The organism is Senegalimassilia anaerobia JC110, assembly GCF_000236865.1.
In the GTDB taxonomy this organism is placed as follows: Bacteria; Actinomycetota; Coriobacteriia; order Coriobacteriales; family Eggerthellaceae; genus Senegalimassilia; species Senegalimassilia anaerobia.
This window is the reverse complement of record NZ_HE611014.1, coordinates 65,820-181,162: the sequence shown is the minus strand read 5'-3', so window position 1 is coordinate 181,162 and position 115,343 is coordinate 65,820. Positions and strand designations below refer to the sequence as shown.

At 61.6% G+C, this 115,343-nt stretch carries 92 protein-coding genes and 7 tRNA genes (1 of these 99 only partly in view); 66 read left to right on the top strand and 33 right to left on the bottom strand.

Translation table 11 applies throughout. From position 1 onward, the window contains the following. From SFHG_RS00830 to rpmH, 8 genes are all read right to left on the bottom strand, one after another. On the bottom strand, window positions 1–356 hold the 5' end (the start) of the coding sequence (locus SFHG_RS00830) for a ParB/RepB/Spo0J family partition protein (protein WP_081468858.1). It extends 820 nt beyond the left edge of the window; 356 of the gene's 1,176 nt are visible here — the first part of the coding sequence; its start codon is at window positions 354–356; its stop codon lies off the left edge, out of view. Further along, on the bottom strand, window positions 349–1,098 hold the full coding sequence (locus tag SFHG_RS00825) for a ParA family protein (RefSeq protein WP_181859460.1): 750 nt from the start codon (window positions 1,096–1,098) through the stop codon (window positions 349–351). Before SFHG_RS00825 ends, SFHG_RS00830 begins: the two co-directional genes overlap by 8 nt. A 405-nt stretch (window positions 1,099–1,503) precedes the next feature. Further along, window positions 1,504–2,145: a 16S rRNA (guanine(527)-N(7))-methyltransferase RsmG gene (gene rsmG / locus SFHG_RS00820; RefSeq protein ID WP_042432305.1), complete on the bottom strand. Its 642-nt coding sequence runs from the start codon at window positions 2,143–2,145 to the stop codon at window positions 1,504–1,506. 168 nt (window positions 2,146–2,313) lie between these two features. Continuing rightward, window positions 2,314–2,853 (bottom strand): Jag family protein, encoded by a 540-nt coding sequence (locus tag SFHG_RS00815; protein WP_042432302.1) that lies wholly within the window; start codon window positions 2,851–2,853, stop codon window positions 2,314–2,316. 76 nt (window positions 2,854–2,929) lie between these two features. Beyond that, window positions 2,930–3,721, bottom strand: a complete 792-nt coding sequence (locus tag SFHG_RS00810; RefSeq protein ID WP_042432299.1) for a YidC/Oxa1 family membrane protein insertase — start codon at window positions 3,719–3,721, stop codon at window positions 2,930–2,932. Window positions 3,722–3,775: 54 nt separating this feature from the next. Then, on the bottom strand, window positions 3,776–3,970 hold the full coding sequence (gene yidD, locus SFHG_RS10320; protein WP_258795731.1) for a membrane protein insertion efficiency factor YidD: 195 nt from the start codon (window positions 3,968–3,970) through the stop codon (window positions 3,776–3,778). 51 nt (window positions 3,971–4,021) lie between these two features. Continuing rightward, window positions 4,022–4,348: a ribonuclease P protein component gene (rnpA, locus tag SFHG_RS10315; RefSeq protein WP_081468856.1), complete on the bottom strand. Its 327-nt coding sequence runs from the start codon at window positions 4,346–4,348 to the stop codon at window positions 4,022–4,024. A gap of 11 nt (window positions 4,349–4,359) precedes the next feature. Then, entirely contained in the window at window positions 4,360–4,494 is a 135-nt protein-coding gene (rpmH, locus tag SFHG_RS00805; protein ID WP_042432297.1) for a 50S ribosomal protein L34, read from the bottom strand. An 80-nt stretch (window positions 4,495–4,574) separates the two neighbouring features. Here rpmH and SFHG_RS10545 point away from each other — a divergent pair, with 80 nt between their 5' ends. From SFHG_RS10545 to gyrA, 9 genes are all read left to right on the top strand, one after another. Beyond that, window positions 4,575–4,907 (top strand): hypothetical protein, encoded by a 333-nt coding sequence (locus SFHG_RS10545; RefSeq protein WP_148514775.1) that lies wholly within the window; start codon window positions 4,575–4,577, stop codon window positions 4,905–4,907. A gap of 170 nt (window positions 4,908–5,077) precedes the next feature. Continuing rightward, entirely contained in the window at window positions 5,078–5,431 is a 354-nt protein-coding gene (locus tag SFHG_RS10540; RefSeq protein WP_148514774.1) for a hypothetical protein, read from the top strand. A 198-nt stretch (window positions 5,432–5,629) separates the two neighbouring features. Next, the gene (locus SFHG_RS00800) at window positions 5,630–6,742 is read left to right on the top strand and encodes an ATP-binding protein (RefSeq protein ID WP_081468855.1); all 1,113 of its coding nucleotides are present in this window, start codon (window positions 5,630–5,632) and stop codon (window positions 6,740–6,742) included. Between the two features lie 81 nt (window positions 6,743–6,823). After that, window positions 6,824–8,575, top strand: coding sequence for a chromosomal replication initiator protein DnaA (gene dnaA, locus SFHG_RS00795; protein WP_042433433.1), 1,752 nt, complete (start codon window positions 6,824–6,826; stop codon window positions 8,573–8,575). Window positions 8,576–8,939: 364 nt separating this feature from the next. Next, window positions 8,940–10,040 (top strand): DNA polymerase III subunit beta, encoded by a 1,101-nt coding sequence (dnaN, locus tag SFHG_RS00790; RefSeq protein WP_042432291.1) that lies wholly within the window; start codon window positions 8,940–8,942, stop codon window positions 10,038–10,040. Between the two features lie 15 nt (window positions 10,041–10,055). Continuing rightward, entirely contained in the window at window positions 10,056–11,180 is a 1,125-nt protein-coding gene (gene recF, locus SFHG_RS00785; protein ID WP_042432288.1) for a DNA replication/repair protein RecF, read from the top strand. Beyond that, window positions 11,177–11,767, top strand: a complete 591-nt coding sequence (locus tag SFHG_RS00780; protein WP_052297740.1) for a hypothetical protein — start codon at window positions 11,177–11,179, stop codon at window positions 11,765–11,767. Before recF ends, SFHG_RS00780 begins: the two co-directional genes overlap by 4 nt. Before the next feature lie 139 nt (window positions 11,768–11,906). Next, window positions 11,907–13,868, top strand: coding sequence for a DNA topoisomerase (ATP-hydrolyzing) subunit B (gene gyrB, locus SFHG_RS00775; protein WP_042432285.1), 1,962 nt, complete (start codon window positions 11,907–11,909; stop codon window positions 13,866–13,868). 9 nt (window positions 13,869–13,877) lie between these two features. Continuing rightward, complete coding sequence (gyrA, locus tag SFHG_RS00770; protein ID WP_042432282.1) at window positions 13,878–16,610, top strand: DNA gyrase subunit A; 2,733 nt, start codon at window positions 13,878–13,880, stop codon at window positions 16,608–16,610. Window positions 16,611–16,996: 386 nt separating this feature from the next. Here the strand turns inward: gyrA and SFHG_RS00765 are convergent, their stop codons facing one another. Continuing rightward, window positions 16,997–17,491 (bottom strand): bifunctional nuclease family protein, encoded by a 495-nt coding sequence (locus SFHG_RS00765; RefSeq protein WP_238318234.1) that lies wholly within the window; start codon window positions 17,489–17,491, stop codon window positions 16,997–16,999. A 220-nt stretch (window positions 17,492–17,711) separates the two neighbouring features. Here SFHG_RS00765 and SFHG_RS00760 point away from each other — a divergent pair. The 28 genes from SFHG_RS00760 (at window position 17,712) to SFHG_RS00625 (ending at window position 45,217) form a co-directional block, all read left to right on the top strand. Further along, a tRNA-Ile gene (locus SFHG_RS00760) sits at window positions 17,712–17,788 on the top strand. 71 nt (window positions 17,789–17,859) lie between these two features. After that, window positions 17,860–17,935 (top strand) — tRNA-Ala (locus SFHG_RS00755). Window positions 17,936–18,050: 115 nt separating this feature from the next. Beyond that, window positions 18,051–18,611, top strand: coding sequence for a J domain-containing protein (locus SFHG_RS00750; protein ID WP_042432277.1), 561 nt, complete (start codon window positions 18,051–18,053; stop codon window positions 18,609–18,611). A 9-nt stretch (window positions 18,612–18,620) separates the two neighbouring features. Next, complete coding sequence (gene typA / locus SFHG_RS00745; RefSeq protein WP_042432274.1) at window positions 18,621–20,432, top strand: translational GTPase TypA; 1,812 nt, start codon at window positions 18,621–18,623, stop codon at window positions 20,430–20,432. Between the two features lie 287 nt (window positions 20,433–20,719). Then, window positions 20,720–21,934: a peptidylprolyl isomerase gene (locus SFHG_RS00740; protein ID WP_042432271.1), complete on the top strand. Its 1,215-nt coding sequence runs from the start codon at window positions 20,720–20,722 to the stop codon at window positions 21,932–21,934. An 81-nt stretch (window positions 21,935–22,015) separates the two neighbouring features. Beyond that, entirely contained in the window at window positions 22,016–22,831 is an 816-nt protein-coding gene (locus tag SFHG_RS00735; RefSeq protein ID WP_042432269.1) for an ABC transporter ATP-binding protein, read from the top strand. A gap of 73 nt (window positions 22,832–22,904) precedes the next feature. After that, a tRNA-Ser gene (locus tag SFHG_RS00730) sits at window positions 22,905–22,996 on the top strand. Between the two features lie 76 nt (window positions 22,997–23,072). After that, window positions 23,073–23,165 (top strand) — tRNA-Ser (locus SFHG_RS00725). A 247-nt stretch (window positions 23,166–23,412) separates the two neighbouring features. Then, window positions 23,413–23,886, top strand: coding sequence for a MarR family winged helix-turn-helix transcriptional regulator (locus tag SFHG_RS00720; RefSeq protein WP_042432268.1), 474 nt, complete (start codon window positions 23,413–23,415; stop codon window positions 23,884–23,886). Between the two features lie 133 nt (window positions 23,887–24,019). Beyond that, the gene (locus SFHG_RS00715; RefSeq protein WP_042432265.1) at window positions 24,020–24,562 is read left to right on the top strand and encodes a hypothetical protein; all 543 of its coding nucleotides are present in this window, start codon (window positions 24,020–24,022) and stop codon (window positions 24,560–24,562) included. 450 nt (window positions 24,563–25,012) lie between these two features. Next, window positions 25,013–25,306 (top strand): 30S ribosomal protein S6, encoded by a 294-nt coding sequence (rpsF, locus tag SFHG_RS00710; RefSeq protein WP_042432258.1) that lies wholly within the window; start codon window positions 25,013–25,015, stop codon window positions 25,304–25,306. Window positions 25,307–25,355: 49 nt separating this feature from the next. Next, window positions 25,356–25,823 carry a single-stranded DNA-binding protein gene (locus tag SFHG_RS00705; RefSeq protein ID WP_042432256.1) on the top strand — a complete coding sequence of 156 codons (468 nt, stop codon included), beginning with the start codon at window positions 25,356–25,358 and terminating at the stop codon, window positions 25,821–25,823. An 18-nt stretch (window positions 25,824–25,841) separates the two neighbouring features. After that, the gene (rpsR, locus tag SFHG_RS00700; RefSeq protein ID WP_042432253.1) at window positions 25,842–26,102 is read left to right on the top strand and encodes a 30S ribosomal protein S18; all 261 of its coding nucleotides are present in this window, start codon (window positions 25,842–25,844) and stop codon (window positions 26,100–26,102) included. Window positions 26,103–26,117: 15 nt separating this feature from the next. Continuing rightward, window positions 26,118–26,645 (top strand): 50S ribosomal protein L9, encoded by a 528-nt coding sequence (gene rplI, locus SFHG_RS00695; RefSeq protein ID WP_042432250.1) that lies wholly within the window; start codon window positions 26,118–26,120, stop codon window positions 26,643–26,645. Between the two features lie 183 nt (window positions 26,646–26,828). Continuing rightward, window positions 26,829–28,241, top strand: a complete 1,413-nt coding sequence (gene dnaB / locus SFHG_RS00690; protein ID WP_042432246.1) for a replicative DNA helicase — start codon at window positions 26,829–26,831, stop codon at window positions 28,239–28,241. A gap of 35 nt (window positions 28,242–28,276) precedes the next feature. Further along, window positions 28,277–29,563 carry a metallophosphoesterase family protein gene (locus SFHG_RS00685; RefSeq protein WP_042432244.1) on the top strand — a complete coding sequence of 429 codons (1,287 nt, stop codon included), beginning with the start codon at window positions 28,277–28,279 and terminating at the stop codon, window positions 29,561–29,563. After that, window positions 29,563–31,740 carry an ATP-binding protein gene (locus SFHG_RS00680; protein ID WP_202898022.1) on the top strand — a complete coding sequence of 726 codons (2,178 nt, stop codon included), beginning with the start codon at window positions 29,563–29,565 and terminating at the stop codon, window positions 31,738–31,740. Before SFHG_RS00685 ends, SFHG_RS00680 begins: the two co-directional genes overlap by 1 nt. Before the next feature lie 45 nt (window positions 31,741–31,785). After that, complete coding sequence (locus tag SFHG_RS00675) at window positions 31,786–33,096, top strand: adenylosuccinate synthase (protein ID WP_042432241.1); 1,311 nt, start codon at window positions 31,786–31,788, stop codon at window positions 33,094–33,096. Between the two features lie 123 nt (window positions 33,097–33,219). After that, window positions 33,220–34,512, top strand: a complete 1,293-nt coding sequence (purD, locus tag SFHG_RS00670; protein ID WP_042432238.1) for a phosphoribosylamine--glycine ligase — start codon at window positions 33,220–33,222, stop codon at window positions 34,510–34,512. 113 nt (window positions 34,513–34,625) lie between these two features. Further along, the gene (locus SFHG_RS00665) at window positions 34,626–35,954 is read left to right on the top strand and encodes a coproporphyrinogen III oxidase family protein (protein ID WP_042432235.1); all 1,329 of its coding nucleotides are present in this window, start codon (window positions 34,626–34,628) and stop codon (window positions 35,952–35,954) included. A gap of 128 nt (window positions 35,955–36,082) precedes the next feature. Beyond that, a tRNA-Phe gene (locus SFHG_RS00660) sits at window positions 36,083–36,158 on the top strand. A 332-nt stretch (window positions 36,159–36,490) separates the two neighbouring features. After that, window positions 36,491–36,961 carry a 5-(carboxyamino)imidazole ribonucleotide mutase gene (purE, locus tag SFHG_RS00655; protein WP_042432234.1) on the top strand — a complete coding sequence of 157 codons (471 nt, stop codon included), beginning with the start codon at window positions 36,491–36,493 and terminating at the stop codon, window positions 36,959–36,961. Window positions 36,962–37,107: 146 nt separating this feature from the next. Continuing rightward, window positions 37,108–39,060: a thiamine pyrophosphate-dependent enzyme gene (locus SFHG_RS00650; RefSeq protein ID WP_042432231.1), complete on the top strand. Its 1,953-nt coding sequence runs from the start codon at window positions 37,108–37,110 to the stop codon at window positions 39,058–39,060. A 1-nt stretch (window position 39,061) separates the two neighbouring features. Continuing rightward, window positions 39,062–39,658 carry an indolepyruvate oxidoreductase subunit beta gene (locus tag SFHG_RS00645; RefSeq protein ID WP_042432228.1) on the top strand — a complete coding sequence of 199 codons (597 nt, stop codon included), beginning with the start codon at window positions 39,062–39,064 and terminating at the stop codon, window positions 39,656–39,658. 301 nt (window positions 39,659–39,959) lie between these two features. Further along, window positions 39,960–41,201, top strand: a complete 1,242-nt coding sequence (locus tag SFHG_RS00640) for a phenylacetate--CoA ligase family protein (protein ID WP_042432226.1) — start codon at window positions 39,960–39,962, stop codon at window positions 41,199–41,201. Between the two features lie 147 nt (window positions 41,202–41,348). Next, on the top strand, window positions 41,349–41,528 hold the full coding sequence (locus SFHG_RS00635) for a hypothetical protein (RefSeq protein WP_042432221.1): 180 nt from the start codon (window positions 41,349–41,351) through the stop codon (window positions 41,526–41,528). Window positions 41,529–41,728: 200 nt separating this feature from the next. Further along, the gene (locus SFHG_RS00630; protein ID WP_042432218.1) at window positions 41,729–43,282 is read left to right on the top strand and encodes a sodium:solute symporter family protein; all 1,554 of its coding nucleotides are present in this window, start codon (window positions 41,729–41,731) and stop codon (window positions 43,280–43,282) included. Window positions 43,283–43,561: 279 nt separating this feature from the next. Continuing rightward, window positions 43,562–45,217, top strand: a complete 1,656-nt coding sequence (locus SFHG_RS00625) for a Na+/H+ antiporter NhaC family protein (protein WP_042432215.1) — start codon at window positions 43,562–43,564, stop codon at window positions 45,215–45,217. A gap of 74 nt (window positions 45,218–45,291) precedes the next feature. Here SFHG_RS00625 and SFHG_RS10750 read toward each other — a convergent pair whose 3' ends face one another. Next, the gene (locus SFHG_RS10750; protein WP_042432212.1) at window positions 45,292–45,915 is read right to left on the bottom strand and encodes a 5-formyltetrahydrofolate cyclo-ligase; all 624 of its coding nucleotides are present in this window, start codon (window positions 45,913–45,915) and stop codon (window positions 45,292–45,294) included. A gap of 298 nt (window positions 45,916–46,213) precedes the next feature. On the opposite strand from SFHG_RS10750, the gene SFHG_RS00615 reads away from it, so the two are divergent. After that, on the top strand, window positions 46,214–46,714 hold the full coding sequence (locus SFHG_RS00615) for an RrF2 family transcriptional regulator (RefSeq protein WP_081468854.1): 501 nt from the start codon (window positions 46,214–46,216) through the stop codon (window positions 46,712–46,714). On the opposite strand, the gene SFHG_RS00610 is transcribed toward SFHG_RS00615, so the two are convergent. The 11 genes from SFHG_RS00610 to SFHG_RS00560 all read right to left on the bottom strand — a co-directional run bounded on the left by SFHG_RS00610 (window position 46,689) and on the right by SFHG_RS00560 (window position 61,414). After that, window positions 46,689–48,071, bottom strand: a complete 1,383-nt coding sequence (locus SFHG_RS00610) for an NRAMP family divalent metal transporter (RefSeq protein WP_238318233.1) — start codon at window positions 48,069–48,071, stop codon at window positions 46,689–46,691. The genes SFHG_RS00615 and SFHG_RS00610 overlap by 26 nt on opposite strands. 3 nt (window positions 48,072–48,074) lie before the next feature. After that, complete coding sequence (locus SFHG_RS00605; RefSeq protein WP_042432209.1) at window positions 48,075–49,427, bottom strand: magnesium transporter MgtE N-terminal domain-containing protein; 1,353 nt, start codon at window positions 49,425–49,427, stop codon at window positions 48,075–48,077. Between the two features lie 285 nt (window positions 49,428–49,712). Continuing rightward, a tRNA-Arg gene (locus tag SFHG_RS00600) sits at window positions 49,713–49,789 on the bottom strand. Window positions 49,790–49,813: 24 nt separating this feature from the next. Then, a tRNA-Arg gene (locus SFHG_RS00595) sits at window positions 49,814–49,890 on the bottom strand. Between the two features lie 346 nt (window positions 49,891–50,236). Next, window positions 50,237–52,279 (bottom strand): Stk1 family PASTA domain-containing Ser/Thr kinase, encoded by a 2,043-nt coding sequence (pknB, locus tag SFHG_RS00590; RefSeq protein ID WP_238318232.1) that lies wholly within the window; start codon window positions 52,277–52,279, stop codon window positions 50,237–50,239. A gap of 74 nt (window positions 52,280–52,353) precedes the next feature. After that, window positions 52,354–55,149 carry an FtsW/RodA/SpoVE family cell cycle protein gene (locus SFHG_RS00585; RefSeq protein ID WP_042432206.1) on the bottom strand — a complete coding sequence of 932 codons (2,796 nt, stop codon included), beginning with the start codon at window positions 55,147–55,149 and terminating at the stop codon, window positions 52,354–52,356. Between the two features lie 6 nt (window positions 55,150–55,155). After that, a complete protein-coding gene (locus SFHG_RS00580) occupies window positions 55,156–56,376 on the bottom strand; it encodes a Stp1/IreP family PP2C-type Ser/Thr phosphatase (RefSeq protein ID WP_042432202.1) in 1,221 nt (406 codons plus the stop codon). Continuing rightward, on the bottom strand, window positions 56,376–56,789 hold the full coding sequence (locus tag SFHG_RS00575; RefSeq protein ID WP_042432199.1) for an FHA domain-containing protein: 414 nt from the start codon (window positions 56,787–56,789) through the stop codon (window positions 56,376–56,378). The genes SFHG_RS00580 and SFHG_RS00575 overlap by 1 nt, the downstream gene beginning before the upstream one ends. A 21-nt stretch (window positions 56,790–56,810) precedes the next feature. Beyond that, window positions 56,811–58,001, bottom strand: coding sequence for an FhaA domain-containing protein (locus SFHG_RS00570; RefSeq protein ID WP_042432196.1), 1,191 nt, complete (start codon window positions 57,999–58,001; stop codon window positions 56,811–56,813). A gap of 564 nt (window positions 58,002–58,565) precedes the next feature. Then, window positions 58,566–60,557 (bottom strand): helix-turn-helix transcriptional regulator, encoded by a 1,992-nt coding sequence (locus SFHG_RS10910; RefSeq protein ID WP_052297738.1) that lies wholly within the window; start codon window positions 60,555–60,557, stop codon window positions 58,566–58,568. A gap of 395 nt (window positions 60,558–60,952) precedes the next feature. Then, window positions 60,953–61,414 carry a hypothetical protein gene (locus SFHG_RS00560; RefSeq protein WP_042432193.1) on the bottom strand — a complete coding sequence of 154 codons (462 nt, stop codon included), beginning with the start codon at window positions 61,412–61,414 and terminating at the stop codon, window positions 60,953–60,955. Window positions 61,415–61,782: 368 nt separating this feature from the next. Between SFHG_RS00560 and SFHG_RS00555 the strand changes: the two genes are divergently transcribed. The 6 genes from SFHG_RS00555 (at window position 61,783) to SFHG_RS10305 (ending at window position 68,160) form a co-directional block, all read left to right on the top strand. Next, window positions 61,783–62,598, top strand: coding sequence for a hypothetical protein (locus SFHG_RS00555; RefSeq protein WP_042432190.1), 816 nt, complete (start codon window positions 61,783–61,785; stop codon window positions 62,596–62,598). A gap of 3 nt (window positions 62,599–62,601) precedes the next feature. After that, window positions 62,602–63,309 (top strand): TorD/DmsD family molecular chaperone, encoded by a 708-nt coding sequence (locus SFHG_RS00550; protein WP_052297737.1) that lies wholly within the window; start codon window positions 62,602–62,604, stop codon window positions 63,307–63,309. A gap of 354 nt (window positions 63,310–63,663) precedes the next feature. Next, the gene (locus SFHG_RS00545) at window positions 63,664–64,197 is read left to right on the top strand and encodes an LOG family protein (protein WP_042432187.1); all 534 of its coding nucleotides are present in this window, start codon (window positions 63,664–63,666) and stop codon (window positions 64,195–64,197) included. Between the two features lie 126 nt (window positions 64,198–64,323). Continuing rightward, window positions 64,324–65,922 (top strand): chaperonin GroEL, encoded by a 1,599-nt coding sequence (groL, locus tag SFHG_RS00540; protein WP_042432184.1) that lies wholly within the window; start codon window positions 64,324–64,326, stop codon window positions 65,920–65,922. Between the two features lie 301 nt (window positions 65,923–66,223). Continuing rightward, entirely contained in the window at window positions 66,224–66,928 is a 705-nt protein-coding gene (locus SFHG_RS00535; RefSeq protein WP_042432182.1) for an SOS response-associated peptidase family protein, read from the top strand. Window positions 66,929–67,050: 122 nt separating this feature from the next. Next, entirely contained in the window at window positions 67,051–68,160 is a 1,110-nt protein-coding gene (locus SFHG_RS10305) for an HNH endonuclease (RefSeq protein ID WP_081468853.1), read from the top strand. Window positions 68,161–68,309: 149 nt separating this feature from the next. Here SFHG_RS10305 and SFHG_RS00525 read toward each other — a convergent pair whose 3' ends face one another. Next, a complete protein-coding gene (locus SFHG_RS00525) occupies window positions 68,310–69,473 on the bottom strand; it encodes a DNA/RNA non-specific endonuclease (protein ID WP_052297735.1) in 1,164 nt (387 codons plus the stop codon). Window positions 69,474–69,532: 59 nt separating this feature from the next. On the opposite strand from SFHG_RS00525, the gene SFHG_RS00520 reads away from it, so the two are divergent. Beyond that, window positions 69,533–71,716 carry a serine/threonine-protein kinase gene (locus SFHG_RS00520; protein WP_042432180.1) on the top strand — a complete coding sequence of 728 codons (2,184 nt, stop codon included), beginning with the start codon at window positions 69,533–69,535 and terminating at the stop codon, window positions 71,714–71,716. Between the two features lie 98 nt (window positions 71,717–71,814). After that, window positions 71,815–72,711, top strand: coding sequence for an acetamidase/formamidase family protein (locus SFHG_RS00515; RefSeq protein WP_042432178.1), 897 nt, complete (start codon window positions 71,815–71,817; stop codon window positions 72,709–72,711). A 137-nt stretch (window positions 72,712–72,848) separates the two neighbouring features. Here SFHG_RS00515 and SFHG_RS00510 read toward each other — a convergent pair whose 3' ends face one another. Both SFHG_RS00510 and SFHG_RS00505 read right to left on the bottom strand, forming a co-directional pair. Further along, on the bottom strand, window positions 72,849–73,046 hold the full coding sequence (locus SFHG_RS00510; protein ID WP_042432175.1) for a DUF6724 family protein: 198 nt from the start codon (window positions 73,044–73,046) through the stop codon (window positions 72,849–72,851). A gap of 242 nt (window positions 73,047–73,288) precedes the next feature. Further along, window positions 73,289–76,153, bottom strand: coding sequence for a molybdopterin-dependent oxidoreductase (locus tag SFHG_RS00505; protein ID WP_162096549.1), 2,865 nt, complete (start codon window positions 76,151–76,153; stop codon window positions 73,289–73,291). 195 nt (window positions 76,154–76,348) lie between these two features. Here SFHG_RS00505 and serS point away from each other — a divergent pair, with 195 nt between their 5' ends. The 11 genes from serS (at window position 76,349) to SFHG_RS00445 (ending at window position 88,447) form a co-directional block, all read left to right on the top strand. Continuing rightward, window positions 76,349–77,641 (top strand): serine--tRNA ligase, encoded by a 1,293-nt coding sequence (gene serS, locus SFHG_RS00500; protein WP_042432170.1) that lies wholly within the window; start codon window positions 76,349–76,351, stop codon window positions 77,639–77,641. Between the two features lie 52 nt (window positions 77,642–77,693). Further along, entirely contained in the window at window positions 77,694–79,331 is a 1,638-nt protein-coding gene (locus tag SFHG_RS10025; RefSeq protein ID WP_052297734.1) for a hypothetical protein, read from the top strand. A 32-nt stretch (window positions 79,332–79,363) separates the two neighbouring features. Continuing rightward, entirely contained in the window at window positions 79,364–79,825 is a 462-nt protein-coding gene (locus SFHG_RS00485; protein ID WP_202898021.1) for a cyanophycin synthetase family protein, read from the top strand. A gap of 30 nt (window positions 79,826–79,855) precedes the next feature. Continuing rightward, on the top strand, window positions 79,856–80,848 hold the full coding sequence (locus SFHG_RS00480; RefSeq protein ID WP_052297733.1) for a D-alanine--D-alanine ligase family protein: 993 nt from the start codon (window positions 79,856–79,858) through the stop codon (window positions 80,846–80,848). Window positions 80,849–81,016: 168 nt separating this feature from the next. Continuing rightward, entirely contained in the window at window positions 81,017–81,511 is a 495-nt protein-coding gene (locus tag SFHG_RS00475) for a YtxH domain-containing protein (RefSeq protein WP_042432167.1), read from the top strand. Between the two features lie 88 nt (window positions 81,512–81,599). Continuing rightward, a complete protein-coding gene (locus tag SFHG_RS00470) occupies window positions 81,600–82,544 on the top strand; it encodes a PRC-barrel domain-containing protein (RefSeq protein ID WP_042432164.1) in 945 nt (314 codons plus the stop codon). Between the two features lie 22 nt (window positions 82,545–82,566). After that, window positions 82,567–83,448 carry a TVP38/TMEM64 family protein gene (locus SFHG_RS00465; RefSeq protein ID WP_081468852.1) on the top strand — a complete coding sequence of 294 codons (882 nt, stop codon included), beginning with the start codon at window positions 82,567–82,569 and terminating at the stop codon, window positions 83,446–83,448. A gap of 10 nt (window positions 83,449–83,458) precedes the next feature. Beyond that, window positions 83,459–84,241: a TM2 domain-containing protein gene (locus tag SFHG_RS10020; protein WP_052297732.1), complete on the top strand. Its 783-nt coding sequence runs from the start codon at window positions 83,459–83,461 to the stop codon at window positions 84,239–84,241. A 421-nt stretch (window positions 84,242–84,662) separates the two neighbouring features. Next, complete coding sequence (locus tag SFHG_RS00455; RefSeq protein ID WP_042432161.1) at window positions 84,663–85,613, top strand: beta/alpha barrel domain-containing protein; 951 nt, start codon at window positions 84,663–84,665, stop codon at window positions 85,611–85,613. Window positions 85,614–85,882: 269 nt separating this feature from the next. Next, window positions 85,883–86,611, top strand: a complete 729-nt coding sequence (locus SFHG_RS00450) for a DUF8052 family protein (protein ID WP_222859223.1) — start codon at window positions 85,883–85,885, stop codon at window positions 86,609–86,611. A 30-nt stretch (window positions 86,612–86,641) separates the two neighbouring features. Further along, window positions 86,642–88,447, top strand: a complete 1,806-nt coding sequence (locus SFHG_RS00445; protein ID WP_042432155.1) for a carbon starvation CstA family protein — start codon at window positions 86,642–86,644, stop codon at window positions 88,445–88,447. A 277-nt stretch (window positions 88,448–88,724) separates the two neighbouring features. On the opposite strand, the gene SFHG_RS00440 is transcribed toward SFHG_RS00445, so the two are convergent. Further along, window positions 88,725–90,359, bottom strand: coding sequence for a helix-turn-helix transcriptional regulator (locus SFHG_RS00440; protein WP_042432152.1), 1,635 nt, complete (start codon window positions 90,357–90,359; stop codon window positions 88,725–88,727). 498 nt (window positions 90,360–90,857) lie between these two features. Between SFHG_RS00440 and SFHG_RS00435 the strand changes: the two genes are divergently transcribed. Beyond that, window positions 90,858–98,141: a Spy0128 family protein gene (locus SFHG_RS00435; protein ID WP_162096548.1), complete on the top strand. Its 7,284-nt coding sequence runs from the start codon at window positions 90,858–90,860 to the stop codon at window positions 98,139–98,141. Window positions 98,142–98,269: 128 nt separating this feature from the next. Here SFHG_RS00435 and SFHG_RS00430 read toward each other — a convergent pair whose 3' ends face one another. From SFHG_RS00430 to pxpB, 6 genes are all read right to left on the bottom strand, one after another. Then, window positions 98,270–99,025, bottom strand: coding sequence for a LamB/YcsF family protein (locus SFHG_RS00430; RefSeq protein ID WP_042432147.1), 756 nt, complete (start codon window positions 99,023–99,025; stop codon window positions 98,270–98,272). 125 nt (window positions 99,026–99,150) lie between these two features. Beyond that, window positions 99,151–99,993, bottom strand: coding sequence for a putative hydro-lyase (locus SFHG_RS00425; RefSeq protein WP_081468849.1), 843 nt, complete (start codon window positions 99,991–99,993; stop codon window positions 99,151–99,153). A gap of 21 nt (window positions 99,994–100,014) precedes the next feature. Next, entirely contained in the window at window positions 100,015–101,370 is a 1,356-nt protein-coding gene (accC, locus tag SFHG_RS00420; protein WP_042432144.1) for an acetyl-CoA carboxylase biotin carboxylase subunit, read from the bottom strand. A gap of 15 nt (window positions 101,371–101,385) precedes the next feature. Next, window positions 101,386–101,916, bottom strand: a complete 531-nt coding sequence (accB, locus tag SFHG_RS00415) for an acetyl-CoA carboxylase biotin carboxyl carrier protein (RefSeq protein WP_181859450.1) — start codon at window positions 101,914–101,916, stop codon at window positions 101,386–101,388. A gap of 9 nt (window positions 101,917–101,925) precedes the next feature. Further along, window positions 101,926–103,059 carry a 5-oxoprolinase subunit C family protein gene (locus SFHG_RS00410; protein ID WP_042432142.1) on the bottom strand — a complete coding sequence of 378 codons (1,134 nt, stop codon included), beginning with the start codon at window positions 103,057–103,059 and terminating at the stop codon, window positions 101,926–101,928. Between the two features lies 1 nt (window position 103,060). After that, window positions 103,061–103,789, bottom strand: coding sequence for a 5-oxoprolinase subunit PxpB (gene pxpB, locus SFHG_RS00405; protein WP_042432140.1), 729 nt, complete (start codon window positions 103,787–103,789; stop codon window positions 103,061–103,063). 330 nt (window positions 103,790–104,119) lie between these two features. Between pxpB and SFHG_RS00400 the strand changes: the two genes are divergently transcribed. Further along, window positions 104,120–104,836, top strand: a complete 717-nt coding sequence (locus SFHG_RS00400; RefSeq protein WP_042432138.1) for a sulfite exporter TauE/SafE family protein — start codon at window positions 104,120–104,122, stop codon at window positions 104,834–104,836. Window positions 104,837–104,916: 80 nt separating this feature from the next. On the opposite strand, the gene SFHG_RS00395 is transcribed toward SFHG_RS00400, so the two are convergent. After that, window positions 104,917–105,360 (bottom strand): universal stress protein, encoded by a 444-nt coding sequence (locus tag SFHG_RS00395; protein ID WP_042432136.1) that lies wholly within the window; start codon window positions 105,358–105,360, stop codon window positions 104,917–104,919. 444 nt (window positions 105,361–105,804) lie between these two features. On the opposite strand from SFHG_RS00395, the gene SFHG_RS00390 reads away from it, so the two are divergent. After that, window positions 105,805–106,995 carry a pyridoxal phosphate-dependent aminotransferase gene (locus tag SFHG_RS00390; protein WP_042432133.1) on the top strand — a complete coding sequence of 397 codons (1,191 nt, stop codon included), beginning with the start codon at window positions 105,805–105,807 and terminating at the stop codon, window positions 106,993–106,995. A gap of 73 nt (window positions 106,996–107,068) precedes the next feature. On the opposite strand, the gene pdxR is transcribed toward SFHG_RS00390, so the two are convergent. Beyond that, the gene (gene pdxR, locus SFHG_RS00385; protein WP_052297731.1) at window positions 107,069–108,676 is read right to left on the bottom strand and encodes a MocR-like pyridoxine biosynthesis transcription factor PdxR; all 1,608 of its coding nucleotides are present in this window, start codon (window positions 108,674–108,676) and stop codon (window positions 107,069–107,071) included. Between the two features lie 135 nt (window positions 108,677–108,811). Between pdxR and pdxS the strand changes: the two genes are divergently transcribed. From pdxS to SFHG_RS00350, 6 genes are all read left to right on the top strand, one after another. After that, window positions 108,812–109,702: a pyridoxal 5'-phosphate synthase lyase subunit PdxS gene (gene pdxS, locus SFHG_RS00380; protein ID WP_042432130.1), complete on the top strand. Its 891-nt coding sequence runs from the start codon at window positions 108,812–108,814 to the stop codon at window positions 109,700–109,702. Further along, complete coding sequence (pdxT, locus tag SFHG_RS00375; RefSeq protein WP_042432127.1) at window positions 109,702–110,340, top strand: pyridoxal 5'-phosphate synthase glutaminase subunit PdxT; 639 nt, start codon at window positions 109,702–109,704, stop codon at window positions 110,338–110,340. The genes pdxS and pdxT overlap by 1 nt, the downstream gene beginning before the upstream one ends. Before the next feature lie 606 nt (window positions 110,341–110,946). Continuing rightward, window positions 110,947–112,038, top strand: a complete 1,092-nt coding sequence (locus SFHG_RS00370; protein ID WP_042432124.1) for an ornithine carbamoyltransferase — start codon at window positions 110,947–110,949, stop codon at window positions 112,036–112,038. Window positions 112,039–112,169: 131 nt separating this feature from the next. Further along, entirely contained in the window at window positions 112,170–113,366 is a 1,197-nt protein-coding gene (locus tag SFHG_RS00365; RefSeq protein WP_042432121.1) for an agmatine deiminase family protein, read from the top strand. Between the two features lie 259 nt (window positions 113,367–113,625). Beyond that, window positions 113,626–113,847 carry a hypothetical protein gene (locus tag SFHG_RS00355; protein ID WP_042432115.1) on the top strand — a complete coding sequence of 74 codons (222 nt, stop codon included), beginning with the start codon at window positions 113,626–113,628 and terminating at the stop codon, window positions 113,845–113,847. A gap of 13 nt (window positions 113,848–113,860) precedes the next feature. Further along, on the top strand, window positions 113,861–115,300 hold the full coding sequence (locus SFHG_RS00350) for a purine-cytosine permease family protein (RefSeq protein ID WP_042432113.1): 1,440 nt from the start codon (window positions 113,861–113,863) through the stop codon (window positions 115,298–115,300). Window positions 115,301–115,343: the final 43 nt, after the last annotated feature.

Below are 115,343 nucleotides of genomic sequence, written 5' to 3'. Positions count from 1 at the left end.
GCAGCAGAAGGCGTTACCGCGCGCTCAATCACTTCCTGGACAGCAGGACGGGCAGCACGCTGGGCAACTCCCTTGATGGTGACCTCAACGCCGTTTTCAACGATCGACTCGGGCTCCTGCTCCTCATAGGAGGAGGGAACGGCTTCGCGAGCCGTCCGGGGCTCAGGCGACTTTTGCGCAGGAACAGTCTCGCGAATCACTTCACGTTCGGGCTGAGGCTTCGGTTGGGGCTGCTGCGGCTGCTCGACATCCACGCGCACACGTTGCGGCTCCTCCTGAGGAATAGCCTCCTCATAGGCACCGCCCAACAACGAGTTCAGACCACGACCAAGACCACCACGACCATTCCTAGCCACGGGCAATCACTTCCTTAGCAAGACTCATATACGACTGGGCACCCTTGCCCGAAGGGTCGTACAGGGTTATCGGTTGACCGAAGCTAGGAGCCTCGGAAAGCTTTACGGTACGGGGAATCAGCGTCTCGAATACCAATCGCCCGAAATAGCTGCGCACCTCCTCGACCACTTGGCGGGACAGCGTGGTTCGACCGTCGTACATGGTCATAAGAACGCCGTAGATATCCAACGTGGGATTCAAGCGAGTTTTGACACGTTTCATTGAATCAAGGAGTTTTGTCACACCTTCCAATGCATAGAACTCGCACTGAATAGGGATAAGCAGCTTGTCGGCGGCAACTAGGGCGTTAACCGTCAGCAAGCCCAGGGAAGGGGGGCAATCAATGAAGATGTAATCATATTTACCGCGAAGAGCCCCGATGGCATCCTTAAGACGATTCTCGCGCGCCATCTCGGAAACCAGCTCGACTTCCGCGCCGGCAAGGTTGATGGTCGCCGGAACCAAGTCCAAACCCTCGCACACATCGGGGATGATAACCTCTTCGACAGGAACATCGTTGAGCAGCACATCGTAGATGCAATTCTGCACCTGGCTCTTCTCAACTCCAAGGCCGCTTGAGGAATTACCCTGAGGATCAAGGTCGACAAGAAGCACCTGCTTGCCCATCTCGCCAAGCGCGGCGGAAAGGTTGATTGCAGTGGTGGACTTACCCACACCGCCCTTCTGGTTGATGATGGCCATGATCTTCGTCTGGCCAACCACATGCTTCACCGGCTTCTTATCGCGGTAGGAGCGAATGGGCGTAGGCTCGATTTCGGGGCGAGATTCAACAGGCTGCGGCTCGAGTTCGGTTGAGTTATGAGGGTCGCGCTCGACCACTTCGATGTGCTCGATGGCTATCTCATCCTCAACGGTATCTTCCTGTACGCGTTGTTCCTGCTGAACCGGCTCAGCTTGCTTTTTATCCTTCCTGAGGCCGTCGAAAAATCCCACAGGAACCCCCTTTCATGGTTTCAGACGCTAGTATACCGTGTTTCGTTTCACGCGTATAAAACCCCAACCCACAATAGGGACTTTTGAACGGAAATCAACGAAACCTCGATAAGAAAAAAGCCGCCCCTACAATATCGGGAACGGCTTATATCGCTACAGCGGCTTTTTCTGAGCCAAACCGGTTCTGCGAGGCAGCTTCAGCTTCGGCTTAGCAATCTTCTCATAGCACAGAATTCGACGAGAGTAATCATCAAGCTCGTAGGTCTGATCGTCTACCAGTTCCATACCAACCTGCTTGCCGACGACGCGAGCGTGATCAAGCTCATCTTGCTCAACGAGGGCCTTGAAGCAGATGAGACGGCCGCCCATCTTCAGCAGCGGGGAAGAGAGCTCCAGCAAAACGGACAGCTTCGACAATGCCCGAGCACTAATCGCAGCAAATTGCCCAGCCTGCTCGCGACCAAGGTCCTCAATGCGGCCGGCGTACGTGGATACGTTGTCAAGCCCCAGTTCCTCGATGAAGCCATCAAGGATCTGAACCTTCTTTTGAACGGAGTCGACCAGCAACGTGGGTCTACCGGTTTCAATGGCAAGCGGAATACCGGGATAACCCGCACCCGTACCAATATCGGCATAGCGGCCTTCAGGACAAGCGTTCAAAGCATCAAGGCCAAGCAGGGAATCCTGCACATGAAGCACCATGCCATCTTCCCAAGAAGAGATACGCGTGATGTTCGTGGTTTTGTTGGCTTCGATAACCAACTCCAAATGTCGCTTGAGCAAGTCCTCGTGCATGAACCGTTCCTTCTATCCTGTTGTTTCACGTGAAACATACTTTAGCCCTTCATGCAGCATATCGGACTCCAAGGATACGAACCCCTTGAAAAACAAAGAGGCCGCATCCGAAGATGCGGCCTGATAGGTTCCCGAGATATCAGCCAAGAGCCAAATAGAAGCAACTACCTAGAGCGGAACAACCACAACGTGGCGCGCGGAGCCCTCTCCCTCAGATGCCGTCTCGACGCGCTCATCATCACGAAGCGCGATATGCACGATGCGACGCTCGTACGGAGTCATGGGGCGAAGCTTCACGCTGCGATGTTGCTTGGCAGCCTTTGCGGCAGCATTACGAGCGATGGACTCGAGCTTCTCTCGCTGACGATTCTTGTAGCCCTCAACATCGACGATAACGGGATAACGGAAGCCCATGGTGCGAACGGTAATGGCGGACACCAGGAACTGCAACGCATCAAGGGTCTTACCATGGCGGCCGATGAGAACAGCCAGATCGTCACCGGTGATATCGAGAATAAGCTCGCCTTCATCGCCTTCGTACTCGTCAATGGTGACCTCGCCGACATCGAAGTGCTTTAGGATATCCTGGATGGTTGCGATGGCGGTATCCGCGATGCGATCAAGATCCTCGTCGCTGATGCCGTCTTGTTCGACCTGGGCGTCTTGAGCCTCTTCTGCGGTCAATTCCACGTTCTCTTCTTCTGCCATTTGCAGCTCCTTAGTACTAAAAACCACAGTGCGCGGTGTTTCACGTGAAACACCGCGCACCATTACGCAAAATCGATTAAGCGTGCTTTTTGGAGGTGTCCTTCTTCTTCGGACGCGGCTTCTTAGCCTTACGGGTAACGTCGACCTCGATCGGCTTCACCTCGATGGTCTCCTCCTTCTCAGCATCGCGCTTCTTCATGAGGCGCATGGAGATCTGCTGCTGGCACACGCCGATGATGGAGGAAACACCCCAGAACAGAAGAACGCCAGCGGGGGAGCTCCAGCTGATCCACAGCATGAACAAGCTCATGACGCCAGCCATGATCATGGTCTGGTTGCGCTGCGGGTTATCCTTCTGGCCCATCTGCATCAAGATCATGGGCAGGAACGTAGCGCCGGCGAACACGACCATGAGGATGAGGTACGGAAGGAACGTGCCGAAGCCGCCAGCAACCGCACCGGACGGCGTCATAACCAGGTTGGGAACCAGATTGAAGAACTGATAGCCCTCGTCGGAACCCAAATAGTTCGGCATCTCACGCAGCACCTGGAACAGGGCGATGAAGATAGGCATCTGCAGGAGCATGGGGAGGCAGCCGGCCAAGGGGTTGAACTTAGCATCAGCGTAAAGCTTCTGCATCTCCTCCTGCATGCGCTGCGGGTCGTTGGCGTACTTCGTCTGAATCTCCTGCATCAGAGGCTGAACCTTCTGCATCTGATAAGAAGACTTCGTCTGCTTATGCATCAACGGGGAGATAAGCACACGGAAGATGATGGTCACGATGATGATAGCCAAGCCCCAGTCTTGGCAGAAGCCAAAGAAGAATTGGATGATGTCGAATATCCAGTTCTTGAACACTTCCCACATACTATGGTTTTCCTTCCTTTAACCGACAAAAAGCCGCCGGCTGAAGCCCCGCCCTTACGGAACGGGATCGTAGCCGTGCGGCCCTCCAGGTCGACACCGTAGAATACGTTTTACCGTCAGCCTTAAGCCCTTTGCGAAACCGTAGCGTTGAAACGCGATGAGCCCGTATTCCGAGCACGTCGGGGTAAAACGGCAGCACGACGGGAACATAGGCGAGATCGCCGCCCTATAAAAGGTAATGAGAAACATAGCCACCTTACACGGTATGCTTCCGAAACCTTTCTTCATTCCAATCAGACCCTACCGAATTCCAGCGCGTTTCAGCGCTTCGTCGCATGTTTCGAGCACTTTACTATACTTAGCGCGGCAAATACCCGACTTCGCGAGAAATATCACATCGAGATTCGGGAATGGGCCGCCCAGCTCATGGCAAATAGCTCTCATTCGACGTTTTGCGCTATTACGCCATACAGCGTTACCGGACTTTTTTCCTGCAATAAAAGCAACACGACCGTGAAGGCCGTGCTGCTTCGCTGGTAACACTATGAGCGTAAGGTACGGTGTACGCAGGCGCTTTCCGCTAGAGAACAGATCGGAGATGTCCGCTTTGGACTTGATAGTCTCCAATCGAATACTCTTTACACGCAGAGACGCTTACGACCCTTAGCACGGCGAGCAGCCAGAACCTTGCGGCCGCCCTTGGTTGCCATGCGGGCACGGAAGCCGTGGCACTTGGCACGCTTACGAGTGTTAGGTTGATAGGTGCGCTTCATATCGTTTCCCTTTCATGGTTTAGAGCAACTTGTTGAGTATAACCGGAACGGCCCGACTGTCAAAAGGTTTTTACCTATATATGCCAACCGATGCACAAGATACCCACATTATGAAAGCCCACCTGCGAAAACACGAAGTTTTCCACAATATTGCCAGCGCACTAGAAAACGTTGCTTTCAACAATTCATTGGGGGATCGAAAACATGGGTCGCAACATCTAGTGGGGATATCTTTTCGGCGGCTCAAACGCACCGGTAAGGGAAAAATCGAAAAGGGATTCCCCTTTATGTTGCTTGGGGACGCCAAATCATCTTCATCTAACGGAGGCACTTTCGGCAACCCGAGGGAAATCGCGCGAGAAGCACGCTCCACCATCACCAGCAGCACCTACCCTCAACACATGAGGGGATAGCAGTGGAAAACCAAGGCGGGTAATGAAACGACATTCAACGAAAACGGACCTTGCGACCGATCGATGCTCGGGAAAAGAAGGAAACGCACCCCAAAATCCGCACCTAACGGCTGAAAAAACTTATCTCTCATCATTGAGCGATTCAGGCGATTGTGGAAAACGTTGAAAACTTGGAATTCATTCGAAAATCGCTGTGGAAAAATATCGAAACGTGCGGTTTTCAATCGCTCAAAACCGTAAGCAGGCAAGCGCTTGACCAGGCAATTAATCATGTGCATAGTTTTCAACACGCTTCTGAACAGGCATTTTTCCGTTCTTTATGGCACTATCAGAATGCTTTTCATCGGAATGCTCAACTGACCTGGTGCTTTCCGAATCCTGCAGCAAAATCCTCTCAGCAGTTGAAAAAAGCCATCGGAACGGGTCGGAACAACCTGGAATTTCAACAATGTCGAAAACCTTTGCACCTCTACTTTTCACACTTATTCGAGTTTTCATTCCAGTTTTCAACAATCTTTGAATAGAAAGTGGAAAACCAAGGAAACAATGAGTTCATCGTTGTGAAAAACTTTCAATCGAAAGTGATTTTTCCACATTCGATTCCGGAATTTGCCCAGTTGAATGGAATTCGATGGGAAAAGAGGGTACACTTTTCAAGGATTTTTCCCGAAAATGTGTAAAACTTTGGAAAACGACGAATGTGGAAAGCGGTAAAAGCGCAGATGAGCGAGCAAGAACAGCATCAGGAATCGCCTGAAAACAACGATGATGAGGGTTTCGACTTCACTCACGTGAATTCGGTTGCACGCATCGCCCTATACGACAACTTGCTGAGCGCGCCGCGTGTCACTGAAATCCAGCCCGCTCCCACCGGCGAATTCATCGAAAGCCTGGCAACGAACGTATACCAGCAATCGCAGGCGGCAGGCGGCACCATTCCCTATACGGTTATCCGCGAGGTTTCGGAAAACTTCATACACGCACGATTCCAGGAAGCTACGGTATCCATCCTCGATCACGGCTGCACCATCCGTTTCGCGGACCAAGGGCCGGGCATCGCTTGCAAAGACCGCGCGCAACTGCCCGGATTCACCTCCGCCATCGAGCCCATGAAAAGCTACATCCGCGGCGTGGGGTCGGGCCTCCCCATCGTGAAGGAATACCTTGACTTCACCCACGGCACCATCAGCATCGAAGACAACCTCGGCACCGGATCGGTAGTCACCATCAGCGCAAACGGCAGCAATCCGCAGCTTCCCAAGGAGCTTGAGATCGACCACGTCGAGGAGGACGAGGACGCAGAGCATCCCGAGCCCACGGCGCCGCGCTACCGAATCGCCGAGGAGGATCACGAACTCGCATACAACGCCCAGCCCGCATACGCTCAGCCTTCGGCTCAATATGCACCGGGGTTTGCGGCCCAGCCGCCTATGCAGGCATACCAGCAGGCTCCGCAGGTGGCATATGCAGCCCCGCAACAGTTCGCGCAACCCGGATACGCGCCGGCTGCTCAGCAAGGCTACATGCAGGCACCCATCCAGCAACCGATGGGCTACCCCTACGGCCAGCAAATGCAACAGCAACCGCAAATCCAGCCCGCGCCGGTGGATGCGCAGCCGATCATCGCGTCCCTGTCCCAGCGCGAGAAGGACTTCCTCGTCATCTACCTGAAAGAAGGGGTACTGGGCGTATCGGACGTGGTCAAACTGACCGGAGCGGCGCAGTCGAGCGTGCATAACACGCTGAAAAAGCTGGAAGGCATCGGGCTTTTAAAAATGTCCGGCAAAAAGCGCATGCTCACGAACCTGGGCATCCAGGTTGCGCAGCTGCTGTAAAACACGGCGGCAATCAGTTTTCAACGAACCGAAACCGCGTAAGGCGAACACACCTGTACGCGTATGATCGAAGGCCTGCTTATGAACACGGAAGAAATCAATCAGCTATGGGCGGAGGTATGCAGCCGCGTCAAAAGCTACGAGGGCATCATAGGCCCCCAGGTGGATGCGCTGTTCAGCCAGCTATTTCCCCAAGCCGCAAGCGACGGGTTCATGATGCTGACCGCTAATACGGAATTCATCAAGAACTTCATCGAACGCCATTACATCGACTGCATCAAGCGCGCGCTCGAAGAGATTCGCGGGGTGCCTTTCGACGTGCTCATCGGCATCGACGAATCGCAGGCTCCTGTACCGCAAGCTGCACCCGCTCCTGCCGCAGCGCCGGCCATGCCGACCGCCGCGGCGCCGGTCGCAGCCCCCTCGCCCGCGCCGCAAGCGACAGCGCAAACCACCGCCACGGCAGCAGCCGATCCCGCCGCCGCGCAGCAAACAGTCCCCGCAGCGGCGGCGATGCAGGCAACCGAAGCGCCGGCCGCGATGCAGGCCCAAACGACAGCGCAGCCCAACCCCGGCCAGCCGGCAGCCCCGGCGCCTGTCTCCATTGCAGCACCGGCTACCGCAACGGGAGCAGCAACCGCTGCCCCCGTTGCTGCTCCCGCAAGCGCACCGGGGCAACAAGCTGCTCCGACACCCGTTGCTCCCAACCCGGAAGATCCCGCCCTGCAGGCCATCTCGACCGATAGCGGCGAGACCGGTCAACCTGCGCCGAACAACTCCGTCACCTCGACGCTCACGTTCGAGAACTTCGTCATCGGCGACTCGAACCGCATGGCGTATTCCATGGCCGTCTCCGTTGCCGAAACCCCGGGCAAACCGCATCTGAACCCGTTGTTCATCTACGGAAGGTCGGGCCTGGGCAAGACGCATCTGCTTCGGGCCATACAGAACTACATCAACAGCAACATGCCCAACCTGCAGGTTGTCTACAAAGACTCGAACGAGCTGCTCGAGGACTACATGGACGCATCAGCGGCGCACGACACGGAGAAGTCCAGCTACAAGAATTTCAAGATGTACTACGAGGAAGCAGACGTCCTCCTCGTCGACGACGTCCAGCAGCTGCAGGGCAAGAAGCAGACGCTCGACATCATGTTCCAGATATTCAACAAGCTGACAAGCCAAGGCAAACAAGTCGTGCTCTCCGCCGACCGCGCGCCGAAGAACATCGACATCGACGAACGCTACAAAACGCGCTTCAACTCCGGCGGCACATTCGACATCCAGCCGCCCGAGATCGAGACCAAGCTGAGCATCGTCAAAAGCTTCATCCGCGAATACGAGGATATGGAGCAATCCGGGCCTATCAACATGCCCGAAGACGTACAGATATGCATCGCCGAGAGTTCAGGATCGAACATCCGAGAGTTAAAAAGCGCGGTGACCAACGTCATCGTCAAGATGAAATGCGGGGAAGGCTCGGACATCACCGTGGCCGACGTGCGCAAACTGCTGGAGAACCACTTCTCAGGCGGCCCCAGCAAAAGGCTCACAGCAGACGATATCCTGAAGGTGACGGAGGACTTCTTCAAGGTCAGTCACACCGACATCGTGGGAAAAAAGAGGACGCGCAACATCGCCCACGCACGCCAAACCGCCATTTACTTGTGCCGACAACTGCTCGACATCCCCTATGGGGACATTGGGAAGAAGTTCAACAGGGACCACTCGACCATCATGTATTCGGTGGGCAACATCGAGGCGAAGATGAAGGAGAACCGCGTAGCCCGCGAGGAGATGGAAGCGCTCAGGCAGATCATTCGCGAGCTATAACGCAACACCATCGAGAAAAACGCAATGTTTCACGTGAAACAACCAGGTTGACCAGGCACTTTAAAGGATTCGGGAAAACATGGGGATAAACATCGTAAAACATGGCGAAAACCATCGAACTCAAGGGGAAAGATAATGTAGTCAATAATCGCGGTGGATGGAGGGAACAGGCAACCCACATTCGAAGTTGAATTACTTTTCAAGGATGACATGGAGTTTTGCGAGTTCTCAACATTTCCACCGCGCTTATTATTACTACTATTCAAAAACCTATTATTAAAAGAAAAGCATTGAAGATAAATAACAACGTTGCATGAACCATCTATCATGGAGCAACGTCTTACGTAAAAGGAAAGAGGAGCCAGTGAAATTCAGCATCAACCAATCGGAACTGCAGGATGCGCTCGCCGTTGTGCTCAAGGGCATTGCCACCCGTTCCACGCTGCCCATTCTTTCGGGTATCTATCTTGATGCCCATAACGACAACCTGACGCTGCAGGCAACCGACTTGGAGCTGTCCATTCAATTCACCATCCCTGCCTTGGTGGAAGAGGAGGGCCGCTCGGTATTTCCCGGCAAGCTGTTCTTCGACATCGTGAAGAACCTGCCCGACGCCGCCGTGCATGTTGAAACGGGCGAGGATTCCGCCGTCATCACGTGCGACGCTTCTTCGTTCTCCATCAAGACGTTGGATGCCGAGGACTTCCCGGGATTCCCTCATGTTGATACCCAGCAGGCTATCTCCATCCCGTTCTCCCAATTCTCGTCCATGGTCAAGCGCGTGGCGCGCGTAGTTTCCAAGGACGAGAGCCGCGCCATCCTCACCGGCGTGCTCATCACGTTCGAGGGCGAAACGCTGAAGATGGTGGCAACCGACTCCTATCGCCTCGCCATCACTGAGGCCCAGCTTGGCGAGCCCGCGGCCGAGGGCTTCCAGGCCGTTATCTCCGGCTCGTTCCTGCAGGAGCTTGCCTCCCTGACGCGTACGGACGACCCGCTGACCATCGCCTTGGCGGAGAACCAGATCGTGGTCACCTATCACGACACCGTGTTCATCAACCGCCGCATCGAGGGCAATTTCCCGAACTATCGTCAGCTGCTGCCCGATTCCTACGCGACGCGCGTTCGCCTCAACGTGAGCCACCTTGTCTCCGGCGTGAAGCGTACGTCGATTCTGGGTCAGCAAAGCTCGCCGGTGAAGTTCGCCATCGACGTGGAAAGCCAGACCGTGCAGCTTTCCGCCGCCGCCCAGGATGTGGGCAGCGCTCAGGAAACGCTGGCGTGCCAGGGCGAGGGTGACAACGTCGAGATCGCCTTCAACTACGCGTACGTGCTCGACGGCTTGGGTTCGGTGAACACCGATGACGTGTTCCTGGAAGTCCAGTCGGGTATGAAACCGGGCATCTTCAAAGCCGGCGAAGGCGAGAACTTCCTGTACCTGGTCATGCCTGTGCGCATTTCCTAACAACGAAGGCGTTGCATGAGCCTTCGCGTCAAAGATGTTGCGTTCGACGATTTCCGCAGCTATGAGCATTTCCACTTGAGCGACATCGGGCCCCTGACCGTGCTGGTGGGGCCCAATGCCGTCGGTAAAACCAACGTCGTGGAAGGGATTCAGCTGCTTACGGCGCAAACGTCGTTCAGAAATCCCACCGGAGTGCAGCTTGTGCGCGATGGCGCCGATTTTGCGCGCCTGCATGCAACCGCCGCCGACGGGAACAGGTTGCTGGAGCTGGGCCTGACGATCGAGGCGGGCAAACGCCGGTTCACCCTCAACGGCAAGCAAAAGCGTACGGCGGACCTGAAGGGCGTCATCCCCTCGGTCACGTTCACTCCTGACGATCTGAACCTGGCGAAGGGTTCGGGTACCACCCGCCGCAACGCGCTCGACGCCGTGGGGTCGCAGCTTTCGCGCAACCATTACCTGATACGCCGAGACTTCGACAAGGTGCTGCGTCACAAGAACTCGTTGCTGAAAGACGAAGCGTCGCCGCTTTTACTGGAAAGCTTGAACGACCTGATGGTCACCTGCGGTGCTCAGCTGGTGTGCTATCGGGCGGCCCTGTTCGGCAAGCTGGCAGCGTCCATGGCAAGCTATTACGCCGAGATCGTGGGGAGCCGGGAAACGCTGTCGGCCCGTTATGCGCCGTCGTGGCTTGCCGAGGGCGAATGGCTCGATGCCGGCGAAACGCTCGATCGCGACGAGGCTCGCGAACGTTTCGCCGCGGCTCTTGCGGCGTCGATGGCGCAAGAGCGCGCCCGCCACCGCGCGCTGGTGGGACCCCATGCCGACCGCATCGAGTTCTTCGTCGAAGGGCGTCCGGTGGGCGTATACGGAAGCCAGGGCCAGCAGCGCTCGGCGGTGCTGGCGTTCAAGCTGGCGGAAGTCACGCTTATCTGCGACCTTCTGGGCCAGCAGCCGGTGCTGCTGCTCGACGATGTGATGAGCGAGCTCGACGAGCAGCGCCGCCGTGCGTTGGTGAAGTTCGTCTCAGGGGATATCCAAACGTTTATAACCACAGCGAATCTGGCGTATTTCGACGAGGATCTGCTCGCGGCGGCCCGCGTCGTGCGCTTGCCCCTTGAGCGGAAGGACGGTGAATGATGGCCGATCTCGGCAGCGGGCTGCGGCAATTGCTGCAAAGCCTTGGCGCCTCCGGCGCGCAGGCGGCGCGTTCCCAGCGCGTTGCGGAGGTGCACGTGCGCTGGAAGTGCGCCGTGGAGGCCGTGTATCGCGATTCGGCGTCACTGGTGCTCGACCATACCAACGGCGTGTACATCATGAAGCCCGAGCAGGCCAACGACCCCATGGCAGCGCGTGTGCCCGCGGGCAAGACCCTGCTCGTGGTGTATTGCGATGATGCCATGATCCGCTCGGATATCGATGCCCGTCAGGAGATGCTCAAGATCCGCCTCAACGAGCAGGGCGAGCATGTGGCCCTGTTCTCCATCAAGCCTGCCCGCTTCGACATGAAGGCCCGCCACCCGTTTCGCGAGGAGGCTGCGCGCGCCGCGCAGCAGGCGGCACAGGCTGCGCGCACCCCGGAGCCGCTCATCAGCTCGGAGGCCGCGGCCCGTTTGCGTGAGCAGGCTGCCGGCGTTGAGGACAAGCGCCTCAGGGAATCAATTTTGAAAGCCTTGGAGGCAAGCGGAAAGCCGGGAAGCTCAAAAAACGGCAAAAGTGGTCTTTAGAGCGAAAATCATGCCTTAGAAGGCATCTGAAGGCCTGTAAAGGGCGTGGAGAGCCCCGGTGCCAAGACGCGTTGTGATAGAATTACTAGGTTCCAGAACCATCCGGAATCGAAACATTCAATACTAGAGGAGCGTGTCAGTGGCAGCAAAACCTGATCATTACGACGGCTCGGACATTCAGGTCCTCGAGGGCCTTGAACCTGTTCGCAAGCGTCCTGGCATGTATATCGGCTCCACGGGCCCGCGCGGTCTTCACCACCTGGTTTACGAGGTTGTGGACAACGCGGTCGACGAGGCCTTGGCCGGTTACTGCAGCCATATCGAGGTGACCATTCACCCCGACAACTCCATCACCGTCTCCGACGACGGACGCGGCATCCCGGTCGATGAACATCCCAAGGAGAAGATCCCCACGGTCGAGGTCGTCCTGACCGTTCTGCACGCCGGCGGCAAGTTCGGCGGCGAGGGGTACAAGGTGTCCGGCGGCCTGCACGGCGTGGGCGTGTCGGTTGTGAACGCGCTGTCCACGCGCGTGCAGGTGAACGTGCGCCGCGACGGCAAGGAATACCAGATCGCCTTCGAGCAGGGCAAAACCTGCGAGAAGCTGCACGAGGTGGGCACCTCCGATCACACCGGCACCACAGTCACCTTCTGGCCCGACCCCGAGATTTTCACCGAGACCACCATCTACGACTACAGCGTGCTTGCGGCGCGCTTCCGCGAGATGGCGTTCCTGAACAAGGGTCTGAAGATCACGCTGACCGATGAGCGCGCAAACCCGAGCCTCATCGTGTCGGACGCCTCGCCCGACCCGCATAGCGACGTCTTCCAGTACGAAGGCGGCATCATCGACTTCGTGACCTATCTTAACGAGGGCCGCGAAACGCTGAACAAGCCCATCTACTTCGAGGCCGAAAGCGCCGACGGTACGGTCGAGGTGGCCATGCAGTGGTCCACGTCGTTCTCCGCGAACTCCGTCATGGCGTTCGCCAACAACATCAACACGCACGAGGGCGGCACGCACCTCGACGGCTTCAAGCAGGCCGTCACGCGCACCATCAACGAGTATGCGCGCAGCAAGGGCATCTTGAAGGAGAAGGACAACAACCTCTCCGGCGACGACACTCGCGAGGGTTTGGCCGCCGTCATCTCCGTGAAGCTGCACGACCCGCAGTTCGAGGGCCAGACGAAGACGAAGCTCGGCAACTCCGAGATCCGCCCGCTCGTCCAAAACGCCGTCACGCAGGGTTTGGCCGAGTACCTGGAGGAGAACCCCGCGCCGGCCAAGCGCATCATCGGCAAGGCAACGCAGGCCCTGAAGGCCCGCGAGGCCGCCCGCAAGGCCCGCGAGATGACGCGCCGCAAGGGCGTGCTCGACTCGTTCGCCCTGCCGGGCAAGCTGGCGGACTGCTCGTCCAAAAAGCCCGAAGAGTCCGAAATCTTCATTGTAGAGGGCGATTCCGCAGGTGGCAGCGCCAAGCAGGCACGCGACCGCAAGACGCAGGCCATCCTGCCGCTGCGCGGCAAGATCCTCAACGTCGAGCGCGCCGGCCTGCATCGCGCCCTTTCCAGCGACACCATCAGCTCGCTCATCACGGCCATCGGCACGAACATCGGCGAGGACTTCGACGCCGACCAGGCGCGTTATCACCGCATCATCATCATGACCGATGCCGACGTCGACGGCGCGCACATCCGCATCCTGCTGCTGACGTTCTTCTATCGCTACATGCCCGAGCTCATCAACCGCGGCTATGTCTACATCGCATGCCCGCCCATCTTCGGCGTGAAGAAGAAGAACACCCGCTCCACGAAGATCGAGCGCTATATCTACGACGAGAACAGCCTGAGCCGCGAACTCGAGGAAATGGGCGGTTCCGAGAAGTTCGACGTGCAGCGCTACAAGGGCCTGGGCGAGATGGACCCCGAGCAGCTGTGGGAAACCACCATGGAACCCGCCACCCGCACGCTTCTGCAGGTGAGCATCGACGATGCCGCCGAGGCCGAGCGCACGGTCAGCGAGCTCATGGGCGACCAGGTCGAGCCGCGCAAGGAGTTCATCCAGAAGCATGCTCGCGACGTTAGATTCTTGGACATCTAGGAGAATTGAATGGCAGATAACACTGACAACCGCGATGGTCAGGGCGGCGAGGAGCTTCCCGACGACCTGAAGCGCCTGGTCGATGCCGCCGAGGAAGGCGCGGCGGACGCCGGCGAGCAGGACGTCGAGCAGCCCGAGCCCGGCCATACGGTAACGTCGGGCCCGGTGTCCGAAGAGGACAAGGCCCGCTCGCTTATCGACATGTCTACCGTCGCCAACCCCCACGGCTCCATCATCGAGGACGCAAATGGCGGCGAGGGGACCACCGTTCGCGCGGCATATCTGGGCAAGGAGATGGCTTCTTCGTTCCTGGAGTACTCCATGAGCGTCATCGTCAGCCGCGCCCTGCCCGACGTGCGCGATGGCCTGAAGCCGGTCCACCGCCGCATCCTGTACGCCATGAACGAGTCCGGCTATACGCCGAACCGTCCGCATATGAAGTCGGCCCGTACCGTCGGCGACGTTATCGGCAAGTATCACCCGCACGGCGACTCCGCCGTGTACGACACCATGGTGCGCTTGGCCCAGCCGTTCAGCATGCGTGTGCCGCTTATCGACGGCCATGGCAACTTCGGCTCCATCGACGGCGACTCGGCAGCAGCAATGCGTTACACCGAGGCGCGTCTGGGCAAGGCGGCCATGGAGCTGCTGCGCGATCTCGACAAGGAAACGGTTGACTTCCAGCCCAACTATGACGAAAGCCTGGAAGAACCCACGGTCCTGCCCGCGCGTTTCCCCAGCCTGCTGGTCAACGGCTCCAACGGCATCGCCGTTGGCATGGCCACCAACATCCCGCCGCATAACCTTGGCGAGACCATCGACGCCACGTGCATGATGCTCGACAACCCCGAGGTGACCACCGCCGAGCTTATGACGGCACTTCCCGGTCCTGATTTCCCGACCGGCGGCATCATCATGGGCAAGAAGGGCATCCTGGACGCCTATGAAACGGGTCGCGGCAGCCTTACCGTGCGCGCGAAGTGCAAGATCGAAGAGGGCAAGAACGGCAAGAGCTCCATCGTGGTCACGGAGATCCCGTACCAGGTGAACCGTCAGCGCCTGCTTGAGAAGCTCGGCGAGCTGGTTCGCGAGAAGAAGCTTCCCGAGATCTCGAACATCCATGACGGCGCCGACCGCCACGGCATCGACATCATCATCGAGCTGAAGAAGGACGCCATCCCGCAGGTGGTGCTCAACAAGCTGTATAAGCACACGCAGCTGCAGGTGGGCTTCGGCGTCATCATGTTGGCGCTCGTCGACGGCGTGCCCCGCGTGCTCTCTCTGAAGGAGACGCTGCACTACTACATCGCCCACCAGGAAGACGTTATCGTGCGTCGTACGCGCTACGAGCTCTCCAAAGCCGAGGAGCGCGCCCATATCCTGGAAGGCTATGTGGTTGCACTCGACCACATCGACGAGGTCATCAGCATCATCCGCTCCTCGCAAACCGACAAGGAGGCGGCGGCTCGACTGACCGAGCGCTTCGGCCTGACCGACAAGCAGACCACGGCCATCCTGGAGATGCGCCTGCGCCGCCTGACCGGTTTAGAGCGCGAGAAGATCCAGTCCGAGTTGGAAGAGCTGCGCGAGAAGATTGCGTACTACAACCGCGTGCTCTCCGACCCTCAGCTGGTGCGCGACATCATCAAGGAGGAGCTGCAGGAGATCAAGAAGAAGTTCGACACCCCCCGCAGAACGCAGCTCTCCGATGCCGCCAAGGACTTGGACGTCGAAGACCTCATCGCCGAGGAGAGCATGGTGGTCACGGTCACGAAGGCCGGCTACGTCAAGCGCCTGCCCGTTGCCACGTACCGTCAGCAGAAGCGCGGCGGCAAGGGCATGCAGGCGGTGAACTTGAAGGATAACGACTACGTCGAGCACCTGTTCGTCGCGTCCACGCACTCCTTCATGCTGTTCTTCTCAACGAAGGGCAAGGTATATCGTCTGAAGGTCTACGAGCTGCCCGAGGCATCCCGTCATGCGCGCGGCACGGCCATCGTGAACCTGTTGCCGCTCGAGAAGGGCGAGACCATCAGCGCCGTCATCGCGACGAAGGACTTCCCGACCGACGAATACCTTATGTTCGCCACCGAGCACGGCATGGTGAAGAAGACGTCCATGGAGCAGTACGACCGTACGCGCCGTGACGGCCTTATCGCCATCAACCTCAAGGACGGCGACCGCCTTATCAGCGTGCGCCGCGTGGCTCAGGGCGAGAACGTCATCATGGTGTCGTCCGCCGGCAAGGCCATCATGTGGCCCGAGGACGAAGTGCGCGCCATGGGCCGCGGCACCATGGGTGTGCGCGGCATGAACGCGCCGGCCGATGCCAAGGTGCTCGGCATGGAGATCGCTCGCCCCGAGACCGATCTGTTCGTCATCACCGAGAAGGGGTACGGCAAGCGTACGCCCATCTCCGAGTATCCGTCGCACCATCGCGGCGGTCAGGGCGTCTTCACCATCACCATGACGGAGAAGAAGGGCTTGTTGGCTGCCATGAAGATCGTCGGTGCCGACGATGAGATCATGATCATGTCCGAGGAGGGCGTCGTGGTGCGCACTCCCGTCGAGGGCATCTCCGAGCTCGGCCGCTCCACGCAGGGCGTCCGCGTCATGAACGTTGCCGAGGATGATCGCGTGACCGCCGTCGCCATCGCCGCCCACGGCAAGAAGAAATGCGCCGCAAATGCCGATGGCGCCGAAGAGCTGGACGAGTCGTCCATCGACGAGATGGAAGAGTAGCCAGCTTCAGGCATACGCAAACAATAGAGAAAGCCGCTCCGCAAGGGGCGGCTTTTCTGTTGCATGGGCATGTTGCCGTACAGCAGCGCGGGGTGTGGCGTTGCGGGGAGCGCAAGGAGGGGAAGCGGCATGCTCGAATAGGAAACATGATTCGATTGGGTGATAGCCAATACCCACCTTGCTTTCCGATAAGGCTTATACCGGATGCGAGTTTTAAGATCTTCGAGCGGATTGCAGCAAGCTCGGAAACCAATCAAGGTGATATGGGGCTTAGTGATTCGATGGCAGCATGAGATGTTTCACGTGAAACATCTCAGTAGGAGGGTGCGGTTGGGCTGGGTGATCGCGTGGAGTGTCGGTCTGCGGGTATGGTGGTCGCTGCAGTGCTACGAGAAGTCCTTTGGGTCGAGGTCCTCCAGGAACGAGCGGAACTCCTCGAGTTCCTCTTCGGCGGACTCGTCCTCGATGGGCTTTCGAACGATGTAGGGGTACGAAGCACGCTCTAGGACGTCCTCGTTGACATAGAGCGGGGCATCTTCGCGCAAAGCAAGGGACAGAGCGTCACTGGGGCGGGCGTCCAGCTCGATGAGCCTCCCGTGCTGGCTCAGCGTGAGCTTCGCGAAAAACAGCGATCCCTTCACCTTGTCGATAAGGACGTGGTCGACGCTTGCATCAAGGTTGGTGAGGGCGTCGAGCAGCAGGTCGTGCGTCGTGGGGCGTGCAACCTTGGTATGCGTGACAGCCAAGTGCAGCTGAGCCGCTTCGGAGGCGCCCACCATAATGGGCACGATGCGCGATATGCCAGGCACGGGGCTCTCCTCGATAGGCTGCAGCACAAGGATGGAAAGGCCCGGTGCGCTTCCGATAATGATCTTTTGCACGGCGATGGGAACCAATCCTGCTCCTAACTATAAGCGATTCGCTCATATATAATATCGAGCCCTTCAGAAGCTTCTTTATAAGGGATTATACTCGTGAATACGGCTCTGACCTGCGGTTTCTTCTGTAAAACAGCGGTTGGAAATAATTTTTCAAAAAGTTGAAAATTCTTCTTGACCATTCTTGGAAGACCTGGTTATAATAAACGAGCACTTTTCGAAGGGGCCCGTAGCTCAGTTGGTTAGAGCGCACGCCTGATAAGCGTGAGGTCGCTGGTTCAAATCCATTCGGGCCCACCAGTATTTGCGATAAACGCTCCACCGTGAGCCGAGTTTGCCGGTGGAGCGTTTATTATTGTAAAGTGCGAGTTGGGGGTTTAGCTCAGCTGGGAGAGCGCGGGCTTTGCAAGCCTGAGGTCAGGGGTTCGATCCCCCTAACCTCCACCATTTAAGATTATTTGCAGGTCCGGAAACGGGCCTGCATTTTTTTTGCCCGCAGGTCCGGAAACGGGCCTGCTTTCGTATCGGGGCAGGAAATGGTCGAGCTGATAAGCGAGGTGTCATGAACCGTCTGGAAGCATTGCGTGCCTTGGGATTGGATGAGGACGCTACTGACGAGGATATCAAGACCGCTTATCGCGAAACGGCGCAGATCTTGCATCCCGACCGCTTCGCCACCGATAAAAAGCTGCAAGACCGGGCAACCGAGCAGTTTAAGAATCTGCAAGAGGCCTACGATTTCCTGACATCGTCCAAGGGCCGCAGGAAAGCGGGCGGCTCCTCGGCTTCGGCGCGTTCGGCGCGTGCGGCCTATGACGATGTCGATGCCCGTCTTGCCGGCATAGCCGCGGCCCGGACGCAGCTGGTGCGTCAACGCGATGCGGTATACGACGAACGTCGCAACGGCCTTGGCATGGCGGCTATCGGCGGGTTGGTGGCCCTGTTCTGCGGCCGACGTCCTTTTGGGTTGTTCGGTGTGGTTGCCGCCATAGCCGGCACTGCAGCCATCTGGGGCATTGTCCAGGTGGTATCATCGCAACGTTCCATCAACACGCTTACCGAGCATATTGACGAATTGAATAGGGAAGAGCGCAAGATCGCGCAAGAATCTGAAGAGGAGTAGCACACCCGTATGAAGCAAGAAGGCCTTCGCAACGTTGCCATCATCGCGCACGTCGACCATGGTAAGACCACGCTGGTCGACCGCCTGCTGTGGTCGTCCCACGTGTTCCGCGAGAACCAGGAAGTGCAGGAGCGCGTCTTGGACTCCAACGATCAGGAGCGCGAGCGCGGCATCACCATTCTGTCCAAGAACATCTCCATCCACTATAAGGGCATCAAGATCAACGTCATCGACACGCCCGGCCATGCCGACTTCGGCGGCGAGGTGGAGCGCGTGCTGAACATGGCTGACGGCGCCCTGCTCATCGTCGACGCTTACGAGGGTCCCAAGCCCCAGACGCGCTTCGTGCTCTCCCATGCTCTTGAGCGCGGCCTGCGCATCGTGGTCGTCGTGAACAAGATCGACCGCCCCAACGCCGATCCCGAGGGCGCTGTGGACAAGGTGTTCGATCTGATGGTCGAGCTGGGTGCTTCCGACGAGCAGCTTGATTTCCCCGTGGTGTACGCGTCCGCAGTCAACGGCTATGCCCGTCTGGAGCCCGATGACGGCAACATGGATATGATCCCGCTGCTTGACACCATCATCAACGAGATCCCGTGCCCCGATGTGGACGCCGAGGGTCCGGTTGCCCTGCAGGTCTGCACCGTCGACCACAGCAGCTATGAGGGTCGTATCGGCGTTGGCCGTCTGCACAGCGGCACCCTGCACGAGAAGGAGCAGGTGCTGGTCGTGCAGCCCGACGGTAATCAGTACAACGCCACCATCCGCAAGGTCTACACCTTCGAGAACCTGGGCAAGACCGAGGTTCCCGAGGCCCATGCCGGCGACATCGTGGCTGTGATCGGCGTCGAGGCGGCAGACATCGGCGACGTCATCACCGACCCCGAGAACCCGGTGGAGATGGAGCCCATCGCCGTCGAGGAGCCCACTATGGCGGTCGTGTTCGAGGCTTCCACCAGCCCGCTGGTCGGTCGCGAAGGCGACATCGTCGGCGCCCGTCAGCTCAAGGAGCGTCTCATGCGCGAGAAGGAGAGCAACATCTCCATGCGCATCGACGAGACTGAGGATAAGTCCGGCGTGCGCGTCGCCGGCCGTGGCGTGCTGCATCTGTCCGTTCTCATGGAGACCATGCGCCGCGAAGGCTTCGAGTTCCAGGTCGGCCGTCCGCAGGTCGTGTACAAGACTGACGAGCACGGCAACAAGCTCGAGCCGATCGAGGAAGCGACTGTCGACGTGCCGAACGACTACTCCGGCAAGGCCATCGAGGTCATGGGCACCGCCGGCGGCATCATGGAGGACATGTTCTCCGACGAGAGCATGACTCATCTGACGTTTAGCATCCCGTCCCGCGGCACCATGGGCCTGAAGACCCGCATCCTCAACGCAACGCACGGCGAGGCGGTGCTGTTCCATCACTTCCGCGAGTACGGCCCGTATTCCGGCGAGATGGACGGCCGCAAGAACGGCTGCATGATCGCTATGGCAACCGACAAGGCCGTCGCCTATGCGCTCGATACCCTGCAGCAGCGCGGCCGTCTGTTCGTCAAGCCCGGCGACGAGTGCTACGAGGGCATGATCGTCGGCGAGTCCGCCAAGGAAGGCGATATGGTGGTCAACGTGTCCAAGACGAAGAACCTGGGCAATCAGCGTTCCTCCACTGCGGACAAGGCCATCCAGCTGACCCCGCCGATCACCTTCACGCTTGAAGAGGCGCTGGAGTACATCGAGGATGACGAGCTGGTGGAGGTCACTCCCGAGTCCATCCGCCTGCGCAAGCGCATCCTGAGCACCATCGAGCGCAAGAAGGCGAACAAGAAATAGCGCAAAAGCCGTTTTCGCATCGACTTCACATTCGAGCGTGGTTCGATTGAGTGTCGGCAAGGCGCGACGGAATCAGCTTGAACCCCAAAAGGCGGCCTCCGGGCCGCCTTTTCTTATGGGGAAGTACCCCGAATGCTGTAGGAAAGCCCAGCTCCTGTGAATCCTGCATGGGCATATTGTGCTGGAAGAAAGGCGAATTCCGCCGTGTGGGAAAATACGCACGAGGCATTCGATTTGACCGTGGGACGCGTCTGTCCAGCGGTTTCATGCGTTTGAGGAAGGGTTTTATGAAGGCATCTCGCATTATCTCAACGGTTTGCGCGATGGGTCTTTCGGCGGCGTGCGTCATGGGCGTTGCCGGCTGCTCCAGCAATAACCAGAACTCCGGTTCGGGCGCGGTGGCCGCCACCATCAACGGTACCGAAATCTACGAGGACACGGTTACCGACTATATCCAAAGCGTTCGCGAGCAGCAGGGTCTGACCGACGAGGATTCTTGGGGCAATTACCTGGCTCAGATGGGCACCGATCCGGCAGGCGTGCGCGAGCAGATCATCAACACGTACGTCACACGCGAGCTCATCAACTCCGGTGCCGAGGAAAAGGGCGTTACCGTCGACAGCTCTGAAGTCGATAGCTATGTCGACAAGATGAAGTCCAACTACGACAGCGACGAGAAGTGGCAGTCTGCTCTCGAGCAAGCTGGCATGACCGAGGACGAGTATCGTTCCGAGATTGAGCTGCAGCTGAAGGCCAAGGAGCTCTACAACACCTTTACCTCCAGCGAGGAGCCTTCCAACGACGATATGCTTCAGTATGCGCAGATGTACGCCAGCGCCTACGATGGAGCCAAGCGTTCCAGCCACATCCTGTTCGATTCCGATGACGAGGCAACCGCTCAGGACGTGCTGAACAAGATCAACTCCGGCGAGCTCGACTTCGCCGAGGCTGCCAAGCAGTACTCCAAGGACACAGGTTCCAAGGACGCTGGCGGCGATGTGGGTTGGGATAAGACCAGCTCGTTTGTGCAGGAATACACGGATGCGCTGAGCGGCCTCGAAAAAGACCAGGTCAGCGGTTTGGTTACCAGCAGCTACGGCATCCACATCATCAAGTGCACCGACGTGTACAACGCTCCGAAGGAGAAGGCCGACGACGGCACCGAGACGGTGAAGATCACCAGCCTCGACCAGATCCCCTCCGAGTGGCAGGAGACCATCAAGCAGTCGCTGCAGTCTCAGGGTCAGACCACGAACTACCAGAACTGGCTGACTGAGAAGAAGGAATCTTCCGACCTCAAGATCAACGACATGCCTTCCGGCCTGCCTTATGACGTTGACATGTCGAAGTATCAGACCGAAGATCCCAACAGCACCGATAGCGCCGATACCAACGTTTCGGCTGCCGACTCGACGGACGGAGATGCCTCCGCCAGCACCGATGGTTCCGCTGACAGCTCTGCCAGCGCGGCCGACGCTGAGGGAAAGTCTTCGGCAAACTAGCCTGCAGGGGCGCGTGAAGCAAGTATAAGAAGGGAACCCGTCTCAACGGGTTCCCTTCTTCGTTTGGGAAGGAATGGGTGTATGAGCGAAGAAAACACCGAAGTGCAGCCCTTGTTCGAGCTCAACGACGCCGAGGTCGTGCGAGCGGGCCGTACAATCCTGCACGTTGATAAGTTCCTGCTTGCAAAAGGGGAGAACATCGCGCTTTTGGGTCCGAACGGCGCCGGCAAATCGACGTTCGTGAAGCTGATCACCAGGGAGGTGATGCCGTTGTACCGTGAGCAGCCTCCGGTGAAGTTCAACGGCAACCCGCGTGCGACGTTGGTGGATGTGCGCAAAACGCTGGGAATCGTGTCGTCCACCATGCAGGCGCAGATCAACGTCCATCTACCTGCTGTGGATATCGTGGAAGGCGGTCTGTTCGGCACGCTCGGACTTCCGCGTCACGTCCACCCGGATGAGCGCACGCATGCGAAGGCGCTTGACGCTATGGAGATGCTGGGTGTGGCGAAGCTTGCAGATCAGGACATCATGACCATGTCGAGCGGCCAGGCGCGCCGCGTGCTCTTCGCTCGCGCCCTCGTGCACGATCCGAGCACGCTGCTGCTTGACGAGCCGTGCACGGGGCTGGACCCGGAAGGTATGTACTATGTGCGTTCGAGCATGCGCGACCTTGCAAAGGCGGGCAAGGGTATCGTGCTGATTACCCACTATCCGGAGGATATCATCCCCGAGATTAAACGTTTGGTCCTGGTCAGAGAGGGAAAGCTGTTCGCTGATGGGGCGAAAGAGGATATGCTGACCGACCAGATGATGAGCTCGCTGTTCGATGTTCCGCTGCAAGTTGCGAAAAATGGCAAAAACAATGAGTATTTTTCTCTTGTGAGTTCGTACTAGATAGTGTAAAATACCTAACCGCTGCATGAGCGCACGAGAGAAAACGTGAAAGCAATGCAGGCTGTAAGCAAGCGGAGAGATGACCGAGCTGGCCGAAGGTGCACGATTGGAAATCGTGTATACGCCAAAAGCGTATCTGGGGTTCGAATCCCCATCTCTCCGCCAGATTATCCCGGCGGAACCTTTACGGTAACGCCTTTTTTATAGGTCGGCATAAATACCCAGCCGACCCACCCCATGCGGAGGGGTGGCAGAGTGGTTGAATGCGGCGGTCTCGAAAACCGTTTCACCGGAAACCCCGGTGACGAGGGTTCGAATCCCTCCTCCTCCGCCAGGAAACTTGAAGCCCTTGCAAATGCAGGGGCTTTTTCATTTCCCAGGCAGTTGCGCTATTGCTTTGGGATTTTCAAGAAAGAATCTTATTCATGAATAATCATAGATATAAATATAACCTGGGGAAATAGTAATCCACGGAGTGTTTATGGATAACGATGTTTCACGTGAAACACTGTACAGGCAACACTCGTATACTCACGTTATTCGAAGATTGCCTTACCTTATCGGTATAGAAAGGAATCACCATGAACGAAGCCGCAAAGTCTTTGGCTCAGATGAAGAAAGCGAACAAGCTTGTACGCCTGGCGTTCCGCAAGAACGGTCCGAAGAGCTTCAAGCGCGGTCAGGGCGCACTGCTTCAGGCCCTGCTGGTTGACGATGGCGCTACGCAGCGCGATCTCACCAAGACGCTTGGCATGAACCGCAGCAACCTTAAGGACATCGTGAAGAAGGCTGAGCGCAACGGTTATGTGACCATCGAGTCGGCAGATCAGCCGCGCACCTACGCGGTGAAGCTGACTGATCTTGGTCGCGAGCTTGCCGAGAAGCGCATTGCAGCCAACGATAAGACCGCCGAGGACATCATCTCCTGCTTGAGCGCCGAAGAGGTCGCCCAGCTTGACGCCATCACCGAGAAGCTGATCCTGGCGATGAAGGATAAGGGCATCTGCGGCAAGAAGAAGGGTTATAAGGTGCGCCGCAAGCGTCATCGTCGCTAAACCTGAACGCGGATTTTCAGCGGTTCGTTGCAACAACGATATCGTAGGTCGAAAGCCACGCTACACTGGATGCATCATGAAATGCATGCGGGGGCGTGGCTTTCGCATTGTAAAGAATCGAAAGGATACGGCAATGGCAGATCGCGTTGTTGAAAATCAGGATAACGAAGTTCCCGAGATCCCCGAAATCTTGGAGAAGGTGCTGCTGTTCTCGCTGGATGAGGCGAAGCAGAAGCTGTCCCAGAGCAACGAAGTTGTTCCCTTCACCGCGCTGGCGGTCAAGGAGAACCTGTTCATTGAGAACCATCCAGGCGAGTCTGTGGAGGCGTGTTTCAACGCAGCTCGCCATACGGTGCAGCATGCCCAGGGCGCGCAAGCTTATGCGCTCTGCTACGACGGTTACGTCGAGGTTGATGAGGGTGCGAAGGATGCTCTTATCGCCGAGGGCGGCGTGCCCGGCGCAGATAAGGGTTTCGCTGTGGGCTATCTGTACGAATGCTCCGAGGACGGCACCGTTGAGTTCGAGGACGAGCCGGCGTATATCGGCGAGGCCCCGAACTTCATGATCGCTCTGAAGGCCCCGGGCGAGTACAGCGACGATGAGATCGACGAGAAGTACACCGCAGAGGACGAGACCGAGTTCGAAGCGGTGGACGAGGGTTCCGAAGAGGAATAGCCCAAATAACTCGAGTTCGCCCAATAGAGGTTGCGAATCCGAGGACGGGGCTTTCCATGTGCCAAGCATTTTGCTCTTTCAGAAGCATGCTGTTCGAAATATCCGATAGTGCGAGATCGGTAAGATTAGCAAGCTTGTCCATCAAGCTAATAGGCTGGCGATAGACGCGAAGGCGGTTCACCTGCAAGGTTCAGGTGAACCGCCTTCGCCATTTCGACAAGGGTTCTGCAAGATGGCGTGCCTATAGTTGGGGATGCGGGCAGATGGCGGGCTGTGGAGCAGGGGCCTGCTGTCTGAGGTGCGGCGATATGTTGAAACGGTGCAGAAGGAAGAAAGCAAGGTGAAAGGCTGGCATTAGGGAATTGGGCTTGATAATATAGTCAGGCTAATTCCTGCCCCGGTGTGTGCCTTCACCAGCCCGGGGCCGTAAAGTCCAAAGGAGGTGAGCTGATGAAGGCTTACGAACTGCTGTTTATTATTGCTCCGTCTACCGACGAGGAAACCCGTGCAAATACGATGAATCGTATCCAGGGCATTATCACGTCCGCTGAGGGTTCCGTCGACAACGTTGACGAGTGGGGCAAGCGTAAACTCGCTTACGAGATCAATGGTCTGACCGACGGTGTCTACACCCTCATCGATTTCCACGCTGATCCCGCCGAGGTTGCAGAACTCGATCGCGTGCTGCGCATCTCTGATGTCGTTGTTCGCCACATGATCGTGAAGCGCACCGACCGCGAATAGGATTACGTAGGGGCCCACAAGGTCCCAGCATGAGAAGAGGTAGATACACATGAGCATCAATCGTGTCATGATCAGCGGAAATCTTACGCGCGACGCCGAAATTCGTTCCACGCAAAGCGGTATGGCCATCCTGGGGTTCGGCGTTGCGGTCAATGACCGACGCAAGAACCAGCAGACCGGCGAATGGGAGGATTACCCGAACTTCGTCGACTGCACCATGTTCGGCACCCGTGGCGAGAAGCTGCAGCCCTACCTTACGAAGGGCACGAAAGTGGCCATCGAGGGCAAGCTTCGTTACAGCTCGTGGGAGCGCGATGGTCAGCGCCGCAGCAAGCTTGAAGTGATCGTCGACGAGTTGGAGTTCATGTCCAGCCGCAACGGCAACAACGCCAACCAGGGTTACGACAACAGCATGACCGCAGGTTATGCCCCGCAGCCCGCTCCGATGGCCGCTCCCGTTGCAGCTCCGATCGTAGATGCCTCTGCTTCGGTTTACGACGAAGACATCCCGTTTTAAGCGAAAGAGGTTTACCAAATGTCCGACTACGCGAAGCAGCCTCGTCGCAAGTACTGCCAGTTCTGCAAAGAGGACGCGGAGTACATCGACTACAAAGATACTCAGATGCTGCGCAAGTATGTTACCGACCGCGGGAAGATCAAGCCGCGCCGCGTGACGGGTGCCTGCACCCAGCACCAGCGTGACATCGCGAACGCCGTGAAGCGCGCTCGCGAGATGGCTCTGATGCCCTACGCGGTTCCCGCAATTAGCGGCCGCGGCGACCGCCGCAATCGCTAGGCGCAAGGAGGAACCATGAAAGTCATCCTGCTCCAAGAGCTCAAGGGCAAGGGCGGCGAAGGCGACGTCGTGGACGTGGCCCCCGGTTTTGCCAACAACTACCTGATGCCGCAGGGCATCGCCATCCTGGCTACGAAGGGCAACCTGAAGCAGCTGGAGATGCGCAAGAACAACATCGCCAAGCGCGAGGCTACTCGCCTGGCCGATGCTGACAAGCTGAAGTCCGTGCTCGACGGTGCTTCCGTGAAGGTCGACGCGAAGGTCGGCGAAGAGGGCCAGCTGTTCGGCTCCGTTACCGCCACCCAGATCGCCGAGGCCATCAAGGAGGCTCTGGGCGTGGAGATCGACCGCCGTCGCGTCGAGGCTGGCAAGGCCATCAAGACCGCCGGCCAGCACGAGGTCGTCATCTCCATCTACCGTGACATCAAGGCCACGGTCACGCTGCTGGTGGGCATCGACGAGGTTGCTGCCGAGGAAGAGGCCGAAGAGGCCGAGACCGAGGTTGTCGCCGAGGAGGCTGCTGCTGAAGAGGCCGCTGAATAACTCAGCGCTTTAAAGCGAACTAGCAAATCCCCCATACGTTTGTGTGGGGGATTTTTCTATTTCAGGCTTCGAATCAGGTTGTTCTCCAATGCTTGATGTTGGTGTTCGGTTGACGTCCTGCGGCATCCATGGCGCAACTCTGAGTGCGGTATGATAAACCGGATACAAGAAAGGATGAGCAGCATGCCCGTTGACGTTCCCTATAATCCTGATTTTGCCCCTGAGGCGCCTGAGAGCTCCTCGATCCGCAAAATGGAGCCCCAGAACATAGAAGCCGAGAAGTCGGTGTTAGCAGCGTGCCTGCTCAACCAGGAGGCCATCGAGGATGTTGCCGCAAAACTCATCCCCGATAACTTCTATCGAGCCGCCCATCAGCGCATTTTCGAGGCTATGCTCGATCTTTACACGCGCCATATCCCCCTCGACCAGATCTCAGTTGCCGATAACCTGAAGGCAACGGGGCAGTTGGAAGCCGTTGGCGGCCAGGCGTACATCCTGGAGCTTGCCAGCAATTCGTTCGCCCTGGTCAATTGGCAGAATCATGTTGAAATCGTCAAGCGCACCTCCATCCTGCGCGATTTGATCCGTGCATCCGGGGAAATCCGCTCGCTTGCCTACGATGCTCCTGATGACCTTGGCGTTGTCGTGGAGCAGGCGGAGAAAACGCTGTTCGCGGTCACGGAGAAGCGTGTGTCCAGCGCATTCACGGGCATCGATACGTTGCTGGTCGACGCCTTCGAGGAACTACAGGAGATGGCGGCGCAGGAGAACAAGATCTCGGGCGTCGCATCGGGCTTCAAGGACGTTGACGACCTGTTCCACGGCTTTCGCGGCGGCGACCTGGTCATCCTTGCAGCACGTCCTGGTGTCGGCAAGACGGCCTTCGCCCTGAACTTGTGCACGAGCGCGGCGAAATTGGGCGCTACCGTGGCGTTTCTGTCGCTGGAAATGAGCGCCTCCCAGCTAGTGCAACGTGTTCTCGCATCCGAGGCGCGCGTGAGCTTGTCGAAGCTGCGCGCCGGCCAGGTGCAGGATGCGGATTGGGCGGCCATCATCGAGGCATCCAGCAACCTTTCTAAACTGAAAATCGAGTTCGACGACACGCCGGCGCTTTCCATCCTGGAGTTGCGCGCGAAGGCGCGCCGTGAGCTGCGCGACGCCGAAAAGGGCCTGATCATCGTCGACTACCTGCAGCTGATGCAGCCGCCGCAGGCGCGCCGTGACGGCAACCGCGCCGTCGAGGTCGCTGAGATTTCCCGTGGCCTGAAGGTGCTCGCCAAGGAAATGGACATGCCCGTCATCGCGCTGTCGCAGCTCTCCCGTGCCGTGGAGATGCGCGGTAAGAAGCGCCCGATGCTGTCCGACCTGCGTGAATCCGGCGCTATCGAGCAGGACGCCGACATCGTCATGTTCATCGACCGAAGCATGGACGAGATGGAGGCGGAAAGCGAGGACCGTCCCGACCTGGGCACGGCAGAGCTGATCGTCGCCAAGCACCGCAACGGTCCCACGCGCGATATCACGCTCGCCTTCAACGCGGAATACACCCGCTTCATGGACTTCATCGACGATTCGCGCGTTCCCGACTATATGTAGCGCACGCAACGACGGGGCCGGGGTAAACTGAAGCTATGACTGAGAGCCTGACATTCCTCCACACCGCCGATCTTCACCTTGGTGCGCCTTTCCGCGGCCTTGCCAAGGTGTCGCCTGCGTGGGCTGCCCGATTGGTGCAGGCCATCGCGGAAGCGTTCGATCGCGTCATAGACACGGCAGTCTCCCGTAAGGTGGACTTCGTGGTCATCTCGGGCGACGTGTTCGATGCGTCGCGCGCGTCATACGGCGACTACCTGCGATTCTTCGAGGGCATGCGCACGCTGGGAAAAGCGGGAATCCCGGTGTACCTGATCACGGGCAACCATGACCCTTATACCTCTTGGCAGCAAAGCGCGTTTTCCTTGCCGGAGAACGCCCACATGCTGCCGGCGGACAAGCCGGGTTTCGAGCTGTTCAGGCGCAACGGCAAGCCGCTTTGCATCATCGGCGGCCGCGGATACTACAACCAATCGTGGCCGATAGATGAATGCATCGCCGACGGCATCACGCGCGATGCGGCGCTTGCAGCCCTTCAGCAGCGCGAACCTGACGTCGCGCAGGCTCCCTTCGCCATCGGCATGCTGCATACCGGGTTGAACCTCGACCCCGTGAAAGCGCCGGTCAACCCCTCGGTGCTGCTTTCCGCCGGCATGGATTACTGGGCATGTGGGCATATCCATATGCGATACATCCACCCTGGCGAGGATGGTCCCCGCATTGCGTTCTCGGGGTGCATCCAGGGGCGCGACATCAAGGAAACGGGCCCGCGCGGAGCGCAGCTGGTCACGCTTTCCGAAGGCGCGGTCCCGCAGCTTGAATTCATCCCCACGGCAAGCGTGGTATGGCAGCGCCTGCGCGTCGACGTGTCCGACTGCACTACGTTGCCCGAGATCAGCGACCTGATCATCCGGGAGCTGTTCCGGGCGAACGGCAAGGCGCATTGCGAGGAGATGATCTCGCGCATCGCGTTGACGGGCACGACCGCGCTTCACGAGGTGCTTTCCCGTCCCGATGTGCTCGAGGACCTGCGCAAGCACGTGAACGATTCGTATGCGTCGTTCTTCTGCGACACCATGGTTGACGAAACGCAGGAACCGCGCGATAAGCAGGCCCTGCGTGAGGAAGGACTGTTCCCGGCGGTTTTTTTGCGCGTCGCCGAGACGCAGCGGTCCCTTCCCGAGGAGCAGATCTCCTTTCTGCAGCAGGAATTCCTCGATCGAGGGCTGCAGATGCCGTCGAGCTGTGCCGGCAAGGTGGGGAAGCTGTCTGAGCAGGCCGAGGATCTGGTGCTCGATATGCTGTCGCAAGGGGAAGAGCGCTAGTGGGCAAGTATCTGGAACATATCAAGATGGACGCGTTCGGCGCGTTCTCCAACCGCCTGATCGGGCCGTTCGGGCCGGGCATGAACGTGGTGTTCGGCCGCAACGAGGCCGGCAAGACTACGTTTGCCCAGTTCGTCGGCGGCGTCTTGTTCGGTTGGGAAGAGGCGCGCGGTCAGCGCAACACTTACAAGCCCGATAACGCGGAACGTGCGGGAACGCTGTTCTTCGCCAACGAGGACGGCTCGGAGGCGTCGCAGGCCTCGCGCATCCGCAACGCCGATGGGCTGCAGGGTGACGCGTCGGTCGCCGACGACATCGACCGCGAAACGTACCGCACCATGTTCAGCTTGACCAGCGACGAGCTGCGCCAGCTGCGCAACACCACCGACGTGACGGCCAAGCTGCTCACGGCCGGATCCGGAACGGGGGCTTCCCCGGCGCATGCGCTGACCGCGCTGCAAGAGCGCCTGGCGCAGTTCACCTCAAGGGCTGCGGCATCCGAGAAATCGCTGGTGAAGCTCGAATCGGAGCAGGATGAGCTGCGCCGTCGCATCGCCGCCGAATCCGACCGCGTGGAGCGTCTGAAGCGCGAGGATCGCGAGTTCGCCGAGCTGAAGCCGCAACGCGATGAGCTGCTGGCGAAGATCGGCGACTTGAACACCGCCATCGAGACGCTGAAGGCGAACCGCAAAACGCTGGAGAAGACCGAGGCGGACGAGGTCGAGCTGCAGGAGAAGATCGCCGATCTGCGTGCTCAGGAGGAGAGCCTGCGCTGCGAGCATAGGCTGGCGCAGCGCGAACATCCCGAAGAGCTGGCGGGCATCACGGCTACCGAGGAGCGCCATCTGCGTGACCGCATCGAGGCGCTTGCCGTCCAGGAGGCGAAGTCGGAGCACGCCGTCGACCTGGCGCGCGACAACTACGCAACTTCCAGGGCGGCCTACGAGGCGATGCTCGAGACCCAAGACGAGCAAAACGAGGCCATCCGCGCACGCCGTCAGCAGCGTGTGCAGATCGGCCTTTCCGTGGCGCTGCCCGTGGCCTTCATGTTCGCGGGCATCCCGCTGTTCATGCATGGCCGCGAGATAACCAGCCTGTCGTTCACCGCGCTGGGATTTTTCCTGGTGCTGGTGGCGGTGGTGCTCGCCGCGGCCTCGCTGATCATGCTGTTCAAGCCGGGCAGGAAAGGCGACGAACGCTCCCAACGCGTTCAAGACCGGCACTGGGTCATGCTGCAGGACAAGAAGAAGCTGGAAGCATGCCTGGCCGAGCAGGAGCATCAACGCCAAGCCGTGCAGGACGATCTTGCCGCCATGGGGCTTTCCGAAGCGAAAGACTCCCTGCGCCATGCTCGCGCGCTGCTCGACGAGGCGAAGGACGTCCGCGCGGAGAACGCCCTGTACATGCAGCGCAAGCAGGCGCTCGTGTCGCGCCGCACGGCGTTGGAGGATTCGCTTGGGAAGGCCCGCGAGATGCGCGAGAGCCTGTACGCGGAGATCGGCATGCGCCGCGAACGCGGCACGCTCGAGGCCGTGGACGCCTTCATCGCGCGCAAGACGCGCCAGCGCGAGGGCCTGATGGAGACGAGCGAGCACCTGAACCGCCGCTACGGCGAGCTTCGCCAGCTGCTTTCCCAGGCGAAGGGCGAGCGCAGCTTCGATGAGCTGAAGCTCGAGGCCCAGCAGCTCAAAACGCGCCGCGACGAGGCTGCCATGGAGTTCGCGAAGCTGCTGCTGGCGCGCCATATGCTCGAGGCGGCCATAGCGTCGTGGGAGAGCAAAAGCCAGCCCGAGGTGTATGCCCGCGCAAGCGAGCTGCTCAGCCTGATGACCGAGGGCAAGTGGGTGAAGGTGTCCATGAGCGCCGATGGCCGACTTCAGGTGACCGATGCGCTGCGCACCGTGCGCGAGCCCGTGCACCTGTCGCTGGGAACGTGCCAGCAGCTGTATCTGGCGTTGCGCATCGCGCTGCTCGTCACCGCCGACAACGTGGGACGCGCCGTTCCCATCATCGCGGACGACATCCTGGTGAACTTCGATTCCCAGCGCCGCGCGGGCGCGGCGAAGGCGTTGGCCCAGCTGGCGCGCCATCGCCAGGTCATTTTGCTGACCTGCCATGAAGAAATCGTTGAAACCATGCGCGTGGCCGATCCGGGCCTTACCGAAGTGGTTCTGTAGTACACTGTGAGGGTTGCGACACTGTTATCGAAAGGATGCGCACACATGCCCAGCACCGTTCTGGTTGGCGCCCAATGGGGCGACGAAGGCAAAGGCAAGATCACCGATCTCATTGCTAGCGAATACGATTACGTCGTCCGTTATCAGGGCGGCAACAACGCAGGCCATACCGTTATCCACGGCGACAAGAAGCTGGCGCTTCACCTGATGCCCTCCGGCGTCATGTACGAGAACGCCATTCCCGTCATCGGCAACGGCGTGGTGGTGGATCCCGGCGTGCTGGTCAAGGAAATGGCCATGCTCGAGGCTGAGGGCATCTCCTGCAAGAACCTCAAGATCAGCTGCGACGCGCATGTCATCATGCCGTACCACAAGGATCTTGATGGCGCCGACGAGAAGAGCCTGGGCGATCACAAGATCGGCACCACCAAGCGCGGCATCGGCCCGTGCTACCAGGACAAGGTTGCTCGCAAGGGTATCCGCATCCAGGACCTCATGGACGAGAAGATCTTCCGCTTGAAGGTCGAGACGGCGCTTATCCAGAAGAACGCCATCCTGGAGAAGATCTACGGCCTGCACACCTACACGGTCGAGGAGATCTGCGAGGAGTACCTGCCGTACGCCCGCATCCTCAAGCCGTATATGGCCGAGACCAGCCAGATGCTGAACAATGCCGTGCGTGAGGGCAAGTCCATCCTGTTCGAGGGCGCGCAGGGCACGCTGCTCGACATCGACCATGGCACGTACCCCTACGTCACGTCCTCTTCCTGCTGCGCCGGCGGCGCCGCTACCGGTTCGGGCGTGGGCCCGGTCAACATCGACCGCGTGCTGGGCATCCAGAAGGCCTACATCACCCGCGTCGGCGGCGGTCCTTTCCCCACCGAGCTGACGTACGCCGAGGACGGCGGCGAAGGCCTTGAGGCCGAGGAAGGCGAGACGCTGTGCCAGGTCGGCCATGAGTACGGCGTGACCACCGGCCGCAAGCGCCGCTGCGGCTGGTTCGACGCCGTCATCGCGCGCTACGCTGCCGACGTCAACGGCCTGACCGATGTGGCTCTGACCAAGCTCGATGTGCTTTCCGCCTTCGACACCATCAAGGTGTGCGTGGCTTACGAGTGCAATGGCGAGCGTTACGATTACTTCCCCATGCAGCAAAGCGTGCTGTTCCACGCCAAGCCCGTATACGAGGAGCTGCCCGGCTGGAAGGGCGAGGACATCACCGCCTGTCGCACGTTCGACGAGCTGCCGGAGAACGCCAAGAGCTACGTGGAGTATCTCGAGAAGAAGGTGGGCGTGCCCATCAGCATCGTGGCCGTCGGCCCCGATCGCGATCAGACCATCATGCGCGGCTGGTAAGACGCCGATAAACTCGATGGACTGCTGTCACTGAATAGCGAAGCGAATCCCGTGCGGGGCTGCATGAATCTGCGGTCCCGCACACGCATATTATCCGAGAGCTGGAAATGGAGGGTTAGTTACATGAACATCTTGGTTTTGGGCGGCGGCGGCCGTGAGCACGCCATTGCGTGGGCCTTGGCGAAATCCCCCCGTACCGACAACCTGTACGCGGCCCCGGGCAACGGCGGGACGGACTCCGTCGCGCAGAACGTGGCGGGTCTGAACGCCGAGGACGGCCAGGCCGTCCTGGAGTTCGTGAAGGGCAACGCCATCGACCTGGTGGTCATCGGCCCGGAAGCGCCGTTGGTGGCGGGCGTGGCCGACGTGCTGCGCGAAGCCGGCGTGGCGGTCTTCGGCCCCGATGCGCAGGGTGCGCAGCTCGAGGGCAGCAAGACGTACAGCAAGGAGTTCATGCAGGCCAACGGCATCCCCACGGCTCGCTATGGCAGCTTCACCGAGCTTGAGCCGGCGCTTGCGTACGTGCATGAGCTGGGCGCCCCCGTCGTCGTGAAGGCCGACGGCCTGGCCGCCGGCAAAGGCGTCGTGGTCGCCGACAACATCGAGGTTGCCGAGGACGCCGTGCGCAGCTGCTTCGACGGGGCGTTCGGCTCCGCGGGCTCCAAGGTTGTTGTGGAGGAGTGCCTGACCGGCCCGGAGTGCTCGCTGCTCGCGTTTGTCTCCGGCGGTAAGGCTCACTGCATGGCAACCGCCCAGGACCACAAGCGCGCCTTCGATGGCGACCGCGGCCCGAACACGGGCGGCATGGGCGTGTACTCCCCGGTGCCCATCGTCACCGATGAGGAGCTGGCGAACATGACGCACATGATGCGGGTTGCCGCAGCCGCAACGGCGCGCGAGCCCTTCAAGAACGATTACCGCGGCGTGCTCTACGGTGGCTTCATGCTGACGCCCGAGGGCCCGAAGGTGCTGGAGTACAACGCCCGTTTCGGCGATCCCGAGACGCAGGTCGTCCTGCCGCGCCTGAAGACCGACCTGGTCGATGTCATGATGGCCGTGGCCGAAGGCCGTCCCGACGACATCGAACTCGAGTGGGATGACCAGTGGGCTGTGTGCGTGGTGCTGGCTTCCGCCGGCTACCCGGGCAAGTACGAGAAGGGCAAGGTCATCCTAGGCGTTGAGGATGCCGAGGCCATGGATGGCGTGACGGTGTTCCACGCCGGCACCGCTCGCAACGCCGATGGCGAGCTCGTCACCGCCGGCGGCCGTGTGCTGAACGTGGTCGCGCTGGGCAAGACGTTCGACGATGCCCGTGCGAAGGCCTACGAGGCCTGCGACGTCATCAACTTCGAGGGCAAGCAGCTGCGCTCCGACATCGGCGCGAAGGCTGCCGCAGGCCGCGGAGCCTGGGAGTAAGGCCTCGCCTTTCGTGCACGAGGAGCGAAGCTTTCGTCGAGATTATATGAGACTGAAACGGTAGGATATAATTCCTACCGTTTTCACTAGGACGAGAAAAGGAGCGCGCGTACATGCTGTCAGAGCGCCTGCTTACGAACGTGGTTCGCCAATGCACGAACCAGTACCTGAAGCTCAAGCCCACCGATGAGGTGATGATGCCTGCACCTGAGCAGGGGAAACGCTATATGCTGTACATGCACGTGCCGTTCTGCGAGCGTCTGTGCCCGTACTGCAGCTTCAACAGGTTCCCGTTCAGCGAGGAGCGTGCCCGCCCGTACTTCGAGAATATGCGCAAAGAGATGCGCATGCTGAAGGATTTGGGCTACGACTTCGACAGCGTCTACATTGGAGGCGGCACCCCCACCATCATGATCGATGAGCTGTGCGACACCATCGACCAGGCGCGCGAGCTGTTCAATATCCAGGAGGTTTCAGGCGAGACGAACCCGAACCACCTGATTCCCAGCTATCTGGACAAGCTGCAGGGCCGCGTGCAGCGCCTGTCCGTGGGCGTGCAAAGCTTCGACGACGGCCTGCTCAAGCAGATGGACCGCTACGACAAGTACGGCTGTGGCCAGGAAATCCTCGAGCGCATCCAGGATGCCAGCCCGTACTTCGTGTCCATGAACGCGGACATGATTTTCAACTTCCCGGCGCAAACCGAGGACATCCTGATCAACGACATCGAGCGCGTCATCGAGAGCGGTTGCACACAGACCACGTTCTACCCGCTTATGGCATCGCCGTCGGTCGAGCGCAGCCTGGCCCGCACCGTGGGCAAGGTGGACTACGCCCGCGAGCAGAAGTTCTACGAGATCATCAGCGAATTGCTGACGGGCGGTCCCTTGCACCTGTTCGAGCACGGTTCGGCGTGGACGTTCAACAAGAGGAACACGTCGGCTGCCGGCGAGGACGCCATGATCGACGAGTACGTGGTCGACTATGAGGAGTATCCAGCCATCGGCAGCGGCGGCATCACCTATCTGGGCAGCAACCTGTACGTGAACACCTTCAGCGTGAAGGATTACAATAAGTGCATCGAGGCGGGTCACATGTCCATTATGGGCAAAACCACCTTCAGCAAGCGCGATCGCATGCGTTACCGCTTCATGATGCAGCTGTTCGGTCTGCGCCTGGATAAGCGCCAGTTCAAGAAGGACTTCGGCTGCTCGGTGGAGGTCGGCCTGCCGGTGGAGATGGCGTTCATGAAGGCCTCGGGCGCGTTCGCCACCGATAACGCCGACGAGCTGACGTTGACCCCGAAGGGCCGTTATCTGCTGGTCGTCATGATGCGCCAGTTCTTCATCGGCGTGAACAACTTGCGCGACCAGGCTCGTGCCGCGCTTCCCGGCGAGGAGAAGGAGCTGCTGTTCGGCAGCGGCTGCGCTGAGTGCAAGTAATGGGCCGGTCGACCTTGGGAGCGATTTCCTGAGAAGGGGAACGTATCTCAAAAAAGTTCGGAATCGGGGTTGACGAAAAGCGCTTGCTGCCGTAATATACTAACTCGCGTTCGCAACGAACGACTTCTGGTCGGGTAGCTCAGTTGGTAGAGCAGGGGACTGAAAATCCCCGTGCCGAGGGTTCAAGTCCCCCTCCGACCACCATGAACTTTACAAGCCCGATGGTGAAAGCCATCGGGCTTGTTGCTTTCTGGACCTGCTGCTCGAGTCTCGTCATTCCGTACCTGTTACTCGAGTCTCGCATTACCGGTTTCATATTTCCGAACCCGTTGCCCGGACCTGCTTTGAGTCTACTGTTCCGTAGTTGGCAAGCTCTCATGCTAGCTGGAGTTCTGCTCCGACTCCGCTTTCACGATTTTGCTTCCTTGGCTTTGGCATGTTTCGGTCTCCCATAATTTGCGTGCGGTTTTCCCAATGCTCCTGCATCCGCGTTACACTGCCTTGGAAAGCAAATCACGTGTTGAAAGGGTTGCGAAATGTCTTGCGATCACAAGAATCCCGTCATCGGCATCATCATGGGTTCCGAAAGCGATATGCCCGCTATGGAACCTTGCATGAAGCAGCTTGAGGAGTTCGGCGTCCCGTACGAGGTGAAGGTTGCCAGCGCGCACCGTAAGCCTGCCGAGGTGCATGAGTGGGCCTCCACTGCGTATGAACGAGGCATCAAGGTCATCATCGCCGCTGCCGGCAAGGCGGCTCATCTGGGTGGCGTGGTTGCCGCTTACACCCCCGACCCGGTTATCGCTGTTCCCATGAAGACGAGCGACCTTGGCGGCCTGGACTCGCTGCTGTCCATGGTGCAGATGCCTTCCGGCGTGCCGGTTGCCACCGTTGCCATCAACGGCGCGAAGAACGCGGCCATCTTGGCAGTGCAGATCATGGGCACCGGCTGCGACGGCGCTCGTCAGAAGATCATCGATATGAAGAAGGCCATGGCCGAGGCGTAAAGCCGGCCACTTGCGAAAGGGCGACGGGGCAACCTGTCGCCCTTTTGCTATCATGAACAGGTATCAAGACGATTCTTTCTTCGTTGTTTCACGTGAAACAACGAAGGGGGCGATTCCTGAAACCAGGCTTTGAAGCGGGGAAACATATGACGAAGAAACTGCTTATGGGCAACGAGGCGTTCGCCCATGCCGCACTTGAGGCGGGGGTGCGCGTTGTTGCGGGCTATCCCGGGACGCCGTCGTCCGAGGTGACGGAAACCGTGGCGAAGCTGCATGCTTCCGGCGCTGCTCAGGGCATCCATGTGGAGTGGTCCACGAACGAGAAAAGCGCGCTCGAGCTGCTGGCAGGCGCATCGTATTGCGGAGCGCGCACGCTGTTCACTTGCAAGCAGGTGGGCCTGAACGTGGCAAGCGATCCGCTGATGAGCTTGAACTACGTGGGAGTGAAGGGCGGCACGGTTCTGTTCGTGGCCGACGACCCCGGTCCCATCTCGTCGCAGACCGAGCAGGATACGCGCAGGTTCGGCAACTTCGCCAAGGTGCCGGTGCTCGACCCGGCAACGCCCGATCAGGGTTTCGACATGATGAAGGCGGCGTTCGAGCTTTCGGAGCGCTATAAGACGCCGGTCATCGTACGCCCCACCACGCGTGTGTGCCATGCTTCCACGTTCTTCGACGTTGCCGAGGAAACGCACGCCAAACCCATCCCCGAGGAGGGCTTCGAGCGCGGCCCGCGTTGGGTCATCTTCCCGAAGCGCGCCTATGAGGGCCATGGGGAAATCAACGAGCGCCTGCGCGCGATTGCCGTCGATTACTCGACGAACCCGGTTTTGAGCGCATTCAATCCCGTCGACGAGCGACGCGTGGCCGGCCAGCTCACCCGTCATGGCATCGTTGCGGGCGGCGTGTCGGCCGCTTATGCGCTCGAGGCCCTTCGTTTGCTCGAGGAGCGTGCGAACGAGCGAGGCGTGCAGCTGCCGGCATATCGTTTCTGGCAGGTGGGCACTCCCTTCCCGTTCCCTGAGCGCACGTGCGCCGAGTTCACCAAGGGGCTTGCCGATGTGCTCGTGCTTGAAGAGCTCGATCACGTGCTCGAAGACGAGTTGCTGGCGTTCGCGGGCAGGACGCATGCCGAGTACAACACGCACGGCAAGCTGACGGGTGAAGCGCGCGATCGCGGCGAGAACGACGTCGACGACATCCTTGCCCGTCTGGCCGTCTACCTCGGCGTCCCCGAGTTGGCCGAGGCGGAAGAAGCGACAACCTACGACAATGCCGACCCCAAGCAGCCTCTCCCGGTCCGCCCGCCGGTGCTGTGCCCGGGCTGCCCGCACCGCGGCAGCTTCTACGCCGTGAAGCGCGCGCTGGGTAAGAAGCCTGCCGTGTTCTGCGGCGACATCGGATGCTACACGCTGGGCAACGCCATGCCGCTCGATGCGGTGGACACCTGTCTGTGCATGGGCGCCGGCATCACCATGGCGCAGGGCTTCTCGGTGGTCGAGCCGCAGAAGAAGGCCTTGGCGTTCGTCGGCGACTCGACGTTCTTCGCAAGCGGTTTGCCGGGAATCGTGAACGCCGTGTACAACGGCCACGACTTCACGCTGTGCGTGCTCGACAACGCCACCACCGCCATGACGGGCAGCCAGCCGCATCCGGGCACGGGCGTGACGCTGATGGGCGAGCGTCGCAAGCCGGTTTCCATTGAAGCCGTGTTGAAGGCCGTGGGCTTCGAGTGCATCGTGCACGCCGATCCGTTGAACCTACAGCAGTCCATCGACGCTGCGCGTGAGGCGATTGATTTCGAGGGACCTTCCGCCATCATGTTCGAAAGCCCCTGCGTGCAGCTGTTCAAGCCGGCCGCTCCCGTGGTGTTGGACGCTCAGCGTTGTACGGGTTGCAAGAAGTGCATCACCGAGATCGGGTGTCCCGGCATCGGCTTCGACACCGATGCGCGCGGCCCGAAAAGCGGGGAGCGTGGTCAGGCGTTCATCGACGCCGGCCAGTGCAACGGGTGCGGGCTGTGCACACAGGTGTGCCCGTTCGACTGCATCTCCGTGGTCGACGCCGCATCCGCCGCAAGCGAGAAGAAGGAGGCCTAGCATGCTGAATATCCTGCTCACGGGCGTAGGCGGTCAGGGAACCGTTCTGGCTGCGAAGGTGCTTGCCCAGGCCGCTTTGGAAAAGGGCTGGCAGGTGCGCACGGCAGAGACCATCGGCATGGCGCAGCGCGGCGGCAACGTGGTGTCGCATGTGCGCATCGGCAACAAGGGCGAGCAGGTGCATGCGCCCCTGGTCAGCCGGGGTACCGCCGATCTGATCATCGCGTTCGAGCCGGCCGAGGCCGCGCGTGTGCTGCCTTATCTTGCCCCTGCGGGGACGCTGGTGTTCGCCACCACAGCGGTTCAGCCGGTCACGGCGGCGCTATCGAAGAACCCGTATCGCGCCAGCGACGTGATCGCGAACATGGAGCGCGCTCTGGCGGGCACTCAGGCGAAGCTCGTGCCCGTCGACGATGCCGCGCTTACGAAAGCGGCTGGCAGCCGCAAGGTACTTAACAGCCTGCTGCTTGCCAAGGCCTTGCAAACGGGATGCGTGCCCATCGATGTCGAAGACCTTCGCGCGGCGATCGCGGCTTGCGTTAAGCCGCGCTTCGTGGATATGAACCTGCAAGCCATCAACGTGGCGGTAGGGGAGTAGCACCGCAAAACCCTGCATTGCAAGCAACGGGACCGCAAATCGGTCCCGTTGCCGGTTTTGGGGGTTGCTTGCGGTTTGGTTTGGCCTACAATGACCAGTATGACTTCGGTATTCGACATCCACTTCTCCTCAGCCGCGCGCATCGCGTTGGCTGGTCGATGGCTTTAGCTTCAAGACCTGTAAGGCTTGGGGCCGATTTGCCGTGCTTTCCCGCAGCCTTTTCGGGCTTGAAGCGCCTACGCACTTTTCCTCACGCAGCATGAATAAAAAGAAACAAGCCATTTGAACAAGGGAGCATACTATGCAAATGAAGCCGGAGCAGCTTGAGATCATCAAAGAGCAGTTCAAAACCCTGAAGGACCGATCGGCCTTCTACGCCCGTAAATTCAAGGACATCGATCTGTCCGATGTGCGGACCCAGGAAGATTTCGAGAAGCTGCCGTTCTCGGAAAAGGCCGATTTGCGCGAGGCATACCCGTTGGGACTGCAGGCGGTGCCGGACGAGAAGATCGTCCGCATCCACAGCTCCTCGGGCACCACGGGCACTCCGGTCGTCATTCCCTACACGCAGAAGGACGTCGACGATTGGGCCACCATGTTCGCGCGCTGCTACGAGACGGCGGGCATCACGAACACCGACCGCATTCAGATCACCCCTGGTTACGGTTTATGGACTGCCGGCATCGGCTTCCAGCTGGGCTGTGAGCGCTTGGGCGCCATGGCCATCCCCATGGGTCCCGGCAACACCGAAAAACAGCTGCAGATGATGCAGGATCTGCATTCCACCGTCATCACGGGCACGTCCAGCTATGCGCTGCTGCTTGCCGAGGAGATCGAGAAGCGTGGCCTGCGCGATAAGCTCGACCTGCGCAAGGGCGTCATCGGATCCGAGCGCTGGAGTGAGAAGATGCGTCAGCGTATCGCCAACGAACTTGGTATCGAAATCTTCGACATCTACGGTTTGACCGAGATCTACGGCCCGGGCATCGGCATCTCCTGCGAAGAGCATCACGGCATGCACATTTGGGAAGACTACGTGTACTGCGAGATCGTCGACCCGAAAACCGGCGAGCAGCTGCCTGACGGCGAAGTGGGCGAGCTGGTGCTCACCACGCTGCGCAAGGAGGGCGCGCCGCTCATCCGCTACCGCACGCACGACCTTACGTGCATCATCCCCGGCGACTGCAAGTGCAAGTTCGGCAGCCACCATCCGCGTATCGACATCCTGACGGGCCGCACCGACGACATGGTCAAAGTGAAGGGCTGCAACATGTTCCCCTCCCAGATTGAGGAGGTGCTGCAGTTCACCGACGGCGCATCGTCCGAGTATCAGGTGATGATCGAGGCCATCAACGGCCGCGATGTGCTCACCGTGCTGTTCGAGACGCCGCTTGAGGGCGAGGAGCGCGAGCGATGCGAACAGCAGTTGGCGGCGATCTTCAAGGCGAAGATCGGCTGCACCCCCGAGGCGAAGGGCGTTCCCATGGGTGAGCTGCCGCGCAGCGAGAAGAAGTCGAAGCGCATCTTCGACTCCCGTTACTAAAAGCTTGCAAACAAGTTGAACGAAAGCGAAGCCGGGCCACGTGCCCGGCTTCGTTGTTTCTAATACGAACCTCTTTGCTAGGAAATAATGTTACCGTTCAGGAAAATCCTGAAGGGAAAAGCACTTGACTGTGGTAGAGTAGCGCCCATGAGCATCGTGAACGGACATATCGCCGCATCCCGCAGCGCTCAGCAGCCCGCTGAGCTGGCTGCCATGCTGTGCGCCTTCGAAGTCCAAACGATGTCTTTTGCGGGTAAGACCACCGGTGAATGCGGTGCGACGAAGCCCTGCCTTCCTTCCTATTATTATTCCTATCGATATCTGTAGCACACGGGGCTTAGCCGCTGCGTGCGTCCGTTAGACGTGGCGTATGTTCGCAGCGAACTCGGGCTTGTGCCGTGTGCGTTTCCGGGTTGGGCGATTCAGATGCGTTCGCTTGCCCAGCCGTGTCCTTGACGAGGGACAGCTGCTTTCCGAATAGGGAAGATTCCACGGTCTACACGATATCGATCGGTAAAGGAACGATCATGGTCGCAAAAATCTGCATGGTTTTGATTTTCGTCGGCGTGGCGGTTGGCGTCGGCTTGTACTGCCGCCGCACCACCACGAGCGTCGACGGCTTCGTTCTGGGCGGGCGCAACGTCGGCCCCTGGATGAGCGCATTCGCGTACGGCACCAGCTACTTCTCCGCCGTGGTGTTCGTCGGCTATGCCGGCCAGTTCGGTTGGAAATACGGCATCGCCGCCGTGTGGGCCGGCATCGGCAACGCCATCCTCGGTAGTCTTTTGGCCTGGTGGGTGCTCGGTCCGCGCACGCGTGAGATGACGCATCGCCTGGGCGCCACCACCATGCCCGAGTTCTTCGGCAAGCGCTTCAAGTCCAAGGGCCTGCGCATTGCCAGCGCGGCGATCATCTTCGTGTTCCTGATCCCGTACACCGCAAGCGTGTACAACGGCCTGTCCCGCCTGTTCGGCATGGCGTTCGGCCTTCCTTACGAGGTGTGCGTCATCGGCATGGCCGTCATCACGTGCCTATACGTGGTTCTGGGCGGTTACATGGCAACCGTTATGAACGACTTCCTGCAGGGCATCGTCATGCTGTTCGGCATCGTTGCGGTCATCGCGGCGGTCATCCTGAACAACGGCGGCTTCAGCGAGGCCATCACCACGCTGTCCCAGATCCCGGCCGAGGGTTCGCAGATGGCCGGCCCGTTCGTGAGCATGTTCGGCCCTGACCTGTTCAACCTGCTCGGCGTGGTGGTGCTGACCAGCCTTGGCACCTGGGGTTTGCCGCAGATGGTGCAGAAGTTCTACGCCATCAAATCCGGCCCGGCGGTGAAGCAGGGTGCCATCATCTCCACGCTGTTCGCGTTCGTGGTTGCCGGCGGCAGCTACTTCCTGGGTGGTTTCGGCCGCCTGTACGCCGATAAGATCGAGATCGGCCCTACCGGCATTCCGGTGTACGACTCCATCATCCCGACTATGCTGTCCACCTTGCCCGATATCCTCATCGGCATCGTGATCGTGCTCGTGCTGTCCGCCAGCATGTCCACGCTGTCTTCGCTGGTTCTGACCTCGTCCTCCACGCTGACGCTCGACCTTCTGCAGGGCAACGTGGTGAAGAAGATGAGCGAGCAGAGCAAGCTCGGCTGGATGCGCGTCCTTATCGTGGTGTTCATCATCGTGTCCGCAGCGCTGGCGTTGGTGCAGTACAACTCCTCCATCACGTTCATCGCGCAGCTCATGGGCATCTCCTGGGGTGCGCTTGCCGGCGCGTTCCTCGGCCCGTTCCTGTGGGGTCTGTACTCTGGGCGCATCTCCAAGGCCGCCGTGTGGTGCAGTTTCATCGTTGGCGTGTGCCTGACCAGCGGGAACATGGTGCTCACGCTGATGGGCACGCCGCTGATCGCCAGCCCCATCAACTGCGGCGCCCTGGCCATGCTGCTGTCTTTGATCATCGTGCCGGTGGTCAGCCTGTTCACCAAGTCCGTTCCCTTCGAGGTGAACCCGCCGAGCCCCGAGGGCGCCATCGACCGCGAATACCAGCATGAGCTGGCCGTGGAACGCAAGGGCGCGGAATAGCCTTTCGATTACGGTTTGCAGCTACGGCTGAGATGCAGCGCGTAAAACCTGATGCCCGCGAAGAAGCGGCGGACGAAGCGTATCGTCCGTCGCTTCTTTATATAGTTGCGTTCGATATCCTGGACGTACGTCGACCGGGTGGAGAACCCGCCTCCCGACAACCTATTCCTTTTGTTTCACGTGAAACCCCTCCGGCGGAATCCTGGTGCGGTTCGACCGTTGCACTTGTATACTGATTCGCAATGGACTTTGAGGACCTTATGGAGAAAGGGAAGGGAAATGGAAGAGGCTTTCGAGCTTATCAGCACCGGCGCTTGGTCTATCGTGCCGCCGTTGCTGGCGTTGGCTCTGGCGCTCATAACCAAAGAGGTGTACTCGTCGCTGACCATCGGCGTATTCGTCGGCATGGTCATCTACCAGTTCACCCTCAACGGTGTCGGCGTCGATCAGCTGGTCACGGCATTCACCGATGTGCCGAACGCAATGGCGCTGCAGATCGCCGATAATGGGGCGTTGCTGTTGTTCCTTGCGTTGTTGGGCGCGCTGACCGTGGTCATCGCCACGGCGGGCGGCAGCCGCGCTTATGCCGAGTGGGTGTCCACCCATATCAAGAACGCGCGCGCCGCGCAGGTGCTCACCGGCTTGCTGGGCATCATCATCTTCGTCGACGACTACTTTAACTGCTTGACGGTCGGCGCGGTCATGCGCCCCGTGACCGATCGCTTCCACGTCAGCCATGAGAAGCTGGCCTGGATCATCGACTCCACGGCAGCCCCGGTCTGCATCATCGCGCCGGTGTCCTCGTGGGCCGTTGCGGTCGGCGGTTACTTGGGAGACGACGGCTTCACCACGTTCGTGCAGTCCATCCCGTACAACTTCTACGCGCTGCTCACCATCTTCTTCGTGTTCTTCATGCTGATCACGAACAAGAACGATTACGGTCCGATGCGCGCTGCCGAGGCGGAGGCGAAGACCTCCGAGGGCGCTGCTGCCGAGGGAGGCAAGCTGCTGGAGAAGCTGTCCACCATGGGCCTTTCCGATCAGGCTGAAGCCGATCCCGACGACCATACGAACCTGGAATCGGTCGTGACCGAGCAGGCCGATATCGAGCAGTCCGCATCCGCAGCCATCGACGAGTACAAGGGCCTTGACATCTCCGAGAAGGGCAAGGTCTACGACTTGATCGTGCCTATCCTGGTGCTGATCTTCTTCTCGATCCTGGGCATGATGTACACGGGCGGCTTCTTCGAGGGCGTCGACTTCGCCACCGCTGTCGGCGAGAACCCGGTCGGCGGCCTGTGCATCGGCGCTACGGTGGCCCTGTGCGTTGCCGGCGCCATGTTCCTACCCCGCGGCCTGACCACGCTGAGCGGTTTTGTGGAGAGCGTCTCCGAGGGCGTGCGCTCCATGGTCGGCGCCATTATGATCTTGGTGCTGGCATGGAGCTTGGGCGGTTGCTGCCGTTACATGCTCGGCACGGGCGACTTCGTGAGCAGCTTCCTGAACAGCCTGGGTGTGAGCTTGGCCATCCTGCCGTGCATCATCTTCCTGGTGGCCGGCTTCATCGGCTTCGCCATGGGCACGAGCTGGGGCACCATCGCGCTGATCCTGCCCATCGTCGTCGGCGTGTTCAACGAGGGCGATCCGCTGTTCCTGGTTGCCGTGGGCGCAACGCTGGCAGGTGCCGTGTATGGTGACCATATCTCGCCGATCTCGGACACCACCATCCTGTCGTCCGCGGGCGCGAAGTGCAACCACCTGCGTCACGTGGCCACGCAGCTGCCGTACGCGACTACCGTCATGGTCGTCTGCTTCGTGTGCTATATCGTTGCCGGCTTCACGGGCAATCCCTGGATTTCCCTGGTGCTAGGTGCGGTGCTCATCGTGGTTACGGTGAAGATCCTGCACAAGTCCAACATCGGCATGAAGAAATAAACGCCGATGCGCGGCGCAAGTCGCAAAAGTGGCAAGAATGCGAAAACGAGGGCTCCGTTGGGAGTCCTCGTTTTTTATGCCGAGAAGATGCGGGGGAGTGGAAGGTCGTGAGGTTCGGTGGGCACGCGGTCGACGCGCTGCTCTTCGAATGCCACGCCGGCCACGAAGCAGTCATCGCGCAGCTTGGGAAGGAACCGGTCGTAATTCCCGCCGCCGTACCCGAGACGCATGAGGCCGCTGTCGAAGGCAACCAGGGGGATAACGGCGATGTCGAACAGCTGCTCATCGGCTTCTCGCCAGCCTTGGGCATGCAGGTCGCCAAGCAGGTAAGGGCGAGCGGGATGGTCGAGGAAGGCGGGGCGCTGCTTGGTCAGATGGTTCTGCTCGATAGGGAAGAACACCATGCGCGCCGATGCATCCGACGTATCCTTGGCCATGCAGGGCAGAAACACCTCCCAGCCGCGTTCATATGCCGCAAATAGCAGAGGGTGCACGTCGACTTCGCTGCTCATAGGCTCGTAAGCGGCGATGCGCAGCTGCTTGGCGGAAGCTTCGGAATGCTCGCAACTTGCCAACCAAAGGTCGATTTCCGCAAGGAATCGCTCGCAGATGAGGAGGCTCTTCTCTTTGCGCTCGGCATCGGGAATCGCTTTGCGTCGGGCGAGAACCGAAGCCCGCGTATCTTGTTTCAAAGTCATATCGTATTCCTTGAAAATGGACGAAATCTCAGCATCGTGTGAAAAAGCATAGCAATAAAGTAGAGGATTATCGCTTGCGCTAGTATGTAAGCATACTCGTTGGGTCTGGCGATGGCTATGACAACAACGAGGAAACGAGGCGGCGGTGCACCCAGCCGAGGCTCCGGCAGGCATCGCTTCACCGCCCACCGCCTCAGCATGGGCGCGAAATCGCGATGCACTGGGCTCCAATGTGTTTGCGCAAGCCTCTATAGCAGATGACCAGGGATTTCGTTGACGAAGAAAACAGGGAAGGTGCATGTCATCCGTCCCCGCTTGGAACATCGAACACGAAATAGGAACGAGGGAAACGGTGCACTTCAAGGCTTCGGTCGAATATGGGATGCGCGCGGTGTTGTATCTAGCGGAAAAGGGCTCGATATGCTCGTCTCGCGAGGTGGCCGATGAGATGTCCATTCCGCGCGATTATCTGATCCAGCTGGCGCAGCTGCTGCGCAATGCCGGGATCGTCCATGCGCGCCCGGGCAAAAACGGCGGCTATAGCCTTGCGAAGGACGCTTCCGAAATCAGCATGCTCGACATCTTTAACGCGCTGCAGAACGACCGTCTGCGAGCGGAGCGCAAGGAAGCGGAGGATGCGAGCGATCTGCTGCAGGACATCACTGCTGCATGTTCCGCGGTCGAACGCGAAATGGAGGAGTACATGTCCTCAATCACCCTTCAGAATATGATCGAACGCATCCACGGCAAAGAATCCGACACCGCTTCCGGTTCTACCCGATCCCAAACACCTGCATAACCAGCAAAATCGCGGTAAGCACGGAGACGATGCCCACGGTGACCCAGATGAGTACCTTCGTCACGCGGCCGGACTTGAACTTGCCCATGACGCGCTTATCCGACGAGATCAGCGCCATGAACACCAGCAGCACCGGCAGTACCAGGCCGTTGATGAACTGAGCCATGAGCATGACGCCCATAAGGTCGATGTTCGGGATGAGCACGATGACGGCCGAGAACGCGATGACGAACGTGAAGATGCTCTTGAACAGCGGCGCTTCCTTCCACTTGAAGGACACGCCGGCCTCCCAGCCGAATGCCTCGCAGATGACGAACGCCGTGGTCAGCGGAAGCACGCATGCAGCCAAGAACGATGCGGCGATCAGGCCGATGGCGAACAGGGCCTCAGCATATTTGCCCGCGAACGGTGCCAGCGCAGCAGCCGCGTCGGCGGCGTCGCTGATGACGATTCCCTGCGGATACAGCACAGTGCCCGTGGTGACGATGATGAACCACGCGACCAAGCAAGCAGCTACGGTGCCGGAGACCACATCGACCTTCTGCGTGAACAGCTCGTCGGGCTTGATGCCCTTCTCAACCACGTTGCTCTGGTTGAAGAACATCATCCAGGGCGCAATGGTGGTGCCGATCATGGATATGACCAGTGAAACGAAGCTTTGCTGGTACACCACATGGGGAACGATGGTGTTGATGGCGGCATTCTCCCAGTTCGGCTGCGCCAAGAACGCCGCGATCACGTAGGTAAGGAACACTAGCGACAAGATGAGGAACACTTTCTCCACGCGTTTGTAGCTGCCTCCTACGATGAGCAGCCACACGGCGATCGCGGCGACGGGCACGGCGATGTATTTCGATACGCCGAACATCTCCATGCCCGAGGCGATGCCTGCGAACTCGGAGAACGTGGTGCAAACGTTGCCGATGAGCAGCGCGAGCATGGCCAGCGCCGTGAGCCTGATGCCAAAGGATTCGCGGATGAGCGCGGCGAAGCCCTTGCCGGTGACGGCGCCCATCTTCGCGGCGGTCATTTCCACCACGATGAGCAGCACGCACATGATAGGGATGACCCACAGCGTGGCGAAGCCGAACTGCGCGCCAACGGTCGAGTAGGTTGAGATGCCGCCGGCATCGTTGCCGGCCATGGCCGTGACGATGCCCGGGCCCATGGCGGCCAAGATGAGCAGCAGTTTGCTTTTCTGCTTGCTGGAGCCGCCGGTTTGCTCGAGCGCCTGCTTTTCCGCAAGCTGTTCGGCGGACAGCGTAGCCTCGCCGGTGTGGAAGCTGCTGCGCTCTAACGGGTTATGTGAATCGATGTCGGCAACGCGCCCGGTCTTGCCGTTCTGCTTCAAAACCACGGCTTACCTCCAATGGAATCCTGCGATTTGCAGTACGACAAGGGTGTAGAGGATCAAGAAGATCACGGCACCGGTCGCAATGCCTACCCACTTCCAAACGGAAGTTTTCGTTTTGTCGCTGCTGACGTCGTCCTCGATGGCATCCCAGGCGTCGTCGACGGTGACGATGCCAAGCAGCGTGCCGTGCTCGTCCACGACGGGCATGGCGGTCAGGTCGTACTTGAAGATGTCGGCGGAGACGTCCTCTTCGGTTTCATCCGGCGTTGCGGTGATCAGGTCGTCGTACATGCACTTCGACATGGGCGTTTTATCATCGGTGAGCACCAAGGTGCGCAGCGAGCAGACGCCAACCAGCTTGTCGTATTCATCCAGCACGTATACGAAGTGGACGGAAGGATGGTCCTCCGGAAGCTCGCGAAGCACCTCGATGGCGTGCCCGACGGTGTCAGTATCGGCGACGGATACGAACTGCGTGGTCATCATGCCGCCGGCGGTGCCGTCCTTGTAGCCGAGCAGGCGGCGGATCTCCGTTGCGTCTTCCACGCCCATAAGGCGCAGGAGCGTTTCGGCGCGCTCGTAGGACAGGTCGCGCACGATGTCGGCTGCGTCGTCCGGGTCCATGTTACCCAGCACGTTAGCGGCCTGCTTGTTGTCCAAGCTTTCGATGAAGTCGGACTGGTATTCGTCCTCCATCTCCGAGATGGCCTCGGTTGCCTGGGCGTCGTCGAGGTGCTCGAACACGTTTGCGCGCTGCTGCGGGTCCAGTTGCTCCAAAATGTCCGCGACGTCGGCGGGGTGCAGCTCGTCCAAGCGCTTGTGGGTGACGGATAGCTGCACCTCGGACAGGTCGCGGTCCAGCAGATCCATATAGTTCCACGCGATGATCTGCTCGTCGATCTTCTTGCCGAAGACCTTGGCGACGGAGACCACCGAGCGCTCGATCCAGGGAGCAAGGCCGCGCAGGATGCCGCGGACGCCCACCTCGGCGCCAAGCAAGCGAAGCTGGGAGCCGGATACGGAAAGCTTCAGGTCGTTTACACGCACGACCTTCAGGCCCTGCGTGTCGACGATCTGGCGGTTCATAAGATCGCGTGCGAGCAGCACCTCGTCGGGCTGCAGATAGCTGAAGCGGATATCATGCGCTTCGACCTGCAGGGTGAGGCCGTCGTCGTCGAATTCGTCGACGTACTTGCGCCATGAGATCATGAATGGGATCTTGCCCGGGCCTTGGAAGGCTAGGCTGGTGATACGCGGAAACACCTCGCCCGTGGAGATGGCGAGGTCAGATACGGTGCCGATTTTCTCACCGGTGCAGTCGACCACCGGTTTTCCCAGCATTTGAGAGAGATAGAGCATGATGATTCCCTTACTGTCCATGCTCGCGTTCGGCAGGGGCTTTTACAGGTGCCGGATAATGCTACGTCCGCCATGCGGTAATGGCGTTATGGGCACGTAAAGCTTCTATCAAACGAGAGCGCGCTGCAGCCTGCTCCTTCGGCTGCCAGCGTAAGGGAGGAGTCGAAGGAAGGCTACATACTGTGAGGTTTCGGTTTTCGAACCTTCAACAGGGTTCCTTTCTTTGGCCTACAAAACAAAAAACCGCATGTGCTCGGTGGAGCCATTGCGGAATTTCAAGCTAAGTGGTGCGCCGTGAGGGATTCGAACCCCCGACGTACTGATTCGTAGTCAGTCCCTCTATCCAGCTGAGGTAACGGCGCACATTGTCAAACGCGCTGTTAAAGTGGTGCGCCGTGAGGGATTCGAACCCCCGACGTACTGATTCGTAGTCAGTCCCTCTATCCAGCTGAGGTAACGGCGCACATCGAAACAGCAACGATTATTATGCGTGTATAACGGCGATGAGTCAACACCTAATTTCGGCCAATATCAAATTTTTTGCGATTAGCGATGCTGGGCGCCGCTAGCGAACACGGCAGGGCGACTGAACAGGGGATGGGGGTATGTTCACATTTAACCCTTCGGTGACGTGTCTGTTGTCGTGAACGCACCTCTGCCCCCTGTTCATCTTGCTCCGGGGGCTCTGGGTCAGACTCGCTCCGCCCTATAAATGTGAAAGCCGACTGTGATCGATTCCGGGCATAAAGAAAGGACCCCAAGCGGGATCCTTTCTTTATGAGGCAAACGGGAGACGCTTGCCGTTGGTTTTAGTTGCTGGAGCTGCTGCCTCCGTTGGTGTTGGAGCTGGAGCCGCCGCCGTTCGTGCTGTTGTTGCCGGAGCCGCCGTTGGTGGAGTTGTTGTTGCCGGAGCCGCCGTTGGTAGAGCTGCCGGAACCCGTGCTGATGACCAGGTGCACGGTCTTGCCGGGATCGAGCTCGGTGCCGCTGGTGGGCGTCTGGCTGATGACGTTGCCCGAGGAGACGGAGCTGCTGGCCTGGTACTCGGTGGTCACCTTGAAGCCCGCGTTGTTGAGCGTGGTCATGGCGCTGCCCTCGGACTGGCCGACGACGCTGGGCACGCTCACGGCCTTGCTCTCCTTGCCCTTCGACACCACGATGTTCACGGTGCCCTCGGCTTTGAGCTTGCTGCCGCTGGACGGGGTCTGGCTGATGACGACGCCCTCTTCGACGGTGTCGGAGTACTGCTGGTCGACGGTGACGTAGAAACCGGCGTTGTTCAGGGTTGCGGTGGCGCTGCTGCGGGTCTGGCCGACGACGTCGGGCACGCTGGTGCCCTCGGAGCCGAGCGACAGGTAGTAGGTGACCACGGTGTCCTTGGCGACCTTGGAGCCCGCGGCGACGTCCTGGCGCGCGATGCGGTCCTTCTCGACGCTGTCGGAGTATTCCGCGGTGCCAGCCTTGTACTTCAAGCCGTTGGCTTGCAGCAGTTTCTTAGCTTCATCTGCGGTTTTACCGACCAGGTCGGGAACCTCTATCTCCTGCGAGCCTTGAGACACGGTCAGGTTGATGGTGGAGCCCTTCGCCTTCTTGGTCTTGGCGGTGGGGTCCTGGCTGATAACCTTGCCCGAATCGACGCTGTCGGAGTAGGACTGCGTGACGTTGCCTACCTTGAAGCCGGCGGATTGGATGGCGGACTTCGCCTGGTCGAGCGTCTGGCCGGTTACGTCTGGGACCTCGATCTGCTCGCCGGAATCGCTGTTTCCACCCAGGGCGAACGCGGCGATGGCGATAAGCGCGACCACGGCTGCGACGGCAGCCACTATAGCGGCAACCTTCCTGCCCTTCTTCTTCGGCGCCGTGTTGTCCGACATATACGAATGGTTCTGCGAGCTGCCGCCGTGCTGGTTGGCGCCGCCCACTGCGGGCATGACCGCAGTGCCGTCGGGCATGGGGCCGATGTTGGGCACGCCGCCCATGATCTGCGTTTGCGCGCCGGTGAAGCCCGCGCCCAGGGCGACGGGTCGGCCGGCCAGGTAATCGTTCAGGGCAGAGCGCATGTCCTTGGCAGTTGCGAAGCGCTCCATGGGGTTCTTCGACATGGCCTTGAGGATGATAGCCTCAAGGGAGGGGTCGATCTCAGGGTTGAGCTCGCGCGGCGGCACGGGCTCGTCCTGAACCTGCTTCATGGCGACGCTGACCGCATCGGGGCCGTCGAAGGGCAGCTTGCCCGTGGCGGACTCGTACAGCACGATGCCGAGCGAGTAGATGTCGCTGGCGGCGGTGAGCTCCTTGCCCTGCGCCTGCTCGGGGGAGATATAGTGAGCGGTGCCCAGCACGCTGGAGGTCTGCTCCTTCGTGGAGTTCTTCGCGCGTGCGATGCCGAAGTCCATGACCTTCACGTTGCCGTCGGGCTGCACCATGATGTTCTGCGGCTTGATGTCGCGATGAATGATGTCGAGGCCGTGGGCGACGGAGAGCGCCTGGCATACCTGGCTGCCGATCTCGGCGACCTTGCGCTGGTTGATGGCGCCGCGCTGGTTGATGGCGGTCTTCAGGTCGGAGCCGCGCACGTATTCCATGACGATGTAGTACGTGCCCTCGTCCTGGCCCCAGTCGTACACGTTGACGATGTAGGGGCTTTGCAGGTTGGCGGCGCTAGCGGCTTCCTGCTTGAAGCGCTGCGTGAAGCTTTCATCTGCGGCATATTGGGGCAGCATGACCTTCACTGCTACCAAACGACCCAAGACGTTGTCTTGTGCACGGTACACCTCGGCCATGCCGCCGATGCCGATGCGCTCGGTGATTTGGTAGCGGTTGTTGAACACCCTGCCGATCATGTTTCCGGTCACGTTTGAACTCCTTTAGGTCACATGCTGGGCGGAATTTGAGTAAAACCCATAGTACCCCGCTCAGCATACTTTTTCTATATAAGCCCCTGAACTTCCAAAGCTGTTTGCAAGATGTCATGAGCCTTCTGGGTGCCCACGCCTTCGTCGCCGTCCTCGATGACCACGGCAACCACCACGCCGGCGTTGTCTGCGGGCGCCATGCCCACGAACCAGCTGTCGTTGCTGTTGGCCTTCTCGGCCGTGCCCGTCTTGCCGGCCACTTCCACGCCGTTGATCTGCGCGGCGGTGCCGGTGCCTTGCTTGACAACGCCCTTGAGGATATCGCGGACGCGCTTTGCGGTGTCTGCGCTGATGGAGGTGCGCAGTTTCTCGGGCTGTGCCGTGAAGCTGCGCTGGCCGTTGGCGTTGTACACGCCATCCACCAGGTAGGGCTTCATTTCCACGCCATCGTTGGCGATGGCGCTTCCCACCATGGCCATCTGCAGCACGGTGGCCTGCGGGCCGGCGGGGCTTTCATGGTTCATGGGGTTCACCGGCTCGCCGGCGGCGGCCCAGGCGGTTTCCCATTCGGTCATCTCGCTCGGGTCGGCCATGAGCGACGTATACATGACGATGGGGAAGTCCAGGTCCTGGTTGAACCCGAAGCGCTCGGCGCCTTCCACCAGCTTATCGGCGCCCATCTGCACGCCCAGCTGGCCGTAGACGGTGTTCGCCGACCACCATGTGGCCTGTTCGAGCGTTTGCGTGCCGTAGCTGGTCTTGTTGAAGTTCGACACGCTGGCGTTGCCGATGGTGATGGTTCCCGGAGACGAGAACGTGGTGGACTCGCTTGCCACGTCGTCCTCGATCGCCGTGGCCAAGGTGACCATCTTGAACGTGGAGCCGGGCGCGTACAGCGTGCCCGTGGCGCGGTTGATCAGCGAGGTCTCGGCCGTGCCGGAGTTCGCCTGCGCGATCACCTGCTCGAAGTCCGCGGCATCGTAGGTGGGCGCGCTGGCAAGCGCCAGGATGGCGCCGGTCTTCGGGTCCATGACCACCGCTGCGCCCACGTTGCCGGCAAGCGCGTCCTGGGCAGCCTGCTGGATCTTAGAGTTGATGGTGAGCGTGACGTCGTTGCCGGCGGTGCCCACGCCCGCCATGTCGTTGAGCACGTCGGTCCAGCTGGCGAAGCTCTCCTGGCCCTTCAGGGTTTCGTTGTACGAGGCTTCGATGCCCGAGGTGCCGTATTGCTGCGATACGTATCCGACCACGTGGGTGGCCAGGTCGCCGGCGGGGTAGATGCGCTCGTAGCTTCCGTCGTCGTCGATGGCGCTGCGTGCCAGCACGATGCCGTCGTAGGTGGAGATGGTGCCGCGCTCGCTCTTCGCTTCCTTGGCGAGCGTGTGGTTGTTGCCCGGCATGGTCTGGTATGAATCGGCCTGCACCACCATGATCATGGTGAGGTTCGCCACCAGCAGGGCGAACAGCGCGCTGCACAGCAGCATGCCGTTGGTCAGGCGCTTGCCCAGGCTGATGCGGCCGAGCACGCTGTTGGAGTGCAGGCTGGAGGTGGTGCCGTTGAGCATCTCCGTGCCCACGCCCGTGGCCTCGTCGCCCGCGCGCAGCAGGAAGCCCACGATGATGAAGCTGCCCAAAAGCGAGGAGCCACCCTGGCTGATGAAGGGAAGGGTGAGGCCGGTCAGCGGGATGAGGCGCGTGACGCCGCCCACGATGATGAACGCCTGCAGCACGATCATGCCCGTCAGGCCCACGGCCACGAAGCTGGACACGTCGGACTTCGCGCGCGCCGCGGTCAGGAAGCCGCGGATGGCGAAGCACAGGAACAGCAGCAGCACGCCGGCGGCGCCCAGAAGGCCGATTTCCTCGGCGATGTCGGCGAAGATGAAGTCGCTTTCCACGACGGGGATGGCGTTGAACGCGTCGGTGCCGCCCGCAAGGCCGTTGCCCAGGCCCACGCCGAACAGGTCGCCGTCGGCGATGGAGTAGAGCGCCTGGCACAGCTGATAGCCGGTGTTCTGCGCATCGGAGAACGGGTCGAGCCAGGTGTTGACGCGCACCTGCACGTGGCCGAACGCCGCGTAAGCGGCAAGGGCGCCCACGGTGATCAGGCCCAGGCCCACCACCAGGTAGAACTTCTTACCCGTTGCAACGTAAAGCATGAGCAGGAACACGAAGAAGAACACCATGGCGCTGCCCAGGTCCTTCTCGAACACCACGATGACCATGGCCACGCCCCACATGAGCAGAAGCGGCAGCAGCGATCGGATGTCGGGCAGGTGGAACGGGCCCATGCGGACGGTGAACACGGACAGCAGCTCGCGGTTCTCGGCCAGATAGCTTGCCATGAACAGGACGATGACGATCTTGGCGATCTCACCTGGTTGGAAGGAGAATCCGCCGATGTGCAGCCAGATGCGGCTACCGTAGATCTCCTGGCCAAGGCCGGGGACCATCGGCGAGAGCAGCAAGAGGATGCCCACGAGCATGAGGGTGTATTTGTAGTTGGCGATCTTATCGAGGTTGCGGAACAGCGCCAGCACCACGATCATGCAGGCAACGCCCACGAACAGCCAGACCACCTGGCCTTGCGCCATGTTGGGCGCGTCCGTGAACGGCGCGATGCGCGTGATGAAAGCGATGCCGATGCCCGATAGGCCGAACGCCAGGGGCAGTAGGGCGGGGTCGGCGCCGGGTGCGAGCTTGCGCACGGCAAGGTGGGCCACCACGAAGGCAGCGAAGATGCCGATGGGCACGCTGAGCGAATCTACGTTGACCTGCTGGCCCTCGTTGATGGCGATCATGGCGAACAGCAGCGCCACGACCGGTGCCGCCACCAGCAGAAGGACGAGTTCTATGTTTCGACGGGACATGATGCGCTACCTCTGGGTTCCCGCGCCGGTTTGCGAGGCGACCGCCGGCGCGTTTGCCGCGGCGTCGCCGGTGGTCGCGGTGCCGTTTGCCTGCGTGGACGCGGCTTGCTCGGAGCCTTCCGGCTTGCTGCGCTGAGCCGCTTCGTCGCGATATTGCTGCACCAGGTTATGCGCGGCATCCATGTTGTCGACGCGGATGCCCTCCTGCAGGCGCGAGGCCGTGCCCGGCTGCAGGCTGTCGACGCTCACGTCGGTGACTTCTTGTTGCTTATATAAGTGCATGCCCAGGAAATCGGCGGGGATGCCCTCGTAGACGGCGACCTTGCCGTTGTCCTCGCCCAGGTACGCGGTGGTGTGGAGCCACGTGTGCACGCCCCATGCACCGCCGCCCAAGATGGCCAGGAACAGCACGAGCACCAGCGCCACGGAGAACTTCGTCTTGCGCGCCAGCTTGCGGCGGCGCTTCTCGGCGAATCCGGTGACGTTGGAGACGATGACGGTGACGTTGTCGTGGCCGCCGGCGGCGATTGCCTCGTTGACCAGCTGCGATGCGCAGCGTTGCGGGTCGGGTACGCGTCGCATGACGGCTTCGATCTGCTCGTCCTCGATCATGGACGACAGGCCGTCGGAGCATACGAGCAGGCGATCGCCGGTTTCGACGTTTATCTCGTACATATCGGGGCGCGTGTTGGGGTCGGACCCGAGCGCGCGCGTGATGACGGAGCGCTGCGGATGATGGCGCGCTTCCTCGGGGGTGAGCTGGCCGGCCTCGATCATGTCGGCCATAAGGCTGTGGTCGCGCGTAAGCTGCTGCAGCTTGCCGTGATGCAGCAGATAGGCGCGCGAGTCGCCGACCTGCGCGATGACGAGGCGCTCGTTTTCCAACATGCAGGCGGTAAGGGTGGTGCCCATGCCCTCACGGCCGCGCCCATCGCGCGCCGCGCGGATGATCTCGTGGTTCGCTTCTTCCACGGCGTGCTCCAGGGCTGCGCCGTCGAGGTCCTTCGGGGCCAGCTCAGCCAGCACGTTCACCGCTATCTCGGAAGCGACCTCGCCTGCGGCGTGACCGCCCATGCCGTCGGCGACGGCGAACAGCGGCGGAGCCACCACCAGGCTGTCCTCGTTGTGGTCGCGCACGCAGCCGACGTCGGTTCGGCTTCCGAACGTGGTGACAGCGCCTCTGCGCGTGCGTTGGGTGGAGCGGTAGGAACGTTTATCACGGGACATTATGCAAACCTCACGCGAATGGCCACGTCGCCCACGTTGACGGTGTCCCCGTTACGCAAGGCGGTGGGCTCGTTGATGAACTGGCCGTTTACGGCCGTGCCATTGGTGGACCCCAGGTCCTCCACGAACAGGTTCTGCCCCATGAGGCTGAATCGGGCATGCCTGCCGGAGACGTAGCCCGCGCCGATGACGATGTCGGCCCCGGGGTTGCGGCCCACGATGACCGGGCCGCGCACCACGATGGATACGCCGCGCAGCTCCTTCGGGCCCTTTTCGACCGAAAGGCTCCACGTGCGCTCGCGTTTGCGCTGGCCGCGCACCGCTCCGATGCCGGTTTTCATGATGGCGAACAGGAACAGGTACAGCAGCGCGACGAACAGCAGGCGGATGAGAAGCAGCGCGTAATCGATCACGGGGAATCCTCTCGCTTTCGCTTAGGCCAACGTGAAGACGAAGTTCGTGGACCCCATGGCGATGTGATCGCCCTCGTTCAGCGGCTGGCTGGCGACGGCGCGTCCGTTGACGTACGTGCCGTTGGTGGAGCCCAGGTCGGTGATGACCCATGCGCCCTGCGGGCTCAGGGAGATCTCGGCGTGGGTGCGCGACACGTTGATGTCGGGGATGGTGATGTCGTTGCGCGACTCGCGGCCGAGCGTGACGCGGGCGCTTGCCAGGTCGATGGCGCGGTTGGCGGCCGTGTCGATCAGGCGGGCGCGGGAGGTCTGCTGCGGCTGGGCGGGCTGCTGGCCCGGCACGCCGGCGCCGGCGAACATCACGGTGTTGGCGGCCTGCTGGGGCGCCGCCTGCTGCGGCATGGCCTGGGGTCGCGGAGCTGCACTGGCCATCTGACCTGCGGCGTAGCCGGCAGCGGCTACCGCAGGGGCGGCGCCGGCGGCGTAGGCGTTGAACTGATCGACCGCACCGGCCGCGGCCTGCTGCGCCGCAGCGTAATCGGGGGCGGCAGCGGGCTGGTCCCAAGATCCCTGCGCAGGAGCCTGATAGCCCTGGGCCTCCCAGCCGTTTCCGGCGGGCATCTGCTGATAGCCCTGGTTGCCATACTGATCGTATTGGTCGTACTGACCGTACTGATCGTGCTGGTCATATTGGTCGTACTGGTTGAAGCGCTGGTCGGGCATGGCTGCGCCTGCGCGGCCGAACTGCTGCGCAGGGTATGCGGCGGCTGCGCCGTAGCCGGCGTTCGCCCCGCCCAGGCCGTAGCGCTCCATCTCCTCGTTGCGCAGCTGGGAGATGATGGGCGCGGCGACGGCTTCGGCGATGACGTCGAACTTGCCGTGCTTGAGGCCTTCGTCGACGATGAAGCGCACGAGCGGCTGGCCGTCCATGGTCAGGCCCTGCTCGGAGGCCTTCGCCGCCAGGTAGGTTTCCGTTTCACCCGCGAGCGTGGGGTAGTAGCCGAACAGACGGCGGTCGTCGTCGGGGTTGACCAGCACGGTGTAGAGCGTGGGCGCGTACTGTTTGCCGGCGCCGACCATCTTCTCGCGGCGCATCTGCTTTTCGGCTTTCTTGGCAATCTGAACGGGGGAGATGGGGGCGTCGAACATCTTGTCCGCCGTGCCCTCGAACGTGTCCTCCATTTTGCCTTCGAACTTCGAGAAGATGCCCATTACCGCTCCTTGCAACGCTGTTCCATATCATGGCGGCGATAAGCCGCGAATTTACCGATGGTCCATCATGCCACAAACATAATGGCGAGATGGCGTACTTTATGCAATCGTCATTTTATTGTAAGCGGGGAAAGCGGGGAATCGCCAGGTGAAGCGTCGGGAAAGCGGGGGAGGGGGTCTAGGGCGCGGGAGCGGCGATCGCCGGGGCGTTCGTTGCAGAAGCCCCGGCGTTCGCGTATGCGCTCGTTGCCGAACCCCTGGCGTTCGCGTCCGGCCAAGGCTGTTGGCTGGTAATGCCCCGTGCTGGGCAAGGTGCTCGAGCTCGTGTCTTGCCCTGCGTGCACGCAGGGTGCTGGTTCTGGGTTGTTTTGCAGGAAAACAGGGCATTTCACGCCATAGGTCCCGGCCTTCTGGATGGTTTTTCGAGCGCTATAACGCAACTGTTCGGTAAAACCCCAGGTCGCGAATGCTCGGATTCCCCGCTTGAGCGTTTTCAGCCTCCGAAACCCCCCAGAACTTGCACGAACAAGCCTTGCACCTTCGCACGGCGGGATGCTTGCTCCGCTATTCCGTCGGCTGCGCGTCCTCGACCATGCGCATGAGGTCCTGCTGGTTGTGGATGTCGCACTTACGGTAGATGTGGCGGATGTGCGTCTTGGCCGTGCCCTCCGAGATGTAGAGCTTCTCCTGGATGTAGGCGGCGTTATGGCCTTTGGCCAGGAAGAACAGGATCTCGGTCTCGCGACGAGACAGGAGGAACGTGTTCGCCACGGTCTCGCATTTGCCGCGGAAACGGCCGCCGCCGCGCGCCGGTTCGCCAGGTTTCGCGAAGCGCGCTTCGGCAACCGCCGCGGGTGTGGGCTGGGTTGCTTGCCGTTCGCGCGCGATAGGCGGGGCGGATGGCGTTGCGGTCGAGTCCGCTACGAGGTTGTTTCCGTTCGCGGTTCCGGCAGATTGCGCAACCGCCGCGTTTTCGGAACCGTTCGCGGCTCCGGTCGGCTCTGCGCCCGTCGTGCCTTCGCCGTCTTCGCGCGCGGCGCGGTCCGCAGCGGCGTTGCCGGCTGAAGCGGGAACTTCGCAAGAAGCCGCTTCGGCTTTCCCGCGGATAGCGGTCGCGGCGACGGCTGCTGAGGAAGCGTCCGCCAGCGCGGATGCCTCGCCTTCTGCTGCCGGGTCGTCCGCCGCCCGTTCGCGTCGCTCGGCGCTCTCGGCCGCCCCCTGCTCAAGGGCCTCCATGCCCTTGGCCGCGCCGCAGTTGCGCTTGCCAGCGGCGCGCTGGGATTCCTCTTTGCGCTCGAAGCTTGTGGACACGGCTTTGACCAGGGGGCACGGCATGATGATCGACTCGATCTCGCGCTCGCGGGGCAGCAGCGCATAGGCGAACACGATGACGAGCAGCAGCAAGATCACCAGCGCCTGCTCGCCGAACGGCAGCAGGTGCGCGTAGCTTGCGAGGGCGACGGGCACGAGCGCGCCGAACATGATGGCGACCGCCAGGATGGCGCGGCCGAGCCCGAACACTAAGATGGGCGACAGGCGGAAGCGTTGCGACAGGTCGGCGAAGAAGATCCACATGAGCGACTCGAAGCATAGGAAGCCCACGAGCATGATCACGCTGGTCAAAGCCGCGTGATCAGTGCTCGCGAGGGGCATGATGAACACGGTGACGGCGATGAACGGCACGAGGGGCTGGAAGAAGCGGCTCCAGCGGTCGCCGCCGCCGAGCGCCATGATGGTCACGAGCACCAGCACGGTGGCGCAGCCGGCGGCCAGCAGCAGCATCGGCTGCGCGCCCACGCTGGTCTTCATCACAAGGTTTTGCAGCGAGTTCGTGCGGAGCATGCCCAGGGCGATGCCGAGCACCAGCACGGGGGCGCCGAAGCGCACGACGAACCTGCCGCGGTTGATGGGCAGCGGCTTGAAGATGGGCACCTCGTCGCGTTCGTGAAAGGGTTGGGGCGTTTTCTTCAGCAATATTGCCAGCTCAAGCAGCGGAACGCAGGCGATCGCGATGGCGGACACGGGGAAGGGCGCGTAGTGCAGCACGGTTGCGAACAGGCCGATGGCGATGGAGATGGCGATGGCGGTGTTCAGCACGATCGATGCGCTGTCGGTGCGGGCGAACGCCGTGCCCCAGTACACGATGAGGATGGCGGAGCCGATGCCGGTCATGATGCCGGACGCCGTTTCCGCCAAGGGGGTTCCGAAGAAGGGAACCGCCAAGAGCAGCAGCGAGCCCGCGCACGAAAGCGCGGCGCCAATGCAGAGCAGCTTGCGAGATGTGTACAGCTTCAGGAAGCGCTGGTCGGTGGCTGCGATGAGCAGCATGGCGAATACGTAGACGATGGTTGAGATCAGATAGGGGATGGTAACGCTGCTACCGTAGATCCCTTGGAAGCAGGGCATGGGCCCGAACACCGAGGCGGTGCCGAACATGGTGGCGTACACCCACGCCTGATGCAAGCCGTAGCCGACCGACAGCAAGCTCAGCTCGCCGAATGCGCTCTCGTCGCCGAAGTCGGCATTGAGCGTGATTCTTGGAACGCGTACCCCCATACGCAAATCCTTCCCCGTATTGCATTGTGCATCCTCTTCGGTTCCTATGATACCGGGCGATCGGGGGATGATGCGCGTGATGCAGGGGTGATTTTGAGTCACCCCTGCAAAAGTCAGGCTATTGACCAGCGGAAATGGAAAAATCATCCTAGGAGGATGATGCTGCGGAGTGTGTTTGCTTCGCATGGGAGGCGTCTCCGTGCGGCCAAGCTCCATCGGTCTGGCCGAGCGCGTTCGCCGACCTCGCTCGCCACCGTGCGCGCTGCGTTCTGCCCGTCGGTTCGATTGCGCACGCGTTCGCAGCTGCGTTCCATCGATCTTGCCGCGCGCGCCCGCATTCGCGATCTTGCCGCGCGCGGGCCGGCTGGCCGACCGGCCCGTATGCGCGTCGGGCGCTAGGCCACCTTGATGACCACGTTGTCGTAACGGTTGAGCTGGGTGTCATCACCCGTGGTGCCCTGACCGTCGTGCGTGGTCTGCGTGCCCGGCTTCTGAGTCTCGGCGGCGTACACGGTTGCCGTGTACTGCTTGCCGGCCAGGTAATCGGCCAGGCTGGTGGCGTCGTAGTTGTGAATGGCCTCAAGGCCGTTCTGGTTCTCGCTGGACATGACATCCTCGTTCAGCAGGTCCTTGACCGTGCTTCCCTCGGGGACGATGACCAGCTCGCTACGGATAGCGCCGCCCTGGGCGGTTTCGTCCAGCACGCACGTGACCTCGTACACGCCCTTGCTTTCCACCTGGACGCCCTCATCGCTGTGGACGTAGTAGAACGCATAGGCCGGCACGGCGATCATCGCGCACGCGCAGCACGCGACCGCGATGGCAAGAAGCTTCCTGCCCCAAGATACGTTTGCCATTTGAGCCTCCCTTCTCGTAAGAGTCGAGGAATGGAAGCCCCGCTTTCGACAACGTGGTTTGCAGTATACGGGCGCATGGCTGTCCAAGCAACCGATTCGCAAGCCTGTGACCTGGGGAAACATGGAATCAGCCCCCGCGTATGATGCCATCAGCGTCCCGGATGGCGCGCCGGCGGCGACAACTTCGCCATTTTAGGGTTTGCGGGATGATGGCCTGTTCCCCGCGCTTCCTATAATGGGCGGCAGCGAAGAGGAAACACGCCTGCGACCTGGATGTTCGCAGGCATTCGGCCGCCGTTTCCAAGAGGGGCGGCCGGCCTTGGGCGCCGAGCGCGCAAGGTTCGACATGAAGAACAGGGGGATTCACGATGGCTGAAGACCAGATTGCCGGCTTGTGGGACGAAGAGGAGGAGTTCGACCCGCTGGCCGTTGATGACCTGGACATCGACCAGGAGGACATGGACGACGACAACCCGCTCGATACGGTCGACTACCCCACGATGCGCAACATGCCCGAGGACATGCGGCGCGAGGCGGTGTACAGCCCCGAGCGCCAGGGCGGCGCCGTCGAGGCGGTGCTTTCCCTGTTCGACCACAATCCGGCCCGACGCCCGGTGCTGGTTTCCATCCTTGGCTGGTGCGACGGCGGTTGCCTGAACAGCGAGCTGACCGAGAAGGTGGACGCGCTGCAGGCGGACAACCGCTCGGTGTACGGCACCACCACGCTGTGCCGCATGCTCGAACGTGCCGGCGCGCTCGAGCTGGAGATGCCCGAGACGTCCGAGGAGCGCGAGGATGCCGGCGAGGGCGTGGAGTTCCTGGAGATCAAGGAGCGCGTCGACCCCGTGTGGCGCACCACCGACGCGGGTCGCGAGGTGTTCGGGCAGATGACGGACGGCTCCGCCTTCCGCACCATGGTGTTCGACCGCGATGCGAAGTACCTGGAGGTATACCGCGCCGTGATGGGGTTCGTGAACGAGCGTCCGCGCTCGAAGGACGATATCGAGCAGCTGGTCGACGCGTTCGAGGTGGTGCAGAGCCCGCGCCGTTTCGGCGGGCACTTCATCGACATGCTGGAGAAGACCGACGCGCTGTGCTGGAAGGACCGCTCGTGGCAGCTGACCGATCTGGGCCGCCGCATGCTGCCCGAGGTTGAGGCCGCGTTTTCGAAGAAGGGGGAGTAACCGATGGCTGAGGATATGATCGCGGCGCAGGCCGCCGAGCAGGAAGCGGACCTGGTTGCGTTGATGGACGGCCGCGCCCGTATGTACGGCCTGATGGCGCGCTTGTTTTTGAAGGAGGTCGACAAAGCGGCGCTCACCGAGCTTCAGGGCATGCGCTTCCCGGCGGCCACGGGCAACGCCAAGGTGGACGAGGGCTACCACATGTTGTACGACTACCTGCGCACCAGCTGGGACGACAGCATCAACGAGCTGGCCATCGACTACGTGCGCACGTTCATCGGCCACGGCGTCAACGGCTTTTCGGCGGCGTACCCCTTCGAGAGCGTGTACACCTCCGAGCGTCGTCTGATGATGCAGGAGGCCCGTGCCGAGGTGTTGCAGACGCTACGTGAGAACAATCTCAAGCGTGGCAGCTGGACCGAGGGCGAGGACCATATCGCCCTTGAGCTGGAGTTCATGCAGCGCATGGCCATGCGCGCCGCCGACGCCCTGCGCGCCGGCGACGAGGACGCGGCCATCGAGCATCTGCGCACGCAGCGCACGTTCGCGCAAGACCACCTGTTGAACTGGCTGCCCATGATGACCGAGGACATGCGCCGCTTCTCGCGCACCATGTTCTATCAGGGCTTGGCCCAGCTGGTCATGGGCTACGCCGAGGAGGACGCCGCCGTGCTGGACGAGCTGCTGGATAGCGTGGACCAAGCTGCATAACGTTTGAGGTTTCGGGAGTTTTTCCTCCCCGCTTGCACGGAGGGTACCGGTTCTGGGTTGTTTTGCAGGAAAACGGGGCGTTTCGCGCCATGGTTCCCGGTCTTCTGGGCGGTATTTCGAGCGCTGTTTCGCGTTCTGTCGGTAAAACCCCAGGTCATGAATGGCTAGATTACCCGCTTAGACGTTTTCGGCCTCCAAAACCGCCCACAAGTTGAAAAGGGCTTGGGATTCTGGTGGAGGCTCGGGACTCCTATGAAAAAGCTCGGGGCCTCGGTGCGCGTCTGCGCGCCGGGGCCCTTGCCGTGATGGTGTACCCTAGGCAGCGCTGTGATTTTAAGACCAAGGGGGTTCGCTATGAGGATATGCGCGTTCGGCTCGTCGAGCCGGGATCTGGATGCGCCGTACATCGATGCCGCTTACGAGCTGGGGCGCACGTTGGCCGAGCACGGGCACGGCCTGGTGTTCGGGGGCTACGATGTGGGACTGATGGGCGCGGTGGCGCATGGCGTGGGCGATGCGGGCGGCAGCGTCATAGGCGTCGTCACCGAGGGCCTGAACAAGAAGGGACGCCCCGTGTACCCTTGCACCGAGCTGATCTGCGAATTCGACCTTGCCACCCGCAAGACGCGCATGACCTCGCTGGCCGATGCGTTCGTCACCTTGCCTGGCGGCCTGGGCACGTTCGACGAGTTCTTCGACATCGTCTCCCAGGTGAAGGCCGGCGAGCTGGATGCGAAGAGCGCCATCCTGAACGTGGGCGGCTATTTCGACCCGCTGGTCGAGATGCTCGACCGCGCGACCGCCACGGGTCTCAACTCTACCGACTGGCGCAGCAACTGCGACGTGTTCGACTCCCCCGAGCCGCTGGCGGCATGGTTGGAAGCGTAAATAGGTAACGAAACGCTTCCGTTTCCCATAAATACCTGCCTGCATCTAGCACTCGTGGGCAAAGAGTGCTAACTTTCTTTGGTAGCAAATATCGTTATGCACGTGCTCAAGGAAGGGGCTCATAGCATGGCTAAGGAAATCGCATACGACAACGAGACGCGCGAGAAGCTTGCGACCGGTGTGGCGAAGCTGGCCGACGCGGTGCGCGTGACCATCGGCCCGAAGGGCCGCTACGTCGGCATCACCAAGAAGGGCGAGCGCCATCCCAACGTCTCCAACGACGGCGCTACCGTTGCCGCGCACGTGGGCGCATACGACCATGTGGAGAAGATGGGCCTGCAGGTGGTCCGCGAGGCTGCGACCGCCGCGAACAACGAGGCCGGCGACGGCACTTCCACGGCAACGCTGCTCGCCGATGCCATCGTGCGCGAGGGCGTGCGCTACGTTACCGCCGGCAACGACCCGCTGGCGCTGCGCCGCGGCATCCAGAAGGCCGCCGACGTCGCATCCGACGAGCTGCTGAAGGCCGCCACGCAGGTGACCACGCGCGAGCAGATGGCCGAGATCGCCACCGTTTCCTCGGGCGACCCCGAGATCGGCGCGAAGATTGCCGAGGCCCTGGACGAGATCGGCCAGGACGGCGTCATCTCCGTTGAGAAGTCCACCAAGTTCGGCATCGACCTGGAAGTCAAGAAGGGCATGCTGTTCGACCGCGGCTTCATCTCCCCGTACATGGCCGACGACATGGGTTCCATGACCGGCGAGCTGGAGCAGCCCTACATCCTGATCACCGACCAGCGCCTGGCAGACAACTTCAAGGACGTCGTGCCCGTGCTGGAGGAGGTCATGCAGTCCGGCCATCCGCTGCTCATCGTGGCCGATGACGTGCGCGGCGAGTCCCTGAACTCCCTGCTCATGAATCGCCAGAAGGGCACGCTCATCAGCGCAGCCGTCATGTGCCCCGGCGCCGAGGAGCGCCGCAAGGCCGAGCTGGAGGACATGGCCATCCTCACCGGCGGCGAGGTCATCTCCCCCGAGCGCGGCCTGTCGCTGGCCGATGCCAAGAAGAGCATGCTCGGCCGCGCCGCAAGCGTGCAGATCACGAAGAGCCGCACGCTCATCATCGGCGGCAAGGGCAAGCAGGAGGCCATCGAGAAGCGCTGCGAGGCCATCCGCAACGAGCTGAAGAACCCGCATTCCGACTACGAGCTGGACGTCATGCGCGAGCGCTTGGCGAAGCTGTCCGGCGGCATCGCCGTCATGAGCGTCGGTGCTGCAACCGAGACCGAGATGAACGAGATCCGCAGCCGCATCCAGGACGCCCTGCGCGCAACGCGCTCGGCCGCAAGCCAAGGCCTGCTCGCCGGCGGCGGCGTTGCCCTGATCCAGGCGTCCAAGGCGCTTGACCAGGTGGAAGTCGCCAACGAGGAGGAGCGCTTCGGCGTTGATATCCTGCGCAAGGCACTCGAGGAGCCCATGCGCGCGCTGTGCAGCAACGCCGGCTACAACGGCGACGTCGAGGTTGCCAAGGCGCTTGAGGCTCAGCCCGGCTTCGGCCTGGATTGCGAGACCGGCGAGTATGGCGACATGATCTCCATGGGCGTTGCCGACCCGGCCAAGGTCACCGTCACGGCCCTGCAGGCCGCCGCGTCCGTTGCCTCGCTCATCCTCATCACCAACTGCAGCATCACCGAGGCTGACAAGAAGGATAAGGAAGAGAAGTAACAGTCGCGCAAGCAGCTGCCGCGCTGATTGGGGAAGCGGTTCCCCAACGCGAAGCCTCGGCTTCGCCAGTCCTTTCAAATAGAGCACGCTGAACGGGAGCCCTACGGGGCTCCCGTTTTTTATACGGAACGCGAAATCGTATAAAGAAGCGCTCGAAAACGCGCGCTAAGTTATACGAATCCCGGTAATCGTATAAAGTAAATGAGATTCCAGGCCCCTTCTTTATACGAATCGCGAAAACGTATAACTAAGAGTTGATGGCGGCGGGGCGGACCCTAAGAAGAAGCAGGGGCGGTTCATCGTGTGCAGAAGGTTCACGGTCGTTACGTGGGATGAGGTTGCGGAAATTGTGCGCGAGCTGCAGGCGAATTCGCCTGTGAACGCGCAGCTCGATTGGCCTGCGCGTCCGATGGCTGGTGAAGCCGCGACGGCGCAGGTTGAGCCGGGTGAAGATGCGTTCCCTGGCGCGGGCGTTGACGTAATCGTCCGCGGTCCGGAAAGCAAGCTGGCTATTGAACGTTTGAACTGGGGATTCCCTGTTGAATGGCAGCAACGCCCCGTGTACAACACGCGCTTGGAAACGGCGATGGGGCCGAACCCGGGCATGTGGGAGCAACCGATTGCGCAGGGTCGCGGCATCGTGGTGACGGGCGGATTCTTCGAGGCGCATGCAACTCAAACGGTGCGCAGCCCGAAAACGGGGCGGCGAATCAAGCAGCAGTATCGTTTCGAAAGCGGCGAAGGTTCGCCGCTGCTGCTGGCGACGGTATGCGGTCAAGGCTGCTTCTCGGTGGTGACTACGCGCCCGAACGCCAACGTTGCTCTCGTGCACAACCGTATGCCCCTGGCGTTAACGCTCGCCGAGGCGCGTTGGTGGTTGCGCGCGCCGTGGCCCAGCCTGGTGGCCAACTGGCAAAAGCTAGCAAATCGCGAAGGGTTCGCGTTGACGGCGGCCCCGGAGCAACCGGCAGCCCCGGCAGCGCTTGGGCAGGGGACGTTGTTTTAAGGTGTGAGTCGTTTGGGGGGGTTGCGGGCTAGTTTTTTGCTGTTGCGCAACGGCTTTTCGCCTCGGCGTCTTCTGCCGAATTGGTTGTTGTCGAACGAAGCGGACGCTGGCAGAATTGCAGTATGGCTTCGAGAGATGCAAACATATCGACTAGGGTGGAAACAGCGGAGGTGCCGTTCCCTCTGGCGCGCATTGATGGTTCGATATGCGTTGACGACTTCCTCCCGTATACGAACTTATCGATCGAGCGTGCGTTACGTTTGATTCCTCTTGAGGATGATCCAGAAAGCCATCGCAACCTATATGCGTGGTTTATGAATGAAACTGGGAATGAAGGCATCCGATTCCATGGCAGTACATTGCCCGGAGTTCAATTCAAGCATGTGGCGCAACGTGGGATTCATGTGCCGAGTCGTCATAGGTATGCGGCAACGGTGACAGTTGCTTATAACAGCTTATACAGCGATAACAACGATGGTGCTCGAGTTGATTTAGGCGATGGAACGTGGATCTTGTATTACTCCGCCCATCAAAATAATTCCGGCGGTACGACCGATATGCACTGGAACCAAAAACTGGTGAATTGCCTGATGGACGGCGTTCCCGTTGGCGTGTTTCTTCAGCAGAACTCGTCGTCGAGTTCGTACCTGCGCTTTCTTGCATTCGTTGAGGAGTTCAATCCCGAGAACGAGTTGTTTACCTTGCATGGGCCCGTTACGCCGGAGACCGAGCATTTATTTGCCAGTGCGACTCTGCAAGCTGAAATGGGGGAGTCGGCAACGGTTGATGAGCATCTTCAAGCAGATGAGATACGCGATCCGGAAAGCATGGAAGAGGACCGCCGCCGTTTTTCCGTTGTTCGTCACATGGTGCGTCAAGGGCAGCAAGCGTTTAGAAAAGACCTGTTCAAGGCTTATGAAGGGCATTGCGCGGTTACGGGGTTCGACACGAACGAGGTGTTGCAAGCAGCGCACATCCTTGATTACCGCGGTACCCAAAGCAATATTGTGGAGAACGGCATTTTGCTGCGATCTGATATTCACTTGCTATTTGACAGCTATTTGCTGGGCATTAACCCTGCCTCGATGCGCCTGGAGGCAAGTCCGCGGATTTCGGACGGGCAGTACGCAGATCTCGATGGCAAGAAGTTGTTTCTGCCTAAAGAGAAAGCCTTGCGTCCGAACGAGAATTTCCTTATCGCGAAATATAAACGTTTCAAGTGTTGCGTTTGATCCTGATAGAGTGTCGTGGCATTCCTCTTAGTTGAAGCTGAATGCCACGACACTTTGCCTTTTTGCCATTTCGCTAGCGATTTTGCCCTGTTGCAATCCATTGATGATCGGACTGATTGCTCCGGCTCTCAAGGCCTTTCCGTATTAGCTCACGGTTTGCAGATGCCGCAGGGGGAGTAGCCTCGGGCTATGAGTTGGTCGCGGGTGCCGGTGAAGTCTTGCTTGTTTGCGTTTGAGATGTCGCTGGCGGCGGAGCAGTCGGGCTTGTGGAATTTCTTGTTCTTCACGTTCAAGATGTAGTCCTGCTGCTCGGACGCGCCTTGGCTGCTGGCTTTGTTGCTGCCGGCTCCATCGGCATCGCTGGTGTTGCTCTCGCTGCCGGCCCCGCCGGCGCCGCTCCCGCTGCTACTCTCGCCGTCGGCTTTACTCCCGTTGGCGCTTCCCGCTGCTGCCTTGTCCGCTCGTGCGGCTGCTGCGGTGGTGATGGTGGCGCTGCCTTTGCTGGTGACCTGCGGGGTTTCGGACGATTCCCAGCTTTCGCCGGTCACGTAGTCGATGGCAACGCCCGGTTCCACGTTGTACACGAACACGTTGAACTGGATGGTCTCGCCGTTGTCCTCGACGGACTTCGCTTCCATCTGAACCCCGCGCGCCACCAGGTCGTTTGCGGCGAACAGCGGGGTGACGCGGTAGAGCACGTGGTTGCCCGTGCTGCGCACATAGTCGCCCACCAGCTCCTCGTAATACAGCATGCCCACCGCGTTGAACGTGCGCGTGCCCGTGATCAGGTTCTTCTCGTTGGCATTTTCTCCGCATAGCTGGTGCGCGATCAGGTGGCTGCGGTTGTACAGCATGCCGTCGTCGACGAAGCTGTATTTGCGCTGCACCCACCCGCTTGGGTGTACCTGCGAAATGTCGCCGCGCTTCTCGTTGCATACGGTGTCGGGTCCGATGCGTGCGAAAGCGGTGCCGCAGCGGCCTTCGAAATCTAGGTCGCTGAACTGCGTGAACGTTCCGCGCACCTCGTCCTGCGCCGTAAACCCGGGCATGCCATGGTTGATATCGATGCACAGCGCGCCGGTATACGCAGGGATGTCGGCGATGGTCGCCTGCGCGGATCGCGCGTCGCCGGAGTCGCCGTACGTGCCGGCGTTTCCGTCTGAGCTGCTGATGGAGCTGCCGGATTCAGCGGCGTTATCGCCGATGCTGACGGTACAGCCCGTTGCGGGAAGTGCGAACGAGAACGCCAGCGCCAGGGCGGCTAATGCTGCGGCGATGCGCTGGGGAAGCGAAAGCGTGCGGTTATCTTTCAACGGCGGCCTTTCTGTTGTTGCTTAGGCTGCCGATTGTAGCGAATGGATTTGATGTACCTATGGCGCGCAAGTGCCTGCAATATAATGTGCGCATGACTAAAACGCAGCTGATACTCAATCGATACAAGCCCCTTGCCAAGGCGGGGGCCGGCGGCTTCGGCACGGTGCAGGTGGCATGGGATACGCGCATCCAGCGCAAGGTGGCCATCAAGTGCATCCCCTTGTCCGAGGCCGAGTTGTTGCGCGCCGCTCTCCCCGGGGCAGATGCGCTCGATATTTCTCCTGATGAACATGGCGAAAGCTCGGCTGGTTCTCAAAGCTTCGGCGTAACAGGCGCGCATACGGCGGGTTCTGCGGCATCTTCGGCGACCGCCATCGATCCGGCGGACGTTCCCCCTTGGGAAGATTTGCCCGAGGAAGCGGGTTTTGCGGGGGTCGAGGATGCTGGGGTCCCCGACGGCTCCGATGCGTCGGCGGAGCCGGCGAGCGCTCCCGCCCGTGAAGTTGGGCCCCGCTTTGCGGGATTCGATTCTGCGGACCCGCCGAGCGCCGATTCGTTCCCTAACCAGCTTTTGCCCGGTCAGTCGGTCAGCCTGACGAATGCGGTCGACCCTGCCAGCCGCCCGCTGGTGCGCACGCTCTCGCGCATCCCCGGATTGGACGAGGCCCGTACGGCGGCCATGCTGTCGGACCCGAGCATCGTCGCGGTGTACGACTTCGAGATCCAGGATTCCACGGCGTACCTGATCATGGAATATGTCGAAGGCATGACGCTCACCGAGCTGTTGCGCGACCATGACGATCGGCTGACGCTCGATGTGGTCGCCGCCGTGTTCGAGGCGGTGGCGCATGCGCTTGAGGTGGCGCATGAGAACGGCGTGCTGCATCTGGACATCAAGCCCGACAATATCCTCATCAACGCATCGGGCCAGGTGAAGGTGACTGATTTCGGTCTGGCGACCTTGGCGGACGCGCAGGGATTCGGCGTGGCTGGCGGCGGCACCATCGGCTACATGCCGCTTGAGCAGATGCGCCAGGAGAACCTTGACGCGCGTTGCGACGAGTGGGCGCTCGCATCGGTGACGTACGAGATGCTGGCGGGTGAGAACCCTTTCTTGGCGCCGAACCTGTTCCAGGCGCAGGAAGCTATCGAGGACGGCGAGCTGGTGCTGCCGTCGCTGTGCTGGGACAACCTCGACCCGGCCGCGGACGACCCCATCTTCTACGCTTTGGACCCTGAGCGCGAGGAACGCTACGAGTCGGTGGCGGATTTCGCGGAGGAGCTTTCGCCGTTTTTGGGCGATCCGGCGAAGGGTCGCGCGGAGCTGGCCGACATCGTGGCCGGTCCGGAGGAGGAAGAGGAGCCTGAGCCGCAGCCTCGCGAGCCGGGCATCCCGTTGCGCGATCGCATCACCCCCGAGCTGGTGTTCTTCGGCTCGCATGCGTGTGGCGCGGCGGGGTCGGCGCTGCTGGCGTTTTTGTCGCTGCAGAACATCTCGCAGACCGAAGGGTTTGCCAACCCCCTGTTCTGGGGGTTGCTGCTGCTCATCGCGCTTGCCGGCGCGCTTCGCCCTCATCTGGGAGCGCTGTTGGGGTTCGTCTCCCTGTCGGCCATGCTGGTGATGTGCGGCGTGCCTGCCGCGGGATGCGTGCTGCTGGCGGGCACCGGCGTATGGTGGTGGTACCTGGGCCGCGCGGGCAACGCGACCGCGAACGCCGCGCTGGCGACGCCGCTTGCCGGCGCGATCGGGTTGGGGCCGCTCGGCCCGTTGGCGGCGGGTTTTGCGCTGCGCCCGGTTGCGGCGATGGCGACCGCGGCGTTCCAAGTGCTATGCGGGTTCATGCTGGCAGGCTTGGGAAGCGCCTCGTTCATGGGGTGGGATATGCTTGCTACCTGGCATTTCTCGGCGGCGGCGTTTGCAAGCGATGCGGTGATCGACCGGATGGCGGCCATGCTGTTGGAACCGGGCACGTGGATCATGACGGCGAGCTGGGTGCTTGCGGCGGGTGCGTGCGCCCTGCTGCGTTGGCGCCCCACGCGGCTGTTCGCGTCCTTCGGCGTACTGGCGGGCTCGGCGGTGCTGGTGGCCGGGTTCGTTTTGGCGGCGATTTGCGGGGCCCCTTCCGCATCCGCCTTCACCGATCCTGCCGATGCGGCTTCGTTGGTCGTTTCCGCGGGCATTATGCTGTTCGCCGCCTATCTTCTGCCCGACCCCGAGTATTATGACGAGAGCGACGAATAGCTTTCGCCCTTGACGTTAGGACGAAGCGGCGTTGCGGGATAACGCAAGAACGGCCGACGGCGCGGTGCCGCGGCCTTACATGAATAGGAAGGAAACCTATGATCGAGCTTAACGACGATAAGACGTTGTTCTTCTTCGACCGCGATCTTGAGCCGGTGCTGACCGTGAAGTCCGGTGAGACGGTGCGCATCCGCACGAAGGACTGCTTCAGCAACCAACTGACCGGCCCTCAGGACACCATGGACGATCTGGACTGGGACGCCGTCAACCCGGCAACCGGCCCGGTGTTCGTCGAGGGCGCGAAGGCGGGCGGCGCGCTGAAGGTGCGCATCGACAACATCGAGTTCGATGAGCAGACCTGCTCCGCTACTGGCCAGGACGAGGGCGTGTGCGGCAACCGCTTCACCGAGTGGGCCACGCATTACTGCAAGATCCAGGGCAACACGCTGGCCTGGGATGAGCGTCTGAACATCCCGCTGCGCCCCATGATCGGCGTCATCGGCGTGGCTCCCGAGGGCGAGCCGGTGAACTGCGGCACGCCGGGCAGCCACGGCGGCAACATGGACAACACGGCGATCACCACCGGCGCCACGCTGTACTTCCCCGTGGCGGTCGACGGTGCGCTGTTCGGCTGCGGCGACATGCACGCGGCCATGGGCGACGGCGAGGTCAGCGTCTCCGGCGCCGAGGTTGCGGGCTACGCCACCGTCACGCTGACGGCCATGCCCGAGCTGAAGCTGGTGAACCCGCTGATCGAGAACGACACGCATTTCGGCATCATCGTGTCCGCGGAATCGCTGGATGCGGCCGCTGAGCTGGCCGTTCAGCAGATGGTCGACCTGCTGGCTTCTCGCACGAACGAGTCCGAGGCCGACCTGGTCATGCTGCTGTCGCTGGTCGCCGACGTGCAGGTGTGCCAGATGGTGGACCCGCAGAAGACGGTGCGTTTCATGGTGCCGAAGTACGTGCTGGATGCCATCGGCTTCGCGCTGTAGCTTCAAAACGGGAAACGAAGAGCCCGCAAGCGCCGTGCTTGCGGGCTCTTTTGCGTTCGGGCAAAAAAGAAACCGCCCCGCGTATTGGCGTTGCGGGGCGGTTCGGCGGCAGGTGTGAGTGAGTGGCCGCCGCGTGGTTATTCCGAGTCTTCCTCGTCGTCATCGTCGAAGAAGGACCAGTCGTCCTTGCCCTTCGGGCGGTCGACGAATGTTTTGCGGGTGCGACGTTCCATGATGATGCATGCGATAAGGCTGATGACAAGACCCGCACCGATCATAATGCCCATGCCGGCATATGTCTCGAAAAGAAAGTGGTACAGGCCGATCCAATCCATGCTGTTCCTAACGGTTCGTTCGCAAGCGCTCGAAGGCGCGTATTACAAAGCCAAAGTATACTACACCGTTTCCGATCCGGTCGCGCCAAGAACGAAGAACAACCGACGATTAGCAACAAACCGCAAGAGTCTGAAGGCCTCGAGGGCCTGACGGTCGGACGGTTTGGTCGGACGTAGGACTAAGCGTCCGAACCGTCAGGCAGGGTGGACGGTTCCTGACGGATGGCCTCCGTCCCCGGGTGTCAGGGTTTGCGAAGGCGGCACCAGCAGGTGTGTTGGGGATTGCCGAACGCTAGCGGCGAGGGGCGGCTGGTAGTGAGTGTGTTGACGCAGCCGCCGATGTCGACGGGGTAGGCGGTGCGGGCGCTGGTGGCCCCGGGTGCGTTTTGCGTGCCGCGGCTTTCCGCTTGCCACCAGGCTCCTTGCGGCATGACGATGGTTCCGGCGATCACGTCTTCGGTGACGTGCGCGGGAAGGCGCAGCGTGCCGAAACGGTTCGACGCCTCCACCAGGTCGCCGGTTGCGATGCCCCGTGCGTCGGCGTCCGCGGGGTTGATCGAGATGACCTGCGGCACGCGCCGCGAAACGGCGGGCACGTTGCCCCATGACGAATGGATGCGCGCGACGCTATGGAAGCCGAACACGCGAAGCGGCTGGTCGCAGGCGGGTTCGGTGTTTGATTCGCTTTTGCGACCGTTTGCGGGAAGTTCGGCGTCCGATTCGCATTCCCGGCCGCCTGCGGGAAGGAATGCGACCGATTCGCATCCGTGGCCGTCCGCGCGCAGCTCAGCGTCCGGTTCCTGCGCCCCGTCGGTTGCGGGCCGTTCAACGGCGAACTCCGCTGGGCCCCATTCGGGTACGTAGGTGGGGATGGGCGTGACGGCGCCCTCGTCGGGCGTGTCGCGTAGCGTTTCGGCAGCGGCGGCAAGTAGTTCGCTGAACAGCTCGATCTTGCCCGACGGCGTGTCCAGCGGATGCGCATCGGGGTCGTGTCGCCAATCGGCTAGCGCTACGAACGGCTCGGCGCGGTCGGCCCGCCAGGCGAGCCCATCCTCGAGCAGCCGGTCGAACGTTGGCAACCCGGTGCTACGATCGCGGTCGCCCTCATACAGACGACGGATCCATTCGCCTTCTGTGCGCCCTTCGGTGAACGCGTTTTCGATTTCCCAGCGTTTCGCCAGCTCAACGCACGTGTTCCAGGCGCCGCGACGCTCGAAGCGCGCGCCCAGCTCCCCGGTGCTGACAGCGATGCGCCGGCCCCGGGTGTCGGCATCCATCGCGCTTTCCTGCTCCATGCGGAACAAGTCGGGTAGCACGATGTCGGCGTAGCGTGCGGAATCGGTGAACTCCACGTCCACGTTCAGGATGAACTCGCACTTCGAAGGGTCGCCCAGCACGCGGTGCGCGCGATTGACATCGCCGTGCTGGTTGGTCAGGCAGTTGCCGCCGTGGCAGATGATCGCCTTGATGCTGCTGGGAAGGTGTGCGGCGCTATCTTGATGTTGTACGGAATCTGTTGCACGTTTGCCAGGGGAAGATTGCTCTGGCTTCCCTTCCGCTGCGAAGACGGATCCCCCCGCATTAACGTAACCCGCTTCTGGCAGCCCGCGAACGCCTTCGCGTGTGCCCAGCGATTCCCCGTTCTCGATGGCATCGAGGAACCGATACGCCGGGATGCGGAAGGGAACAGGATTCTTACCTGCGGAAACACGCGTGAGGAAGCCGCCGCCCCAGGCGATGTTCATGCCGTTGTTCGTGCCGGGCAGGCCAACTTGGCCGAGCGCCGCTGCCAGCATCATGATCATGCCGCTGGTCATCTCGCCGTTGCTGCGACGCTGCGGACCCCAGCCCTGCATGATGAACACGGGCCGTGCAGTGGCAAGCTGCGCGGCCAGTTCGCGGATGTCGTCCGCGGGGATGCCGGTGATCGCCGCGGCCCACGCGGGCGTTTTCGCCACATGTTCGTAGCCGGTGCCGCGCAGGTAATCCATTACGGAAAGACCAAGGCCGCGCCGACGTTCGGGTAGCGTCTTGTCGGTGAACCCGATGCAGCGCTCGCGCAGGAAATCCCAGTCCAGCGCGTTGTGCGTGAACGCCAGCTCATGCAAAAGCGCCGCCGCCAGCGCGCCGTCGGTCCCAGGGTTGATGGGCAACCAGGAAACGGTTTTCCCGCCTGGCGCGGCATCGGCTGATAGCGCGCCGCCGCTAGCGGGTGCCGCTGGCCGTCCCTTGTGCGTGCTGCTGCCTGTCAGCGATGCGTCGCAAACCGCCGACGCCTGCCCCTCGCGCTCGCTGCTCGCGGACTTCTTGCGCTTGGGAATGGAGCCGTTGCGGCGGGGGTCCACCATCACGATGCGCCCGTCGCGTTCGCCCACCTGCTCGACTACGCGGTCCCAGGCGCCGTGCCAGGTGGCGCGGCCCGTCCCCGTTTCCGCTGGCGAAGCGCCGAACACCAGCACGAGCCGCGCATCGGCGGCGGCGTCGAGCTCGCTGCCGCCAGGGTAGAGCGCGCCGGGCCCGTATATGCTGCGCACCATGGCGTTGATCTGCGGATTCGAATAGTTGTTGTAGTGGTCGAGGAAGCCGCCGAAGCAGTTCATCAACCGCTCGAACGGGTCGGCCGTGGTGCATGATTGCCCGGTGGTGTAAGCCAGGTAGATGGACTCGCTGCCGTGCTCGCGGCGGATGCGGGCCAGTCGGTCGGCTATTTCGTCAAGCGCTTCGTCCCAAGTCACGCGCTCGAATTGCGCGGAGCCGCGCGGCCCGACGCGGCGAAGGGGCCACATAAGGCGGTCGGGGCTGTTCGCCCACGCGCGCATGGACAGCCCGCGGTGGCACGCGGGGGCGGCCTTGTTCGCCGACACGCGCGCAAGCTCGCCGTCGCGCAGGTGCAGCTCAAGCGGGCAGCGACCCGGGCAGTCGATGGCGCAAAACGCCGGCGTGCGGGTTTCGGCGGGGAAAACGGCCCCGGTTTGCGACTTGGCTTGCGCTCCGGTTTCCCCTGCAGCGCCTTCTACGGCTGCCTCGGCAGCTTCGCTTCCGAAAGCGGAATCGACCGGCTCCACCTTGCGGAACAGCCGGTCGGCTATGTTCGTGATCGTTTTCATGTCCCCATTATCGCCGGCGCCCTTCGCGCGCTGCTGCATGAGCTTGTTATTGCGCTGTTATCACATAGCTGCGATCCCTGCGCCTTCGCATGCCGCTCCCGTGAAGGCTCCTCATCGCCCACGCCGCACGCGCGTTCGCTGCGCTATACTGGGAAACTGCTCTACTACAACCGATTTATAGAAGGGGAGCGCGCAATGCTAGATCTTAAGTTCGTTCGCGAAAACCAGGAAGCCGTCGCCCAGGCGATGAAGAACCGTCATGCTTCATGGGACGCGTCGCGCTTCTCCGAACTTGACGAAGCCCGTCGTGCCGCCATCACCGAGGAGGAGGCCCTGCAGGCCGAGCGCAACGCCACGTCCAAGAGCATCGGCCAGATGATGGCCGCCGGCGAGAAGGACAAGGCCGAGGCCGCCAAGGAGCGCGTCCGCGAGATCAACGACCAGCTGGCCGCCGTCTCCGCCAAGCGCGAGGCCGCCGATTCCGAGCTGCACGACATCCTGCTGCGCACGCCGAACATGCCGGCCGACACCACCCCCGTGGGCGATGACGAGAACGACAACCCCGAGGTGCGCCGCTGGGGCACCCCGCGCGACTTCGAGGCCGAGGGCATCCAGATGAAGCCGCACTGGGACCTGGGCGCCGACCTGCACATGCTCGAGCCCGAGCGTGCCGTGAAGCTGGCTGCCAGCCGCTTCGTCCTGCTGCGCGGCCAGGCCGCACGCCTGGAGCGCGCCATCATCAACTTCATGGCCGACACGCACACCAGCCGCGGCTACACCGAGTGGTGGTGCCCGGCCATGGCCAACGCCGACACGCTGACCGGCACCGGCCAGCTGCCCAAGTTCGAGGACGACCTGTTCAAAACTCGTGAGGGCCTCTACCTGATCCCCACGGCCGAGGTGCAGCTGACCAACATCCACTCCGGCGAGGTGCTCGAGGCCTCTGACCTGCCGCTTCACTACTGCGCGTTCACCCCGTGCTTCCGCGAGGAGGCCGGCAGCGCCGGTCGCGACACGCGCGGCCTCATCCGCGTGCACCAGTTCGACAAGGTGGAGATGGTCAAGTACGCCAAGCCCGAGGAAAGCTACGACGAGCTGGAGTCCATGGTCAACGACGCCGAGAACATCTTGCAGCTGCTGGGCCTGCCGTATCGCGTGATCAGCCTGTGCACCGGCGACATCGGGTTCTCCGCCGCCAAGACCTACGACCTGGAGGTCTGGCTGCCCAGCTACGGCGCCTACAAGGAGATCAGCTCCTGCTCCAACTGCGTCGACTTCCAGGCGCGTCGTGCGAACATCAAGTACCGCGACCCCGAGAACTTCAAGGGCTCGCGCTACGTCCACACTCTCAACGGCTCCGGCCTGGCGGTGGGCCGCACCATGGCCGCCATCATGGAGAACTACCAGCAGGCAGACGGCACCATCAAGGTCCCCGAGGTGCTGGTCCCCTACATGGGCGGCGTCGAGGTCATCGGTGACCAGGCGTAAAGCCGGCGCGGCATTCTGAAGGAAAACTGCACGTAGATAAGGTATTTTGCACGTGGTAACGAAACGAAAGCCACCGAAGCAGAATAACGAACAGGGCGCGCCGGGCAAACCGGCGCGCCCTTCCGTTAAGGGCAAGGCGATCGCCCGTCCCGAGGCGCGTCCCGAGGCGGCTGCGGCGGGGTCGAACGACGCCGCCGCGAGCGCGGCGAAGCAGGCCGGCGCCCAGGTGGCGGCACCGGGCAAGCCCAAGCGGCGCATCGCCATGCCGCAAAGCTCGACGCGCCTGAAGCAGAACCAGGCGGCGAACCAGGCCGCCCCAGCTCAGGCTGGGGAAACGGGTGCATCGCAATCTGCGCGGCAGCCCGCCCCGCGGCCTGTGGGGTCTTCCGCTGCGCAGCCTGCCGGGCCCTCTGCGGGATCTTCTTCCCCGCAAACCGCCCCGCAGCCTGCCAGGCCTTCGGTCTCGCAACCGTCGAGGCCTTCCGTGACGAAACGCGGAACCGGCAAGCCGACGAAGGCGCGCAAGCCGTTGAACGTCCCTTCGGTGCAGCCGGGCGGTGACGGGAACGCCCCGGCGTCTGCGTCCGGGGAATCCGCTGCGCCTGCCGAGCAGGCCTCCACGGCGGAAGGCAAAGGCGCCGCGCTGAAGCGCCGTCTGAAGCGCTTCTCGGTCGCAAAGGCCGAGAAAACCGCTTCCGATCAGGCGAAGCAGATGGAGGGGGCCGTCTCCGAGGCCGATGCCGAGCAAGCGAAGGACGCCGCTCGCGCCGCCATTGCAGGTGAGGCCGCTAAACGCAGGCTGGAGCGCCGGCAGCGCATGCTCAAGCGCGCCGGAGAAGGCGAAGGCGCCGATGCTGCAGGTCAGGGCGTTGCCGAAGGCGATGTCGCGCAAGGCGGGGAAGCCGGAGAGGGATCCCAGGCCGGCGAAACGGCGCGCAAGCTCCCGTTCAACTTGTCCGAGCTGCACCTGACCTGGCCCGTTGTCGCCGTGTTGGTGGCGATTGCCGTGGTGGTGGTCACGGTGGGCTCGTTCTCGTGGGGTCGCTGGCTTCGCTATGACGACGCCGCCGACTTCCAAGGCGCGTGGTACGCGAACGGTACAACGTCCCTGGTCACGGTCGATGGCCAGGAGATCCATCTGACCAGCGACGTCGCTTACGGCTACACGCTCGACACGGGGGCGAAGACCATCACGTTCACGTTCGGGGACCTGCAGGGGCAGGGGCGCTACCGCTTCTCCGCCGACCGCAGCGAGCTGGTCATCACCGACGGCGACGGGTTCTCGTTCTGGGGCAACCTGTTCAGCGATATCGGCTGGCAGTTCGGCCAGCTCATTACCGGGTTGCAGGGCAAGGAAGCCCCGCGCGAGGAGGCCGTCGACGGCGTGACGGTGCTCGATCGCACGCCGGGTGAAGGCGCCGTGGCGGCGCCGGCAAGCTCGGCCCCGGCCCAGGACGCCGACGCGTCCTCCGCGGACGACGCGCCGGGCAACGCGGGCAACGGCGAAGCTTCCGATGGCGAAACCGCTGACGGCGAAGCTGCCGGCGCGGATGCGACGGGCGATTCCGCCGATGGCTCCAGAGGCTCCGGTTCGCAAGAGTTCACCGGCGCGGTGGCCGAAGGCGGCATCGAATCGGCGGGCAGCAACGCGGTGACCCTCGAGCAGCTGAAAAACGGGTCGTTGCGATGATGCATGACGGTGTCTGCGCGGGCGGGGACGCTTTGACGGACCCCGTCCGTGTCGAGTGCATGGAGGTGCGGCGCGGGCACTTGGTGTGCCGGGTGGCGTTCGGCGCCGCCCCGCGCGTCACCTCGCCCCAGCTGATGTCGCGCGTGCTGGCCATGGTCCCCACGTTGGCGCAGCATGCCTGCGTCAACGAGCGCGGCACCACGTTCGCCGCGGTCATGGACTGCACCCCGCTGCCGCATTTGTTGGAACATCTAGTGGTTGACCTGCAAGTTCGTGCGGAATCGGGGCAGTGGTTCACGCTGCCCGGTGCCGCTCCGAGCGTGTCGCCCCATGTGGCGGGCACAATGCACGATCGCCCCATCGTGGGCACCAGCGAATGGCTGGACGAGGCGGCGGGCATCGCCCGCATAGACGTGAGCTTCGCCGACGACTTGGTGGCCCTAAGGGCCATGCGGGATTCCGTGGCGTTTCTCAACAAGCTGTTGTGCGGGTAACGCGCAACATACAGGGAAAGGAGGCCCGAAATGGGCTTGAAGATAGCGGTGATCGCAGGCGGCGCGTTCGAGGCCGAGCGCTCGCTTGCCGCGGCGAACGACGTGATGGCGGCGCTGAAAGAGGCCGAGCACGAACCCGAGCTGTTCCAGGCGGACGGCTCCCTCATCGACGATCTGCTGCGCGCGCAGCCCGATGCGGCCATCAGCTGCCTGCGCGGCGGTGACGGCGAATCCGGCGACATCCAGGACGCGCTCTCCGCGATCGGCCTGCCGTGCGTTGGCAGCAGCGCGGCGGTGTGCCGCCTCGCCTACGACAAGGCGGCGCTCGCCGAGGCGCTCCAGGCGTACCACAACCTCACGGAGGACCTGGTCACGGCAACGGTTCCGCAAACGTTGACGCTTTCGCGCCGCGCGTTCGAGCTGTGGGGCATGGAAGCGGCGCTTTCCCAGGTGGAAAGCCGTTTTCCTGTCAGCTTCCCGCTGTGTGTGAAGCCTGCGTCCGGCAGCTCCGCCCATGGCGTTTCCCGCGTCGAGGACGCCGAACAGCTGGCAGAGGCGCTGCGCGAGGCGTTGAAGATCTGCGAGCGGGCGCTCGTGCAGCCGTGGGCCGAGGGCGTGCAGCTGAGCGTGCCCGTCATCGGCACGGGTTGGAACGCCTTCGCGCTGCCCCCAGTGGAGATCGTGGCGAAGGAGGGCTGGTACGACGCCGCGGCGCGACAGGCCTCTGACGCCGTCGAGCTGCACGTTCCCGTGCGCAACGCGTCGCTGTCCCCGAGCGAGGCCGATGCCCAGGCCATCCGTGCCGAGATCGAGCGCGCGGTGCTGGAAACCTATCGCGCTCTGGGCATGCGCGACTGCGGCTGCATCGACCTGATCTGGGATGGCGCGCAGGCCATCATCTTGGAAGCCGTGGCGAACCCGTGCTTCTCCGCCGAGGCCCCGTTCGCGCAGGCGGCCAAAGCCGCGGGCCTTACGTTGCCCAATCTTCTCAATGAGCTGGTCGAAAGCGCGTTGGACGCGTAAATCGGCAGATAACGGGGGCCTTTGCGGCCCCCGAGCTTTATCCGGGCTCTTCGCAATCTAACAAGTAGGCAACCTTTTTCTGCAGGTATTGGAAAGTCGGCAAGTCCTTGTTGGCTTGCTCGTATAATGGCAGCACAGATGATCGTCCCGCATATTTAGGAGGCCGTGATGAGCAACAAACTTGGTATCTTTCTCGCAGGTGGAGCCGTTGGTGCCGTGGCGGCTTTGCTGTGCGCTCCCCGTACGGGCCAGGAAGCCCGCACCATGGTTGCCGAAAAGGTGAACGAGGCCTGGGGTCAGGCGCAGAACATCAGCGCCGACGCCGGCGTGAACGCCCAGCAGGTGTATCAGAGCGCTGCCGTCCGCGGCCAGGAGGTCGTCTCTTCCGTGCAGGCCAAAGGCCAGGAAGTGGCCGGTCAGGCCGCTGCCCGCGTGCAGGAGGTGGCCAGCAACCTGAAGCCGTCCTTCACTCAGGACAACGACGAGCTGCGTGACAAGATCGAAGCTGCGCGCCAGCGCATCGCTTCCCAGGTGGCCAAGAACGCCGAGGAAACCGGTCAGGCAACCGAGCAGGTCGTCGAGGCCGTGGCCGAGGCCGTCGAGCCCGCTGCGGAAGCGGTCGCCGAGGCAGCTGAGCAGGCCGAGGAGCCGAAGGCCGAATAGCATCCTATTCCAATCGTGATACCGAAGCGGCGTGTCCGGCCTTAGGCAGGTTTCGGCGCGCCGCTTCATGCTGTATAAGGGGATTTCCATGGCAAGCAAACTCATCACCACCCATGAGCTGACCGGCACGCGCGTTCTGGGCGGCAAGAAGGGCACGAAGCGCATCGGCAAGATCCGCCGCTTCGTGTTCCACCCGAAGGAGAAACGCGTCATCGGCTTCGTGGTGAAGCGCCCCGACCTGCTATGGATGTTCCATCGCGCCGACGTGTTCGTCCCCATCGACGGCTACGACCTGGTGGACGGCCGCGTCATCATCCGCCCCGATGCCGCCGCAAGCGGCAAGGCCTATTGCAAGAAAGAAGGCCTGAACTGGGACGACTGCGTGCTGTGGGTGGGCCTTCCCGTTATGAGCGAGGACGGCGAGTCCTACGGCATCGTGGGCAACGTCACGTTCAACCGCCTCACGGGCACGGTGGATTGCTTCGAAACCGACAACGGCGCAACATCGAACGCCCTGCTGGGCAAGCGCACCATCCCCGCCGACATGGTGCGCGGCTTCAAGCGCGGCATGGGCGCCGCGCTGGCCAACATGGGCGCCGAGGGTATGGAGGGCGAAGAGGTGCAGCTTGGCGCTATGCTCGTCTCCCCCCAGGTGGCGAACCTGAACAGCGAGGGCGGCGTGGCCGAGAAGGCCGGCGCTGCAACCGCCGTCGCCGTCGACAAGGTGCAAACCACCGTCGACAAGGCGAAACCCGTGGTCAGCAAGGCGGCCGCCGCAACCGGCGAGGCGGTCAACAAGGGCGCGTACGCCACGGGCAAGCAGATCAGCAAGTCCAAGCACATGTTCCAGGACTTCAAAGCCGAATATGACAAGGCCGTGGCTCCGTCGGATGGGCAGAAGAAGGTCGCTTCCGCAAACAAGGCATCTTCTTCGAGCAAGGCCTCGAGCACCAAGAAGAAGGCCGCCCCGAAAAAGAAGAACATGTTCGCCGCGTTCAAAGACGAGTACGACAAGGCACGAAACGGCGACTAAGCCGGAAAGCGAAGTGGGCTAATTGAAGCGCAAGGAAGCAAGAGCGCAATCGAACACCCGCAAAAGGGGCGCCGTCAAGCGCAAGAACAAGGCGGCCCGTAAGAAGAAGCGCGAGCAAAGGCAGCATCAGGGTCTTCGCGAGCGCGCGCATGAGCGCAAGGAAGAGCTGCAACAGAAAGCAAACGAGGAAACGCAGGTGCGCGGCAGGCCTGTGCGCCGCGGCGATATCTTCAAGATCGTGGGCCTGGCGGCGTTCGTCGGCATTGTAAGCCTGGTCAGCTGGTTGGTGTGGCCCTACATCCACATGATGTTCGAGCCCGGCGGCATCGACCAGGTCATCGACAGCGTACGCAACGCCGGTCCCATGGGCTTCCTCATCTTGCTGGCGCTGCAGTTCCTGCAGATCGTGGTGGCGTTCATCCCCGGCGAGGCCACACAGATGGCCGCCGGCATGCTCTACGGTCCTTGGATAGGCGGCCTGGTCATCTTGCTGGGCAGCATCTTGTCGAGTGCGTTCGTGTTCATGGTGGTGCACCGCTTGGGCGCGCCGTTCGTGAAGGATATGGTGTCCGAGAAGTGGATGGATAAGTTCGATCGTTTCGAGCGGTCCGGCAAGCTGGAGCTCATCGTGTTCGTGCTGTTCCTCATCCCCGGTATGCCGAAGGACATCTTCACGTACCTGGTGCCGTTGACCGATATGCGCATGCGCACGTTCCTGCTGCTGTCCAACATCGGCCGCATCCCGGGCATCCTGGTCTCCACGTATGCGGCAAGCGGCCTGGTTGATGGAAACGTGTGGCAGAGCATCGTCATGCTCGCGGTGCTGGCTGTGGTCGCGGTGGTGTGCGTGATCTTCCGCGAGCAGCTGATGGGCGTGGTCGAGAAGTTGGGGAAGAAAAGGTAAAGGAAACGCTATGGATTCGATGAACGAACGCAGCGCAGCCGACGAGCTTGCCGCCGCCGAGGCGCAGTTGAAGGCCGCACAGGAACGCCTCGACGCAGCACGTCTGCGCATGGCGTCCGAACAACCGCAGCCATACGCGCAGCCTGCGGACGCGCCCGTTGATTCGCAGGGGGCGCAATCGCAGCCGCAGCCGTATGCTCAGGCGCAGCAGGCGTCGTATGCCGCTCAGCCTGCTCAGCCGGCATCGTTTGGCTCGCAACCGCAGCCTCAGCAGCCGACTCCGCCAGCCACCGCTTGGCAGCCCGATGCGCAACAGGCGCAGGGCCAGCCCTACGTGCAGCAACCCGGCGCCCAGCAGCCGGCCCAGCCGTACGCCGCGCCCCAGCAAGGGTCGCCGTACGCGCAACCTCAGCCGCAAGCGCAGGCGACCCAGCAGCCGTATGGGGCGCAGCCAGGCTACGGGTCCGTGCCGCCGCAGAACCCGTACGGTCAGCAGGCGCAATACGGGTACCAACAGCCCTACGTCGCGCCCGCGGTCGGCGAAAAGGACCATGTGGCGGCAGGCTTGCTCGCGCTGTTCCTAGGCTGGCTCGGCGTGCACAAGTTCTACCTGGGCTACAACACCTCGGGCTTCATCATGCTGGGCACGTCCATCTTGGGCGGCATCCTCACGTTGTCGGTGGCTTCATGGGCCATTTGGGTCATCGCCATCGTCGAGGGCATCTTCTATCTATCGAAGTCCCAAACCGAATTCGAGCAGATGTACGTCATCAACAAACGAGAATGGTTCTAACTGTTCCGCTTGCCTGTCGGCAAGCGGACTTACTCGACGTTGCGGGGCCCTGCGGCACGCCGTCTCGCCCTTCAGCTGCGCAGGCATGGCCCAAAGGCCAATGCCTGCTTGCTTCAGGGCGATACGACGCACCGCAGGGCCCCTCGCTGACTTTGCTGGCATCCCGGAGGTTTTTGGTTTCTATCTCGGGAGCTTTGCTTTCTATCCCCTGAGGTTGCTGGGGGAGGGCCTATGCCGGGTACCCTTGCGCCTGGCGTCCTCAGCGGTGGGAAAGCTCCGGCGAGTGGCCGCTTGCCGAGCTGGTCGCGGCTTTTTTCCGTGGATAGGCGCGGCGGGGTTGCCGCTTCGTTAAAATGAACCCAGACATGCGGCGCGTGCTGCGCCGTTTTCTTGGAACTTGCATCCTATAAGGAGGAACATCATGCCCAAGATCACTCGCGACCAGGTGAAGGTACCTGCCGACGTCCTGGCGGACGTCCGCGAGACGTACGTCGACAACTACATGAAGGCAACCCGTGGCACGGGCCGTCTCATGCTGTTCGCGTGCGACCAGAAGGTTGAGCACCTGAACAAGGACTTCTACGGCGAGGGCATCGACATCGCCGATGCCGAGCCGGAGCACCTCTTCAAGATCGGCGATCAGGGCGTGTGCGGCGTTTTGGCTGGCCAGCGTGGTCTTATCGCGCAGTATGCCGCCGATTACCCCAACATCAACTACCTGGTGAAGATGAACTCCAAGACCAACCTGGTCAAGACCGCCCAGGAAGATCCGTACAGCCCGCAGCTGTACGACCTGGAGGCCGTGCTCGCCATGCGCGACAACGGCGTGAACATCGTGGGCCTGGGCTACACCATTTACCTGGGCAGCGAGTACGAGTCCACCATGCTGGCCGAGGCCGGCGAGCTCATCGCCGCCGCCCACGCCAACGGCCTGCTGGTCGTGCTGTGGATCTACCCGCGCGGCAAGGCCGTCACCGCTGAGAAGGACCCGGACCTGATCGCCGGCGCCGCCGGCGTCGCGCTGTGCCTGGGCGCCGACTTCGTGAAGGTCAACCCGCCCAAGCCCGAGGGCGACGACAAGCGCACGGCCGCCGAGGCCCTGAAGGTCGCCTCCATGGCAGCAGGCCGCACGGGCCTGGTTTGCGCCGGCGGTTCCACCGTTGATGCCGAGACGTTCCTGACCCAGCTGCACGACCAGATCCACGTGGGCGGCGCAGACGGCAACGCCACCGGCCGCAACATCCACCAGCGCAGCCTGGACGAGGCTGTCCGCCTGACCAAGGCCATCAGCGCCATCACGCTGGCCGACTATACCGTTGCCGATGCCCTGAAGGTGTTCAACGGCGAGGCCGACTTCGCTTGGGAGGACTAACAGTCCCGCCTAATCGAAGGCAAAACCGATAACGTTGTCGCAAGCATCCCTGCCGAATCGGCACAGCTTGCGGGCAGGTGGGCCGTTGGCCCCCGACAACGGATAACCAAACGCCCGGAAGGTTCGCCTTCCGGGCGTTTTTGCGTTCACCGGGTTTTGTGCATATGCGCAAAACCCTTCGATTCCCAATGTTTGCCATGAATGCTTTTCATCATTATTTTGGAAAACGTGTACCTTTTCAGTCTTTAAAATCCTACCAAAGCACTACAATGAAAAAGCACGCAAGACGCGGAGCTAGGCAAGATGCTGAAGGAGTTTGCGGGTTTTTGAGCGATCGAACGGCTATTCAGACAGGTGTCAAAGGCACCGGCCATCCAGTCGAACAGACGGATGCTTCGGGAAAATCCAGGCGCAAGGCGGAGGAACAGGCCGCCGTGCGCGTTGGGGAGCCAGCCCTTCGGTCCGAGGAGCAACCCTCCCGGGCAAAGGACGAAAAACACTTGGTGCTGAAGCGTATTCTCGCTGCACACGAGCAATGGTTCGATGTGCGACGGGGATACGAGTACGCCGGTCGCACCTTCCCCGGGTATGCCGAGTTCCATTCCTATGGCGAAAAGTATGTGCTGGTCAAAAGCGCGAAGCTATGGGAAGTCGACACGCATGAGTATCTGTTCTTCGTCCTCGCCGATGCCTTGGACGAAACTCAGGTGCGCGATCTTGTGTCGTTCATGGAACACGATGGGCTCAAAAAGGTGGTTCCTAAGCCGAACCATATGTCCTCGGCCATATCCCTGGTGATCGTTGCGGATTCCTGCACCCAGGAAGCGGCGAAGGCGGTGCGCAAAACGCGCTTCCGCAAGAACTTCGCCCTGGGCATCCGCGGCTGGGCCGACCTTCGGGTGGCCGTCGCCGACCTCTCTGCGAACCGCGTGATAACGAACGCGGCGGGCAAGCAGCTGAAAACCACGTTGGAGGCCAACCTGCTGCCGCGTTCCTAGCAACGGAAACGCAAAACAGAAGAGGGTTCCATGAACGCATTGCTTATCCTCCTTGTTGCTGCGGTCATCTTGGTCATCGGCTATATCTTCTATGGCGGATGGCTGGCGAAGCAATGGGGGGTCGATCCCAAGAATCCGACTCCGGCGCACGAACTGGAAGACGGCGTTGACTACGTTCCCGCGCCGCCGTACGTGGTGCTGGGTCATCATTTCTCGTCCATCGCCGGCGCCGGCCCCATCAACGGCCCCATCCAGGCGGCCGTGTTCGGCTGGGTGCCCGTGCTGCTGTGGGTGCTCATCGGCGGCATCTTCTTCGGTGCCATGCACGACTTCGGCAGTTTGTTCGCGTCGCTGCGCCATAAGGGCCAGACGCTGGCCGTCGTGGTCGCGGAGAACATCGACAACACGGCGAAGAAGCTGTTCTGCATCTTCGCGTACCTGACGTTGCTGCTGGTGGTGGCCGCGTTCGCCTCCATCGTGGCGAACACGTTCGCCGTGGTACCCGATCTGGACGGCACGAAGGCGGCCACGAACCTGGCCAACCAGCAGACGGCCATGATCTCGGTGATCTTCATCGGCGTCGCCGTCGTCTACGGCATCCTCACGCGCGGCCGCAACATCCCCGGCCCGGTGAACATCGCCTCCGCCATCGTGCTGATCGTCATCATGGTGGCCATCGGCTACAACCTGCCGCTCATGGGCATCTCCCTGTCGCTGGATTACAACACGTGGATGATCATCCTGGGCGTGTACATCCTGATCGCATCGGTCGCTCCCGTGTGGATCCTGCTGCAGCCCCGCGACTACCTGTCCAGCTACCTGCTGTACGGCATGATCTTGCTGGCCGTCATCGGCATCGTGGGCGCATCCCTTATGGGCGCCGCCTCGAACCTGCAGATCCCTGCGTTCACCGGCTTCGTCGCCACGAACGCCGCGTTCGATGCCTCCACGGGCCAGGCCCTCGTCGACCAGGCCGGCAAGGCCATCACGAACAAGGCCGCCGCATCGGGATTCCTGTTCCCGGCGCTGTTCATCACCATCGCCTGCGGCGCCATCTCCGGCTTTCACAGCCTGGTCGCTTCCGGTACCACGTCCAAGCAGCTGGATAGGGAAGCGGAAGCGCAGCCCATCGGCTACGGCGGCATGCTCATCGAGTGCCTGCTGGCGGTCATCTCGCTGTGCGCCGTCGGCTTCGTGTGGAGCAAGTACGCCGCGGGCGGCTATGCCTCCCCGACCGCCGTCTTCGCCGACGGCCTGTCCCAGATGCTCGCATGCATCCCCGGCCTGGCCGACGTGCAGGGCTTGGCATATGCGCTGCTCATCCTGGCCGTTTCCGCGTTCTGCCTGACCTCGCTCGACACTGCCACCCGCCTGGCCCGCTACATGTTCCAGGAGCTGTGGACCCCCGTCGATGTGAAGCACGAGGACCTGACGGGCGTGCGCAAGGTCATGACGAATCCCTATGTCGCCACTATCATCACCGTGGTCATCGGCGTGTTCCTGGGCATGACCGGCTACACCATCATCTGGCCGCTGTTCGGTGCCGCCAACCAGCTGCTGGCCGCCCTGGCGCTGCTGGCCGTGTGCGCATGGCTGGGCAACGCGGGCCGCAACAACAAGATGTTCTTCGTGCCCATGGGCTTCATGCTGGCGGCCACGCTCACGTCGCTGGGCATCACGTTCTATCAGAAGACCCTGCTCATCATGAAGGGCGGCGACATCTTCGCCCCCGCCGTGCAGGCGCTGCTGGCTGTGCTGCTGTTCGTGCTGGCCGTGGTGCTGGCCGTCAAGGGAGTGAAGACCATCGTGGCAACTGCCAAGCGCAACGCCGCCTAAGCCGGTGCTTCACTAAAGGGAAGTCGCGCGACTGCGCCTTTTGAGATTCAAAACCCCGTCGCAACATCGGTTGCGGCGGGGTTTTCGCGTGTTATGGGATGTCTGCGCCGTTCGGGGTGAGAAGGACTGCCCGCGGTGGGGAAGTGGGCGCACGGTTTCGCGGGGTTTTGCCGGCTGATGACGTAGCCTCCTGGCGACCCTCGTTGGCGCGAAGGCTTTGCGTGCGGGCCGGGCCGGGCGAAGGGGCGGGTGCGGAGACGTGGCCGAGCGGAGGGCGCTACTCCCAGAACAGTTTCGTGAGGCCGACGCGGGATTGCGTGCCGGTTTTCTGATACAGCGAGGTCAGGTGCCGTTGGAGCACGCGCAGGGAGATGCCCATGTCCGCGGCCACATGCTTGAGCGGGCGCTCGTCGGCGGTGACGGCGGCAAGCACCTCGGTCTCGCGCGGCGTGAGCGAGAAACGGCCGGCGAAATCCGCAAGGTGCGCTTCGGGGTCGATGGCGGCATCGTCTACGGAAGGCGCGGCGCCGGGTGCCGGGCCTTCCGCGGCTTCCGGCACATGATCGGTTGCTGACGATTTGACGGGCATGTCGCCATTGGCGATGCCATGTGCGGCTTCGCTGGCAACAGGCGTGCGCTTGCTTGTTGCCGCTTGACCTGGCGTGATGTTGCCGGCGGAGCCGGGGGGGGCGCCGGCTTGCTTTCCGGCACGTCCTCCGGTTTCGCCACCCCTCGGGCGCGGGTTTAAATCAAGCATGCCGGCGGCGAAGAGCAGCGCGTTGATGCCGATGATCAGGGGGATCAGCAGCACGACAACGGCTATGGGGCTCGTCAGGTTGATCGCCAGCAGCGCGGGTGCGCCGATCGCGATGGCGGTCACGTTGTTGAGCGCTCGTCCCATGCTGCACCACAGGTCGGGTGCGCGCAGGAACTGCGCTATCCAGACGAACACCGCGGTATAGAACGTCATGAACACGCCCGAGCCCAGGAAGTAGACGACCTCTCCGACAACGTACGGCCCGCCTGCCTCCACCCCGAGCATTGCGCCGACCGAGAGCAGCATCATCCAGAACATGGCGATGCCCAGGTAACGCGCCCGGTGCAGGTCGAATAACACGCCGCCGGCGAAGCCTCCGACTGCCATCAGAACGCGCGGCGTGATGTTGGTGTATTGGCTGGTCCAGGGCGAGCCAATGTCTATAAAGGTGTAGAGCGTGTTGAACAGCACGGAGAAAAGCAGCACCAAGGCGAAAATCACGATGACGGCGGTGCGAGGGGTCATATGATCGAGGCGCCATCCGGCGAACTTGCTGCTTTCGAGGCGCTTGCCTTTGCGCTGTTCCCGCTGTGCGGAAAATTCTGCAAGCGCGGATCGGGGTGGCCATATGCGCGCGTTGATCACGCCGAGGGCGATGATGCTCGCGGAAAGCACGACGGCCTCGACCAGATGGTTCGATGTGAATTCGAGCAGGGGGATTTGCGCGAGCACGCCAAGCGCGTGGCTGCTGCCGATCAACGTTGCGAACCGCGCGATGCTGCGCGACCTCACGCACGTTGCCCAGTACACGGTGGCGCCGGCAAGCCCGATAAGGAAGAACCCGACCGCGCCCATGCATGCGATCACCAGCGGCGACGACGCGAAAACGACGCCGACAAGGGATGCGACCCCAAGGACGGTGACGGTCCCCATGAACACAGGCCGGCCCTTTTCGCCGACAAGACGGTTATTAAGGGGAAAAGCCAGCAGGCCCAGGGCGCTGGCACCCTGAATAGGGAACTGCGAAAGGAAGGGGCCATGCCCTCCAGGTTGAGCTAGGTTGGCTTGGAAGAACAGCGTCGACTCAAGGAATACGAAGAAGAACAACGCAAGTGCGCAAAACAGCAGTCTATTTTCGCGTTTCACGTTGCCCATCGCGCTCCTCCTTCCAGGCGTGTCTATGCCCTTTTCTTTATTGTATCCCGTGTTGCGTTTCCTTCGTTTTTCAATTTCTCCCAGATGGCTAACTTTGGCCGCGAGTTCTCGGGGAGCGTTTGTAGTTTGGCCGTATTGTCCATGGGGGTCGTTTATACGACCCCCTGACGCCCCTTCGCCCACCTGCGAAAACGGAATAGCCGGGTCGCACGTTCGCATATACGGCGTAGTTCCATGTGTCCCCCTTTGGCGATGATGTGACCAGGAGGTGCAACGGCTAAACGCCGTCTGCGCCGCTGGCGCGATGCGCGGTTACGGGTTGTGCGCGCGTTCGACGATTGGCGAGGGGTGTCGATGTTGGCGAACGCCATGGCATGGGAGAACCGTGCGGGAAGGAGCGGGCCCATGAAGACGTCAGGGTGCCGAAAAAGCCCGAGCGCGCATATGCAAGCGCGAGGGGATAAGGAAGGCCGCGATGCGGTGGAAGGAGGCGAGGACATGAAATCGACGAAGCGTTTCAAGGCAGCGTTAGCCGCTGTGCTGGTGCTTGCGTTGTCGCCGCTGTTCGGCGGCGCGGCGTTCGCGGAAGACTCGTCGGCGACAACGTACAGCGGCAACAAGACCGCCGTCACGGACCCCTCGACCATTTGGGATTGGCAGGGGCTTGTCGAGAATGACACGTCGAGCGTCGGACGTATCTGGACTGACAAGACCGTGTCGGACAATGAGATCAGCAAGAACGGCATCACCGTATCCAAGGAGAATGGTGCGGACTTCCTGACCGCGCTCACGGCGTTGTCGTCCACCTCGAACCTTTCCGATACGGCGACCACGCCGCTTGATATCGTGTTGGTGCTCGACGCCTCCGGGTCGATGGACGACCCTATGGGCGACGGCGATGACACGAAGCGCATCGACGCGCTCAAGAGCGCGGCGAACTCGTTCATCGATGAGATCGCCAAGCAGAATGCGACGGTCAAGGATGCCGCCAAGCAGCATCAGGTCGCCATCGTTAAATTCGCTGGGGACAAGACCGACAAGGTCGGCAACGACACGTATTACGACGGTAGAAATTGGTACAACTACAGCCAGGTGATGAAGACGCTTGCTCCGTGCACCAATGACACGAAAGGCGACTTCTCATCCCAGGTGAACGCCATCAAGCCCGCCGGCGCAACGAATGCCGCTGCAGGCTTGGAGCTCGCGAAGGGTCAGGCCTCCGGTCGTTCCGATGCCAAGAAGGTCGTCATCTTCTTCACCGATGGCACGCCGACGGAATATAGCGATTTTGAACCGGCCGTCGCCTCGAGCGCCGTTGGGCATGCTAAGGTTATGAAGGATGCGGGTGCTGCGGTGTACTCCATCGGCATCTTCCAGGGCGCCTATCCGGCAAAGTATCCCGATGGGCAGGGCGTTTCCAACGAGAACAAGTTCATGCACGCCGTGTCGAGCAACTACCCGTCTGCTACGTATTCTTACGAGAGCACGAGTTGGTGGTCGGGCGAATATATATGGAACTTCGGCGATCGTGCGAAGGGCTCCGATGGCAAAGACGCCACGTTCTACAAGAGCGCGACCAACGCCGATGAGCTGAAGCACGTGTTCGACGACATCTCCAAGGAGATCTCGAAGGGTTCCGGCTATCCCACGAAGACGAGCGAAGGCTTCGAGCACGAAACCGGCTACATCACCTTCGATGATCAGCTGGGCGATTACATGCAGGTCACCGACCTGTCCAAGCTCGTGTACAACGGAACGGTGTACGGCTGCAAGTCCAAGACCACGGACGGGAACGTCGACACGTACCATTTCAGCGGCGACGTGCATTCCGGTCTGGCCGCTGCCGATCTGAAGGACGTCGTGATCACCGTCACGCGTTCGGACGATGCTGCGGCGGGCGACAAGGTGCAGGTGAAGGTGCCCGCGTCCTTGATCCCGCTGCGCAACTTCGCAATCGACCTGGCGAAGGACACCATGAGCGTCTCGAACACCACGCCGATCTCGGTGCTGTACTCTTCCGGCGTGAAGCCGGCGGCGCTCGATCTGCTGGAGAACCCCGATGACGCCATGAAGGAGTATATGGCGAATAACACCGACGCAGCGGGCAAGGTGAACTTCTATGCCAACAAGTGGTCCGGCGAGAAAACGGGTGACGCGGTCGCTACGTTCCAGCCGGCAACGGGCAATAGCTACTATTACTTCACGCAGGACACGTACATCTACACCGACGAGGCATGCACCACGCCCGCGAAGTCGGTGAAGAGCGGCTCCACGTACTACTACAAGCACAACTACTATGCCATGGAGAACGGCAAGCCCGTTGCGAAGACCGAGCATGTGTCCTTCCCCGGCGACGCCGCCGAGCAAGCCGAGGGCGCTATCGCCTGGGATTCCGCGGGTGCCTGCTATCTCAAGTCCGGCACGCCGCGTTTGACCTACGTCAACGAGCTGCATAAGGTCAAGGAAGAGAACCGCACGGCTACGGCCGCGGATGTGCTGAACCCGAAGTGGAGCGGCATCGAGCAGTCCGCCGCGCAAACGCTGATCAACGCCTATCTGGGCAACAACGGCAAGCTGAGCGTCGAAGTGCCCGGTACGCTGACGGTGACGAAGCAGCTGGCGCTGCCCGTTGGGTACAGCGCGGATGATTTCGCGAACGAGTCTTTCGAGTTCACCATTGCGATGCAGGATGCCGTCGGCAAAAATTTCAACGCCGTGGTGAAGAACGCGAGCGGCGAGCAGCAGGGTGATAAGTTCGTGCTGGCATTCGGCCAGGACGGCCAGGCGAAGCATTCTCTGAAGCCGGGCGAGACCCTGTACGTGTACGGGCTTTCCGCAGGCTGGGACTATAAGGTAAGCGAGACGCCGCGCGATGGTTTCATGGCAGAGGCCGACGGTGCTGAGGGCAAGATCGCTGCTGGCGAGACGAGCGCGGTAACGTACATGAACACGTATGCCGCATCCGGCACGCTGGATGGTGAGAAGTACCTTAAGGGTGAGAAGGTGCTCACCGGTCGCGATTGGCTTGCCGATACGTTCGTGTTCATCATGAAGGATGCCGATACGTCCGTTGAGGCGCCGATGCCGCCGACCAACACTCTGGGCGCCAGCAAGGGCGAGGCGCGCGTTACGGTAACGAGCAAAGATGCCAAGGATGGCGTCCCCGTGAGCTTCCATTTCGAGAGCATCGGCTATACGAAGCCGGGTACGTACACGTACCAGATTTGGGAATCCGAGGAGCTCAGTCAACTGAGAGCCGGCGTGAGCGCATCTCAGGCGTTGTACCAGGTCGTCGTGACGGTAACCGACGAGGGCCACAACGGCACGCTGACGGTGAAGTCCAAGATGACGAAGCTGGCAGACGATGATGGCGTGAGATATGAGAAGCCGCAGCTCGTCGAGAACGACACGGCGTCGTTCGTGAACGAGTACGATACCCGTGAGGTGAAGTGGACTCCCAGCGGCACGAAGACGTATACGGATGCAACGGGTGAGAACCCGCTTAAGTCGGACATGTTCCACGTCATAGCTTGCACGGATAACGTCAAGGCGCCGTTGCCCAAGGGCGAAGGCGTGACGCGCGTTGATCATGAGTGGGGCGGCAAGATGTGGTATGGCGCCCTGACCACGGTCGAGGCAGGCGGCAGCATCGCGTTCCCGCAGGCAACGTTCACGTTTAACGATATTCCTTCCGGAGCGACCGAGGCTACCTTCGAATACAAGATCGTCGAGGTGGTCAAGGTCGACGATACATGGCGTGCCGTGCGAGACGTCCTGGCGGACAAGACCTTCGACCCGGCCGGCATGGTGTACGACCAGACGGTGTGGACCGCGAAGGTAACCATCGCGGACGTTGGCGGCAAACTTGAATTGAGCGCCAAGTACTACAAGAACGATAGCGAAGAGCCGATTACCGGCGCTATGTTCAGCTTCGATAACTCGTACAACCCCGAGCCCGCCAAGCTCGAGGGCGATACGGCGATTCACGGCACCAAGGTGCTGACCGGCCGCGATATGGCGGAAGGCGAGACGTTCGGCTTCAAGCTGAGCGCAGCCGATGACGCTACGCAGAATGCCAAGGTCGCCGGCAACATCGTCATCTCGCAGGGCGCCGACGAAGTCGTGGTGAGCGGTGCGAAGGCGGGTGCTGAGACTCCGTTCTCCTTCGGTGAGATGACGTTCAAGAAGCCCGGCACGTATTCGTTCGCGGTGCAGGAGGATAAGTACTGCGGCAACAATCTTGATGAAGTGGGCACCGCAACCGGCGGCATCGTGTTCGATCGTCACGTCCACAAGGTTACGGTCACGGTGACTGATGACCATAAGGGCAAGCTGGTTGCCGAGGTGAGCTACGACAATGGGCCGGCGAAGTTCGAGAACAAGTACGAGCAGAATGCGCAGTTCTCCGGCATCACCGTTCAGAAGATGCTGAACGGCCGCGATATGGCAGCTGACGAGTTCTCCTTCAGCATCCATGGCGTGGATAAGGAAGGCGCAGTTGCCGCTACCGAAGCCGAAGCTCGCTTGACGGATTCCGACCGCAGCTTCACCAACGCTGCGCGTGCCGATGGCGTCGCGTGCGATATGGCGAAGATGAACGGAGTCGCATTCACGCAGGATGATATCGGCAAAACGTTCGCGTACGAAGTGCGCGAGGTCGTGCCCGCTGCGGCAGATGCTAAACCCGGCGTCTCCTACGACAAGAGCGTGCATATGCTCGAGATCACGGTGGGTATGAGCGGCGATGCCGACAAGCATCTGACGCTGACCACCAAGCTGGATGGGAAGGTCGTCGATTCCGCGACCAAGCTCGTGGCCGTGGCGTTCGTGAACGGCTATCAGGCAACCCCGACCAGCTACGACACCGCAACCGCCGGCCTGAACAAGGTGCTCGAGGGCCGTAATTGGACCGATGCCGACAACTTCACGTTCGAGCTGAAGGCGCTCGATGGCGGTCCGCTGCCCAAGGATGCCGCGGGCAACGATGTGACCAACGTGACGGTGACCAAGGCGAACGCGGAGAGCTTCGGATTCGGCGCGATCGAGTTCACGTCCGACATGGTGAAGGCCGAGCCCGACCATAAGCGCACGTTCGCCTACGAGGTGCGCGAGGTCGTGCCTGCCGATGGCCATAAGCTGCCGGGCATCCATTACGACGACAACGTGGCTACCATCAAGGTGACGGTGTCCGACGATGGCTCCGGTATGCTCAAGGCCTCTGCGGTCGCGGAGAACATCAGGTTCGTGAATCGCTACGCTGCTGAAATCGATTACACGGCGGCGGGCGGCCTGAACGTGGCCAAGACCCTGACCGGCCGCGATATGGCTGAGGGGCAGTTCACGATCAAGGTGACCCCTGGCGACGAGGCGTCGGCGTACGCGCTGGGCCTGCCGCTGGAAGGCGCCGAGATCGCCATGCCCGCAGCTGCCGATGGTGCGCAAGCCGTGAAGTCTGCGCTGGGCGAGCAGCATGTGGTGCTGCGTCAGAGCGACGTGGGCAAGACGTACACCTATAAGGTGACCGAGGTTCAAGCAGCGGCCGATGGCTACACCTACGACACGACGGAGTACACGGTAACGGTGATGGCCTGGGACGACCCGCAGAAGGCCGCATTGACGGTCACCACCGAGGTGGCCGGGCCTGAGGGCATCAAGACGTACGTGTACGGCGCAGACCCGTCTGCTGCTGGCACGGGCCCCGCAGTGGTTCCCTTCGCCAACGCGTATGCCGCCTCCACCGATAACCCGGGCGGCACCGCCGCTCAGGTGACGGCGACCAAGGCGCTCACAGGACGTCCGCTTTCCGCCGGCGAATTCACCTTCGCGGTGAAGTACGCAACGGGCGGGGACGACCTGCGGACGGCCGAGAACGCGGCCGATGGCACCGTGACGTTCGACGGCCTTCACTACACCACCGAGATGCTTGAGGGCCTGGTGAAGGACGGCAACGCCTACAAGACCTCCGACCAGGGCGTCATTTCATGGACGGTGAGCTACCTGGCGTACGAGAAGACCGACGGCCTGGCTGGCCAGGGCGTCACGCCGCAGACGCAGCCGATTCCGTTCACGGTGACGGTCGTGGATAACGGTGACGGCTCGCTTACGGCAACGGCGAACCTGGACAAGGGTCTGAAGTTTGAGAACACGTACTCCACGGGCGATCCGGTGCAGGTGGGCCTGTCCGGCGTGAAGATGCTGCAGGCGGCACCCGGGCTTGCCCCGGCTTCCATTGAGGGCAAGTTCACCTTCACGGTGACCTCCGACGATGCGGCGGCCCCCATGCCCGAGCGCACCACCGCCAAGAACGCGGCGGACGGCAGCGTGGACTTCGGCACCATCGAGTTCACGTTGGACGACCTCAACCGCGCCCTGGGCGTGAACGACCAGACGGCTATCGCGAATGCCGATAAGGCCGAAGCGGATGTCGCGAAGGCTGCCGACCAGGCTGCAGCACCGGCTAAGGAAGCCGACGCCGATGCCGATGCATCGAGGGCTGCTGCAGACGCCGACAAGGCTGCCGCGGGTGCGGATAACGCTTCCGCTAAGGCGGCCGACGAGGGCGACAAGCCCGTAGCCGCCGACCAGGGCGACAAGCCCGCGGCAGGCGACGGGCAGGGTGCGGGTGCCGTGGCGGCTTCCGATGCCGCGAGCGGCACGGTTGACAAGGTTGCCCCCGGCAACCAGCCGGCGAGCCCGGAGCCCGAGTCCGGCAAGCCCCGTTCCCACGTGTTCACTTATAAGGTGACGGAGAGCGGTTCCGTACCCGGCGTGATCAACGACGCCGCGGCGACCAAGACGGTCAGCTTCAAGGTGACCGACGACGGCGCCGGCAAGCTGACGGTCGAGCGCCAAGGCGATGCGGCAACCCCGGCGTTCTCCTTCGCCAACACCTACACGGTGGAGCCTGCTAACTCCAGCGTGACCGATCAGGTGACGGTGACCAAGACGCTGACGGGCCGCGATATGGCCGCCGGCGAGTTCGCGTTCGAGCTGCTCGAGGGCGAAGACGTGGTGGCGACCGGCGCTAACGCCGCCGACGGCAGCGTGACGCTGAACGCGGTGAAGTACACGCAGCCCGGCACGCATCGCTACACGCTGCACGAGGTCGGGGGCGGCACCGTCGCCAACGGCGTGACCTACGACGGCGCGACGTACACCGTGGTCACCACGGTGAAGGACAACGGCGACGGCACGCTCAGCGTGACCCATGCGCTGGAAGGCGCGCGCGAGGCTGCTTTCGCCAACGCTTACCAGGCGACGTCCACGACCGTGATCATCGGCGCCACCAAGACGCTGGTGGGCAAGAACCTTGAGAACGGGCAGTTCACGTTCATGCTGACCGCGGCGGACGGTACCGAGCTGAAGGCGAAGAACGCCGCCGACGGCAAGATCGCCTTCCCGGCGTTGACGTTCGACAAGCCCGGCACGTACGAGTTCGCGCTCACCGAGCTCGATGACGCTCAGGCGAACGTGACGTACGACAAGCGTGCGTACAAGGCGACCGTGACGGTAGTCGATGACGGGCTCGGCCACTTGAACGCAACGGTGGCAGGCGATGCCGACGTGCTCGCGTTCACGAACACGTACGCCGAGCCTCCGGCGCCCGTGCAGCCCACGCAGCCCGGCGGCAAGACCTTCACGCCGCGCGGGCCGATCGGCAAGGTGCTGACGCAGACGGGCGACGACAAGCTTGCCCTGGTCCTGCCGCTTGCGGCAGTGGCCCTGGCGGGCGCGGCCTCCATCGCGGCGCTGCTCATCATGCGCCGTCGCGATAAGCGCTAGCGCAGCCGAACCCGGCGAAGGCCGGATACGAAAACCCGCTGCCGCACCTGCATAGGGCGGCGGCGGGACGCAAGAAGAGGGCCGGGTTGGTACCCGGCCCTCTTCGCGTTTCGCTATGCTGTGGATTTCTACACGGGCTTCACCTCGACGCCGGCCTCGGTCAGCGCGGTGCGGATCTTACCGGCGAACTCGAGCGCGTGAACGTTGTCGCCGTGGATGCAGATGGTGTCGGGCTTCACGGTGATCAGCTTGCCCGATGCCGACTCGATGGCGCCTTCCTTCACCGCGCGCACCACGCGCGCCACGGCGAAGTCCTCGTCGGTGATGACGGCGTCGGGGAGCTTGCGCGACACCAGCAGGCCCTCGTCGGTGTAGTTGCGGTCGGCGAAGAATTCCTGCGCAGTGCGGATTCCCTCCGCCTGGCCCGCGCGGATGAGCTCGCTGTTCGCCAGGCCCACCAGCACCAGGTCCAGGTTGGCGTCGTGCACGGCGGCGGCCACGGCGCGGGCAAGCTCCGGGTCCACGGCGGCGCGGTTGTACAGCTGGCCGTGCGGCTTCACGTGGTGCATGCGCGCGCCGGTGGCGTGGCAGAAGGCCTGCAGCGCGCCGATCTGGTACAGGATGTAGTCGTAGGCCTCGTCGGGCGACATGGCGATGTCGCGGCGACCGAAGCCCTGCAGGTCGGGGTAGCCCGGATGCGCGCCCACGGCAACGCCCGCCTCGGCGGCGAGCTTGACGGTGCGGCGCATGACCGCCGGATCGCCGGCGTGCATGCCGCACGCCACGTTGACGCTGGAAACCAGCGGGATGACCTGATCGTCAAGCCCAAGCGTGTATCGCCCGAAGCTTTCTCCCAGGTCGGAGTTGAGATCGATGCTCGGCATGTTCAAACACTTCCATTTCCATATACATGAGCGTGCGCGGTTGCGGCATGCCGCAACCGCGCACGGCGTCGGTTCGGGTTGTTCTCCCCTTGGGCAACCTTAGGCGGGTCGGCGCGATTGCCCGGTTAGCCCTTCAGGTCCACGTTCTTGGTGTCCGTGATCAGCATGTAGCCGGGGGCGTGCGTGATGGCGAACGGCGGCTTGCTGTTCATGACGATGGACTGCGGGGTGACGCCACATGCCCAGAACACCGGCACCTCGCCGGGGTTGATGTCCACCGGGTCGCCGAAGTCGGGCTTGGCGATGTCCTTGATGCCGATGACGGAAGGGTCGCCGATATGCACGGGCGCGCCGTGCACCTTCGGGATGGCGCCGGAGATCTGCACCGCCTTCACCACCTGGTCGTAGGGGATGGGTCGCATGCTGACCACCGTGTTGCCGCTCATGGAGCCGGCCGGCTCGCACGCCAGGTTGGTGAGGTACATGGACACGTTGCGGCCCTGCGTGTTGTGGCGCATTTCGATGCCTGCCTCAATGAGCTCGCTTTCGAAGCTGAACGAGCAGCCGATGATGAACGCCACCAGGTCATCGCGCCAGTAGTCCACCACGTTGTCGACCTCGTCCACCATGACGCCGTCCTTGTAGATGCGGTATCCGGGGAAGTCGGTGGCAACGTCGCAATCCTTCGCGCAGATGTGCGTCATGCGCTCGCCCACCTCGGTGACCTCCAGGATGGGGCAGGGCTTGGGGTTGCGCTGCGCGAACAACAGGAAATCATAGGCCTGCTCGCGCGGCAGGATGATCAGGTTCGCCTGCGCATAACCCGGGCACAGGCCGCTCGTAGGAGCGGCGAACTTGCCTTCGCGGATCAGATGGCGCGCCTCAGCCGGCGTGGCATGGAGCATCTGCTCCCACACCTCGGCGTCGACGCCTTCGGGCTTTGCGGGTACCGGCATTTCGATTCCCATAACGCTTCCTTTCGTTGATCCCTACACTTCGCCTGCAAGGAACTGCTCGATGAACCCCGTGTCGGCCAGGCCGGCGCGGAACGTCTCGTTCTCCATGATGGCGTATTGGAAGTCAAGGTTGGTGTTCACGCCCACGACCACCATCTCCTCGAGCGCGGTGCGCATCTTGGCGATGGCCTCGGTGCGGTTGCGGCCCTGCACGATGATCTTGGCGATCATGGAGTCGTAGTACGGCGAGATCTCGAAGCCGTCGTAGGCCGCGGTGTCCACGCGCACGCCGTTGCCGCCGGGCAGGTGCATCTGCGAGATGGTGCCGGGGCTGGGCATGAAGTTCTTCTCGGGCGTTTCGGCGTTGATGCGGCACTCGATGGCGTGCCCGCGCAGCACGATGTCGTCCTGGGTAAACGACAGCGGCTCGCCGGCGGCCACGCGGATCATCTCGCCCACCAGGTCGGTGTGCGTGACCATCTCGGTGACGCAGTGCTCCACCTGGATGCGCGTGTTCATCTCCATGAAGTAGTAGTTGCGCTCGGCGTCCATGAGGAACTCGATGGTGCCGGCGGACGTGTAGCCCACCGCGCGCGCGGCCTTCACGGCGTCGTCCATCATGCGGCGGCGCAGGTCCTCGTCGGCGTCCAGCAGCGGGCTGGGGCTTTCCTCGATCATCTTCTGGTGGTTGCGCTGCACGCTGCAGTCGCGCTCGCCCAGGGCCACCACGTTGCCGTGGTTGTCGGCGATGATCTGCACCTCCACGTGGCGCGGGTTCTGCACGGCGCGCTCCAGGTACATGGTGTTGTCGCCGAAGGCGTTGACGCTTTCGCGCTGGGCGATGTTGAACATGTCGGCGAAGTCCTCTTCGCTCTCCGACACGCGCATGCCCTTGCCGCCGCCGCCCGACGACGCCTTGATCATGATGGGCCAGCCGATGGTGCGGGCCTGCTCGAGGGCCACGTCCACGTCGTGGACGCCCTTCTTCGTGCCGGGCACCACGGGCACGCCGGCGTCCATCATGGTGCGGCGGGCCTGGCTTTTGTTGCCCATGCGGTCGATGACCTCGGGCGTGGGGCCGATGAACACGATGTCGTTGTCGCGGCACAGCTTGGCGAACGTGGAGTTCTCGGACAGGAAGCCGTAGCCGGGGTGGATGGCGTCGGCGCCCGTGCCCTGGGCCGCGGCCAGGATGGCGGTGGTGTTCAGGTACGAATCGCGCGCCGGCGCGGGGCCGATGCACACGGCCTCGTCGGCCAGGTAGGTGTGCAGCGCGTGGCGGTCGGCCGTGGAGTACACGGCGACCGTCTTGATGCCCATGGCGCGGCATGCGCGGATGATGCGCACGGCTATCTCGCCGCGGTTGGCTATGAGGATCTTGTTGAACATGGGGCTCGCCTGGCCTTACGCGTTCGCGCTGGTGGAGATGCGGAACAGCGGCTGGTCGTACTCGACCTGCGTGCCGTTTGCGGCCAGCACCTCGGTGATGACGCCCGGCGCGGGGGCGGTGATCTCGTTCATCATCTTCATGGCCTCCACGATGGCCAGCGTCTGGCCGGTCAGCACCTCTTGGCCCACCTTCACGAACGGGTCCTCGTCGGGGCTGGGGCCGGCGTAGAACGTGCCCACCATGGGGCTGCGGACCACGCTGGCGTCATCCTCGCCGGCCACGGGCGCGCTTGCGGCGCCGGCCACCACGCCGGTGGCGTCCTCGCGGGCGTTGAGCAGCTGGCCGACGCGCTCGGCCATGAGGGGCAGGGTGGAAGCGGACAGCGCGCCGGCGGCGGGCTTGCGCTCGAGCTCGATCTCCACCTGGCCGTCCTTGAAGCGCAGGGCCGTCAGGTTGCCCTCGTCCATGATGTCGAGAAGGTCGAGGATGTTCTCGCGGCGCTGCTTCATGGCGTCGGCGGTGCCGTTGGTTTCGTTCGTGGTCATGGGGTGCTCCTATCGGTTCGGATCGCTTGCGGGCTGCTCTGCGGGCTGCAAGCGTTGTTGCTCGGTCTTGCTCAGTTCGATCCACAGCTTCTGGCTGCCGGACGCGTGCGCGCGGGCCTGCGCTTCCAAGATGGGCGTCAGCCTTCGCGCCGTCCTTCGCGGCGATATGCCGCCGTAGCAGGGGCGCCTGACCATCTTGGCGAGCGCCTCCATGCGGCGCGCTTCCTGACGGTACAGGTCCTGCGCCTGCTGGATGGTGACGGGGGCGAAGCGGATGATGCGGCCCGGCGTGCACTGCACCAGCTTGGGCAGGTCGACGCTGCAGACGGTGCCGATCTTGGCGTAGCCGCCGGTGGTTTGGCGGTCGGAGAGCATGATGATGGGGCGGCCGTCGGCGGGGATCTGCACGGCGCCCAGCGCGATGCCGTCCGAGATGATATCGCTGCCGTTCACCGTTTCGATCTCCGGGCCGTCCAGGCGGAATCCCATGCGGTCGCAGCGGCTGGTGGTGGTGTAGGGCTGGCCGTAGAAGGTGTCCACGCCGTCTTGCGTGAACATGTCCTCCTGCGGGCCGGGCACCACGCGCAGCGTGATCTCGGGGTCGTCGAAGCCGTAGAACGCGTCGTCCCGGTCGACGGTGTGCGAGCCCAGGTTGGGGATGAAGTCGATGTTGCGCGTGCAGAACGGCAGGTAGTCGCCGGTGATGAGCGCGCGGCCTTTCCATCCGCCGATGCCGCACTTCAAGTTGGTGGAACGGCTGCCCATGACCTCGGGCGCGTTGATGGAACCGCCCGCGATGGCCAGGTAGCCGTACATGCCCGTTTTCGGGGCGCCGAAGGCCAGCACGCTGCCGCGGTGCACGGCAAGCGCGGTGTACATGGGCGCGGGGCGGCCGTCGAGCGTGGGGCGGAAGTCGCCGCCGGTGATGGCGACGTAGGTGCTGGTGGTGAAGCGAAGCGTCGGCCCGGCCAGGCAGAACTCCAGGACGGGGGCGTCGGGGTCGTTGTCGATCAGAAGGTTGGCCGTGTGCAGCGCGCGGGTGTCCATGACGCCCGACGGGCTGAAGCCGCTGCCCAGATAGCCGGTGCGGCCCCGGTCCTGCACGGTGGTCAGGATGCCGGGCTTGATGGCGGTGACTCCCATGCTAGACCTCCTCTACGATAACGTCGCACTCATAGCCGCCTGCGGCGATCTGCGCCTCGATGGCGTCGTACTGCTTCTGCGTGATGGGCTGGAAGCGAAGATATTCGCCGGCGCGGTACAGGATGGGCTGAGCGCGCTCAGGGTCATACGGGCGCACGGGGCTGCGGCCGATGATCTGCCAGCCTCCGGGGCTTGCCAGCGGGTAGATGCCCGTCTGCGCGCCGCCGATGCCCACGCTGCCTGCGGGGATCTCGGTGCGCGGAACGGAAAGGCGCGGCGTGTGCAGCCGCGGGTCCAGTCCGCCCAGGTAGGCGAAGCCGGGCAGGAAGCCCAGCATGTCGATAAGGTAGTCGTGCGCGCAGTGCAGGCTGACGACGTCCTGCTCGGACATGCCGGCATGGTGTGCCACCGTGGGCAGGTCGGGGCCGAACTCCCCGCCGTAGCAGACGGGGATGACCACGATGCGCTTCACGCCCGCCTCTGCGGCGGCCAGGTTGCGCAGCTTGCCCTGCACGCGTTGGCACAGCTCGTCGTAGCCGATGACGCACGGGTCGTAGGTGACCATGAGCGAGCAGAACGTGGGCACCAGCTCGGTGACCCCGGGGATGGGATCGTCGGTGAGCGTCTGCGCCGCAACGCGGATCATGCCGCTGGTTTGCGGCGATATGGTTTTGGCGAACTCCAAGTTGATAGCGGAGTCGCCAGCGATGGTGATGTTGAATCCAGCCACTGTTCCCCTATGCTTTCGGATTGCGTACTTGCCTATGGTAGATGATGTTCCCCTTCATGCTAAGGCAATTAGCCGCAAATAGGCATTTTGGTAATATACTTGCAACTTATTTCATGGATAACGATGAAGCCGCGGATACGCGGCAAAAGGCGCGGCTGAGCAGGTGGGCATTCCGGTTAGCGGGGCGCATCGCGCGGCAGCGGGGCGTCGGCGGCAGTGGAGCGCGTGCGGCATTGCCGCGCCTGCGGCGTCGTTGCAACGACCATGCGGCAACGGAGCGCCTTTGGCGTCGTTTCGCCGATTGCAAGGTAACGGGAGCGAGGGTCTCGGTTGGTTAAGAACGTCATATTCCTGGCGGTGTTCTTGTTCGGCTACACCGTGCAGGCCATCACCGGCTTCGCCGGCAACATCTTCTGCATGCCGGTGGGCACGCTCACGCTGGGGCTGCAAAGCTCGGTGTCCATCTTGAACGCCACGGGCTTTCTGGCCTGTACGGTGCTGGCCGTGCTGAACATCCGCAGCATCCATTGGCGCGAGCTCGGCAAGATCGTGGGCGTCATGCTGCCGTTCGTGGTGCTGGGCGCCTGGCTTGACTCCGTGGTGCCGCTGCATGCGCTGCTGAAGATATACGGCCTGGTCATCCTTGCCGTGGGCATTAAGAACCTCGTGCAGCGCAAGCAGTCGTTCCTGCCCGAGTGGGCGCTGTGGGGCGTGCTGGCGGCGGCGGGCCTGATCCAGGGCATGTTCGTTTCGGGCGGCGCGCTGCTGGTCATCTACGCGGTGCAGAAGCTCACGGACAAGGATCAGTTCCGCGCCACGCTGTCGGCGGTATGGTCCATCCTCAACCTGCTGTACGCCGGCGCGCAGCTGTACCAGGGGCACTTCACCCACGAGGTGTGGGTCATGGTGCTGTGCTGCGTCCCGCTCATCGTGCTGGCCACGGTGGTGGGCGGCAAGCTTGCCAAGCGCATCAGCCAGGAGCGCTTCCTGAAGCTGACGTATGTGTTGCTGCTGGTCATCGGCACCGTTTTACTGGTCACGTCGTAGCATCATATCTCGAAACGAAAGCGGGGGCCGATGGCCCCCGCTTTTCCGTTCATGCTTGTTTCGCCGTTCGCTTTGCGCGGTTAGTCCTGCTTGACCACCAGCACGTCGCAGCGGACGTTGCGGATGAGGTACGTGGAAACGCTGCCCACGAACACGTACTTGATGTTGCTCAGGCCGCGCTCGCCGCAGATGACCAGGTCGGGCTCGATGGGCTCGATGAGCTGCTTCTGCAGCGTGTCGGTGATGCGGCCGGCACGGACGATCAGCTGCACGGAGGGGATGTCGGCGTTATTGCGGGCCTTCTCCAGCAGGTCGGCAAGGTCGGTCTTGATGCGGATCTTGCCCTCGTTGCACAGAAGCTCGAAGTCGACGCCCGATGCCTCATAGGGCACGGAGTCGATGACGTGGCCGAACGTGAGCTCTGCATGCTCTTCCTCCGCCAAGGCGATGGCGCGCTCCATGACCGCTCGCTGGGTGGATGCGCCGTCGAGTGCTGCGAAGATGCGCTTGTAACCGAAAGCCATGATAACCCCTTTCGTTGTGCGCGGCGCTTGGGCGCCTGCGCGGATGTTTTCAGGTCGGCTCGAGCGTGTGCCACGAGATCACGCGCCCGTGTTCTGGGGTTATTGTACCGCAATGTGCGCCCGCCGGCGGTGACGGTTTGCTTTCGGCGCAAGGTGTTGCCCAAGGGTTTCCCGGCGGGGAAGCGGTCTGCGCGCGAACGGTCGAGCGTGCAGGTGGGCGGCGGCGCGCGGGCGCCCGATCCGTATGCTCGGCGAGTGCCGGCCGGGCTGGTTGCGCGCCGCATCGACCGGCTGCTCTTTCCGTCGGGCTTCCCCAAATGCGGTTTTCGTGCTCCGGCTAACTTTGTTGGCAGCGATGCGGGCGGCAACGCGGTGCGAAAGTGCTAATCTGAACGGCGAACCTATCATCGTGCGTTATGCGCACCGGCATGCAAGGAGCACCTTATGATCGACGAAAGAATGTATGGCCTGGGAAATGCGCCCTCCGCGATTCGCGAGCTGTTCGCCTACGGTTTGAAGCGCAAGGCCGAGATCGGCGAGGACAAGGTGTTCGACTACTCTATCGGCAACCCCAGCGTGCCCGCGCCGCAGAAGGTGGCCGACACCATCGAGGAGCTTATGAAGCTGCCGCCGGTCGAGCTGCACGCGTATTCGCCCGCTGCCGGCATCCCCGCCGTCCGTCAGACCATCGCCGACAGCATCGCCCGCCGCTACGGCATCCCTGCGAAGGCGGGTCGCGTGTACATGACGGTGGGCGCCGCCGCATCCATCGCCATCAGCCTGGGCGCCGTCACCAACGCCGGCGACGAGGTCATCGTCCCTAGCCCGTACTTCCCCGAGTACAAGGTGTGGATCGAGACCATGGGCTGCTCCATCGTCGAGGTGCCCACGCAGGTTCCCAGCTTCCAGCTTGACGTGGAGGCCATGGGCGCCGCCATCAACGAGAAGACCGCGGCTGTCATCATCAACTCGCCGAACAACCCGGTGGGCGCGGTGTATACGCGCGAGAACCTGGAGGCGCTGGCCGCCATGCTCGAGGAGAAGGGCAAGGAGATCGGCCATCCGATCTACCTGATCAGCGACGAGCCGTATCGCGAGATCACCTACGGCGTGGAGGTTCCCTACGTTCCCACCATCTATCCCCGCACGTTGGTGTGCTATTCGTATTCCAAGGCGCTCAGCCTGCCGGGCGAGCGTGTCGGCTACGTGTACGTTTCCGACACCATGGACGCCGAAGAGGCGGACCGCGTGTTCTTCGCCGTCGCCGGCGCAGGCCGTGCGCATGGCTACATCTGCGCGCCGGTACTGTTCCAGCGCGTTGCTGCTGCGTGCGTCGACGAGCCGTCCGATGTTGAGGCCTACGCCACCAACCGCCGCATCCTCACCGAGGCCCTGGACGAGATGGGCTACGAGTATGTGCAGCCTGACGGCGCGTTTTACCTGTGGGTGCGCGCTCTGGAGCCCGACGCCCAGGCGTTCAGCGACCGTGCGAAGCAGCACGAGCTGCTCATCGTGCCTTCAGACAGCTTCGGCTGCCCGGGCTGGGTGCGCATGAGCTACTGCATCGCCCGCGAGACCATCGAGAACAGCCTGCCGGCCTTGAAGGCGCTCAAGGAGTCCTACGACGCCGAGTAGTGTTTACTTGATATGCCGTTGAGGCGCGAGCCGGGTGAGAAGCCCGGCTCGCGCTTTTTTGCGTTTTGGTGCTCTATGTCCATGCATTCGCAAGCGCGTTTGCAACGGCGGGCGATTCCTCGATCGAGGTGCTGTCGCTTCGCAGGATGAAGCGCGCGGGGGAGGTTTCGCTCGCCGTGTTTGCCTGCGGCTCGGTGCCGGTCGGGGCGCCGCTTAACGAAGCTGTGCCGGCGAAACTCGACAGCGGGGCGATGCGGATGCCGGCGGCTTCGGCGGCGGTGGCAAGTTCGCGTTCGCCGCGTTCACTCTCCAATTGCATGATGAAATGCAAGCCGTCGTTGAGGCCGGCGAACGCAATGCGATCGCCGAAGGCTTCGTGCAGGGCGTTGACCAGGGCGTCCTGCGTTTTGCGTGCGTGGGTGCGCAGGCGGTTCACATGGCGGTCGTAATGGCCTTGCTCGATGAAGCGAGCCAATGCCAGCTGGTCGAGCGGGCTGACGGTGTTCGCGTAGAAGCCGAGTTGCTTGCGGAATCGCTGCGCCAGTTGCGGCGGCAACACCAGGTACGCCATGCGAAACGCCGCGCCCAGGCTTTTTGCGAACGAGTTGAGGTACAGCACGCGTTCGGCGGCATCGATGCCGAACAGCGAGGGGATGGGTCGCCCGGCCATGCGGAACTCCGAGTCGTAGTCGTCCTCGATCAGATAGCGGTCTCTTTCGCGCGCCCAGTTCAAAAGCTCGCGACGTCGGGCCGCCGTGGTGACGATCCCGGTGGGGAACTGGTGCGACGGCATGATGTGGGCAACCGATGCGTCGGAAGCTTCCAGCGCATCGATGTCGATGCCGGAATCGTCCAGCCCGATATGCGCCACCTGCGCATCCTGCTGCTCGTACATGCGCGTGAGCAGGGGGTATCCCGGATCTTCCACTGCGTAGCGCCTTGTGCGCCCTAGCAGTTGCACAAGCAGCTGGTACAACGTTTGCGACCCGGCGCCTATGACGACCTGATCGGGCGACACGTCCATCCCGCGGTATTGCCGCAAATGGTCGGCGATGGCGCTTCGCAGTTCGGGCGACCCTGCTGCGGAAGCGGCTTCGGCCAGCGATGCCGCCGATTCATCCGAAAGCGTTCGGCGGACGGCTTTCGCCCAAGCGGAGTAGGGGAGCATGGTGGTTGCCAGCGTGCTGTGCGTGAAGTCTGCGAGCAGCGGCGCATCGGACGGGGCGTTTCGAGCGTGGGGTGCAAGGCCATTGAGCGACGGGGCGAAGTCAGCGTCGGATGGACGATATCCGGTTCGTCTTTCCAGATGCTCTTCATTTTGCGAAATAGGCTGCGGACCGTTCGGGTTTGAGGCATGACCCTCGCGCCTGCGGTTTGCTCTCGTTTCTGTCGCGGTTCGGAACCGAACGTTTCCCTGCTCCTCGATCTTGGCAGCGGGCGCGAGGTCGCATGCGTAGTAGCCGCAGCGTTCGCGCGAGCGGATATAGCCTTCGGCGACAAGCTGGTCGTATGCGGCCTCGATGGTGATCAGGCTGACGCCCAGCTGCTTTGCCAGCGCGCGTTTCGACGGCAATTTCTGCCCGGGTTCGACTTTTCCATGCGCGATATCGTGACGGATGCAACGATACAAGTATTCGTAAAGAGCCAGTTCACCATGCGATTCCATATCGTAGAAGAACACTTGTTCGTCACCGCTTTCCCCGATTGTTTCACGTGGAACATCTGGTCATATAAAAAGAAACAGTTTTGGTGATACTACCATAACCAGATGAAGCGTAACCTTCGGGCATTCACATTCTCAGAGAAGGAGTAGGAAATGACCGAGCCTCAAACCGCCGAAGAGCGCGTTGCCCTGAACCGCCAGCTTGCCCAGATGCTGAAGGGCGGCGTCATCATGGACGTCACCACGCCTGAGCAGGCGCACATCGCCGAGCAGGCGGGTGCTTGCGCCGTCATGGCGCTCGAGCGCATTCCCGCCGACATCCGCGCCGCCGGCGGCGTGTCCCGCATGAGCGACCCGAAGATGATCAAGGGCATCCAGGAGGCCGTGTCCATCCCCGTTATGGCAAAGTGCCGCATCGGCCACTTCGTGGAGGCTCAGGTGCTGCAGGCCATCGACATCGATTACATCGACGAGTCCGAGGTGCTATCCCCGGCCGACGACACGTACCACATCGACAAGACCCAGTTCAACGTGCCGTTCGTCTGCGGCGCCCGCGACCTGGGCGAGGCGTTGCGCCGCATCGCCGAAGGCGCCACGATGATTCGCACCAAGGGCGAGCCCGGCACGGGCGACGTGGTGCAGGCCGTGCGCCATATGCGCATGATGAACGCCGAGATCCGCCGCATCCAGAACCTGCGCGCCGACGAGCTGTTCGAGGCCGCCAAGCAGCTGCAGGTGCCCGTTGAGCTGGTGAAATACGTGCATGAGAACGGCAAGCTGCCCGTCGTGAACTTCGCCGCCGGCGGCGTTGCCACTCCGGCCGACGCTGCGCTCATGATGCAGCTGGGCGCCGAGGGCGTGTTCGTGGGCTCCGGCATCTTCAAGTCCGGCAACCCCGAGAAGCGCGCGCAGGCGATTGTGAAGGCAGTGGCGAACTACACCGACGCCAAGCTCATCGCCGAGCTTTCCGAGGATTTGGGCGAGGCCATGGTCGGCATCAACGAGAGCGAGATCGCCCTCCTCATGGCAGAGCGCGGCAAGTAATGGGAAAGAAAATCGCTGTTTTGGCTGTTCAGGGGGCGTTTATCGAGCATGAGCGCGCGCTGGCGAAGCTGGGGTGCGAATGCATCGAGCTTCGTCAGGGGCCCGATGTCGAACAGCCCTACGATGCCCTGGTTCTGCCGGGAGGCGAGAGCACGGCGCAGGCGAAGATGCTGCGCGAGCTTGGCATGCTCGACACGCTGAAGTCCCGCGTGGTCGCCGGCCTGCCGGTGCTGGGCACATGCGCGGGCCTGATTTTGCTGGCGCAAAACGTCGAAGAAGGCGTTCCCGCCGCCGGCGACCCGAACGGCCCCGTTGCCGCGGGCGCGACCGCGCCGGGCGCCATCGGAACGCTGCCGGTGACGGTTCGCCGCAACGCATACGGCCGCCAGCTGGGAAGCTTCCGCACCATCGCCCCGTGTGTGGGTTTGCCCGGCGTACCGGATGGCGAAACCGCCGACATCCCCATGACCTTCATCCGCGCCCCGTTCATCAAGGAGGCGCATGAAGGTGCCGAGGTCCTGGCGCGTGTGGACGATCGCATCGTGGCCGTGCGCTCGGGAAACCAGCTGGGCGTCTCGTTCCACCCGGAGCTCGACGACGACTTGCGCATCCATGAACTGCTTGTGAGCCTGATCTAGCATCTAGCGAACAGCGCAAACCCCCCGGAACCAAAGCCGTGTGGCTTCAGTTCCGGGGGGTTTGCTATGCGGTCGATTATGCGATACGGAAGCAAATCGCCCATAAATTACGGCAGACCCCTTTCGCTCGCTTCAGGCGATTTGCGACTTACAAAAGAGTTACGCGTGCTGCATTAGGTTGTCGGCTTCGCTTTGGCGGGCACTCGGGAGCATATTTCCATGTTTGCCTTCGAGACCGAACTTCCCCGTTTTCAACTCAGTAAAACACACGTTGACCTGCAAAAAAGCGCCGCAATATCATCAATAGCATAGTTCCTCTCATTGGTAATTCGTATTGGCGAGAACAAGCGGTCTCACAGTTCAAACCATTCATACCATCTATCAATACATCTATATAACCCTATTAGGTTATATAGATGCACCCTTCTAACCCGTACGCAATAACTAGTCTAATCCCTTCACGCACTTTTCATAAATGGTACAGCAAGCCGATTGAGGGTTATCCCTTGCGGCTCGTAAAGTGGCAGCCATCGGATCCCAAGTGAGGGGTTCAAACCAATAGCGAATCGTCGAAAGACGAACGGCGAGAAAGAAGGAGTGAGGGTTATGAAGCACGAGCATTACATGGACATGAACCGTCTGAGCGACTGGAGCGTGGACCAAATCAACGAACTGCTTGATGTTTGCCTGCTGCTGAAGGAGATGGAGGAGAAGGGCGTTCGCTTGCCTCTGCTTAAGGACGTCTCCCTTGCTATGATGTTCGACCAGCAGTCAACCCGTACCCGCGTAAGCTTCGAGACGGCCATGACCCAGTTTGGCGGCCATGCAATGTTCCTCGATGGCAGCTCTCTGCATGCCGGCTCTGGCCAAGAGGATATCGCGGAGACTGCGGCCATTATTTCTTCCATGGCCGACGCCATCATGATTCGTAGCCTGTCTCAGCGCGTCATCGATGAGGTTGTTGCCAACTCCACTGTACCGGTTATCAGCGGCATGTCCTGCGCCGAGTTCCGGTCTGATGGCTTTGGTAGCCAGGAGCAGCATCATCCCACGCAGGTCATTGCCGACCTTATCACGATGATCGAGCGCAAGCCGAAGGGCAAGAAGCTGTCTGATTGCACCTTCATGTGGCTGGGCGATGGCGCTGACGGTTTTGACTGCGTGTTCATGGACCATCTCTCCCTGTTCCCGCGCTTGGGCATTCGCGTGATTTGCGCTGCCCCCAAGAAGTTCTGGCCCTCCGACGAGCTGCTGGCAAAGTGCCGCGCTCAGGCTGCCGAGGATGGCAACGGCGAGATCATCTGCACCGAGGATCCCTATGAGTACGCTCCCGAAACCGATTTCTTCTACACCGGTGTCGTGAACTACCACAAGATGGGCGTTTGCGAGAAGGAAGCCTTCGAGGTGTTCTACCCGAAGTACCAGATCAACGAAGAGCTCATGGCTCATGCCCCGAAGTCCGCTTGGGTTATGCACTACCTGCCCGGTAACCGTAACTGGGAGATGACTGACGCAGTGTGGGATGGCCCACAGTCTGCTCTGCTGCCCCTGGGCGAGAATCGTCTGTATGCTCAGCGCGGTATCCTGGTGTACATCCTGTGGCCGCTCCGCCGCAACACCAGCGAGTATCTGGAGAACTACTACCGCGGTAAGGTCGAGGATCTGCTGACCCCGCGCATTCACAACTACGACTTCTAAGGCGTAAGTTTTGTCGTTCGGTTGACGCTAGCCCAGTTCTCGTCAATCGAACAAGGCACAATCATATTTCGCAAAGGGCTGCATGGTCGGCAGCGATCATGCAGCCCTTCGTACTCATTGGAGGTACTGAAATGCGTCAGATTACCGAATCCGAATCCACTCCTAAAGCCGATGGCTTCTATATGCCGGCCGAATTCGCCCCGCAAGACCGCGTGTTCATGGGCTGGCCGAACCGTCCTGACACGTTTGCGTTCGGCGCCGTGCCCGCTCAGCGCACCTATGCCGGCATTGCGAATGCCATTTCCGAGTTCACTCCCGTTGTGATGTGCTGCAACGAGGCCGACTACGACAACTGCAAGGCTGTGTTCAAGGATAACGAGCGCGTGACGGTTATGGAGATGAGCATCAACGATGCTTGGTTCCGCGATACCGGCGCCACGTTCTTGGTGAATGGCAAGGGCGACAAGGCTGCTACTGACTGGCACTTCAATGCATACGGTGGCTTGGTGGACGGCCTGTACTTCCCCTGGGACAAGGACGCTAAAATCGCGCGTAAAATGGCCGACTACGTGGGGGTTCGCACGTATCGTCCCGACCATGTGATTCTCGAGGGCGGTTCTATTACCGTTGATGGTGAAGGTACCCTTATCGTTACGGACTCGTGCCTGCTTTCCGGTGGTCGTACCGCTTCTGTGCTGGTCGCCCATGAGCCTGATGCAGGTGATTGGCCGCTGTACCCGCGTAAATATGAGCCTTTCAGCGAGGAACTGCGCGCTTACATGACCAAAGAACTCGAAGAGTACTTGGGCGTTGAGAAGGTTATTTGGGTTAAGGAAGGCATCGATCCCGAGGTTACTAACGGTCATATTGACGACTGTGCGACCTTTATCGCTCCTGGCGTTGTGGCCTGCATCTGGACCGATGATCCGGACTATCCGTTCTATCGTCAGTGCCATGAAATCTACGACACTTTGGTTAACGCTACCGATGCTAAGGGTCGCAAGCTGAAGGTCTACAAGCTTCCCATGCCCGAGAAGCCTTGCTTCATGTCCGATGAGGAAGCGAATTCCATCGACCTGGTGAACCCGCGTACCGCGCAGGACGAGCCGCAGATTGCTTCCTACATGAATTACCTGGTAACCAATCACGGTTGCATCGTCCCGCAATACGGCGACGTTAATGATGCTCTTGCCGTAGAAACCTTGCAGAAGATTTACGACGAGACGTGGGGCGAAGGCGTGTTCAAGTGCGTTGGCGTTGACTCTCGCCAGGTTGTGTACGGCGGTGGCAACATCCACTGCATCACGCAGCAGGAGCCCTCTGCTTAAAGCTTGGAAACACTTTCAAATAGGCATCTGACCCATAAATTCATGATTCGCATTAATTGCTAACAGGGTTAATGGGTTCTGAATACGGAGGGCGTAGGTTTTTACTAGAGGTAAGACTTGCGCTCTCTTTTGGATTACGAAGCGCAAGAGGGGAACCGTGCGAAAGAAACGACCCTTTTTGAAAACGCCGGTGGCGGTAATGGTTGCCGTGCTCGCTTCGTAGGATGCCAACTTCGATAACAGAAGGAGGGAGTAGTCCATGAGTGCCGTAGATGAAATCAGGTCCGAGCTGAGCGGAAACACGAACTTCGATGAAGCTCACGAAGGGGAACTGTTCGAGCGTATCGCGGAAATCGAAGAGCAAGAACGCGAGGGAAAGCTCATTCCTGGACTGGATAAAGCCGACAACATTTTGATAGCCGCAATGTTTATCGTGCTGGGAGTGTTGCCTGTTATCTGGTATGCGGTCATGTATTTCTAAGGGGAGGTGCATTATGGCTGAAGCAGATGTCAACAGCGAGGCTCAAAGCGAGTCTATGCCTGTTCTAAAAAGCGAGCGTCCTTATGGTTTCAAAGATTACACGGTAGTTATCACGGGTTTTGCGTGCGCGGCATGGTGTTTTATCACCGGAGGAAGTCTGGCGCTATATGTAGACGTTCCGACAGCGCTGGTTGGCTCGATTGCCGGCAACATCGTTGCAGTATTGCTTATGTCGCTTGCGACGCAGGTGATATCGGGAAAATATGGAGTCGACGCATACACATCGGTGCGAGGCATCCTTGGTGGCAAAGGCACGAAGGTATTCCTGATTTTGATGTCCATATTCGTTATTGCTTGGCTGGTTATCCTCTGTATGATGGTGGCGAAGGCCGTTGGCAATATCGTGCTTGGGTTTACCGGAACGGACATCACTACCGGTGTTCCCGTGTTCATTCTTTCGGTGATTGCCGGCGCGATTTGCTGGATGGTCGCCTGGAAGGGCCCTGTGCTCTTGAAGAAGCTCAATAACTTCGTAGCACCTATTTTCGTCATCATTTTGATCTTCCTGTTCGTTGTGGTCAGCATGAACTACGGTTGGGATACCGTTCTGTCCGCTAAGCCCTTGGCTCCGTTTGAGGACCAGTGGCTGAACTTCCTGGTAGTCTTCGAGCTCAGTATGGGCGCCGGCTTTTCTTGGTGGCCGAATATGGGTGGTGTTGCGAAGCTGTGCAAGACCACGAAGGCGGCTTTCTGGCCAAACGTTATCGGATTGGTTTTCGCCGCGACTCTGGGCACCGTTATGGGTGTTGCAGCATCTCTGCTGGTGAACAGCTCCGATCCGACTGCATGGATGATTCCGATGGGCGGTCTGGGTCTTGGCACCGCGGCTTTGCTGCTGGTGATTTGCGCCGACATTACCGCATGCTCCGTTATGTTGTACAACCTGGGTATTGGCATTAAACAAGTGAAGACCTTTGTGAAAATCCCATGGGGCAAGTGCACTGGCTTGATTACCCTGATTGCTTTCGTCGGCATGATTTGGGCTGAGCCGCTGTACGACAATTTCTATATCATCCTGGGTATTTCCAGCATGAGCTGCGCTCCTATCGCAATGATGCAGCTGGTTGACTACTACGCGTTCAGGAAAAAGCACATTTCCATTCGCGACGCTTACAACAACGGCAAGAACTCCAAGTACTATTTCTGGGGTGGCTTCAACTGGGTTGCAATTGGCGTTTTCGCAGCTTCGGTGGCGCTGTATCTTGCAATTTTCGATCCCTTCCTGTGCATTCCTCATGACGCCTTCAGGTACTGCAACGCAACAACTGCCGTGTGCGTCTTCAGCGCGCTTGCATACTATGTGCTAGGAAAGCTGCTCCTGGTGAAGAGAGGTATTGGCGGTTTCCCGAAGCCTAATGAGAAGGCTGGCATCGAATCGAACGGTAAGGAATAGTTTTCGATAAACAAGCAAGGAGGTAAACCCTATGCCATATCAG

Coding starts and splice junctions, on each gene's coding strand:
- dnaB (WP_042432246.1), top strand. CDS start 26,829: ATGCCCGTTGACGTTCCCTATAATCCTGATTTTGCCCCTGAGGCGCCT.
- SFHG_RS00445 (WP_042432155.1), top strand. CDS start 86,642: ATGAACGCATTGCTTATCCTCCTTGTTGCTGCGGTCATCTTGGTCATC.
- SFHG_RS00635 (WP_042432221.1), top strand. CDS start 41,349: ATGAGCATCGTGAACGGACATATCGCCGCATCCCGCAGCGCTCAGCAG.
- SFHG_RS00715 (WP_042432265.1), top strand. CDS start 24,020: ATGGCAGATCGCGTTGTTGAAAATCAGGATAACGAAGTTCCCGAGATC.
- SFHG_RS00430 (WP_042432147.1), bottom strand. CDS start 99,025: ATGCCGAGCATCGATCTCAACTCCGACCTGGGAGAAAGCTTCGGGCGA.
- SFHG_RS00355 (WP_042432115.1), top strand. CDS start 113,626: ATGAGTGCCGTAGATGAAATCAGGTCCGAGCTGAGCGGAAACACGAAC.
- SFHG_RS00555 (WP_042432190.1), top strand. CDS start 61,783: ATGGCTGAAGACCAGATTGCCGGCTTGTGGGACGAAGAGGAGGAGTTC.
- SFHG_RS00810 (WP_042432299.1), bottom strand. CDS start 3,721: ATGTGGGAAGTGTTCAAGAACTGGATATTCGACATCATCCAATTCTTC.
- SFHG_RS00570 (WP_042432196.1), bottom strand. CDS start 58,001: ATGGGCATCTTCTCGAAGTTCGAAGGCAAAATGGAGGACACGTTCGAG.
- typA (WP_042432274.1), top strand. CDS start 18,621: ATGAAGCAAGAAGGCCTTCGCAACGTTGCCATCATCGCGCACGTCGAC.
- SFHG_RS00365 (WP_042432121.1), top strand. CDS start 112,170: ATGCGTCAGATTACCGAATCCGAATCCACTCCTAAAGCCGATGGCTTC.
- SFHG_RS00395 (WP_042432136.1), bottom strand. CDS start 105,360: ATGGCTTTCGGTTACAAGCGCATCTTCGCAGCACTCGACGGCGCATCC.
- groL (WP_042432184.1), top strand. CDS start 64,324: ATGGCTAAGGAAATCGCATACGACAACGAGACGCGCGAGAAGCTTGCG.
- rpmH (WP_042432297.1), bottom strand. CDS start 4,494: ATGAAGCGCACCTATCAACCTAACACTCGTAAGCGTGCCAAGTGCCAC.
- SFHG_RS00425 (WP_081468849.1), bottom strand. CDS start 99,993: ATGGGAATCGAAATGCCGGTACCCGCAAAGCCCGAAGGCGTCGACGCC.
- SFHG_RS00580 (WP_042432202.1), bottom strand. CDS start 56,376: ATGTCCCGTGATAAACGTTCCTACCGCTCCACCCAACGCACGCGCAGA.
- SFHG_RS10305 (WP_081468853.1), top strand. CDS start 67,051: ATGGCTTCGAGAGATGCAAACATATCGACTAGGGTGGAAACAGCGGAG.
- SFHG_RS00455 (WP_042432161.1), top strand. CDS start 84,663: ATGCCCAAGATCACTCGCGACCAGGTGAAGGTACCTGCCGACGTCCTG.
- SFHG_RS00720 (WP_042432268.1), top strand. CDS start 23,413: ATGAACGAAGCCGCAAAGTCTTTGGCTCAGATGAAGAAAGCGAACAAG.
- SFHG_RS00740 (WP_042432271.1), top strand. CDS start 20,720: ATGAAGGCATCTCGCATTATCTCAACGGTTTGCGCGATGGGTCTTTCG.
- SFHG_RS00505 (WP_162096549.1), bottom strand. CDS start 76,153: ATGAAAACGATCACGAACATAGCCGACCGGCTGTTCCGCAAGGTGGAG.
- SFHG_RS00640 (WP_042432226.1), top strand. CDS start 39,960: ATGCAAATGAAGCCGGAGCAGCTTGAGATCATCAAAGAGCAGTTCAAA.
- SFHG_RS10750 (WP_042432212.1), bottom strand. CDS start 45,915: ATGACTTTGAAACAAGATACGCGGGCTTCGGTTCTCGCCCGACGCAAA.
- SFHG_RS10545 (WP_148514775.1), top strand. CDS start 4,575: ATGCCAACCGATGCACAAGATACCCACATTATGAAAGCCCACCTGCGA.
- SFHG_RS00615 (WP_081468854.1), top strand. CDS start 46,214: ATGTCATCCGTCCCCGCTTGGAACATCGAACACGAAATAGGAACGAGG.
- SFHG_RS00410 (WP_042432142.1), bottom strand. CDS start 103,059: ATGGGAGTCACCGCCATCAAGCCCGGCATCCTGACCACCGTGCAGGAC.
- SFHG_RS00545 (WP_042432187.1), top strand. CDS start 63,664: ATGAGGATATGCGCGTTCGGCTCGTCGAGCCGGGATCTGGATGCGCCG.
- SFHG_RS00450 (WP_222859223.1), top strand. CDS start 85,883: ATGAAAAAGCACGCAAGACGCGGAGCTAGGCAAGATGCTGAAGGAGTT.
- SFHG_RS00665 (WP_042432235.1), top strand. CDS start 34,626: ATGCTGTCAGAGCGCCTGCTTACGAACGTGGTTCGCCAATGCACGAAC.
- rpsF (WP_042432258.1), top strand. CDS start 25,013: ATGAAGGCTTACGAACTGCTGTTTATTATTGCTCCGTCTACCGACGAG.
- SFHG_RS00560 (WP_042432193.1), bottom strand. CDS start 61,414: ATGGCAAACGTATCTTGGGGCAGGAAGCTTCTTGCCATCGCGGTCGCG.
- accB (WP_181859450.1), bottom strand. CDS start 101,916: ATGACCACGAACGAAACCAACGGCACCGCCGACGCCATGAAGCAGCGC.
- purE (WP_042432234.1), top strand. CDS start 36,491: ATGTCTTGCGATCACAAGAATCCCGTCATCGGCATCATCATGGGTTCC.
- pdxT (WP_042432127.1), top strand. CDS start 109,702: ATGGGAAAGAAAATCGCTGTTTTGGCTGTTCAGGGGGCGTTTATCGAG.
- SFHG_RS00605 (WP_042432209.1), bottom strand. CDS start 49,427: ATGCTCTATCTCTCTCAAATGCTGGGAAAACCGGTGGTCGACTGCACC.
- SFHG_RS00815 (WP_042432302.1), bottom strand. CDS start 2,853: ATGGCAGAAGAAGAGAACGTGGAATTGACCGCAGAAGAGGCTCAAGAC.
- SFHG_RS10020 (WP_052297732.1), top strand. CDS start 83,459: ATGGATTCGATGAACGAACGCAGCGCAGCCGACGAGCTTGCCGCCGCC.
- yidD (WP_258795731.1), bottom strand. CDS start 3,970: ATGTTTCTCATTACCTTTTATAGGGCGGCGATCTCGCCTATGTTCCCG.
- SFHG_RS00800 (WP_081468855.1), top strand. CDS start 5,630: ATGAGCGAGCAAGAACAGCATCAGGAATCGCCTGAAAACAACGATGAT.
- SFHG_RS10910 (WP_052297738.1), bottom strand. CDS start 60,557: ATGGGGGTACGCGTTCCAAGAATCACGCTCAATGCCGACTTCGGCGAC.
- rpsR (WP_042432253.1), top strand. CDS start 25,842: ATGTCCGACTACGCGAAGCAGCCTCGTCGCAAGTACTGCCAGTTCTGC.
- SFHG_RS00750 (WP_042432277.1), top strand. CDS start 18,051: ATGAACCGTCTGGAAGCATTGCGTGCCTTGGGATTGGATGAGGACGCT.
- SFHG_RS00645 (WP_042432228.1), top strand. CDS start 39,062: ATGCTGAATATCCTGCTCACGGGCGTAGGCGGTCAGGGAACCGTTCTG.
- SFHG_RS00435 (WP_162096548.1), top strand. CDS start 90,858: ATGAAATCGACGAAGCGTTTCAAGGCAGCGTTAGCCGCTGTGCTGGTG.
- SFHG_RS00475 (WP_042432167.1), top strand. CDS start 81,017: ATGAGCAACAAACTTGGTATCTTTCTCGCAGGTGGAGCCGTTGGTGCC.
- SFHG_RS00515 (WP_042432178.1), top strand. CDS start 71,815: ATGATCGAGCTTAACGACGATAAGACGTTGTTCTTCTTCGACCGCGAT.
- SFHG_RS00735 (WP_042432269.1), top strand. CDS start 22,016: ATGAGCGAAGAAAACACCGAAGTGCAGCCCTTGTTCGAGCTCAACGAC.
- accC (WP_042432144.1), bottom strand. CDS start 101,370: ATGTTCAACAAGATCCTCATAGCCAACCGCGGCGAGATAGCCGTGCGC.
- gyrA (WP_042432282.1), top strand. CDS start 13,878: ATGGCAGATAACACTGACAACCGCGATGGTCAGGGCGGCGAGGAGCTT.
- SFHG_RS00650 (WP_042432231.1), top strand. CDS start 37,108: ATGACGAAGAAACTGCTTATGGGCAACGAGGCGTTCGCCCATGCCGCA.
- SFHG_RS00480 (WP_052297733.1), top strand. CDS start 79,856: ATGGGCTTGAAGATAGCGGTGATCGCAGGCGGCGCGTTCGAGGCCGAG.
- recF (WP_042432288.1), top strand. CDS start 10,056: ATGAGCCTTCGCGTCAAAGATGTTGCGTTCGACGATTTCCGCAGCTAT.
- dnaA (WP_042433433.1), top strand. CDS start 6,824: ATGAACACGGAAGAAATCAATCAGCTATGGGCGGAGGTATGCAGCCGC.
- SFHG_RS00630 (WP_042432218.1), top strand. CDS start 41,729: ATGGTCGCAAAAATCTGCATGGTTTTGATTTTCGTCGGCGTGGCGGTT.
- rsmG (WP_042432305.1), bottom strand. CDS start 2,145: ATGCACGAGGACTTGCTCAAGCGACATTTGGAGTTGGTTATCGAAGCC.
- serS (WP_042432170.1), top strand. CDS start 76,349: ATGCTAGATCTTAAGTTCGTTCGCGAAAACCAGGAAGCCGTCGCCCAG.
- SFHG_RS00705 (WP_042432256.1), top strand. CDS start 25,356: ATGAGCATCAATCGTGTCATGATCAGCGGAAATCTTACGCGCGACGCC.
- SFHG_RS00585 (WP_042432206.1), bottom strand. CDS start 55,149: ATGTCCCGTCGAAACATAGAACTCGTCCTTCTGCTGGTGGCGGCACCG.
- SFHG_RS00370 (WP_042432124.1), top strand. CDS start 110,947: ATGAAGCACGAGCATTACATGGACATGAACCGTCTGAGCGACTGGAGC.
- SFHG_RS00780 (WP_052297740.1), top strand. CDS start 11,177: ATGATGGCCGATCTCGGCAGCGGGCTGCGGCAATTGCTGCAAAGCCTT.
- SFHG_RS00825 (WP_181859460.1), bottom strand. CDS start 1,098: ATGGCCATCATCAACCAGAAGGGCGGTGTGGGTAAGTCCACCACTGCA.
- purD (WP_042432238.1), top strand. CDS start 33,220: ATGAACATCTTGGTTTTGGGCGGCGGCGGCCGTGAGCACGCCATTGCG.
- SFHG_RS00390 (WP_042432133.1), top strand. CDS start 105,805: ATGATCGACGAAAGAATGTATGGCCTGGGAAATGCGCCCTCCGCGATT.
- SFHG_RS00350 (WP_042432113.1), top strand. CDS start 113,861: ATGGCTGAAGCAGATGTCAACAGCGAGGCTCAAAGCGAGTCTATGCCT.
- SFHG_RS00675 (WP_042432241.1), top strand. CDS start 31,786: ATGCCCAGCACCGTTCTGGTTGGCGCCCAATGGGGCGACGAAGGCAAA.
- SFHG_RS00440 (WP_042432152.1), bottom strand. CDS start 90,359: ATGGGCAACGTGAAACGCGAAAATAGACTGCTGTTTTGCGCACTTGCG.
- rplI (WP_042432250.1), top strand. CDS start 26,118: ATGAAAGTCATCCTGCTCCAAGAGCTCAAGGGCAAGGGCGGCGAAGGC.
- SFHG_RS00625 (WP_042432215.1), top strand. CDS start 43,562: ATGGAAGAGGCTTTCGAGCTTATCAGCACCGGCGCTTGGTCTATCGTG.
- SFHG_RS00685 (WP_042432244.1), top strand. CDS start 28,277: ATGACTGAGAGCCTGACATTCCTCCACACCGCCGATCTTCACCTTGGT.
- pdxS (WP_042432130.1), top strand. CDS start 108,812: ATGACCGAGCCTCAAACCGCCGAAGAGCGCGTTGCCCTGAACCGCCAG.
- SFHG_RS00550 (WP_052297737.1), top strand. CDS start 62,602: ATGGCTGAGGATATGATCGCGGCGCAGGCCGCCGAGCAGGAAGCGGAC.
- SFHG_RS00470 (WP_042432164.1), top strand. CDS start 81,600: ATGGCAAGCAAACTCATCACCACCCATGAGCTGACCGGCACGCGCGTT.
- SFHG_RS00510 (WP_042432175.1), bottom strand. CDS start 73,046: ATGGATTGGATCGGCCTGTACCACTTTCTTTTCGAGACATATGCCGGC.
- SFHG_RS00520 (WP_042432180.1), top strand. CDS start 69,533: ATGGCGCGCAAGTGCCTGCAATATAATGTGCGCATGACTAAAACGCAG.